107 protein-coding genes and 1 pseudogene (2 of these 108 running past the window's edge) are annotated in these 109,270 nt (G+C 66.9%); 53 read left to right on the top strand and 55 right to left on the bottom strand.

All coding sequences use genetic code 11. The features are described 5' to 3' along the window. The 8 genes from murG to ACAM55_RS20415 form a co-directional block, all read left to right on the top strand. On the top strand, positions 1-56 hold the end of the coding sequence (gene murG, locus ACAM55_RS20450; RefSeq protein ID WP_369653284.1) for an undecaprenyldiphospho-muramoylpentapeptide beta-N-acetylglucosaminyltransferase. The gene continues 1,009 nt to the left of window position 1, outside the view; only the last 56 of its 1,065 coding nucleotides appear in the window; its start codon lies beyond the left edge, outside the window; its stop codon occupies positions 54-56. Next, positions 53-1,483 (top strand): UDP-N-acetylmuramate--L-alanine ligase, encoded by a 1,431-nt coding sequence (murC, locus tag ACAM55_RS20445; RefSeq protein WP_369653283.1) that lies wholly within the window; start codon positions 53-55, stop codon positions 1,481-1,483. Before murG ends, murC begins: the two co-directional genes overlap by 4 nt. Continuing rightward, complete coding sequence (locus ACAM55_RS20440; protein WP_369653282.1) at positions 1,480-2,451, top strand: D-alanine--D-alanine ligase; 972 nt, start codon at positions 1,480-1,482, stop codon at positions 2,449-2,451. The genes murC and ACAM55_RS20440 overlap by 4 nt, the downstream gene beginning before the upstream one ends. Before the next feature lie 2 nt (positions 2,452-2,453). Beyond that, on the top strand, positions 2,454-3,242 hold the full coding sequence (locus ACAM55_RS20435) for a cell division protein FtsQ/DivIB (RefSeq protein WP_369653281.1): 789 nt from the start codon (positions 2,454-2,456) through the stop codon (positions 3,240-3,242). A gap of 23 nt (positions 3,243-3,265) precedes the next feature. Continuing rightward, the gene (gene ftsA / locus ACAM55_RS20430; protein ID WP_007832444.1) at positions 3,266-4,495 is read left to right on the top strand and encodes a cell division protein FtsA; all 1,230 of its coding nucleotides are present in this window, start codon (positions 3,266-3,268) and stop codon (positions 4,493-4,495) included. 169 nt (positions 4,496-4,664) lie between these two features. Beyond that, positions 4,665-5,882, top strand: coding sequence for a cell division protein FtsZ (gene ftsZ, locus ACAM55_RS20425; protein ID WP_369653280.1), 1,218 nt, complete (start codon positions 4,665-4,667; stop codon positions 5,880-5,882). A gap of 204 nt (positions 5,883-6,086) precedes the next feature. After that, entirely contained in the window at positions 6,087-7,010 is a 924-nt protein-coding gene (gene lpxC / locus ACAM55_RS20420; RefSeq protein ID WP_369653279.1) for a UDP-3-O-acyl-N-acetylglucosamine deacetylase, read from the top strand. Between the two features lie 21 nt (positions 7,011-7,031). Continuing rightward, positions 7,032-7,208, top strand: coding sequence for a hypothetical protein (locus tag ACAM55_RS20415; RefSeq protein ID WP_369653278.1), 177 nt, complete (start codon positions 7,032-7,034; stop codon positions 7,206-7,208). A gap of 8 nt (positions 7,209-7,216) precedes the next feature. On the opposite strand, the gene ACAM55_RS20410 is transcribed toward ACAM55_RS20415, so the two are convergent. Continuing rightward, on the bottom strand, positions 7,217-8,173 hold the full coding sequence (locus ACAM55_RS20410) for a LysR family transcriptional regulator (RefSeq protein WP_369653277.1): 957 nt from the start codon (positions 8,171-8,173) through the stop codon (positions 7,217-7,219). Positions 8,174-8,283: 110 nt separating this feature from the next. On the opposite strand from ACAM55_RS20410, the gene glyA reads away from it, so the two are divergent. After that, positions 8,284-9,606: a serine hydroxymethyltransferase gene (gene glyA / locus ACAM55_RS20405; RefSeq protein ID WP_369653276.1), complete on the top strand. Its 1,323-nt coding sequence runs from the start codon at positions 8,284-8,286 to the stop codon at positions 9,604-9,606. Between the two features lies 1 nt (position 9,607). On the opposite strand, the gene ruvC is transcribed toward glyA, so the two are convergent. The 3 genes from ruvC to ACAM55_RS20390 are packed head-to-tail and all read right to left on the bottom strand — an operon-like array spanning position 9,608 to position 12,057. Next, the gene (gene ruvC, locus ACAM55_RS20400) at positions 9,608-10,156 is read right to left on the bottom strand and encodes a crossover junction endodeoxyribonuclease RuvC (RefSeq protein WP_013539450.1); all 549 of its coding nucleotides are present in this window, start codon (positions 10,154-10,156) and stop codon (positions 9,608-9,610) included. Between the two features lies 1 nt (position 10,157). After that, a complete protein-coding gene (locus ACAM55_RS20395) occupies positions 10,158-11,147 on the bottom strand; it encodes a phosphatidate cytidylyltransferase (protein WP_369653275.1) in 990 nt (329 codons plus the stop codon). A gap of 13 nt (positions 11,148-11,160) precedes the next feature. Then, complete coding sequence (locus ACAM55_RS20390; protein ID WP_369656440.1) at positions 11,161-12,057, bottom strand: lysophospholipid acyltransferase family protein; 897 nt, start codon at positions 12,055-12,057, stop codon at positions 11,161-11,163. 7 nt (positions 12,058-12,064) lie between these two features. On the opposite strand from ACAM55_RS20390, the gene ACAM55_RS20385 reads away from it, so the two are divergent. After that, on the top strand, positions 12,065-12,502 hold the full coding sequence (locus ACAM55_RS20385; protein WP_369656439.1) for a DUF2809 domain-containing protein: 438 nt from the start codon (positions 12,065-12,067) through the stop codon (positions 12,500-12,502). Here ACAM55_RS20385 and mtgA read toward each other — a convergent pair. From mtgA to ACAM55_RS20360, 5 genes are all read right to left on the bottom strand, one after another. Beyond that, the gene (gene mtgA / locus ACAM55_RS20380) at positions 12,447-13,190 is read right to left on the bottom strand and encodes a monofunctional biosynthetic peptidoglycan transglycosylase (RefSeq protein ID WP_369653274.1); all 744 of its coding nucleotides are present in this window, start codon (positions 13,188-13,190) and stop codon (positions 12,447-12,449) included. The two genes, ACAM55_RS20385 and mtgA, sit on opposite strands and share 56 nt — an antisense overlap. Next, entirely contained in the window at positions 13,187-14,044 is an 858-nt protein-coding gene (aroE, locus tag ACAM55_RS20375) for a shikimate dehydrogenase (protein ID WP_369653273.1), read from the bottom strand. The genes mtgA and aroE overlap by 4 nt, the downstream gene beginning before the upstream one ends. Before the next feature lie 28 nt (positions 14,045-14,072). Beyond that, entirely contained in the window at positions 14,073-14,924 is an 852-nt protein-coding gene (locus ACAM55_RS20370) for an energy transducer TonB (RefSeq protein WP_369653272.1), read from the bottom strand. A gap of 82 nt (positions 14,925-15,006) precedes the next feature. Continuing rightward, positions 15,007-17,070 carry a ribonuclease catalytic domain-containing protein gene (locus tag ACAM55_RS20365; RefSeq protein ID WP_369653271.1) on the bottom strand — a complete coding sequence of 688 codons (2,064 nt, stop codon included), beginning with the start codon at positions 17,068-17,070 and terminating at the stop codon, positions 15,007-15,009. A gap of 66 nt (positions 17,071-17,136) precedes the next feature. Then, positions 17,137-17,730 carry a YqiA/YcfP family alpha/beta fold hydrolase gene (locus ACAM55_RS20360; protein ID WP_369653270.1) on the bottom strand — a complete coding sequence of 198 codons (594 nt, stop codon included), beginning with the start codon at positions 17,728-17,730 and terminating at the stop codon, positions 17,137-17,139. Positions 17,731-18,085: 355 nt separating this feature from the next. Here ACAM55_RS20360 and ACAM55_RS20355 point away from each other — a divergent pair, with 355 nt between their 5' ends. From ACAM55_RS20355 to ACAM55_RS20330, 6 genes are all read left to right on the top strand, one after another. Continuing rightward, positions 18,086-18,826: a response regulator gene (locus tag ACAM55_RS20355; RefSeq protein WP_369653269.1), complete on the top strand. Its 741-nt coding sequence runs from the start codon at positions 18,086-18,088 to the stop codon at positions 18,824-18,826. 50 nt (positions 18,827-18,876) lie between these two features. Then, positions 18,877-20,688, top strand: a complete 1,812-nt coding sequence (locus ACAM55_RS20350; RefSeq protein ID WP_369653268.1) for a sensor histidine kinase — start codon at positions 18,877-18,879, stop codon at positions 20,686-20,688. Between the two features lie 32 nt (positions 20,689-20,720). Then, on the top strand, positions 20,721-21,875 hold the full coding sequence (gene rodA, locus ACAM55_RS20345) for a rod shape-determining protein RodA (protein WP_369653267.1): 1,155 nt from the start codon (positions 20,721-20,723) through the stop codon (positions 21,873-21,875). Between the two features lie 40 nt (positions 21,876-21,915). After that, positions 21,916-23,376, top strand: a complete 1,461-nt coding sequence (gene tldD, locus ACAM55_RS20340) for a metalloprotease TldD (RefSeq protein WP_369653266.1) — start codon at positions 21,916-21,918, stop codon at positions 23,374-23,376. Between the two features lie 49 nt (positions 23,377-23,425). Next, entirely contained in the window at positions 23,426-23,962 is a 537-nt protein-coding gene (locus tag ACAM55_RS20335; RefSeq protein WP_369653265.1) for a hypothetical protein, read from the top strand. Positions 23,963-24,184: 222 nt separating this feature from the next. Then, positions 24,185-25,303, top strand: a complete 1,119-nt coding sequence (locus tag ACAM55_RS20330; protein ID WP_369653264.1) for a 3-deoxy-7-phosphoheptulonate synthase — start codon at positions 24,185-24,187, stop codon at positions 25,301-25,303. Here the strand turns inward: ACAM55_RS20330 and ACAM55_RS20325 are convergent. After that, positions 25,300-25,809 (bottom strand): cupin domain-containing protein, encoded by a 510-nt coding sequence (locus tag ACAM55_RS20325; RefSeq protein ID WP_369653263.1) that lies wholly within the window; start codon positions 25,807-25,809, stop codon positions 25,300-25,302. The genes ACAM55_RS20330 and ACAM55_RS20325 overlap by 4 nt on opposite strands. After that, entirely contained in the window at positions 25,806-27,212 is a 1,407-nt protein-coding gene (mpl, locus tag ACAM55_RS20320) for a UDP-N-acetylmuramate:L-alanyl-gamma-D-glutamyl-meso-diaminopimelate ligase (RefSeq protein ID WP_369653262.1), read from the bottom strand. Before mpl ends, ACAM55_RS20325 begins: the two co-directional genes overlap by 4 nt. Positions 27,213-27,312: 100 nt before the next feature. On the opposite strand from mpl, the gene ACAM55_RS20315 reads away from it, so the two are divergent. The 7 genes from ACAM55_RS20315 (at position 27,313) to ACAM55_RS20285 (ending at position 33,645) form a co-directional block, all read left to right on the top strand. Then, positions 27,313-27,909, top strand: a complete 597-nt coding sequence (locus ACAM55_RS20315; protein ID WP_369656438.1) for a hypothetical protein — start codon at positions 27,313-27,315, stop codon at positions 27,907-27,909. Further along, positions 27,910-28,455, top strand: a complete 546-nt coding sequence (locus ACAM55_RS20310; protein WP_369653261.1) for a TlpA family protein disulfide reductase — start codon at positions 27,910-27,912, stop codon at positions 28,453-28,455. Positions 28,456-28,553: 98 nt separating this feature from the next. Further along, a complete protein-coding gene (gene accB, locus ACAM55_RS20305) occupies positions 28,554-29,015 on the top strand; it encodes an acetyl-CoA carboxylase biotin carboxyl carrier protein (RefSeq protein ID WP_369653260.1) in 462 nt (153 codons plus the stop codon). Between the two features lie 2 nt (positions 29,016-29,017). Then, positions 29,018-30,367, top strand: a complete 1,350-nt coding sequence (gene accC / locus ACAM55_RS20300) for an acetyl-CoA carboxylase biotin carboxylase subunit (protein WP_055801743.1) — start codon at positions 29,018-29,020, stop codon at positions 30,365-30,367. A 13-nt stretch (positions 30,368-30,380) separates the two neighbouring features. After that, on the top strand, positions 30,381-31,265 hold the full coding sequence (prmA, locus tag ACAM55_RS20295) for a 50S ribosomal protein L11 methyltransferase (RefSeq protein WP_369653259.1): 885 nt from the start codon (positions 30,381-30,383) through the stop codon (positions 31,263-31,265). A gap of 73 nt (positions 31,266-31,338) precedes the next feature. Next, complete coding sequence (locus ACAM55_RS20290; protein ID WP_369653258.1) at positions 31,339-32,685, top strand: zinc-ribbon and DUF3426 domain-containing protein; 1,347 nt, start codon at positions 31,339-31,341, stop codon at positions 32,683-32,685. Positions 32,686-32,742: 57 nt separating this feature from the next. Then, positions 32,743-33,645 carry a carbohydrate kinase family protein gene (locus tag ACAM55_RS20285; protein ID WP_369653257.1) on the top strand — a complete coding sequence of 301 codons (903 nt, stop codon included), beginning with the start codon at positions 32,743-32,745 and terminating at the stop codon, positions 33,643-33,645. Between the two features lie 79 nt (positions 33,646-33,724). Here the strand turns inward: ACAM55_RS20285 and ACAM55_RS20280 are convergent, their stop codons facing one another. The 8 genes from ACAM55_RS20280 to ACAM55_RS20245 form a co-directional block, all read right to left on the bottom strand. Next, complete coding sequence (locus ACAM55_RS20280) at positions 33,725-34,267, bottom strand: histone H1-like DNA-binding protein (RefSeq protein WP_369653256.1); 543 nt, start codon at positions 34,265-34,267, stop codon at positions 33,725-33,727. A 196-nt stretch (positions 34,268-34,463) separates the two neighbouring features. Further along, entirely contained in the window at positions 34,464-35,642 is a 1,179-nt protein-coding gene (locus ACAM55_RS20275; RefSeq protein ID WP_369653255.1) for a ribonucleotide-diphosphate reductase subunit beta, read from the bottom strand. Between the two features lie 180 nt (positions 35,643-35,822). Then, a complete protein-coding gene (locus ACAM55_RS20270) occupies positions 35,823-38,735 on the bottom strand; it encodes a ribonucleoside-diphosphate reductase subunit alpha (RefSeq protein WP_369653254.1) in 2,913 nt (970 codons plus the stop codon). A 350-nt stretch (positions 38,736-39,085) separates the two neighbouring features. Next, positions 39,086-39,703, bottom strand: a complete 618-nt coding sequence (ampD, locus tag ACAM55_RS20265) for a 1,6-anhydro-N-acetylmuramyl-L-alanine amidase AmpD (RefSeq protein WP_369653253.1) — start codon at positions 39,701-39,703, stop codon at positions 39,086-39,088. Beyond that, the gene (locus ACAM55_RS20260; RefSeq protein WP_369656437.1) at positions 39,690-41,240 is read right to left on the bottom strand and encodes a sigma-54-dependent transcriptional regulator; all 1,551 of its coding nucleotides are present in this window, start codon (positions 41,238-41,240) and stop codon (positions 39,690-39,692) included. The genes ampD and ACAM55_RS20260 overlap by 14 nt, the downstream gene beginning before the upstream one ends. A gap of 25 nt (positions 41,241-41,265) precedes the next feature. After that, entirely contained in the window at positions 41,266-42,963 is a 1,698-nt protein-coding gene (locus ACAM55_RS20255; protein ID WP_369653252.1) for a nitrogen regulation protein NR(II), read from the bottom strand. A gap of 16 nt (positions 42,964-42,979) precedes the next feature. After that, the gene (locus tag ACAM55_RS20250; protein WP_369653251.1) at positions 42,980-43,240 is read right to left on the bottom strand and encodes a PP0621 family protein; all 261 of its coding nucleotides are present in this window, start codon (positions 43,238-43,240) and stop codon (positions 42,980-42,982) included. Further along, positions 43,237-44,046, bottom strand: coding sequence for an inner membrane protein YpjD (locus tag ACAM55_RS20245; RefSeq protein ID WP_369653250.1), 810 nt, complete (start codon positions 44,044-44,046; stop codon positions 43,237-43,239). Before ACAM55_RS20245 ends, ACAM55_RS20250 begins: the two co-directional genes overlap by 4 nt. A 187-nt stretch (positions 44,047-44,233) precedes the next feature. Here ACAM55_RS20245 and ffh point away from each other — a divergent pair, with 187 nt between their 5' ends. Then, positions 44,234-45,622 carry a signal recognition particle protein gene (gene ffh, locus ACAM55_RS20240; RefSeq protein WP_021005679.1) on the top strand — a complete coding sequence of 463 codons (1,389 nt, stop codon included), beginning with the start codon at positions 44,234-44,236 and terminating at the stop codon, positions 45,620-45,622. A gap of 88 nt (positions 45,623-45,710) precedes the next feature. Here ffh and mdoH read toward each other — a convergent pair whose 3' ends face one another. The 7 genes from mdoH to ACAM55_RS20205 all read right to left on the bottom strand — a co-directional run bounded on the left by mdoH (position 45,711) and on the right by ACAM55_RS20205 (position 53,613). Continuing rightward, positions 45,711-47,726, bottom strand: coding sequence for a glucans biosynthesis glucosyltransferase MdoH (mdoH, locus tag ACAM55_RS20235; RefSeq protein ID WP_369653249.1), 2,016 nt, complete (start codon positions 47,724-47,726; stop codon positions 45,711-45,713). A 7-nt stretch (positions 47,727-47,733) separates the two neighbouring features. Further along, a complete protein-coding gene (locus ACAM55_RS20230) occupies positions 47,734-47,937 on the bottom strand; it encodes a hypothetical protein (RefSeq protein WP_369653248.1) in 204 nt (67 codons plus the stop codon). Between the two features lie 193 nt (positions 47,938-48,130). Next, on the bottom strand, positions 48,131-49,519 hold the full coding sequence (locus tag ACAM55_RS20225) for a sigma 54-interacting transcriptional regulator (protein WP_369653247.1): 1,389 nt from the start codon (positions 49,517-49,519) through the stop codon (positions 48,131-48,133). 31 nt (positions 49,520-49,550) lie between these two features. Next, positions 49,551-50,210, bottom strand: coding sequence for a hypothetical protein (locus ACAM55_RS20220; RefSeq protein WP_369653246.1), 660 nt, complete (start codon positions 50,208-50,210; stop codon positions 49,551-49,553). 68 nt (positions 50,211-50,278) lie between these two features. Next, on the bottom strand, positions 50,279-51,706 hold the full coding sequence (locus ACAM55_RS20215) for a sensor histidine kinase (RefSeq protein WP_369653245.1): 1,428 nt from the start codon (positions 51,704-51,706) through the stop codon (positions 50,279-50,281). Further along, on the bottom strand, positions 51,706-53,070 hold the full coding sequence (miaB, locus tag ACAM55_RS20210; RefSeq protein WP_369653244.1) for a tRNA (N6-isopentenyl adenosine(37)-C2)-methylthiotransferase MiaB: 1,365 nt from the start codon (positions 53,068-53,070) through the stop codon (positions 51,706-51,708). The genes ACAM55_RS20215 and miaB overlap by 1 nt, the downstream gene beginning before the upstream one ends. 93 nt (positions 53,071-53,163) lie before the next feature. Then, positions 53,164-53,613 (bottom strand): hypothetical protein, encoded by a 450-nt coding sequence (locus tag ACAM55_RS20205; protein WP_369653243.1) that lies wholly within the window; start codon positions 53,611-53,613, stop codon positions 53,164-53,166. 270 nt (positions 53,614-53,883) lie between these two features. Here ACAM55_RS20205 and ACAM55_RS20200 point away from each other — a divergent pair, with 270 nt between their 5' ends. Together ACAM55_RS20200 and ACAM55_RS20195 are read left to right on the top strand one after the other, a co-directional pair. Further along, positions 53,884-55,014: an efflux RND transporter periplasmic adaptor subunit gene (locus tag ACAM55_RS20200; protein WP_369656436.1), complete on the top strand. Its 1,131-nt coding sequence runs from the start codon at positions 53,884-53,886 to the stop codon at positions 55,012-55,014. Then, complete coding sequence (locus ACAM55_RS20195; RefSeq protein WP_369653242.1) at positions 55,011-58,184, top strand: efflux RND transporter permease subunit; 3,174 nt, start codon at positions 55,011-55,013, stop codon at positions 58,182-58,184. Before ACAM55_RS20200 ends, ACAM55_RS20195 begins: the two co-directional genes overlap by 4 nt. On the opposite strand, the gene ACAM55_RS20190 is transcribed toward ACAM55_RS20195, so the two are convergent. Genes ACAM55_RS20190 through ACAM55_RS20170 form a run of 5 tightly spaced genes read right to left on the bottom strand, consistent with a single transcriptional unit; the run spans position 58,181 to position 61,673 of the window. Further along, positions 58,181-58,828, bottom strand: coding sequence for a histidine phosphatase family protein (locus tag ACAM55_RS20190; protein ID WP_369653241.1), 648 nt, complete (start codon positions 58,826-58,828; stop codon positions 58,181-58,183). The two genes, ACAM55_RS20195 and ACAM55_RS20190, sit on opposite strands and share 4 nt — an antisense overlap. A 22-nt stretch (positions 58,829-58,850) precedes the next feature. Next, positions 58,851-59,471: a DUF4136 domain-containing protein gene (locus ACAM55_RS20185; protein WP_369653240.1), complete on the bottom strand. Its 621-nt coding sequence runs from the start codon at positions 59,469-59,471 to the stop codon at positions 58,851-58,853. A gap of 46 nt (positions 59,472-59,517) precedes the next feature. Beyond that, positions 59,518-60,450, bottom strand: coding sequence for a tRNA 2-thiocytidine(32) synthetase TtcA (gene ttcA, locus ACAM55_RS20180; protein WP_369653239.1), 933 nt, complete (start codon positions 60,448-60,450; stop codon positions 59,518-59,520). Positions 60,451-60,504: 54 nt separating this feature from the next. Then, entirely contained in the window at positions 60,505-60,879 is a 375-nt protein-coding gene (locus tag ACAM55_RS20175; protein WP_093019634.1) for a dihydroneopterin aldolase, read from the bottom strand. Positions 60,880-60,887: 8 nt separating this feature from the next. After that, positions 60,888-61,673 carry an SDR family oxidoreductase gene (locus ACAM55_RS20170; protein WP_369653238.1) on the bottom strand — a complete coding sequence of 262 codons (786 nt, stop codon included), beginning with the start codon at positions 61,671-61,673 and terminating at the stop codon, positions 60,888-60,890. Between the two features lie 26 nt (positions 61,674-61,699). Here ACAM55_RS20170 and ACAM55_RS20165 point away from each other — a divergent pair, with 26 nt between their 5' ends. Continuing rightward, positions 61,700-62,812 (top strand): class I SAM-dependent methyltransferase, encoded by a 1,113-nt coding sequence (locus ACAM55_RS20165; RefSeq protein WP_369653237.1) that lies wholly within the window; start codon positions 61,700-61,702, stop codon positions 62,810-62,812. A 134-nt stretch (positions 62,813-62,946) separates the two neighbouring features. Next, a complete protein-coding gene (locus tag ACAM55_RS20160; RefSeq protein WP_369653236.1) occupies positions 62,947-63,834 on the top strand; it encodes a TauD/TfdA dioxygenase family protein in 888 nt (295 codons plus the stop codon). A 21-nt stretch (positions 63,835-63,855) separates the two neighbouring features. On the opposite strand, the gene ACAM55_RS20155 is transcribed toward ACAM55_RS20160, so the two are convergent. Further along, a complete protein-coding gene (locus ACAM55_RS20155; protein ID WP_369653235.1) occupies positions 63,856-64,254 on the bottom strand; it encodes a DUF5329 family protein in 399 nt (132 codons plus the stop codon). 108 nt (positions 64,255-64,362) lie between these two features. Here ACAM55_RS20155 and hisN point away from each other — a divergent pair, with 108 nt between their 5' ends. Genes hisN through ACAM55_RS20140 form a run of 3 tightly spaced genes read left to right on the top strand, consistent with a single transcriptional unit; the run spans position 64,363 to position 66,329 of the window. Beyond that, positions 64,363-65,145, top strand: coding sequence for a histidinol-phosphatase (hisN, locus tag ACAM55_RS20150; protein WP_369653234.1), 783 nt, complete (start codon positions 64,363-64,365; stop codon positions 65,143-65,145). Between the two features lie 19 nt (positions 65,146-65,164). Beyond that, a complete protein-coding gene (locus ACAM55_RS20145; protein WP_021005700.1) occupies positions 65,165-65,359 on the top strand; it encodes a DUF2905 domain-containing protein in 195 nt (64 codons plus the stop codon). Between the two features lie 43 nt (positions 65,360-65,402). Then, on the top strand, positions 65,403-66,329 hold the full coding sequence (locus ACAM55_RS20140) for an ROK family protein (protein WP_369653233.1): 927 nt from the start codon (positions 65,403-65,405) through the stop codon (positions 66,327-66,329). Here ACAM55_RS20140 and ACAM55_RS20135 read toward each other — a convergent pair. Beyond that, entirely contained in the window at positions 66,302-67,825 is a 1,524-nt protein-coding gene (locus tag ACAM55_RS20135; RefSeq protein ID WP_369653232.1) for a PLP-dependent aminotransferase family protein, read from the bottom strand. The two genes, ACAM55_RS20140 and ACAM55_RS20135, sit on opposite strands and share 28 nt — an antisense overlap. 173 nt (positions 67,826-67,998) lie before the next feature. Between ACAM55_RS20135 and ACAM55_RS20130 the strand changes: the two genes are divergently transcribed. Then, positions 67,999-68,340, top strand: a complete 342-nt coding sequence (locus ACAM55_RS20130; protein WP_369653231.1) for a hypothetical protein — start codon at positions 67,999-68,001, stop codon at positions 68,338-68,340. A gap of 12 nt (positions 68,341-68,352) precedes the next feature. Here ACAM55_RS20130 and otsA read toward each other — a convergent pair whose 3' ends face one another. The 7 genes from otsA to ACAM55_RS20095 all read right to left on the bottom strand — a co-directional run bounded on the left by otsA (position 68,353) and on the right by ACAM55_RS20095 (position 77,262). Further along, positions 68,353-69,738 carry an alpha,alpha-trehalose-phosphate synthase (UDP-forming) gene (otsA, locus tag ACAM55_RS20125; protein WP_369653230.1) on the bottom strand — a complete coding sequence of 462 codons (1,386 nt, stop codon included), beginning with the start codon at positions 69,736-69,738 and terminating at the stop codon, positions 68,353-68,355. A gap of 73 nt (positions 69,739-69,811) precedes the next feature. Beyond that, positions 69,812-71,734 (bottom strand): glycoside hydrolase family 15 protein, encoded by a 1,923-nt coding sequence (locus tag ACAM55_RS20120; RefSeq protein ID WP_369653229.1) that lies wholly within the window; start codon positions 71,732-71,734, stop codon positions 69,812-69,814. Then, on the bottom strand, positions 71,731-72,507 hold the full coding sequence (gene otsB, locus ACAM55_RS20115; RefSeq protein WP_369656435.1) for a trehalose-phosphatase: 777 nt from the start codon (positions 72,505-72,507) through the stop codon (positions 71,731-71,733). The genes ACAM55_RS20120 and otsB overlap by 4 nt, the downstream gene beginning before the upstream one ends. A 102-nt stretch (positions 72,508-72,609) precedes the next feature. Beyond that, a complete protein-coding gene (locus ACAM55_RS20110; protein ID WP_369653228.1) occupies positions 72,610-73,869 on the bottom strand; it encodes a multifunctional CCA addition/repair protein in 1,260 nt (419 codons plus the stop codon). A gap of 45 nt (positions 73,870-73,914) precedes the next feature. After that, on the bottom strand, positions 73,915-74,598 hold the full coding sequence (locus tag ACAM55_RS20105) for a glutathione S-transferase family protein (protein WP_369653227.1): 684 nt from the start codon (positions 74,596-74,598) through the stop codon (positions 73,915-73,917). A gap of 92 nt (positions 74,599-74,690) precedes the next feature. Then, positions 74,691-75,257 carry an MgtC/SapB family protein gene (locus tag ACAM55_RS20100; RefSeq protein WP_369653226.1) on the bottom strand — a complete coding sequence of 189 codons (567 nt, stop codon included), beginning with the start codon at positions 75,255-75,257 and terminating at the stop codon, positions 74,691-74,693. A 1-nt stretch (position 75,258) separates the two neighbouring features. Next, the gene (locus tag ACAM55_RS20095) at positions 75,259-77,262 is read right to left on the bottom strand and encodes a transglycosylase SLT domain-containing protein (RefSeq protein ID WP_369653225.1); all 2,004 of its coding nucleotides are present in this window, start codon (positions 77,260-77,262) and stop codon (positions 75,259-75,261) included. Positions 77,263-77,298: 36 nt separating this feature from the next. Between ACAM55_RS20095 and ACAM55_RS20090 the strand changes: the two genes are divergently transcribed. After that, complete coding sequence (locus ACAM55_RS20090) at positions 77,299-77,916, top strand: 5-formyltetrahydrofolate cyclo-ligase (protein WP_012746142.1); 618 nt, start codon at positions 77,299-77,301, stop codon at positions 77,914-77,916. Between the two features lie 6 nt (positions 77,917-77,922). Here ACAM55_RS20090 and ACAM55_RS20085 read toward each other — a convergent pair whose 3' ends face one another. Then, complete coding sequence (locus ACAM55_RS20085; protein WP_369653224.1) at positions 77,923-78,906, bottom strand: LysR substrate-binding domain-containing protein; 984 nt, start codon at positions 78,904-78,906, stop codon at positions 77,923-77,925. 168 nt (positions 78,907-79,074) lie between these two features. Here ACAM55_RS20085 and ACAM55_RS20080 point away from each other — a divergent pair, with 168 nt between their 5' ends. After that, positions 79,075-79,395 carry a DUF2917 domain-containing protein gene (locus tag ACAM55_RS20080; protein ID WP_369653223.1) on the top strand — a complete coding sequence of 107 codons (321 nt, stop codon included), beginning with the start codon at positions 79,075-79,077 and terminating at the stop codon, positions 79,393-79,395. 52 nt (positions 79,396-79,447) lie between these two features. On the opposite strand, the gene ACAM55_RS20075 is transcribed toward ACAM55_RS20080, so the two are convergent. Beyond that, the gene (locus tag ACAM55_RS20075) at positions 79,448-79,852 is read right to left on the bottom strand and encodes a BLUF domain-containing protein (RefSeq protein WP_369653222.1); all 405 of its coding nucleotides are present in this window, start codon (positions 79,850-79,852) and stop codon (positions 79,448-79,450) included. Between the two features lie 91 nt (positions 79,853-79,943). Between ACAM55_RS20075 and ACAM55_RS20070 the strand changes: the two genes are divergently transcribed. Further along, positions 79,944-80,714 carry a Crp/Fnr family transcriptional regulator gene (locus tag ACAM55_RS20070; protein ID WP_369653221.1) on the top strand — a complete coding sequence of 257 codons (771 nt, stop codon included), beginning with the start codon at positions 79,944-79,946 and terminating at the stop codon, positions 80,712-80,714. Between the two features lie 19 nt (positions 80,715-80,733). Here the strand turns inward: ACAM55_RS20070 and ACAM55_RS20065 are convergent, their stop codons facing one another. Further along, entirely contained in the window at positions 80,734-81,624 is an 891-nt protein-coding gene (locus tag ACAM55_RS20065; RefSeq protein WP_369653220.1) for a DUF6279 family lipoprotein, read from the bottom strand. Between ACAM55_RS20065 and glmU the strand changes: the two are divergent. Continuing rightward, positions 81,623-83,061 (top strand): annotated as a pseudogene (glmU, locus tag ACAM55_RS20060) (bifunctional UDP-N-acetylglucosamine diphosphorylase/glucosamine-1-phosphate N-acetyltransferase GlmU). The gene ACAM55_RS20065 and the pseudogene glmU sit on opposite strands and share 2 nt — an antisense overlap. Positions 83,062-83,087: 26 nt before the next feature. On the opposite strand, the gene ACAM55_RS20055 reads toward glmU, so the two are convergent. After that, a complete protein-coding gene (locus ACAM55_RS20055; RefSeq protein ID WP_369656434.1) occupies positions 83,088-83,573 on the bottom strand; it encodes an Lrp/AsnC family transcriptional regulator in 486 nt (161 codons plus the stop codon). A gap of 138 nt (positions 83,574-83,711) precedes the next feature. Between ACAM55_RS20055 and glmS the strand changes: the two genes are divergently transcribed. From glmS to ACAM55_RS20035, 4 genes are all read left to right on the top strand, one after another. Then, a complete protein-coding gene (gene glmS, locus ACAM55_RS20050; protein WP_369653219.1) occupies positions 83,712-85,592 on the top strand; it encodes a glutamine--fructose-6-phosphate transaminase (isomerizing) in 1,881 nt (626 codons plus the stop codon). 336 nt (positions 85,593-85,928) lie between these two features. After that, the gene (locus ACAM55_RS20045) at positions 85,929-87,098 is read left to right on the top strand and encodes a hypothetical protein (RefSeq protein ID WP_369653218.1); all 1,170 of its coding nucleotides are present in this window, start codon (positions 85,929-85,931) and stop codon (positions 87,096-87,098) included. A 353-nt stretch (positions 87,099-87,451) separates the two neighbouring features. Further along, the gene (locus ACAM55_RS20040; protein ID WP_369653217.1) at positions 87,452-87,847 is read left to right on the top strand and encodes a hypothetical protein; all 396 of its coding nucleotides are present in this window, start codon (positions 87,452-87,454) and stop codon (positions 87,845-87,847) included. A 17-nt stretch (positions 87,848-87,864) separates the two neighbouring features. Then, positions 87,865-88,323 carry a hypothetical protein gene (locus ACAM55_RS20035; RefSeq protein ID WP_369653216.1) on the top strand — a complete coding sequence of 153 codons (459 nt, stop codon included), beginning with the start codon at positions 87,865-87,867 and terminating at the stop codon, positions 88,321-88,323. Positions 88,324-88,413: 90 nt separating this feature from the next. Here ACAM55_RS20035 and ACAM55_RS20030 read toward each other — a convergent pair whose 3' ends face one another. Both ACAM55_RS20030 and ACAM55_RS20025 read right to left on the bottom strand, forming a co-directional pair. Further along, positions 88,414-88,704: a DUF1330 domain-containing protein gene (locus ACAM55_RS20030; RefSeq protein ID WP_369653215.1), complete on the bottom strand. Its 291-nt coding sequence runs from the start codon at positions 88,702-88,704 to the stop codon at positions 88,414-88,416. A gap of 141 nt (positions 88,705-88,845) precedes the next feature. Further along, positions 88,846-90,636, bottom strand: a complete 1,791-nt coding sequence (locus tag ACAM55_RS20025) for a SulP family inorganic anion transporter (protein ID WP_369656433.1) — start codon at positions 90,634-90,636, stop codon at positions 88,846-88,848. Between the two features lie 181 nt (positions 90,637-90,817). On the opposite strand from ACAM55_RS20025, the gene ACAM55_RS20020 reads away from it, so the two are divergent. Continuing rightward, the gene (locus ACAM55_RS20020; protein ID WP_369653214.1) at positions 90,818-91,483 is read left to right on the top strand and encodes a hypothetical protein; all 666 of its coding nucleotides are present in this window, start codon (positions 90,818-90,820) and stop codon (positions 91,481-91,483) included. Between the two features lie 57 nt (positions 91,484-91,540). Next, entirely contained in the window at positions 91,541-92,503 is a 963-nt protein-coding gene (locus ACAM55_RS20015; protein WP_369653213.1) for a DUF3616 domain-containing protein, read from the top strand. Between the two features lie 190 nt (positions 92,504-92,693). Here ACAM55_RS20015 and ACAM55_RS20010 read toward each other — a convergent pair whose 3' ends face one another. Further along, positions 92,694-92,912, bottom strand: coding sequence for a hypothetical protein (locus tag ACAM55_RS20010; protein ID WP_369653212.1), 219 nt, complete (start codon positions 92,910-92,912; stop codon positions 92,694-92,696). Positions 92,913-92,990: 78 nt separating this feature from the next. Here ACAM55_RS20010 and ACAM55_RS20005 point away from each other — a divergent pair, with 78 nt between their 5' ends. Further along, a complete protein-coding gene (locus tag ACAM55_RS20005) occupies positions 92,991-93,491 on the top strand; it encodes a protein tyrosine phosphatase (protein WP_369653211.1) in 501 nt (166 codons plus the stop codon). Positions 93,492-93,523: 32 nt separating this feature from the next. Here the strand turns inward: ACAM55_RS20005 and ACAM55_RS20000 are convergent, their stop codons facing one another. The 4 genes from ACAM55_RS20000 to ACAM55_RS19985 form a co-directional block, all read right to left on the bottom strand. Further along, complete coding sequence (locus tag ACAM55_RS20000; RefSeq protein WP_369653210.1) at positions 93,524-94,480, bottom strand: Bug family tripartite tricarboxylate transporter substrate binding protein; 957 nt, start codon at positions 94,478-94,480, stop codon at positions 93,524-93,526. Positions 94,481-94,511: 31 nt separating this feature from the next. Next, positions 94,512-94,643, bottom strand: coding sequence for a DUF2783 domain-containing protein (locus tag ACAM55_RS19995; RefSeq protein ID WP_369656432.1), 132 nt, complete (start codon positions 94,641-94,643; stop codon positions 94,512-94,514). An 84-nt stretch (positions 94,644-94,727) separates the two neighbouring features. Beyond that, positions 94,728-96,398, bottom strand: coding sequence for an FAD-dependent oxidoreductase (locus tag ACAM55_RS19990; RefSeq protein ID WP_369653209.1), 1,671 nt, complete (start codon positions 96,396-96,398; stop codon positions 94,728-94,730). A gap of 28 nt (positions 96,399-96,426) precedes the next feature. Then, positions 96,427-97,386, bottom strand: coding sequence for an MBL fold metallo-hydrolase (locus ACAM55_RS19985; protein ID WP_369653208.1), 960 nt, complete (start codon positions 97,384-97,386; stop codon positions 96,427-96,429). A gap of 193 nt (positions 97,387-97,579) precedes the next feature. Here ACAM55_RS19985 and ACAM55_RS19980 point away from each other — a divergent pair, with 193 nt between their 5' ends. Next, on the top strand, positions 97,580-98,395 hold the full coding sequence (locus ACAM55_RS19980) for an IclR family transcriptional regulator (RefSeq protein WP_369653207.1): 816 nt from the start codon (positions 97,580-97,582) through the stop codon (positions 98,393-98,395). A 39-nt stretch (positions 98,396-98,434) separates the two neighbouring features. Here the strand turns inward: ACAM55_RS19980 and ACAM55_RS19975 are convergent, their stop codons facing one another. Together ACAM55_RS19975 and ACAM55_RS19970 are read right to left on the bottom strand one after the other, a co-directional pair. Further along, positions 98,435-98,746: a hypothetical protein gene (locus ACAM55_RS19975; RefSeq protein WP_369653206.1), complete on the bottom strand. Its 312-nt coding sequence runs from the start codon at positions 98,744-98,746 to the stop codon at positions 98,435-98,437. A 118-nt stretch (positions 98,747-98,864) separates the two neighbouring features. Further along, positions 98,865-99,134, bottom strand: coding sequence for a helix-turn-helix domain-containing protein (locus ACAM55_RS19970; protein WP_369653205.1), 270 nt, complete (start codon positions 99,132-99,134; stop codon positions 98,865-98,867). 29 nt (positions 99,135-99,163) lie between these two features. On the opposite strand from ACAM55_RS19970, the gene ACAM55_RS19965 reads away from it, so the two are divergent. The 5 genes from ACAM55_RS19965 (at position 99,164) to ACAM55_RS19945 (ending at position 103,506) form a co-directional block, all read left to right on the top strand. After that, positions 99,164-99,442, top strand: a complete 279-nt coding sequence (locus ACAM55_RS19965; RefSeq protein WP_369653204.1) for a GIY-YIG nuclease family protein — start codon at positions 99,164-99,166, stop codon at positions 99,440-99,442. Positions 99,443-99,567: 125 nt separating this feature from the next. Further along, positions 99,568-100,809, top strand: a complete 1,242-nt coding sequence (locus ACAM55_RS19960) for a 3-methyl-2-oxobutanoate dehydrogenase (2-methylpropanoyl-transferring) subunit alpha (RefSeq protein ID WP_369653203.1) — start codon at positions 99,568-99,570, stop codon at positions 100,807-100,809. Between the two features lie 5 nt (positions 100,810-100,814). Beyond that, positions 100,815-101,828 (top strand): alpha-ketoacid dehydrogenase subunit beta, encoded by a 1,014-nt coding sequence (locus ACAM55_RS19955; protein WP_369653202.1) that lies wholly within the window; start codon positions 100,815-100,817, stop codon positions 101,826-101,828. Next, positions 101,829-103,043, top strand: coding sequence for a dihydrolipoamide acetyltransferase family protein (locus ACAM55_RS19950; protein WP_369653201.1), 1,215 nt, complete (start codon positions 101,829-101,831; stop codon positions 103,041-103,043). It abuts the gene before it with no gap. Between the two features lie 70 nt (positions 103,044-103,113). Further along, positions 103,114-103,506: a hypothetical protein gene (locus ACAM55_RS19945; RefSeq protein WP_369653200.1), complete on the top strand. Its 393-nt coding sequence runs from the start codon at positions 103,114-103,116 to the stop codon at positions 103,504-103,506. A gap of 67 nt (positions 103,507-103,573) precedes the next feature. Here ACAM55_RS19945 and ACAM55_RS19940 read toward each other — a convergent pair whose 3' ends face one another. After that, positions 103,574-104,134, bottom strand: coding sequence for a DUF4142 domain-containing protein (locus tag ACAM55_RS19940; protein ID WP_369653199.1), 561 nt, complete (start codon positions 104,132-104,134; stop codon positions 103,574-103,576). A gap of 158 nt (positions 104,135-104,292) precedes the next feature. Beyond that, on the bottom strand, positions 104,293-104,493 hold the full coding sequence (locus ACAM55_RS19935) for a hypothetical protein (RefSeq protein ID WP_369653198.1): 201 nt from the start codon (positions 104,491-104,493) through the stop codon (positions 104,293-104,295). A gap of 143 nt (positions 104,494-104,636) precedes the next feature. Between ACAM55_RS19935 and ACAM55_RS19930 the strand changes: the two genes are divergently transcribed. The 4 genes from ACAM55_RS19930 to ACAM55_RS19915 all read left to right on the top strand — a co-directional run. After that, positions 104,637-105,968 carry a lytic murein transglycosylase gene (locus ACAM55_RS19930; protein WP_369653197.1) on the top strand — a complete coding sequence of 444 codons (1,332 nt, stop codon included), beginning with the start codon at positions 104,637-104,639 and terminating at the stop codon, positions 105,966-105,968. A gap of 124 nt (positions 105,969-106,092) precedes the next feature. After that, positions 106,093-107,355 carry a putative Na+/H+ antiporter gene (locus tag ACAM55_RS19925; protein WP_369653196.1) on the top strand — a complete coding sequence of 421 codons (1,263 nt, stop codon included), beginning with the start codon at positions 106,093-106,095 and terminating at the stop codon, positions 107,353-107,355. Positions 107,356-107,394: 39 nt separating this feature from the next. Then, positions 107,395-109,053, top strand: coding sequence for an alpha/beta fold hydrolase (locus ACAM55_RS19920; protein WP_369653195.1), 1,659 nt, complete (start codon positions 107,395-107,397; stop codon positions 109,051-109,053). A 37-nt stretch (positions 109,054-109,090) separates the two neighbouring features. Continuing rightward, on the top strand, positions 109,091-109,270 hold the beginning of the coding sequence (locus ACAM55_RS19915) for a helix-turn-helix domain-containing protein (protein WP_369653194.1). Its footprint extends 408 nt past the window's final position; only the first 180 of its 588 coding nucleotides appear in the window; the start codon lies at positions 109,091-109,093; its stop codon lies beyond the right edge, outside the window.

Raw genomic sequence — 109,270 nt, 5'->3', positions numbered from 1 at the left:
AGAAGACCGAAGCGGTCGAGGCCGTCGTCCGCGCCTGCGAGGAGCTTGCCAAATGAAGCATGCGATCCGTCATATCCACTTCGTCGGCATCGGCGGCTCGGGCATGAGCGGCATTGCCGAGGTGCTGTTCAACCTTGGCTACCGCATCACCGGCTCCGACCTGGCCGACAGCGCGACGCTGCGCCGGCTTGCGGGCCTGGGCATCGGCACCTTCGTGGGCCATGCGGCGGCGCACATCGACGGCGCGGATGCGGTGGTCACTTCCACCGCGGTGCAGTCGGATAACCCCGAGGTGCTGGCCGCGCGCGAGAAGCGCATTCCGGTGGTGCCGCGCGCGCTGATGCTGGCCGAGCTGATGCGCCTGAAGCAGGGCATCGCGATTGCCGGCACGCACGGCAAGACGACCACCACGAGTCTCGTGGCCAGCGTGCTCGACGCCGCCGGGCTCGACCCGACCTTCGTGATCGGCGGGCGCCTCAACAGCGCCGGCGCCAACGCGCAGTTGGGCAGCGGCGACTACATCGTGGTGGAGGCCGACGAGTCGGACGCTTCGTTCCTGAACCTGCTGCCCGTCATGGCGGTGGTCACGAACATCGATGCCGACCACATGGAGACCTACGGGCACGACTTCGCAAAGCTCAAGAAGGCCTTCGTCGATTTCCTGCACCGCATGCCGTTCTACGGCGTGGCCATTCTGTGCACCGACGATCCGGCGGTGCGCGACATCGTGAGCCACGTCACCTGTCCGGTCACCAGCTACGGCTTCGGCGAAGACGCGCAGGTTCGCGCGGTCGACGTGCGCGCCGTGGGCGGCCAGATGCACTTCACGGCGCAGCGGCGCAACGGCGTCACGCTGCCCGACCTGCCCATCGTGCTGAACCTGCCGGGCGAGCACAACGTGCGCAACGCGCTGTCGGTGATCGCGGTGGCGGTGGAACTCGGCATTCCCGACGAGGCGGTTCAGCGCGGCCTGGCCGGCTTCAAGGGCGTGGGCCGCCGCTTCCAGAGCTATGGCGAGGTGGCGGTGCAAGGGGCGCCGGCCGGCAGCTTCACCGTGATCGACGACTACGGGCATCACCCGGTCGAGATGGCGGCCACCATTGCCGCCGCGCGCGGCGCGTTTCCGGGGCGCCGGCTGGTGCTGGCCTTCCAGCCGCACCGCTACACCCGCACGCGCGACTGCTTCGAGGACTTCGTCAAGGTCATCGGCAATGCCGACGCGGTGCTGCTGGGCGAGGTGTACGCCGCGGGCGAGCCGCCCATCGTGGCCGCCGACGGCCGCACGCTGTCGCGCGCACTGCGCGTGGCGGGCAAGGTGGAGCCGGTATTCGTCGACGACATCAACGCCATGCCGCAAGCCATTCTGGACAACGCGCGCGACGGCGACGTGGTGCTTTGCATGGGCGCGGGCTCCATCGGTGCGGTGCCGGGCAGGGTCGTTGAAATTGCTGCCGCGGCGCGCGGCGCGGAGGTTACCCCATGACCCTTCAGGATCCAAAACAATTCGGCAAGGTGGCCGTGCTGTTCGGCGGAAGCTCCGCCGAACGCGAAATCTCGATCATGTCCGGCACGGGCGTGCTCGAGGCGCTGCGCTCGCGCGGCGTCGACGCACATGCCTTCGATCCGTCCGAGCGCGATCTGGTCGAGCTTCGGCGCGACGGTTTCGCGCGCTGCTTCATCGCCCTGCATGGACGGCATGGCGAGGACGGCACGGTGCAGGGCGCGCTCGAACTGCTCGGCATTCCCTACACCGGCTCGGGCGTGATGGCGTCGAGCGTGGCCATGGACAAGGTCATGACCAAGCGCATCTGGCAGGCCGACGGCTTGCCGACGCCGAAGTATGTGCGCCTGGCCTTCGACCAGCAGAGCCGCGAGCAGATCCGCGCTGTGCCCGACGTGCTCGGGCTGCCGCTGATCGTGAAGCCGCCGCGCGAGGGTTCGTCGATCGGCGTGACCAAGGTCGAGGGCTATTCGCAGATGCAGGACGCCGTGGCGCTTTCGGCGAAGTACGACGCCGACGTGCTGTGCGAGGAATTCATCGAGGGCGAGGAAGTGACCTGCGCCGTGCTCGGCCAGGGGCTCGACGCGCGTGCGCTGCCCGTGGTTCGCATCGCCGCGCCCCAGGGTGCCTACGACTACCAGAACAAATACTTCACCGACGACGTGAAGTACCAGTGCCCGAGCGGCCTGCCCGAAGCCGAGGAACACGAGATCCAGCGCATCACGCTGGCCGCGTACCACACGCTCGGTTGCCGTGGCTGGGGCCGTGCCGACGTGATGATCCGCGGGAGCGACCGCAAGCCTTTCCTGCTCGAGATGAACACCTCGCCCGGCATGACCGGCCATTCGCTGGTGCCGATGTCGGCACGCGCGGCGGGCATTGCCTACGAAGACCTGTGCCTGCGCGTGCTGGCCTCGGCTTCGCTGGATGCCACGGGGGGAGCGCACTAGCCATGGCCGACAGCATTCCAGTGCCCTTCGACGTCAAGCTCATGAACATCGTCGCGAACCTGGCGTTCGTGGTGGTGGCGCTCATGCTGCTGGCGGCGGGCGCATGGTGGGTGCTGCGCCAGCCTTTTTTCCCCATCGGCGGCATCAAGGTCGACGGCGACGTGACGCACAACAACGCCGTGACGCTGCGCGCCAACGTCGCGCCGCAACTGGCCGGCAACTTCTTCACGGTCGACCTGGCGCGCGCGCGCACGGCCTTCGAGTCGGTGCCGTGGGTTCGCAAGGCGGTGGTGCGGCGCGAGTTTCCGAACAAGCTGCGCGTCACCCTGACCGAGCAGGTCCCGGTGGCCACCTGGGGCGACGAAGCCGGCTCCAGGCTGATCAACGGCTTTGGCGAGGTGTTCGACGCCAACGTGGCCGAGGTGGACGACCGGCTGCCGCGGCTCGATGGACCCGTCGAGCAGGCCGGACAGGTGTTGGGCATGTACCGCGTGCTTGCGCCGATCTTCCAGCCCTACGACTTCGGCGTGGACGAACTCACGCTGTCGAGCCGGGGCAGCTGGAAGGTCGTGCTCGATAGCGGTGCCGAGATCGAGCTTGGCCGCGGCCAGCCCGAAGAGGTGGCGGCCCGCACGCAGCGTTTCCTGAAAACCGTGACCCAGGTCGCGGGCCAATACCACCGCACCGCGGCGGACGTCGAAGGGGCCGACCTGCGCCACAACGATGCCTACGCGCTGCGTCTTCGCGGCGTCACCACGGTCGTGACCGACCCGAAGACCAAGAAGAAATAAATAGCGAATACCGAGGACATTCAATGCCCAAAGAATACAAAGACCTGGTTGTCGGACTCGACATCGGCACCGCCAAGGTGATGGTGGTGGTGGCCGAGGTGCTTCCCGGCGGCGAACTCAAGCTGGCCGGCCTCGGCATTGCGCCGAGCAACGGCCTGAAGCGCGGCGTGGTGGTGAACATCGACGCCACCGTGCAGAGCATCCAGCAGGCCTTGAAGGAGGCCGAGCTGATGGCCGACTGCAAGATCAGCCGCGTCTACACCGGCATTACCGGCAGCCACATCCGCGGCATCAATTCGAGCGGCATGGTGGCGGTGAAGGACAAGGAAGTGACGCCGGCCGACGTGGCCCGCGTGGTGGAGACCGCGCGCGCCATCAACATCTCGAGCGACCAGCGCCTCTTGCTGGTGGAGCCGCAGGAGTTCGTCATCGACGGCCAGGACGTGAAGGAGCCGATCGGCATGAGCGGCATGCGGCTCGAGGCCAAGGTGCACATCGTGACCGGTGCGCAGAGCGCGGCCGAGAACATCATCAAATGCGTGCGCCGCTGCGGACTCGAGGTCGACCAGCTGATGCTCAACCCGCTGGCCTCGAGCCAGGCGGTGCTCACCGAAGACGAGCGCGAGCTTGGCGTGGTCCTGGTCGACATCGGCGCGGGCACCACCGACGTGGCCATCTTCACCAACGGTGCGATCCGCCACACGGCCGTGATCCCGATTGCGGGCGACCTGATCACCAGCGACATTGCGATGGCGCTGCGCACGCCCACCAAGGACGCGGAAGACATCAAGGTCGAGAACGGCTACGCCAAGCAGCTCCTGGCCGACCCCGACACGCAGGTGGAAGTACCCGGCCTCGGCGACCGCGGCCCGCGCATGCTGAGCAAACAGGCGCTGGCAGGCGTGATCGAGCCGCGCATCGAAGAGATCTTTTCGCTGGTGCAGCAGGTGGTGCGCGAGTCGGGCTACGAAGAGGTGCTGTCGTCGGGCGTGGTGCTCACGGGCGGCAGCGCCGTGATGCCAGGCATGGTCGAGCTTGGCGAAGACATCTTCCTGAAGCCGGTGCGGCGCGGCATTCCGAAGTATTCGAGCGCGCTCTCCGACATGGTGGCGCAGCCGCGCGCCGCCACGGTGATGGGTTTGCTCGAGGAAGCGCGCTTCGCACGCATGCGCGGCTTCAAGGTGGCGCAGAAGAACGGATCCGTAAAGACTGCGTTCGGACGTTTCAAAGACTTCATCGTGGGGAACTTCTGACCATGAACCACTCCCCACTCTGGCTCGCACGCGGCGGTCCGCCCTTGCATTTCAACGAGCGATGGCGGCGCACAGGTCCACCGCCGCGACGACAGCTTCGTTGAACTCGTCAAGACACTTAAAAGATTCATACATACACAACGGCAACTGCAAATTCAAGGAGTTAGAAATGACCATCGAAATGATCGAAGTCGAAGAATTCAATCAAGGCACTCAGATCAAGGTGATTGGTGTCGGCGGCGGCGGCGGCAATGCCGTCGCGCACATGATGGAACGTGGCGTGCAGGGTGTGCAGTTCGTTTGCGCCAACACCGATGCGCAGGCGCTCCAGCGCAGCAATGCCCACAAGATCATCCAGCTGGGCACCAGCGGCCTCGGCGCGGGCAGCAAGCCCGACAAGGGCCGTGACGCAGCCGAAGCCGCGGTGGACGACATCCGCGCCGCCATCGACGGCGCGCACATGCTGTTCATCACGGCCGGCATGGGCGGCGGCACCGGCACCGGCGCCGCACCCGTGATCGCGCGCGTCGCCAAGGAAATGGGCATTCTCACGGTGGGCGTGGTGACCAAGCCCTTCGACTGGGAAGGCGGGCGCCGCATGACCAACGCCGACGCCGGCCTGGCCGAGCTCGAGGCGAACGTCGATTCGCTGATCGTGGTGCTCAACGAGAAGCTGCTCGACGTGCTGGGCGAAGACATCACCCAGGACGAAGCCTTCGCGCACGCCAACGACGTGCTCAAGAACGCCGTGGGCGGCATCTCGGAAATCATCAACGAGTACGGCGGCGTGAACGTCGACTTCGAAGACGTGCGCACCGTGATGGGCGAGCCTGGCAAGGCCATGATGGGCACGGCCGCCGCTGCCGGCCCGGACCGCGCGCGCATCGCCGCCGAACAGGCCGTGGCCTGCCCGCTGCTCGAAGGCATCGACCTTTCGGGCGCCAAGGGCGTGCTGGTGCTGGTGACCGCATCGAAGGGCTCGCTGAAGCTGAACGAGTCGAAGCTGGCGATGAACACCATCCGCGCCTATGCCTCGCCCGACGCACACGTGATCTACGGCGCCGCCTACGACGAAAGCCTGGGCGACCAGATGCGCGTGACGGTGGTCGCCACCGGCCTCTCGCGCGCCGATGCACGCCGCCAGGCACCGACGCTCGAGGTCATCCGCACCGGCACCGACAACATCCCGTTCAACGTGCCGACGCTCGGCACGGGCCATGCGGGCCACGGCGGCCACAGCGTGAGCCAGCCGAACTACGACGGCATGGCGGTTCCCAGCGTGTGGCGCACCAACCGCACGATGGCTGCCGCCAAGGTGGACGCGCTGTCTTCGGGCGGCATGGACGACTTCGAGATTCCTGCATTCCTGCGCCGTCAAGCCGATTGACGCCAGGCCACCGAACGCAGAGGGCACGAAGGTTCGCAAGGGGTACGGGGAAGACCTGAAAGGGACTTCTGCCGGCTCTAGGCGCTGCGTCCGCTTCGTGCCCTTTGCGTCCATCGCCCTGCGCTTGAAATAGAACCTATGTCTATCGGTGCCATAGCGAGGGGCATAGGCCGCCATGCCCGCGGCGCGCCTAAAATCGCCCGCGTGCTGCAACAACGAACCCTCAAGTCGATCAGCCGCGCCGTGGGCGTGGGGCTTCACAGCGGACAACGCGTGGAGCTGACGCTGCGCCCCGCTCCGGCGGACACCGGCATCGTGTTCCGGCGCGTCGACCTGTCCGAGCCGGTCGACATCCGCATGACCGCTGAAGCGGTGACCGACACGCGCCTGGCCTCCACGGTCTCGACCGGCGGGGCGAAGGTGCAGACGGTCGAACACCTGATGTCGGCCTGCGCGGGCCTGGGCATCGACAACCTCTTCATCGACATCACGGCCGACGAGGTGCCGATCCTCGACGGCTCGGCCTCGTCCTTCGTGTTCCTGCTGCAAAGCGCGGGCATCGAGCTGCAGAAGGCGCCGCGCCGCTTCATCCGCGTGACCCGCAAGGTCGAGGTGCGCGAGGGCGAAGGTGCCAACGAGAAATGGGCGAGCCTGGAGCCGTACCACGGCTACAAGCTGAGCTTCGAGATCGATTTCGATCACCGCGTGGTCAATTCCACCGGCCAGCGCGTGGAGTTCGATCTCGGCAAGGACTCCTACAGCCGGGACATCGCACGCGCGCGCACCTTCGGCTTCACGAAGGAAGTCGAATACATGCGAAGCAAGGGCCTGGCGCTCGGCGGCGGCCTGGACAACGCCATCGTGATGGACGACACCAAGGTGCTCAATGCGGGGGGCCTGCGCTACGACGACGAGTTCGTGAAGCACAAGATCCTCGACGCCATGGGTGACCTGTACATCATCGGCAAGCCGCTGCTCGCGGCCTACACCGCGTTCCGCTCGGGCCATGCGCTCAACAACAAGCTGCTGCGCGAGCTGCTCGCGAACAGCGACGCCTACGAGGTCGTGACCTTCGAAGACGAGAAGCGCGCACCGCGCGGTTTCGGCGAAGTGGCGCGGGCCTGGTAGCTGGCAGCGACCGCCTCGACGATGCTTCTTTTCCGCTGGGCCGTCTTGCTGCTTCTGCTGGTGGCGGGCGTGTCGTTCGCGTTCTATGCGGGAACGGGGCAGAAGAAGTACCGGCGCATTGGCTGGATCGTGCTCAAGTGGACGCTGCTTGCGGCGTTCGGATTCTTCGCGGTGCTGATCGCCGAACGGGTGGTGTAGCCCCGCGGCTAAGCAGCCAAGGCCTGCAACGCCTGTACCTGCTGCGCCAGCAGCGGGCCCTTGCGGTGCATGGGCACCAGCAGCATGAGCGTGTCTCCCAGTGCCTTCGGCCGTCCCCAGGGCGCATGCAGCCTGCCCTGTGCCAGCAGTGGCGCCACCAGCCGCTCGCGGCCCATGAGCACGCCTTCGCCGTCGAGCGCCGCCTGCAGCGCAAGGCTGTAGAGCGAGAAGTCCGGGCCTGCGGCCAGCGCGTCGGCCTCGGCCGCGGCAGTGCCGGGACGCGCGGCCTGCAGCCAGCGCGCCCAGTCGTCGTGCCACACGGTGTCGTGCAATCCGCCGCAGCGGGCCAGCACATCGACCAGGTCATCGAGCGGGCGCGGGCGACTGCTCTGCAACGCCTGCTGGACGCGCGGGCTGCACACCGGCAAGAGCCGGTCACGCGCGAGCATCATGCCCTGCGCGCCGACAGCCGTTTCGATGTGATCGCCGGCTCGCGCATAGAACAGCCCGAGGTCGAAAGGCTCGCGCCGGAAGTTCGGCGGTTGCTCGAGCGCCGTCACGGAGACCTGCACGCCCGGCAGCGCCGCCTTCAGCCGCGAGAGCCGGGGCGACAGCCACAGCTGCGCCACGGCCGGCAGGGCCGCCACCTGCAGCGTGCTGCGCCGCGCCGCGGTCTGGGTTTCGTGGCGCAGCGACTGAACGGCAAGGCCGAGCTGGTCGACCGCGGCGCTGAGGGCGGGCAATGCGCGCCGTCCGTGCGCACTGAGGCGAATGCCCTGGCTGTGGCGCTCGAACAGCGCGCCGCCGGCCCAGGTTTCCAGCGCCTTGATCTGCTGCGCGACGGCGGCCGGCGTGACGAACAGCTCTTCGGCCGCACGCGCGAAGCTGCCGTGGCGCGCTGCGGCCTCGAAGGCGCGGACGGCCGTGTGCGGCGGCAGGCGAGGGCGGGGCGGCGCGAGTGGCATTGAAAAGAGGGCAAGTATTTCTATGGCTCAGGCCCAGATTATCCGTGTTGCCGTTGGTGAAGGTGCGGGCGACGATGGGCCCCCTCAACACTTCCAGCGAGACACGCCGCATGCCCGCCGCCCTCCAACGCCGCCCCTGGGTTCCCGCCGCCAGCGAAGAGCATGTGCTCGCAATTGCCGGAGATGCCGCCGCGCGAGATGCCGCGGGTGTGGTGGCCGAGATCGAAAGGCTGGTCGACGACAACCACCGCATCCACGACCGGGAGGGGCTGAACCTCAACCCCGCCACCAACGTGATGAACCCGGCCGCGGAGGCGCTGCTGTCGCGCGGGCTGGGCTCGCGCGCGTCGCTCGGCTATCCAGGCGACAAGTACGAGGCGGGCCTGGAGGCCATCGAGCGCATCGAGGTCATCGCGGCAGAGCTGGCTGCCGAGGTGTTCGGCTCGAAGTTCGCCGAAGTGCGCGTGAGCTCCGGAGCGCTGTCGAATCTCTACGTGTTCATGGCGACCTGCCAGCCGGGCGACACCATCATTGCGCCGCCGCCGGCCATCGGCGGCCATGTCACGCACCATGCGGCGGGCGCGGCCGGGCTCTACGGACTGAAGACCGTGCCGGCGCCGGTCGATGCCGACGGATACACCGTCGACGTGGCCGCGCTGGCAAGGCTGGCGCGCGAAGTGAGGCCCAGGCTCATCACCATCGGCGGCAGCCTGAACCTCTTTCCGCACCCGGTGCCGGCGATGCGCGAGATTGCGGACAGCGTGGGCGCCAAGCTGCTCTTTGATGCCGCGCACCTGTCGGGCATGGTGGCCGGCAAGGCCTGGCCACAGCCGCTCGAGGAGGGCGCGCATGCGGTCACCATGAGCACCTACAAGAGTCTCGGCGGCCCGGCGGGCGGGCTGATCGTGTCGAACGACGCAGCGCTGATGGAGCGCATCGACGCCATCGCCTACCCTGGCCTCACCGCCAATTCCGATGCGGGGCGCACCGCGGCGCTGGCCCGCGGCCTGCTCGACTGGAAAGTGCATGGCAGGGTGTATGCAGAGGCCATGCGCGACACCGCGCAGGCGCTTGCGCGTGCCCTCGATGCCGAGGGATTGCCGGTGTTCGCCAAGGCGCGCGGCTTCACGCAATCGCATCAGTTCGCTGTAGCGGCCGCGCGCTGGGGCGGGGGCCAGCAGGCCGCGAAGAAACTCGCCCGCGGCGGCCTGTTGGCCTGCGGCATCGGCCTGCCCATGGCGCCGGTCGAAGGGGACGTCAACGGCTTGCGACTCGGCGTACCGGAAATCGTGCGGCTCGGTTTCACGCCCGAAGACATGCCGCAGCTTGCCTCGTGGATCGCCCGCGCGCTCGAAGGGGACGCGGCCTCCGTGGCCGCCGAGGTGCGCGAGCGCCGCACACGCCAGGGCGGCCTGCGCTACATCGTTCGCTGAGTCAGCGCGAACGTCCCTGTCGGTAGGTGCCGGCGTGGGTCTTCGACAGCTCGGCAGCTTCGGCCAGCCGCGCCATCGACCGGCCCACCTGCGCATGCGTGATGGCAATGCCCAGCGCGTCGGCAGCATCGGCGCCCGGCAGTCCCGGCAGGTCGAGCAGGCGCTTCACCATCTCCTGCACCTGGGCCTTGGCGGCCTGGCCGTGGCCGGCCACGGCCTTCTTCATCTGCAGGGCCGTGTATTCGGCCACCGTGAGGTTGCTGTTCACCAGCGAGGTCACACAGGCGCCGCGCGCCTGGCCCAGCAGCAGCGTCGATTGCGGGTTGACGTTGACGAAGATGATCTCGACGGCCGAGGCATCGGGCTGGTAGCGCGCGGTGATTTCGGCGATGCCATCGAACAGCACCTTGAGGCGCGCCGGAAGATTGCCGCTGCCCAGGTGCCGCGTGCTGATGGTGCCGCTCGCGACATAGCGCAGCGCATGGCCGTCCGCATCCACCACGCCGAAGCCGGTGGTCAGAAGGCCGGGGTCGATGCCGAGAATGCGCATGTCAGAGGTTGAAGTACCAGCGGATCGAGTGAAAGAAGATGGGCGCCGCGAAGCACAGCGCGTCGACGCGGTCGAGCAGGCCGTTCGCACCCGTCACGCCCACGCCCTTCTTGCCCCAGTTGGGAATGCCGCGATCGCGCTTGAGCGCCTTCATCACCAGGTGGCCCATCGAGCCCGCGATGCAGGCGATGACGGACACCGCGAGCGCCTGGCCGAACTTGAAAGGCGTGATGAACGAGAACAGCGCACCCACCAGGCTGGCCACCCCAATGCCGATGCCCCAGCTGGTCCAGTTGAAGCTGCGGCTCACGTTGGGCGCAAAGGGCTTGCGCTGCGTGCGGCGCGAAATCACGTGTTGCACCAGCACCGAGGTCTGCACCACGAACACCAGGAAGAACACGAGAAAGGCGCTCTTGCCCTCGTAGCCCGGAAAGCTCAGGAGCAGCAGTGCCGGCACGTGGCTCATGCCGTAGACGCAGACCATGATGCCCCACTGCAGCTTGGCGTTGCGCTCGAGAAAATGGCTCGGGTCGTCGGCCAGCGCGCTCGCGACCGGGATCGCGAGGAACACGTAGACCGGAATGAACACGGTGAACAGGTCGAAGCGCGCGGTGGCCACGAGCCAGAACTGGATCGGCAGCACCACGAAGAACGCGAGGATCAGGCTGCGGTGGTCGCCGCGCCGCGTGGGCGAGAGCGTGATGAACTCGCGCAGCGCAAAGAAGGCGATGAGCGCGAACAGCACGGTGGCCACCGTTTCGCCCAAGGCCCAGCCGACCCAGAACACGATCACCATGAACCAGGTGGTGCCCAGCAGCTTGCGGTAGTGCGCCAGCTCGGCTTGCCAGGCGGCGTCGTGCACGGGGTTGCGGCGTTCCCTGAAGGTCAGGAAGAAGGCCGTGGTGCTCACGATCACGAGCAGGCCGAAGACGATGAGAAAAAGGGCCGCGACCTGCTGGGTCGGGGTGAGGCTGCGCAGGAACTGGTTCATTGCAAGGTTCCGCTCAGACGTCGCGCAATGCGATCACGGCGGCACGGGCGCGATCGAGGAAGGGACGGCGCTCTTCGCCTTCCTCGACGCGGATCGGCGCACCGAAAGTGACGGAGCACAGGATCGGCACCGGCACGATCTCGCCCTTGGGCATGACGCGCTGCACGTTGTCGATCCACGCGGGCACCAGCACCACCTCGGGAAACATCGTCGCGAGCGTGTAGAGGCCCGACTTGAATTTTTGCGGCTCCCCGGTGTGGCCGCGCGTGCCTTCGGGAAAGATGATGATCGAATCGCCGCTGCGCAGCGCCTCGACCAGCGGTGCAATCGGATCGGGCGCGGGGGCTGCAGCGGGGGCTGACGGCGCCGTGTTTTCCGTGGCCGGGGGCTGGGCCGGAGGGGGAGGCGGCGGTGGTGGTGGTGGTGGCGGTGGTGGCGGAGCAGGGAGGTCGAGCCGCCCCTGTACTTCGTCCACCGCCTCGGGAGTGACGTCGACCAGGAACGGTGCGATCGGCAGCAGCGGTTCCATCGAGGGTTCGATGCGCTCGGCCGGCGGTGCGGCGACGGCACGTGCAGGCGGCGGCGGGACCTCGGTTTCCGCCGGGGCGGGTGCAGCCGAGCCGGGCGCCGCGGCCGCGCGCTCCACATACACCGCGTTGAACACCTCGGTCGTGATCCAGCGCTTGAACGGCGTGTTGGCCCAGTAGTCGCGCGCCGCAATCGGCCGCGTGATGCTGCGCAGTTCCTCGGGCAGCGCGGCCCAGATCATCACGAGGTCGGCGTGGCTCTGGTGGTTGGCGAAATAGATGCGCTGCTCGGCCTTGGGCGGACAGCCGTACCACCGTGCCTGGGCCCCCGTGAGCAAGCGGACGATCCCCAACAACAACCAACCCGTGAGCTTTGCCAGCATGGGCGCGATGATACGGGGCATGCGATGGCGTTTCGATCCTCTTTCTCTGGCGTGGGCGGTGGCCCTGTTCCTTGTTCTCGTGCTGCTGGCCACCGTCGGTGCGCGCTGGGGCTGGTTGCGGAGTTTCTTCGGCGACGTGCTGGCCGTGGTGTGGGTCTACCTCGTCTTCAAGAGCTTCGTCGTTGCGCGCGTGCTGCCGCTGGCGCTGGCGGCGCTCGGCGTAGGCTTGGCGGTCGAGTTGGGGCAGTTCCTGGCATCGGCCTGGCACCTGCACATTCCGAACCGCGCCCTGCGCATCGTGCTCGGCAGCACGGCCGACTGGTGGGATGTGCTGGCCTACGTGATCGGCTTTGCAGCCGTGCTGGCCATCGAGGCGCTTCGGGATGCCGTCAGGGCAGCTCGGCTGCCGGCATCCGTGCCACGATCGTCGATGCCCGGCCGCTGAGATAAGAAGAGCCGAGCCTGCGTTCGAAGAACTTCGGGCTGGGCAGCATCACGGCCAGTCGTGCGGCTTCCCCGGCGCTCAGCCGCGAGGCGGGCTTCCTGAAGTAGTACTGGGCCGCCGCCTCGGCGCCGAACACGCCTTCGCCCCATTCGACGTTGTTGAGATAGATCTCGAGGATGCGGCGCTTGTCGAGCAGCACCTCGAGCAGCGTGGCGAGCACCAGCTCCTGGCCTTTGCGCAGCAGCGTGCGCTCGCCCGAGAGCAGCAGGTTCTTCGCAAGCTGCTGCGTGATGGTGGAGCCGCCTCGCAATTGCACCGGGCGCACCGGCTTGCCGCGCGCCACGGCACGCGCCGCGCGCCGGGCGGCAAGCTCCTCGGCCTTGGCATTGCGCTGCCGCGCGCGCTCGATGGCTTCCCATTCCACGCCGTTGTGGTCGATGAAGTCGGCATCCTCGCTGGCGATGACGGCACGCTTGAGGTTGTCGCTGATCTGCGTGTAGGGCACCCACTCCTGGCGCCATGCGCCCTTGCTGCCCTGGTGAATCGCGATCTGCCAGGCTTCGGAGCGCTGGAACGCGGTGCTTTGCGGATCGACCACCGCCATGGCCGCGATGCGCGCCACGAAGAAAAGCTCCATCGCCAGGCCCGCCAACAGCAGGCAGGCGACCAGGCGCAGCAGGCCCTTCATTGGCCGGCGGCAAGCGAGGCGCGCAGCTCGGCCAGCACCTGCGCGGCGGGCGGGCGCACGCCGCGCCAGATCTCGAACGCCTCGGCCGCCTGCTCGACCAGCATGCCGAGCCCGTCGCGCGCGACGCCGCCGTGCGCTTCGGCCCAGGCCATGAAACCGGCGGCGGCGGGTCCGTACATCAGGTCGACGGCGAGGGCGCCCGCGCGCAGCACCTGCGCGCGCACCGGCACCGCATCGCCCGCCAGGCTGGAGGCCGTGGCATTGACCACCACGCCGAAATTGCCGGGTACTTCGTCGAGCGCCCATGCTTCGAGCGTGGCGCCGTGGCGCAGTGCCAGGGCGGCATGGCGCTGCACCAGGGACATGGCCTTGCCGACCGTCCGGTTGGCCACCACGATGCGCGAGACGCCCGCATCGAGCAATGGCCCCAGCACGCCGGCAGCCGCGCCGCCCGCGCCGATGAGCAGCAGCTCGCAGCCTGCGAGCGGTACGCCGGCGTTGTGCACGATGTCGTTGACGAGGCCGATGCCGTCGGTGTTGTCGGCGTGAATGCTGCCGTCAGGCTCGAAGCACAGCGTGTTGACCGCCTGCGCGAGCAGCGCTCGCTCGCTGGTGTGCTGCGCGATGGCGGCGGCGTCGAACTTGAAAGGCACAGTGACGTTGCAGCCGCGTGCGGTGTCGCCGCGCTCGGCGGCCTCGCGCCTGAAGCCGGCAATGCCTTCGGCGAACGCGCCGATCGGCACGAGCCGCCGGCTGTAGTCCATCTGTTGGCCGCAGAGCTCGGCAAATCGGGCATGAATGCGGGGCGAGCGGCTGTGCTCGACGGGGTTGCCCACTACGCAGTACAGGTCCATGGTGCCGTGGTTCGCCGTTGTTGCGATGCTATTGGGAGGAGAGCTCGATGGTTTCGTCGCGCGTGAACTTGAAGCGCGACTGCAGCACGATCTGGTCGGTTTCCTTGCGCATCGCATCGGTGAACTTGCCGAAGTTGCCGATGCTGTGCACGATGGCCTTGGCACGGCGGTCGAGCGTGGTGTCGCCCGAGCTTTCGTCCACCACCGTATCGAGCAGCTTGCCGTCGTGGTTGATGGTGATCGTCATCTTGAGCTCGCCATAGAGCTTCTTGCCGGCCGCCGTGGGGAAGTTCTCGGTGCCTCGCAGCTCGATGCGGCGACGCAACGTGTCCACGTAGATGGCATAGGCCGCCTCGCGCGTGGAGGGGCTCAGGTAGCGTTTCTTGGGACGCGCGTTTTCTTCGTTCACGCGCCGTTCGATTTCGGCCAGCAGCTCCACCATCTGTCGCCGTTTTTCCTCGCGCGCAACGGCTTCCTTCGGATCGCCCGAGGCGCGCGGGTCCGGCGCTGGCATGGCGGCCAGGTCGCGCTTGAGTTGCGCGAGCAGCTGCATCTGCTGGGCCTGCATGGCCTCGACCTGGCGCCGCGCTTCCTCGATCGAATCGCCCACGGCGGTGAAGCTCGACGGTGGCAGTGGGCTGGTGGCGCGGCCCCGTTCGAGGTCGCCGCCGCCCGCGAGCGAGGTCTGCGCCATCACCCGGGTCTTGGCGTCGGGCTTGTCATGGGTCTTGCTGTTGACCAGGATCACTTCGAGCGGTGTTTCGCTGAATACCCGGTTGAACGACTCGGGGTCGACGAAGCGCACCGCCAGAAGTGCGGCGTGCACGATGACCGACACGCCGAGTGCGATCTGCAGCGTGCTCAGGTCCCTGAAGTTCATGGACGACGGTCCTCCGGGCTCATTGGATGGCCTCTGCCCTGCGGGCTGCGGTGCTGGGCAACTTCGGGTGGCCGGGCGGTGCTCATGCCGGTGTGTTCTCGGGTGCCGCCTCGCTGTCGGTGAGATCGACGGCAATGGCGATGGGGCCCGCGACTTCTTCCAGTTCCTCGTCGCCGCCTTCTTCTTCCTCGGCCGCGGCATCGGCCTTGGGTGCGTCGAGGCGCTCGAGCACCGTGCCGTGCACGTCGAGTGCGATTTCGTCGATCTCGCCGAGCTTTACGCGCAGGCGTGCGCCGCGCTCCTGCTGGCCCGCCACCGGAAACACCAGCGGCAGCGTGTCCGCACGCACCAGGGCGCCGTTCTGGATGTCCTTGATGACGGTCGCCTCGAGCTCGGTGATGCCCTGCTGCTGCAGGTACTTGAGCGTCCAGAAGCGTTCCATGCCGCCCTGGTAGGCGTTGTAGGTCGCGTAGGCGGCGTCGAAGCCCGAGAGAATCGAGAACAGGTCGGCATCCTTCGGCTTGAAGGGCGCGGCCAGCGCGGCGGTCTTGCCGTGGCGCGCGGCGGCGATGATCTGCCACTGGTTCACGAGGTCGGTGTAGCGGCGCAGCGGCGAGGTGCTCCAGGCATAGCTCTTCACGCCGAGGCCCGCGTGCGGCAGGGCCCGCGTGCCCATGCGCACCTTGATGCCGGGCGCCAGGCTGGCCTGGCTGCGGTAGAGGCCGGGCACGCCGAGCTCGCCGAGCCAGCCGCCCCAGCTGCTGTTGGCCAGGATCATCGCTTCGGACACGATCAGGTCGAGCGGCGCGCCGCGCTGGCGCGTGGTGATCTGCACCTGCTCGCTGCCGTTCGGCTCGCCGTCGTTGCCGACCAGCCGGAAGTTGTAGTCGGGCCGATTGAAGTTCTCGGGCTTGCCGCGCACCACTTCGCGCTGGGCCTTGAGCTGCTTCGCGAGCCGGAACAGGAAGGACAAAGGAGCGCGCAGTTTCGCAGCCGCTTCGGGGGTGTTCTCGTTCGAGAACGATGCGTCCTCGAGCCAGGGCTGCGTGACGACGCTGTCGAGCTGGTCGTGCCGCAGGTTGGCCACGATCGGCACGCGTTCGAGCTTCGTCTCGCTCGATTGCAGCTCGAGCGTGGCCTCGTCGAAGCGCACGTAGAGCGACACCGCGGGCCGGTCGCCCCCTTCGAGCAGCGTGTAGGCGTTGACCACCTCGTCGGGCAGCATCGTGATCTTGTAGCCCGGCATGTAGACGGTGGACATGCGCGTGCGCGCCACCTGGTCGATGGGGCTGCCCGGCGTCAGCGCCAGGCCGGGCGCCGCGATGTGGACGCCCACCGTGACGGTGCCGCTGCCCAGGCCCTGCACCGACAGCGCATCATCGATCTCGGTGGTTTGCGAATCGTCGATCGAGAATGCCTCCACGCCCGCGGCAACCGGCAGCTCGTCCACGATGGCCGGTGCGGCGAGCGCCGGAAAACCGGTGCCCTTGGGAAAGTTCTCGAACAGGAAGCGCCGCCAGTGGAACTGGTAGGGCGAGTCGATGGCGCCGGCGCGCTCCAGCAGTTCGAGCGGCGGGCGCTGCGTGGCGCGCGCGGCATCGACCACGGCCTTGTATTCGGGCGCGTTCTTGTCCGGCTTGAACAGGATCTTGTAGAGCTGTTCGCGGATCGGCGGCGGGCACACGCCCTCGGCCAGCTGTCCGGCCCATTCGACGATCTGCGCCTGGATGACCTTTTTCTTCTCGATGGCAGCCAGCGCCTGCTGCAGGATCTCGGCGGGCGCTTTCTTGAAGCGCCCCTTGCCGGCGCGGCGAAAGTAGTGCGGCGCCTCGAAAAGCGCGAACAGCGCGGCGGCCTGCTGCGCGAGTGCAGGCTTGTCGCTGAAATAGTCGGATGCAAGCTCGCCGTAGCCGAACTCTCCCTCCGGCGCAAATTCCCAGGCCAGGTCGAGGTCCATCGCGGCAGCGAGGGCGCGCGCTTCGGCGATCAGCTCGGCCGGCGCCGGCTTCTCGAAACGCAGGACGATGTTGGCGCCCTTGACCTTGACGCGCTTGCCGGTGTCGAGCTCGACCTGCGCCGATGCTTCGGCCTCCGACAGCACGCGGCCGCCGAGGTACTTGCCGGCTTCTTCAAACAATACAAACATGCCCGGATTGTCCCAGACTTGGTACGCCCCCAGGCTTGCCCGCTTCCGCGGTGTCTCGTCCGGACTTCAGATGGGGTTGATGAACGCCATCACGTCGTCGAGGTGGTTTTCCTCGAAATCGGACAGCGCATGGTCGCCTCCCTCGAGCAGCTTGATGTTGCTGTCGGGGTAGCGCGCCGAGGTTTCGTGCCAGTCGAGCGCCTCGTCGCCCTTGGCGATGATGGCCAGCACGCGCTCGGGGCGTGTGAGCGCGCCGACTTCCATGGTGCGCAGCTCCTGGATGTACTCGGGCCGAAAATAGAAATGCTCGGCCGGGTCTTGCCACGTCGTCTGGTCGCCGATGTAGAGCGCGAGGTCGCGCGCCGGATGTACCGCCGGGTTGAGCAGCACGGTGCGGCATCGCGTCATGCCTGCCACGTAGGTGGCATAGAAGCCTCCGAGCGAGGAGCCCACCACCGCCATCGACTTGCGCGGCCAGTCTGCGATGCCCTTCATGATCATGTCGATGGCTTCGCGTGGAGAAGGAGGCAATTGCGGGCACCACCACTGCAGATCGGGATGCTCCCGCGCCACGCGCTGCGCCATCAGCCGCGCCTTGGTCGAACGGGGCGAGGAGCGGAATCCGTGCAGGTACAACAGATGAGTGGTTTGCGGGTCCATGCGTGGTGGAGACTGAAAGTGGTGCGGTCGACTCGACTCCTTCGGTGAAGGAGGCGGGTAATTTTGCATGAGGTCCATGGGCGCAAGGCGCCCCCCGGAGCCCAGTTCTCCGGGACGCGGGCTTCTTGCAGGAAGGTGTCGGTGTACCACTGTGGCCTCCGAAGCGCGGGGATTTTCTTTGCTCAATCTGCTTGGGGCCTGTCTTCTAGAAATCAAAAGTATTCAACTTGCACCTGCGGCAGGCTCAGTCGGGCCGCAGGAGTGGCAAGCCAGCATCAGTTTCGCGGCCCGCAGAGGGCGGGGCATCCCATGAAAACGGGAGGCTGCGCGGCCGTGCGACCTTTCGCCGAGGCTTATGCTCACGCCCATGAACATCGAGGCTCTGGATGCGGGAATGACACGCCGTTGGGGCGTGCTCGTCGTCGAGGACGACAGCCGCGCGCGCGCCTTCTTCGAGGCCAGCGTGCAGCGCAGCCCGCACCTGTTCTGGCTGGGAAGCGCAGGCACGGTGCAGGAGGCATTGAGCTGGCTGGCCCAGACCACCACCATCCCCGACGTGCTGCTGGTCGACCTCGGCATGCCCGACGGCAGCGGACTGGACGTGATCCGCGAGGCCGTGGCGCGCTTTCCCGGCTGCGAGCCGCTGGTGATCTCCGTCTTCGGCGATGAGGAAAACGTGCTCTCCAGCATCGAGGCCGGTGCCGTCGGCTATATCCACAAGGACGCCGCGCCCGAGGACATTGCGCAAACCATCGTCGAGATGAAGGCCGGTGCATCGCCCATCTCGCCCATGATCGCGCGGCGGGTGCTCGCCAAGTACCGCAGCCTGCAGCTGGCGGGCACCCCCGCCGCCGTGGCCGCCCCCGAGGCTGCCGCCGGCACCGCGGCGCCCAGCCTGCTCTCGGCTCGCGAGCACGAAGTGCTCACGCTGATTGCGCGCGGGTTCTCCTATGCGGAAATTGCGCGTCTCAAGGGGCTGAGCGTTCACACGGTGCAGACGCACATCAAGAATCTCTACGGCAAGCTGGCGGTGCATTCCAAGAGCGAGGCCGTGTTCGAAGCCACGCGCCTCGGCCTGCTGTCCCACCCAGGCTGAACCACGTGGCCGGGCGCATGTTCGGAGGCCCGGCACGGGCCCTTTTCGCCATGGGACTTGCGCTGGCGCTGCTGGCCGCGGCGCGTGCCGCAGCGGCTGCGCCGGCGGAAAGCCCGATCGAACTGCGGCGCGGCACTGTCACCACCACCATCGACGGCGTCACGCACCAGGCGCCCGTCGAGTTGTCCTACCACTGGGATCGCCGGCACGCCGGACGCCCGGGTCTTGCGGATTTCGAGCTGCCTTTCGCGCTGGCGACCGAGCCCTCGACGCCCTGGGGCATCTTCATACCCCGCGCCGGCAACGTCCTCGAGGTGCGGCTCAACGACGCCTTGCTGCAGGCTTTTGGAGACCTGGCCCGGGGCAACGGCGCCGACTATGCCAAAGCGCCCATCTATGTGCCGGTGCCGGGGCACTTGCTGAAGGCGGGCGACAACCGCCTGCAGATTCGCATCCGCGCCGACAGCGCCCGCCGCGCCGGGCTTTCGCGCGTGACCATCGGGCCCGCGACGCCGGTGCGCACCGACCTCTTCGAGAGCGCCTATGCCTGGCGTTTTACCGGCTCGGTGTTGCTGACCGCCTTCAGCCTCATCGTCGGGGGCATCGCACTGGCCTTGTGGCTCACGCAGGTGGATGCCGGTGCGGTCGGATGGCGGCGGCGCGACGGTATCTATTTCTGGGCGGCGCTGGCCGAGTTCTGCTGGGCCTTGCGGGTGGCCGACGGCGTGATTGCCGAGCCGCCTCTTCCCTGGGGCCCTTGGGGCGTGCTGATGGCCACCTGCTATGCGGGCTGGGCCGCGTCCGCCATGATGTTCTGCTACCACCTGGCCGGCTGGGACGGCAACCCGCGCATGCGCTGGCTGCGCTGGCCGATGGCCGCCGTGGTGGCAGGAACCTTCGCGTCGAGTGCCATGGCGCTGCACCGTGAGCAGCCCTATTGGCTCACCGGCTGGCTCGCGCTGGAAATCGTGCTCGTCACGCTGTTCGTCGGCGCTTTTGCGGTGGCGACGGTCAGGCGGCCGAACGCGGGGCGCCTGCTGGTGGCGGCCGCTGCGCTGGCGACACTGGGCTTCGGCACCCGCGACTGGCTCGTGATCCGCCTGAGCGATGCCTACGGCGAGACCACCTGGGTGCGGTATTCGTCGGTCTTCTTCGGCATTGCGCTGCTCTTGATCGTGTTGCGGCGCTTCCATGCCGCGAGCGTCGAGGCGCGTGGCTGGGTCGCGACCCTGGCCGAGCGCGTGGCGCAGCGCGAGCGCGAACTCGCGTCCACCTTCGCGGCGCTGGAGCAGGTGGCGCGCGACCAGGCGCGCACCCACGAGCGCGAACGCATCCTGCGCGACATGCACGACGGCGTGGGTTCGCACATCAGCTCGGCGATCCGGCAACTGCAATCGGGCCAGGCGAGCTCCGATGAACTGCTGCGCACGCTGCGCGATTCGCTCGACAAGCTCAAGCTGTCGATCGATTCGATCCATTTGCCGCCCGGCGACGTTGGCGCCCTGCTGGCGGCATTGCGCTACCGGCTGGAGCCGCGACTGGCGGCCTCCGGCATCGCATTCGAGTGGGCGGTGGACGAGGTGCCCGCGGTGAAGCGGCTCGACGCGCAGGGCATGCGGCAATTGCAGTTCCTGCTGTTCGAGGCCATCTCCAATGTGCTGCAACACGCCCACGCGAAGACGCTCCGGATCGAGGCCGAAAACCTGGCCGGCGCCGTGCAGCTGCGCGTGGTCGACGATGGACGGGGCTTCGACACATCGCGGGTGCCCAGGGCGCTTTCGGAGCGCGCCGCCACGCTCGGCGCCCGGCTGGCGCTTGAAAGCCGACCGGGGCGCACGGTCGTTCGGCTCGATTTCGGCTGACGTGCCTCGCGGGGCGCGGATAATCCGCCTCCATGTCCGCCGTGTTCAATCAGCCCTCCCTGGCGCGCCGCATCGCGCCCATTTTCCAGGGCTTCGACGGCTTTCTGGCCTTTGCAGTCCTGCTGCTGGCCTTTGCCGGGCTGCTCACCATGTATTCGTCGGGCTATGACCATGGCTCGCGCTTTGCCGACCATGGCCGCAACATGCTGCTGGCCGGCTTCATCATGTTCGTGGTGGCGCAGGTGCCGCCGCAGCGGCTGATGATCTTCGCGGTGCCGCTCTATGCCACCGGGGTGGCGCTGCTGGTGGCGGTGGCGCTCTTCGGCATCACCAAGAAGGGCGCCACCCGCTGGATCAACGTCGGCGTGGTGATCCAGCCCAGCGAGATCCTCAAGATCGCGATGCCGCTGATGCTGGCCTGGTGGTTCCAGCGCCGGGAAGGCCAGTTGCGGCCGCTCGATTTCGTGGTGGCCACGGTGCTGCTGGCGGTGCCGGTGGGGCTCATCATGAAGCAGCCCGACCTGGGCACCTCGCTCTTGGTGCTCGCGGCCGGCATGGCGGTCATCTTTTTCGCCGGGCTGTCGTGGAAGCTGATCGTTCCCCCGGTGGTGATCGGCGCCATTGCCGTGACGCTGATCGTGGGCTTCGAGTCGCAGCTGTGCGCCGACGGCGTCGACTGGCGCGTGCTGCACGACTACCAGAAGCAGCGCATCTGCACGCTGCTCGACCCGAGCAAGGACCCGCTCGGCAAGGGCTTCCACATCATCCAGGGGATGATCGCCATCGGCTCGGGCGGTGTGGGCGGCAAGGGCTTCATGCAGGGCACGCAGACGCACCTCGAATTCATTCCCGAGCGCACCACCGACTTCATCTTTGCGGCGTACTCCGAGGAATTCGGCCTCGTGGGCAACCTGGCGCTGATCGCGGCCTTCATCCTGCTGATCTTCCGCGGGCTGGCCATCGCGGCCAATGCCACCACGCTGTTCTCGCGGCTCCTGGCGGGGGCGGTGACGATGATTTTCTTCACCTATGCCTTCGTCAACATGGGCATGGTGAGCGGCATCCTGCCCGTGGTGGGCGTGCCGCTGCCGTTCATCAGCTACGGTGGCACCGCCATGGTCACGCTGGGGCTGGGCCTGGGGATCCTGATGTCCATAGCCAGGGCCCGCAAGCTCGCCCAGAACTAGCGCAGTACGCAAAGCGTGGGGGCGAGCAATAATCCCCTTCATGATCTCTCGCGAACCCACCATCGAGCGCCTCGCCACGGCGCAACAGCTCCTTCTCACGCCGTTCGGCCTCGACGAATCGCACCTGGGCAAGGCCCTGGCCGAGATCACTGCGCACAAGGTGGACGACGCCGACCTGTACTTCCAGTACACGCGCAGCGAAGGCTGGAGCCTCGAAGAGGGCATCGTCAAGACCGGCAGTTTCAGCATCGACCAGGGCGTCGGCGTGCGTGCGGTCAGCGGTGAGAAAACCGCCTTCGCCTATTCGGACGACATTTCCGAGGCGTCGCTGCTCGATGCCGCGCGCACCGTGCGGTCGATTTCTTCCGCGGGCCGCACCGGCCGGGTGAAGACGGCCACGCGCAAGATCGCGTCGAGCCGGTCGCTCTACAGCGGCATCGACCCCATTTCAACGCTCGACAGCACGGCCAAGGTCAAGCTGCTCGAAAAGGTCGAAAAGCTCGCCCGTTCGCGCGATCCGCGCGTGGCGCAGGTCATGGCGGGCCTCGCGAGCGAGTACGACGTGGTGCTGGTGGCGCGCGCCGACGGCACGCTGGCGGCCGACGTGCGTCCGCTGGTGCGCCTGTCGGTCACCGTGATTGCCGAGCAGAACGGCCGGCGCGAAGTCGGCTCGGGCGGCGGTGGCGGGCGTTTCGGGCTGGCCTACTTCAACGACGAGCAGATCGCCGAATACGTCGACCAGGCCGTGAAGGCCGCACTGACCAACCTCGATGCCCGGCCGGCCCCGGCCGGCGAAATGACGGTGGTGCTCGGTTCCGGCTGGCCCGGCATCCTGCTGCACGAGGCCATCGGCCATGGCCTCGAGGGCGACTTCAACCGCAAGGGCTCGAGCGCGTTCTCGGGCCGCATCGGCCAGCGCGTGGCGGCCAAGGGCGTGACCGTGCTCGACGACGGCACCATTGCCGACCGCCGCGGGTCGCTCAATGTCGACGACGAGGGCAACGCGAGCCAACGCAACGTGCTCATCGAGGACGGCATCCTCAAGGGCTACATCCAGGATTCGCTCAACGCGCGCCTCATGAAGGTCAAGCCCACGGGCAACGGCCGCCGCGAAAGCTACGCCCACGTGCCGATGCCGCGCATGACCAACACCTACATGCTGGGCGGCGACAAGGACCCGAAGGAAATCGTCGCGAGCATCAAGAAGGGCCTGTACGCCACCAACTTCGGCGGCGGGCAGGTCGACATCACCAGCGGCAAGTTCGTGTTCTCCGCGAGCGAAGCCTACTGGGTCGAGAACGGAAAGATCCAGTACCCGGTGAAGGGCGCGACCATCGTGGGCAACGGCCCGGACGCGCTCACCCGCGTGACGATGATCGGCAACGACATGGCGCTCGATTCCGGCGTGGGCACCTGCGGCAAGGAAGGCCAGAGCGTGCCGGTCGGGGTGGGCCAGCCCACCTTGCGCATCGATGGTTTGACCGTAGGCGGCACGGCCTGAGAGCTTGCTAAGCTTCGCTCCTACGTTTTTTTACAACAAGGAGCATTCGATGAGGATCAGGATCAATTCGTCTGCGGCTCTGTGGGCCGTGACTGCCGCAGTGGCATTGCTGGCAACGGCCGGCTGCGCATCGCGCGGCGGTTCGGGCACCAGCCAACCCGCAGCCGCGCCCGCTGCCGCCCCTGCGACACCGGCCCGCGCAGGCGCCAAGGCCGGGATGGATGCGCAGGGCAACGTGATCGATTCCTCCAAGGTCGAAGCCGGCAGCGGCCGCACCGTCAAGGGCCTGAACGGCTACGAAGGCGAGATCACCGGCAACCCGACGCGCAACAGCAGGTTCAACCGGCTGCAGATCGGCATGAGCGCCAGGCAGGTCACCGACATTGCCGGCCAGCCGACCGACCAGGGCGCCTATGTGACGGGCAAGGCCTTCATTCCGTTCTATTTCGGCGGCGATCGCCACCGCTACGAGATGACCTACAAGGGCCAGGGCCGGCTGGTTTTCGCGGGTGGCGGCATGGGTGACTACTCGGGCGGCAACCTGATCTGGATCATCCACAACGCCAACGAATCCGGGTACCGCTGAGCTTTCGGAGCCGGGCCCTTGCCTGGCTTTCTGTTTTCCGTGCTACATTTCGCCCACATGTCCGCCCTCCGCGCTTATTTCTTTGCCTACTTTTGGTTCCCGGTTTCCGGCGGACGAGAGGCGAGCGCGTAAAGCAAACGAACACCCTCCCAAAACCGCCGGCGCCTCGAGCCCCGGCGGTTTTTTTATGCCCTGACGATCTTCACCCACAAGGAAAACACCATGAGCACGAACACTGCCCCGACCAGCGACAGCTGGTATGCGAGCGTCGAAAAAACCAGCAAGACCGACGACGAACGCATCAAGGACATCAACGTGCTGCCCCCTCCCGAACATCTGATCCGCTTCTTTCCGATTCGCGGCACGCCGGTCGAAACGCTGATCGAAGGCACGCGCCGCAACATCCACAACATCATGGCGGGCAAGGATGACCGGCTGCTGGTGGTCATGGGCCCCTGTTCGATCCACGACCCGGCCGCGGCGCTCGAATACGCCCGCCGCCTGAAGGTCGAGCGCGAAAAATACGCCGGCACGCTCGAGATCGTGATGCGCGTGTACTTCGAGAAGCCGCGCACCACGGTCGGCTGGAAGGGCCTCATCAACGATCCGTACCTGGACGAGAGCTTCCGCATCGACGAAGGCCTGCGCATCGCGCGCCAGCTGCTGATCGACATCAACCGGCTGGGCCTGCCGGCGGGCAGCGAGTTTCTCGACGTGATCTCGCCGCAGTACATCGGCGACCTGATCGCCTGGGGCGCCATCGGCGCGCGCACCACCGAAAGCCAGGTGCACCGCGAACTGGCCTCGGGCCTCTCGGCACCGATCGGCTTCAAGAACGGCACCGACGGCAACATCCGCATCGCGACCGACGCCATCCAGGCGGCGGCGCGCGGGCATCACTTCCTGTCGGTGCACAAGAACGGCCAGGTCGCGATCGTGCAGACCAACGGCAATCGCGACTGCCACGTGATCCTGCGCGGCGGCAAGGCGCCGAACTACGACGCCGCGAGTGTCGAAGCTGCCTGCAAGGATCTCGAGGCCGCCAAGCTGCCGCCCTCGCTGATGGTCGATTGCAGCCACGCCAACAGCTCCAAGCAGCACCAGAAGCAGATCGACGTGGCCAAGGACATCGCCAACCAGATCGCCGGCGGTTCGAACCGTGTCTTCGGCGTGATGGTCGAAAGCCATCTGCAGGCCGGCGCCCAGAAGTTCTCGCCGGGCAAGGACCAGCTCTCGGGCCTCGAATACGGCAAGAGCATCACCGATGCATGCATCGGCTGGGACGACTCGGTGCAGGTGCTCGATACCCTGTCGCAGGCCGTCAAGCAGCGCAGGGGCTAAAGCATCCCGGCCAGCTCGGGCCAGTGGTGGCGCATCGCGGTGGCTTCATCGCTGTCGGGCGGCACCAGGGAAAAGTCGGCGAAGTCGAAGCCAGGCCCGACCATGCAGGCGACCAGCGTGTAGTCGCCGCTGGCGTGGCCCTGGATCGGGCGGGCGGCCTGCCACTGGCCGGCCGGCACCACATGCTGGGGGCGCGTGCCGTGCGCGTCGACCGGGCCCAGGCGCACATGGGCCGGTGCGGTGCGCAGGGCGGCGTCGCAGGTCCAGAGCGCCAGCGGCACGCCTTCCAGGTGCACCCAGACTTCGTCCGACAGCACCCGGTGCCAGCGCGAATGCTGGCCCGCCTCGAGCAGGAAGTAGATGCTGGTGAGCGCGCTGCGCGGCGCGCGGCCGTCGGTCGGCACGACGCTCGCCGCCGATCGGAAGACCTCGCTGTACCAGCCCCCCTCGGGGTGGGGCTGCAGCTTCAGGCTCTCGATCAGTTCCCGCGCGCGCATGGCGGTCATGATGTCGAGGAGGTGGCGCGGAGTGCCGCAAGCAGTTTGTCGTGCACGCCGCCGAAGCCGCCGTTGCTCATGCAGACGATGTGATCGCCGGGGCGTGCCGCGGCAACGATCTGCGCGACCAGCGGCTCGATGGCGCCGGCCACCTGCGCGCGCTCGCCCATGGGAGCGAGGGCCGCGGCGGCGTCCCAGTCGAGCCCGGCCGTGTGGCAGAACGACCGGTCAGCCGCTTCCAGGCTCCACGGCAGCTGCGCGGCCATGACGCCCAGCTTCATCGTGTTGCTGCGTGGCTCGAAGGCGGCAAGGATGCGCTCGCCTTGCTTGCCGGCGGCATCGAGCTTCTTGCGCAGACCGTCGAGCGTGGTGCGGATGGCGGTGGGGTGGTGGGCGAAATCGTCATACACGGTGATCGCGCCGCCGCTGCCTTCGACCGTCCCGCGCAGTTCCATCCGGCGGCGGACGTTTCGAAAACTGCCGAGCGCGCGGGCCGCATCGGCCGGCGCCACGCCCACGTGCTCGGCGGCCGCAATGGCGGCCAGCGCGTTCATCTGGTTGTGCAGGCCCGAGAGTTCCCACTCGACCCGGGCCACTGCTTCGCCCTGGCGCAGCACGTCGAAGGCGTCGTGCGAGCCGCGGGCCTGCCATTCGCCGCCCGTACCAAAGCGCGCGAGTTCGCTCCAGCAGCCTTGTGCCAGCACCCGCTGCAGGCTTTCTTCGGCAGCGTTCACCACCAGCCGGCCGGTGCCGGGCACCGTACGCACGAGATGGTGGAACTGGCGCTCGATGGCGGCAAGATCGTCGAAGATGTCGGCGTGATCGAACTCGAGGTTGTTGAGGATCGCCGTGCGAGGCCGGTAGTGCACGAACTTGCTGCGCTTGTCGAAGAAGGCGGTGTCGTACTCGTCGGCTTCGATCACGAAGCCCTTTCCCGAGCCCAGCCGTGCCGACACATCGAAATTCAACGGCACGCCCCCGACCAGGAAACCGGGCGCTTGGCCGGTGGCTTCCAGCACCCAGGCCAGCATCGAGGTGGTGGTGGTCTTGCCGTGCGTGCCGGCCACGGCCAGCACATGCCGCCCCTGCAGTACCTGCTCGGCCAGCCATTGCGGGCCGCTGGTGTAGGGCTTGCCGGCGTCGAGGATGGCTTCCATCAGCGGAAACTTGGGCGTGCCGTCGGGAAGCCGGGCCCTCGACACCACGTTGCCGACCACGAACATGTCGGGCGAAAGTGCGAGCTGGTCGGCAGCGAAGCCTTCGATCAGGTCGATGCCGAGCGAGCGAAGCTGGTCGCTCATGGGCGGGTACACGCCGGCGTCGCAGCCGGTGACCCGGTGGCCCGCTTCGCGCGCCAGGGCGGCCAATCCGCCCATGAACGTGCCGCAAATGCCAAGAATATGAATGTGCATCAGGCGATTCTAGGGAGACGGCATGCGCCGCCTCGCCCTGCGGCTTGGCCTTTGTACCGATGTTCGTGTGAAGCGCGCCGTCTGCGGGCAAAATGTGCCGATGGACGCGTCCAAGCGTGAGATTGCCGCTGCAGCAGCCCGCCTCGTGGTCGAAGAGGGGCTGGAGTACGGCCCGGCCAAGCGCCGGGCGCTGCGCGACCTGGGCCTGTCGTCACGCACCCCGCTGCCCAACAACGACGAGGTGGAAGCCGAAGTCCGCGATTACATTGCGCTCTATTGCGCCGACACCCAGCCGCAGGAGTTGCATGCCTTGCGGCTGCTCGCGCTCGAATGGATGGAGCGCATGGCCGCGTTCCGTCCCCACGTGGGAGGCGCCGTCTGGCACGGCACCGCCACGCGGCTGTCAGACATTTACATTCAATTGTTCTGCGATGATTCCAAGTCGGCCGAAATTGCATTGATCGACCACCATGTGGACTACGAGCCGCGGATGGTGACCGGTTTTCATGGCGAGCAGGTGGAAGCGCTCAGCGTGCACGCCGCGAGCCGCGCGCTCGGCGAAGAGATCGGGGTGCACCTGCTGGTGTACGACCTCGACGATCTGCGCGGAGCGCTTCGGCCCGACGCCCAGGGCCGCGTGCCGCGTGGCGACCTGGCCGCGCTGCGCCGGCTGATTGAAAAAGAAAAGGACAAGTGAATGATTTCTTCGCCCACACGGCGCCGCCTTCTTTACGGCGGCGTGGCGGTCGCGGCCGCTGCGGCGGGCCTGGGCGGCGCGTGGTGGCGTGAGCGCGGCAGCGGAGCGAAGGGCGAAGCCCTCGATGCCGCTTTCTGGACCCAGCGGTTCGAGAGACCCGAGGGCGGCGAATTGGTGTTTGCCGATCTGCGCGGCAAGCCGCTGCTGCTCAACTTTTGGGCAACGTGGTGTCCTCCCTGCGTGGAGGAAATGCCCATGATTGACCGCTTCTTCCGTGAAAATGGCGCAAACGGCTGGCAAGTTGTTGGTTTGGCAATCGATCAGCCGAGCGCCGTCCGAAAATTCCTCCAGAAAACACCCGTCAGCTATCCAACCGGATTGGCTGGCCTGCAGGGAACGGAACTGGTGAAAAGCCTCGGAAATACTGGCGGCGGTTTGCCTTTCACACTCGTTCTGAGCGGCGCCGGGACCGTGGCGGCTCGTAAAATGGGCAAGCTCGAACCCGCTGACTTGGATGCTTGGCGGCGTGAACTGGTTCACGGTTAGAATCAGATACACCTCGGCATTCGCCGCCAATCGCTAAAAATCACCGATTTTTAGCCCAGTTACATCCTAATGACCGGCAAAGTCGGCACTGGAGCCTCATGGATCTGCGCAAACTCAAGACACTGATCGATTTGGTGTCGGAATCCAATATTTCCGAACTGGAAATCACCGAAACCGAAGGCAAGGTTCGCATCGTCAAGGGCGGCGGCGCTGCCCCCGTGCAGTATGTGCAAACCGTGGCGGCAGCACCGGCACCGGCTCCTGCGGCCGGTGCCCCGGCGGTGCCCGCGATTGCCAGCGCGCCGGCCCCCGAAGCCGCGCCCGCAGGCCACGCGGTCAAGTCGCCGATGGTCGGTACCTTCTACCGCTCGTCCAGCCCGGGCGCCCCGGCTTTTGTCGAGGTCGGCAGCAAGGTCAACGAGGGCGACACCATCTGCATCATCGAAGCGATGAAGATCCTCAACGAAATCGAAGCCGACAAGTCCGGCACGATCACCCAGATCCTCGGCGAAAACGGTCAGGCGGTTGAATACGGCCAGCCACTGTTCATCATCGAGTGACCATGTTCAAGAAGATCCTGGTTGCAAACCGGGGGGAAATCGCCCTCCGGATCCAGCGCGCCTGCAGCGAGCTCGGCATCAAGGCCGTGATGGTCTATTCAGAAGCCGACCGCGACGCGAAGTACGTCAAGCTCGCGCAGGAGGCCGTTTGCATCGGTCCGGCGCCGTCGTCGCTCAGTTATCTCAACATGCCGGCGATCATCTCGGCGGCCGAAGTGACGGACGCCGAGGCCATTCATCCCGGCTACGGCTTCCTGAGCGAGAACGCCAACTTCGCCGAGCGCGTGGAGCAGAGCGGTTTCCAGTTCATCGGCCCCACGCCCGACAACATCCGCACGATGGGCGACAAGGTCTCGGCCAAGCAGGCCATGATCAAGGCCGGCGTGCCTTGCGTGCCCGGCTCGGAAGGCGAGCTTTCCGACGATGCCGCCACCAACAAGCGCATTGCCCGCGCGATCGGCTACCCGGTCATCATCAAGGCGGCTGGCGGCGGCGGCGGCCGCGGCATGCGTGTGGTGCACACCGAAGCGGCGCTGATCAACGCGATCCAGATGACCAAGGCGGAGGCCGGCGCTGCATTCAACAATCCGGCCGTGTACATGGAGAAGTTTCTCCAGAACCCCCGTCACGTCGAGATCCAGATCCTGGCCGACAAGCACAAGAACGCGGTCTACCTGGGCGAGCGCGACTGCTCCATGCAGCGCCGCCACCAGAAGGTGATCGAGGAATCGCCGGCCCCCGGCATTCCGCGCAAGCTGATCGAGAAGATCGGCGAGCGCTGCGCCGCGGCCTGCAAGAAGATCGGCTATCGCGGCGCCGGCACCTTCGAGTTCCTCTATGAAAACGGCGAGTTCTATTTCATCGAAATGAACACGCGCGTGCAGGTGGAGCACCCGGTGACCGAGTTCACCACCGGCATCGACATCGTGAAGACGCAGATCATGGTGGCGGCGGGCGAGAAGCTGCCGTTCACGCAGCGCCAGATCGAGATGCGCGGCCACGCCATCGAGTGCCGCATCAACGCCGAAGACGCCTGGAAGTTCACCCCGTCGCCGGGCCGCATCACCATGTGGCACCCGCCGGGCGGCCCTGGCGTGCGCGTCGATTCGCATGCGTACACCAACTACTTCGTGCCGCCGAACTACGACTCGATGATCGGCAAGATCATTGTCTACGGCGACACGCGCGAGCAGGCCATGGCCCGCATGCGCACGGCACTGAATGAAACCGTGATCGAAGGCATCCAGACCAACATCCCGCTGCACCGCGAGCTGATGGTCGACGCCAAGTTCATGAGCGGTGGCACCAACATCCACTATCTGGAAGAGTGGCTGGCGGCGCACAAGCGCTGAACGGCACCACGGCATGTTTGAACTACGCCTCATGGCGCCGGAAGACCGGGTCGAGATGCTCGGCGATGCGCTCGACGCACTCGATGCGCTGAGCGTGTCGGTCGAAGACGCCGACGCGCAGACCGATGCCGAGCAGGCGTTGTTCGGCGAGCCCGGCATGCCGCCGCCCAAGGAAGGCTGGCAGCGTTCGCGCGTGATCGCGCTGTTTGCCGACGAAGCCCTTGCCAAAGAAGCGGCGTCGGTGCTTGCGCTGCAGGATTTCTTCGAGGGCTGCGCGGTGCTCGGCGTGGCGCCGGTGCCCGAGCAAGACTGGGTGCGGCTCACGCAATCGCAGTTTGCGCCGGTCGAGATCACGCCCGAGTTCTGGATCGTTCCCACGTGGCACGAGCCGCCCGAACAGGCGAAGCAGGTGATCCGCCTGGACCCGGGGCTTGCCTTCGGTACCGGCACGCACCCCACCACGCGCATGTGCCTGCGCTGGATCGCGAAGCAGGGCGGGTTCGCCGGCCAGCGCGTGCTCGACTACGGCTGCGGCTCCGGCATCCTCGCGATCGGCGCGGCGAAGTTCGGTGCGCTCGACATCGACGCCGTCGACATCGACGAAGCGGCCGTTTCGTCGACCCGCCTCAACGCCGAAGCCAACGGCGTGCGCCTGAACGCCGGCCTGCCTGAAGCAGCCAAGGGCCGCTACGGCACGGTGCTGGCCAACATCCTGGCCACGCCGCTCAAGGTGCTCGCGCCCCTGCTGTGCAGCCACGTGGCGCCCGGTGGGTCGCTGGTGCTGGCCGGCATCCTCGAGCGCCAGGCCGACGAGTTGAAGCAGGCCTATGCGCCGTATGCCGCGCTCGAAGTCAGCGACAGCGAGGACGGCTGGATCCTCATGACGGCGCGCTGCTGAGGACGCAGCGAGCCTGTCGTGTCGCTCTGATTCCCCTGGCGCGGCGAGGGCCCAACCCTACAATCGCCCGGTCATGAGCCTCGTCACGCGCTGCCCCGCCTGCACCACCACCTTCAAGGTGGTTCGCGACCAGCTCCGCATCTCGGATGGGTGGGTGCGTTGCGGCCGTTGCAGCCATGTGTTCGACGCCACGCTCGATCTGCACGAAGCGCCCGACGCCACGCCGCCGGCGCCTGCTGCCAGACCCGAGCCACCCGAGCGGCCTTCCGAGGAGTCCCGGAACGCGGGCGAAGACGCGGACTTCTTCGACGACGAGCCCGAGCATGGCGAGGCGACGGAATCTTCCACCCCGGTGCCGCCCGGCGAGCAGATCGAGACTCCACCGGCTGCACCGGTGTCCGAGCCCGAATCACCGCCGGCACCAGCGCCTGCATCCGCCTCGGCCTTGGTTCTGCCGGCGCACGGCATCGTCGCGGACGAGCTGTGGTCCGACTTCGAGGCCAACGAACCCGAATGGCGTCCTCCGCCCAGTTCGCTGCCGCCGTTTCCGAACATCGACCTGAATCTTGGGGCTCCTCCCTCGCTTCCGCCACCGCCTCCACCTCCCTTGCCGGCCCTGCGCCTCAAGGCCCGCGAGTTGGTGGCCTCGGCCGGCGACGAGAACGAGAAGCACGAGCCGGCGCTGGACCGCGACCAGGTGCAGATGCAGAAGGCGCTGCGCCGGGCGCGCGCCAAGTCCGCCAAGATCGCGGGCGCCAAGGCGCGGGACGAGCGCACCGCCGCCAAGGCATCGGCCTCGATGGTGCGCGAGGCGAGCGAGCCCGACCCGGTCCTCTTGCCGCTCCCCTCGCTGCGCGACGACGCCGAAGATTCCGAGCGGCTTCCGCTCTTCGGCGGCGAGGAGCCGAGCCGCGATGCCGCGGGTTTCTGGCAGCGCAGCGCGGTGCGGCGTTGGCTCTGGATTCTTGCGGTGCTTGCCGTCCTGCTGTTGGCCGTCCAGGTCTTGCGGCACGAGCGCGATGGCATCGTGGCCCGCCAGCCGAACCTTCGCCCGGCTCTTGCCGCGCTGTGCGGTTTGACCGGCTGCGAGCTCACGGCGTTGCGCCAGATCGGCGACATCGTGATCGAGGGCGCCGCCTTCGCACGCGAGAAGACCGGCAACAGCGACTACCGGCTGAGCTTCACCCTGCGCAACGGCGCCACTGTTCCCCTGGCCATGCCGGCGGTCGAGCTTTCGCTGCTCGACTCGCAGGAGCGCGCCGTGTTGCGCCGCGTGTTGACGGCCACGGACTACGGCGCGCCGGCGGTGCTTCCGCCGCGCTCCGACCAGGCCGCCTCGTTGCCGCTGGCCTTGTCCGCCACGGAGGCGGCAACGCTGCCGCCCATTGCCGGCTACCGCGTCGAAGCGTTCTATCCTTAGACCGGGTTGGCGTTCGCCCCGCTCTTTTTTCATCCATTCCCAACCAACGGTTCACCCATGGCAGCAGTGATTTGCGGTTCCCTCGCGTTCGACACCATCATGACTTTCGAGGGCCGGTTCGCCGACCAGATTCTTCCGGACCAGTTGCACATCCTCAATGTGTCGTTCCTGGTGCCAGGCCTGCGGCGTGACTTCGGCGGCTGCGCCGGCAACATTGCCTACAGCCTGAACGCGCTGGGCGGCGCGGCGTTGCCGATGGCCACGCTCGGCAGCGATGGGGCCGACTACCTGGAGCGCATGCGCGGGCTGGGCATCAGCACCGAGTTCGTGCGCCAGCTGGACGACACCTTCACGGCGCAGGCGATGATCATGAACGACGTCGACAACAACCAGATCACTGCGTTCCACCCCGGCGCCATGCAGCAGGCGCACCTCACGAAGATCGTTGCCCGCGAAGACATCCGCGTCGGCATCATCGCACCCGACGGCCGCGAAGCGATGCTGCAGCACGCGGAGCAGTTCGCCGCCGCGGGCATCCCGTTCGTGTTCGACCCGGGCCAGGGCCTGCCGATGTTCGACGGCGATGCGCTCAAGCATTTTGTCGAACTGGCCAGCTGGGTCGTCGTCAACGACTACGAAGGAAAGATGCTGTCGCAGCGCACCGGCTGGAGCCTGGCCGAGATTTCGAAGCGCGTGCGCGGCCTGGTCGTCACGCTGGCGGGCGAGGGGTGCGAGGTCTGGACCGACGGCGAACGCGAGCATGTGCCGGGCGTGACGCCCACTGCCGTGGTCGAGCCCACCGGTTGCGGCGATGCCTGGCGCGGCGCACTGCTGTTCGGCCTGGAAAAAGAATGGCCGCTCGCGCAGTGCGCGGCACTGGGCAACCGCATCGGTGCGCTCAAGATCGCGCAGCGCGGGCCGCAAAACTACCAGATCGACAGGCAGGCGCTCGGCCTCTGAGCCGCTTGTTCAGGCGCCCGTAAAAAAAGCCCGACACCGTGAGGTGCCGGGCTTTTTGCCGTCAAGGCCGCTGAGAAGCTCAGGGCTTGCTGGCCGTCGGAAACGGCCAGGCTGCCTGCGGGTTCAGCGTCGTTTGCGCAGCAGGAGCAGGCGCTGCGGCAGGGGCTGCCTTGGCAGCCTTCTTCGCAGCAGGCTTCTTGGCAGCAGCGGCAGGCTTGGCAGCGGGCTTTTTCGCGGCTTTCTTGGCCGCAGCCTTCTTGGCAGGAGCCTTCTTGGCGGCAGCCTTCTTCGCAGGGGCCTTCTTGGCAGCGGCCTTCTTCGCCGGAGCCTTCTTGGCAGCGGCCTTCTTCGCCGGAGCCTTCTTCGCCGCCGCCTTCTTGGCAGGAGCCTTCTTCGCCGGAGCCTTCTTGGCAGCGGCCTTCTTGGCCGGAGCTGCCTTCTTCGCGGCTACCTTCTTCGCAGGCGCCTTCTTGGCGGCTACCTTCTTCGCTGCGACCTTCTTGGCCGGAGCCTTCTTCGCAGCTACCTTCTTGGCGGGAGCCTTCTTAGCGGCCGCGACCTTCTTTGCCGGAGCCTTCTTTGCAGCGGCTTTCTTAGCCGGCGCTTTCTTTGCAGTTGCCATTTCTATTTCTCCTTGATCAAGTTGAAAAAATCAACCTATTGAAGCACTCCACGCACGTTGGTAGCGCGAAGCGATTCATGGCGTTGGAATCTGAGCCCCAGCACCATGAACACCTGAGCCCTCGTCCATGCCGCGCTCTTCGGCGCGATCGGTGGCAAGGGCAATTCTTGAATTCATTAATTCTTGTCGGAAAGATTCAATCCCACGAGAGCGCGCCACCCGATTGGTACTCGATCACGCGGGTCTCGAAAAAGTTGCGCTCTTTCTTCAGGTCAATCATCTCGCTCATCCAGGGGAACGGGTTTTCCTCGTTCGGGAAGAGCGTTTCGAGGCCGATCTGCTGTGCCCGCCGATTGGCGATGTAGCGCAGGTAGCCCTTGAACATGGAGGCGTTCATGCCGAGCACACCACGCGGCATGGTGTCTTCGGCGTATTTGTACTCGAGCTCGACGGCCTTCATGAAGAGGGCCTTGATATCCGCCTTGAACTCGTTGGTCCAGAGGCCGGGGTTCTCGAGCTTGAGCTGGTTGATCAGGTCGATGCCGAAATTGCAGTGCATCGATTCGTCGCGCAGGATGTACTGGTACTGCTCGGCGGCGCCGGTCATCTTGTTCTGGCGGCCCAGCGCGAGGATCTGCGTGAAGCCGACGTAGAAGAACAGGCCTTCCATCAGGCAGGCGAACACGATGAGCGACTTGAGCAGCGTCTGGTCGGTTTCGTGCGTACCGGTCTTGAAGTGGGGGTCGCTGATGGCGTCGATGAACGGGATCAGGAACTGGTCCTTCTCGCGGATCGACGGCACTTCGTTGTAGGCGTTGAAGATTTCGCTCTCGTCCAGGCCGAGCGACTCGACGATGTACTGGTACGCGTGCGTGTGGATCGCTTCTTCGAATGCCTGGCGCAGCAGGAACTGGCGGCATTCGGGGGCCGTGATGTGGCGGTAGGTGCCCAGCACGATGTTGTTGGCGGCCAGCGAGTCGGCGGTCACGAAGAAGCCGAGGTTGCGCTTGACGATGCGGCGCTCGTCTTCGGTCAGGCCGTTCGGGTCTTTCCACAACGCGATGTCGCGCGTCATGTTCACCTCTTGCGGCATCCAGTGGTTGGCGCAGGTGGCCAGGTACTTTTCCCAGGCCCACTTGTACTTGAACGGCACCAGCTGGTTGACGTCGGTCTGGCCGTTGATGATGCGCTTGTCGGACGCCTTGACGCGCTGCGCAGCGACGGGAGCTGCTGTGGGCTGCTGTGCAATCGACGAAGTCGGAGCGTCCACCGATCGGCCTGCGGTCATGCCGCTGGTCGATGCGTGGTGTTGCTGCAATCCTTGTTGCATATCCTTTGATAAGGAGGGCTTGACTTCTTCGTCCCAGGTCAACATAGAAAAATCCAATGCTCAATTATCGGAGCAACGATGTGAGTTGCAAAGTGCTCGTTCACATCGCGCTCCATTTATGTGGTTGTTATGTTGCTCTCATGCATCGCGCGATGTCAGTCGATGCCGTGATCGACTGAGAGTTCGCGCGTCGTGCATGCACCTCTCGCTGACTTCACGGGCGCGTCATTGGCATGCTTCGCAAGTCGGATCGTCGACGCCGCAGAACGCGATGTCGGTTGCGGGCATCGCACTCATCTGCGCCTTCGCTGCGGCCGCTGCGGCTTCGAGCGCGCTCATGCCCGAGGGTGCATCGCTGCCCGACGACACCGCATTGAGGCGGCCCGATTGCACGGTCGACTTTTCGGCGTGCGTCGCGCTCTGCGTGCGCAGGTAGTAGGTCGTCTTCAGGCCGCGCAGCCATGCGAGCTTGTAGGTGTCGTCGAGCTTCTTGCCCGATGCGCCGGCCATGTAGATGTTGAGCGACTGTGCCTGGTCGATCCACTTCTGGCGGCGCGCGGCGGCTTCGACCAGCCACGTGGTCTCGACTTCGAACGCGGTGGCGTAGAGCGCCTTCACGTCTTGCGGCACGCGGTCGATCGGGCGCAGCGAACCGTCGAAGTGCTTCAGGTCCATCACCATCACGTCGTCCCACAGGCCCAGGCGCTTCAGGTCGCGCACCAGGTAATGGTTGATGACTGTGAACTCGCCCGACAGGTTCGACTTGACCGAGAGGTTGCCGAAGCAGGGCTCGATGGACGCATCGACGCCGATGATGTTGGAGATCGTCGCGGTCGGGGCGATGGCCACGCAGTTCGAGTTGCGCATGCCGTCGGCCTTGATCTTCTGGCGCAGCGCGTCCCAGTCGAGCGTGGCCGAGCGGTCGACTTCGACGTAGCCGCCGCGGGCCTTCTCGAGCAGCTCGAGGGTGTCGATCGGCAGGATGCCCTTGTCCCACAGCGAGCCCTTGTAGCTCGAGTACTTGCCGCGCTCGCGCGCCAGCTCGGTCGACGCCCAGTAGGCGTGGTAGCAGATCGCTTCCATCGACTCATCGGCAAACTGAACGGCTTCCTGCGAGGCGTAGGGAATGCGCAGTTCGTACAGCGCGTCCTGGAAGCCCATCAGGCCCAGGCCGACCGGCCGGTGGCGCAGGTTCGAGTCGCGCGCCTTCTTCACGGCGTAGTAGTTGATGTCGATCACGTTGTCGAGCATGCGCATCGCGGTGGCGATGGTCTTCTTGAGCTTGTCGTGGTCGACCTTGCCGTCCTTCAGGTGCTGCAGCAGGTTCACGGACCCCAGGTTGCAGACGGCGGTTTCGGTGTCGCTGGTGTTCAGCGTGATCTCGGTGCACAGGTTCGACGAGTGAACCACGCCGGCGTGCTGCTGCGGCGAGCGCACGTTGCAGGCATCCTTGAAGGTGATCCACGGATGGCCGGTCTCGAACAGCATCGTGAGCATCTTGCGCCACAGGTCCGACGCCTGGATGGTGCGCGCGGGCTTGATCTCGCCGCGCGCGGCCTTTTCTTCATAGGCCACGTAGGCCTTCTCGAAGTCGGCGCCGAACAGGTCGTGCAGGTCGGGCACGTTCGAGGGCGAGAACAGCGTCCAGGTGCCCTTTTCCATCACGCGGCGCATGAACAGGTCGGGGATCCAGTTGGCCGTGTTCATGTCGTGCGTGCGGCGGCGGTCGTCGCCGGTGTTCTTGCGCAGCTCCAGGAATTCCTCGATGTCGAGGTGCCAGGTTTCGAGGTAGGTGCAGACCGCGCCCTTGCGCTTGCCGCCCTGGTTCACCGCCACGGCCGTGTCGTTCACCACCTTCAGGAACGGCACCACGCCCTGCGATTCGCCGTTGGTGCCCTTGATGTGGCTGCCGAGCGCGCGCACGCGGGTCCAGTCGTTGCCCAGGCCGCCGGCGAATTTCGACAGCAGCGCGTTTTCCTTGATTGACTCGTAGATGCCGTCCAGGTCGTCCGGCACGGTGGTCAGGTAGCAGCTGGACAGCTGCGAACGCAGCGTACCGGCGTTGAACAGCGTGGGCGTGCTCGACATGAAGTCGAAGGACGACAGCACTTCGTAGAACTCGATGGCGCGGGCTTCGCGGTCGATTTCATTCAGCGAGAGGCCCATGGCCACGCGCATGAAGAAGGCCTGCGGCAGCTCGATGCGGTTCTTGCGCACGTGCAGGAAGTAGCGGTCGTACAGCGTCTGCAGGCCGAGGTAGTCGAACTGGTTGTCGCGCTCGGCCTTGAGCGCAGCGCCCAGGCGGGGCAGGTCGTACTGCAGCAGCTTCTCGTCGAGCAGCTCGTTCTCGACGCCCTTCTTGATGAACTGCGGGAAGTAGTCGGCGTAGGTCTGCGCACGCTCGGCGGGCATGACTTCGCGGCCGATGATTTCCTTGAAGATCGTGTGCAGCAGCAGGCGGGCGGTCGCGAAGGTGTAGTCGGGATCCTTCTCGATGAGCGTGCGGGCGGCCAGGATCGAGGCCTTGTAGACCTCGTCGAGCGGCACGCCGTCATACAGGTTGCGCATCGTCTCGGCGACGATCGGTGCGGCGGTGATGCCGTCGCCGAGGCCCTCGCAGGCCGATTCGATCAGGCCCTTGAGTTCGTTCAGGTCGAGCGCGACGCGTTCGCCGCCGTCCAGCACGTGCAGCAGCGGCGTGGCCTGCGCTTCCTGCGCGCCTTGCTTGGAGCGCTCCTGCGTGCGGCGTTCGCGGTACAGCACGTAGGCGCGCGCGATTTCGTGGTGGCCGCCGCGCATCAGGCCGAGTTCGACCTGGTCTTGCACGTCTTCGATGTGGAAGGTGCCGCCGCCCGGACGCGAGCGGACCATGGCGCGGATCACGCCTTGCGTGAGGGTGTCGACCGTTTCGCGCACGCTGGCCGAAGCCGCGCCCTGGGTGCCGTGCACCGCCAGGAAGGCTTTCATCATCGCGATGGCGATCTTGTTGGGTTCGAAGGGAACCACGGCGCCGTTGCGGCGAATGATCTGGTAGTGCGCGAGGTTCTGGGCGGTGGTGGGGCCCGCGGCGTCGCGTTGCTGGGACGGCGTGGAGGGAACGGCACGCGGGGTCGATGGGGTGTTCAGGGCAGTTTGCATTCGCTTCCTCTCGGTTGGCAATTCTTGTTGGATGGCAGCGCCTTGGCTGGGCGTTGCGCCGGCGTTGTTGACCGGACGGAGGACACTATATCTAGGGTGCCGAGGGTCTACAAGCCACTACAGGTAGTGTTTTGCAGAAGTTTAACCCCTACGGGTATTTCTCTAGGATTCGGCATACGGCCATCGGTGCCGCGTGAATACTGGCCTATGGTCGCGCAGGCCGCATGGGGCGTGGCCTGCCGGACGATTTGGGCCTGCAAGGCGCATGGTTGCTACGCTGCGCGCCGGCATTTGCGAAACGTGGGCGGCTCAAGCACAGCGCATCGCGGGGCGCCGCGCGATAAAAAAAATTAGCGCGGGATCGCCTGCTCGGGAAACATTTGCAAGTTCCAGCCGAGTTGTCCGCGCAGCAATTGCCAGTCGAAGCCGGCGCCCGGGTCCTGCTTGCGGCCCGGTGCGATGTGCTCGTGGCCGGCGATGTGGGCAATGGCGTAGTGCTGCGCGATGGCGGCACAGAGGCTGGCCAGCGTTTCGTATTGCGCCTCTTCGAAACGCTCGCCTTCCAGGCCTTCGAGTTCGATGCCGATTGAATCGTCGTTGCAGTTCTGGCGGCCGCGCCACGCCGACACGCCGGCATGCCAGGCACGGTCGTCGCAGCTCACGAACTGCCAGAGCTCGCCATTGCGCCGCACATAGAAATGCGAGGAAACCTCGAGGCCGCGGATGGATTGGAAGTAGGGGTGTGCGTCCCAGTCGAGCTGGTTGGCAAAAAGCTGTTGCACGGCATCGCCGCCGTATTCGCCGGGCGGCAGGCTGATCGAATGCAGCACGATCAGGTCGGTCTGCGCGCCCGCGGGCCGGGGACCGAAATTCGGCGAGCGCAGCGCCTTGGCGAAGCGATACCAGCCGGCGTGCCAGAGGCCGTCGCCGTGGCTGCCCGCGCTGGCCGGTGCGTCAGTCGTCGGCATGGCTGGTGGCACCTTCGTCGCCGTTGGGCGTGGTGATGCCCAGCCGCGCGATGCGGTAGCGGATCTGGCGCAGGCTCATGCCGAGCCGCGCCGCGGCCGCCGTGCGGTTGAAGCCGCTTTCGCGCAGCGCGCGCACGAGAATCTCGCGCTCCTGCTGGTCGAGGTAGGCCTGCAGGTCGGAGGGAAGGGCGGCGGGCCTGGACTCCGCAACCGCGCTTGCGGCCGGAGCGGGCGCGGCGGGCGATTCGACGCCGGCCTCCGACGCAGAAGTCGGCAACGCAGGCGCGGACGCTGCCGCGCCTGAGGAATCGGCCGGCGCCGCGGCAGGCTGTCCTCCCGCCGTCAGGTCGAGGTGCAGCTCGTCGCCGTCGTTGAGCGCCACGGCGCGATGCAGCAGGTTCTCGAGTTCGCGCACGTTGCCGTCGAGCGGATGCTGTGCCAGGCGGCGCAGCAGATCGGCGGACAGGTGGGGCACCGGCAGCCCGCCGTCCTGCGCAATGCGCGCGAGCAGCGCGGCGCAAAGCGCGGGCAGGTCTTCGCGCCGGTCGCGCAGCGCGGGCACCGCAATCTCGATCACGTTGAGCCGGTAGAACAGGTCCTGCCGGAAGCGGCCGGCCTGGACTTCGGCATGCAGATCCTTGTGCGTGGCGCTCACGATGCGCACGTCGACCGCGTCTTCCTGCGTGGAACCGATCGAGCGCACGCTGCGCTCCTGGATGGCGCGCAGCAGCTTGGACTGCATCGCCAGCGGCAGGTCGCCGATCTCGTCGAGGAACAGCGTGCCGCCGCGCGCGGCCTGGAAGTAGCCGTCGCGGTCTTGCGACGATCCGGTGTAGGAGCCCTTGCGGGCGCCGAAGAATTCGGCCTCGAGCAGGTTCTCGGGAATGGCGCCGCAGTTGACCGCGACGAAAGGGCCTTCGCTGCGCTGGCTGCAGGCGTGCACGGCGCGCGCCACCAGTTCCTTGCCGGTGCCCGATTCGCCGCGCACCAGCACCGGCGCCATGCCGCGTGCCACCTTGGCGATGCGCGACTTGACCAGCCGCATCGGCTCCGAGTCGCCCACCAGCCGTTGGAGCGACGCGACGCCGCTGCCTGGAATGACGGGCGCATCGGTGCGTTCGCCCGTTTCCGCCGGCGCCGCCCGCGCCGCCTTGGTGGGCAGCGCCTGCTGCGCCTGCACGGCGGAAGCGACCACTGCGCGGAACTGCTTGAGATCGACCGGCTTGGTCAGGTAGTCGAACGCGCCGGCCTTCAATGCCTCGACCGCGTTTTCGGCCGAGCCATAGGCCGTCATCACGACGCAACGCTCGCTGCGCTGGTTCTTCTGGATGCGATGGATGATTTCCATGCCCTGCCCGTCGGGCAGCCGCATGTCGGTGATCACCGCATCGAAATGCGCGGCCTCGAGGTGCTGCCAGGCTTCGGAGACGCTCCCGGCGGCCTCGACGCGATAGCCCTCGCGCAGCAATGTCAGTTCATACAGGGTGCGCAGGTCGGGTTCGTCGTCGATGACCAGGATGTTGGCCGGACGCTGCAGGGAAGGAGGAGGAGTGCTCACGGCGCTATTGTGTCAGCCGGTTTTCGCTTGGCGCAAAGCTGACGAAGAATTCGTTGCCTTCGGGTCCGCCCGCGACGAGCGCACGCCGTTCGTAGCCGATGGTGGCGCCATGGCGCCGGCACAACTCGCGGCACAGGAAGAGGCCGAGCCCGCTGGAGCGGCTCTCGGAAGAGAAGAAGGGTTCGAACAGATGGCGTTGCACCGCCGGCTCCAGCGGCGCGCCGTCGCTCCACACCTGCAGGCTCGGCCGGCTGGAGCTGCCGCGTTGCATGGTGGTGACGACCTGGATCGAGCCTTCCCGGTTGCCGGCGTAGCGCGCCGCGTTGTCCAGCAGGTTCACGAGCAGGCGGCGCAGGTGCTCGACGTCGAAGCGCACTTCGCTGTCGGCGGCATCGAGCGTGATCAGCACGCCCTGGCGGTGCGTCTGGCGCACCCATTCTTCGGCCAGCGCACGCACCGCGGGGTCGAGCGCGACCTGCTCGCCGAGCGAGAGCACGCGCTGCTGGCGCGCGCGCGAAACATCGAGCACGTCGTCCACGATGCGGGCCAGCCGCTGCGCGTTGTGCTGGACCATGCTGGTCAACTTGCGGTGTGCGGGATCGGTGAGGTCTTCATTGAGCAGGGCGCTGGCCTGCGTGATCGCGGCCAGCGGATTGCGGATTTCATGCGCCACCGCCGCCGACATACGGCCCATCGCGGCGAGCTTTTCGGTACGGATGCGGGCCTCCAGTTCGCGCAGGTCTTGCAGGAACATCACGCAGAGGCTGTCGACGCGCTGGTCGCTGGTGGGCGTGAGCCGCGTGCGCACCCGCACTTCGCGCGCGGCGCCGCGCGCTTGCGCCACGGGGATTTCCTCGCTTTGGGGAGCGCGGCGCGCAAAGGTCTGGCGTGCCAGCGCCGCCAGTGCATGCCAGGCCGGCTGCGCATGCAGTGCAAACGGGAGGGCGAGCCGGGCCAGGCCTTGTCCGAGGATGGCGTCGGCCGCCGGATTGGCCGCATGCACCATTCCCTCGGCGTCGATCACCAGCACGCCTTCGCTCAGTGTCTCGATCACCAGGTCGTTGACCTGCGCCTGCATCTGCGCGCTGCTGCGGTTGCGCAGCGCGGTTTCTTCTTCGCGCGCGAGCCGGCGCGCCAGCTCGTGCGCCAGCAGGGCCACGACGAAAAGGCCGGTGCCGGTGAGCGCCGCCTGCACGAAGCGGGTGGAGGAGTCGCCGGGCTGCTGCAGCCAGTGCCAGCCCGCGTCGGCCAGCAGCAGCAGGGTGACCGTGGCCGTGGTGCCCAGGCCCACGGTCACCGTGCCGAGCACCGCGCTCAGGAGCACCGGCAGCGCGAACAGCGGCGTGTAGTTGATGTTGCCGCCCTGGAGCACCTGGAGCGCGGTGAAGGTGCCGAGGTCGATGCCGATGGTGATGAACCACAGGGCCGCGAAGCCCCGGATCGGCGGCGTGAAATGCGCGTAGCGGGCGCCCAGCCAGGTGGCGATGAGGTAACCGGCCGAAAGCGCAATGGCCAGCGGCTGCATCGTCTGGCCGAGCGCCAGTGCCACGCCCTGCAACAGCACGAGCACCACCGCAACGAAGCAGCGCGCCGCCATGAAGCCGCGCCACAAGCGCAGCAGCGCGGCGCTCTCGTTATGCCCCGGCTCGAGCAAGTCCCAGTCGGTGGCGGCCTCGCCTCGCGGCCAGAGGGAAGAGCTCATGGAGCGCGGCGTCCGTTCAGCCGCGCTCGGCGGCCTGGCGGTGCGCCGCACTGCAATAGACCGCGTCGCCTGGACCCCCGATCGCATCGCTCGCGGGCAGGTGCAAGCCGCAATGGGCACAGCGCAGCATGGCCTGCGGAGCCGCCGGCGCGGCGGGCGGCCGCTGGGCGCGGGCCGCCGCCTGCTCGCGCTGGGCCTCGCGCATTTCCTCCCGGCGGTTCTTGCGCCAGAGCCAGATGGCCACCCAGAGCACCGCGAGAACAAGAAGATATTTCATGGCGTGCCGCGCGCCAGCACCACTTCGAGCACGAAGCGCGAGCCCACGTAAGCCAGCAGCAACAGGACGGAGCCGGCGTAGAGCACGCGCCGCGCCGTGCGGCCGCGCCAGCCGAAGCGGACGCGGCCGATCAGCAGCACCGCGAAACTGATCCAGGCGAGCACCGAGAACACGGTCTTGTGGTCCCACTTCCAGCCGCGGAACGTCGCGCCATACAGCGTTTCGCTGAACAGCAGTCCTGCGAGGAGCGTGGCGGAGAGCAGCACGAAGCCGGCCATCACGAAGCGGAAGGTGAGCCGCTCGAGCGTGAGCAGCGGCAGGCCGGCCTGGGGTTCGGTGGCCAGGCGGATCTGCTTCTCGGCCCGGGTGATCAGCCAGGCATGGACCACCGCCGCGCCGAACAAGCCATAGGACGCGATGCCGAGCGCAAGGTGCAGCGGCAGCCAGGGCGATGCCGAGACGTGCAGCGGCGTGCCCGGAAACAGTACGCCGAGCAATACGGCCGCCGCCCCCAGCCAGGCCAGCACGCGGCGGACCTTCATCTGCGGGTACATGCTGCTTTCGATCGCATAGACGGTGAGCACCAGCCAGGCGGTCACGGAGAGCGCGGGCGCAAAGCCGAAGCGGGGCTGGCTGCCGACCAGGCCGTGGCCCAGCACCGCGGCATGCAGCAGCCACGCCAGCCCGAGGGCCCATTGGGTGGTTTTTCGGCTCAGCCGGGCACCTGCGGCAGCGGCAAACCCATAGGCAGCCGCGGTGGCGATGCCCAGCGCCACCGCGAGTGGGGAGGGGATCGCTAAAATCATCGCTAGAGTTTATCTCCCCCAGGCGTGCGCACTTTCCCCGTGTCGCGGCGCCATCCTCCCGTCAGGGGCGACACCCGGGAACCGGCCGAGCCGTCCATGGGTGTTTCGCGAAGGGGCAGTAAGCGGCCGATCTCCAGTTCTCGACTTTCCAATGACCCGCCGCGGCGGGCAGCAAGGCATCCCTTTCATGGCCACCGCCCTTACAGAAAAGTTTTCCCGCCTCGTCAAGACGATGAGCGGCCAGGCGCGCATCACCGAAAGCAACGTGCAGGACATGCTGCGCGAAGTGCGCATGGCGCTGCTCGAGGCCGACGTCGCGCTGCCCGTGGTGCGCGACTTCGTGGCGCGCGTCAAGGAAAAGTCGCTCGGCCAGGAAGTGCTGGGCTCGCTCAAGCCGGGCCAGGCGCTGGTCGGCATCGTGAACCGCGAACTCGCCGCCACCATGGGCGAGGGCGTGTCGGACATCAACCTTGCGGCACAGCCGCCCGCGGTGATCCTCATGGCCGGCCTGCAGGGCGCGGGGAAGACCACCACCACCGCCAAGCTGGCCAAGCACCTGATCGAGAAGCGCAAGAAAAAAGTGCTCACCGTGTCCGGCGACGTCTACCGTCCCGCCGCCATCGAGCAGCTCAAGATGGTCACGAAGCAGGCCGGCGCCGAATGGTTCCCGAGCACGCCGGACCAGAAGCCGCTCGACATCGCGCGCGCCGCGCTCGACCACGCCAAACGCCACTTCTTCGACGTGCTGCTGGTCGACACCGCCGGCCGCCTGGCCATCGACGAAGTGCTGATGACCGAGATCAAGCAGCTGCATGGCGCGCTCGATCCGGTCGAAACCCTGTTCGTGGTCGACGCGATGCAGGGCCAGGATGCGATCAACACCGCCAAGGCCTTCAAGGACGCACTGCCCCTCACCGGCATCATCCTGACCAAGACCGACGGCGATTCGCGCGGCGGCGCGGCGCTGTCGGTGCGGCAGGTGACGGGCGTGCCGATCAAGTTTGCCGGCACCAGCGAGAAGATCGACGGCCTCGAGGTGTTCGACGCCGAGCGCCATGCCGGCCGCATCCTGGGCATGGGCGATATCGTCGCGCTGGTCGAGCAGGTCACGGCCGGCGTCGACGTGGCGGCGGCGCAGAAGCTCGCGGCCAAGGTCAAGAGCGGCGCCGGCTTCGACCTGAACGACTTCCTCGGCCAGCTGCAGCAGATGAAGCAGATGGGCGGCCTCTCCAGCCTGATGGACAAGTTGCCGCAGCAGATGGCCGCCAAGGCCACCGAGGCCGACATGACCCGTGCCGAGCGCGACATCCGCCGCAAGGAAGGGATCATCCAGAGCATGACGCCGCTCGAGCGCCGCAAGCCCGAACTGCTCAAGGCCACGCGCAAGCGCCGCATCGCGGCCGGCGCGGGCGTGCAGGTTCAGGAAGTGAACCGCCTGCTCAACGAGTTCGAGCAGATGCAGGGAATGATGAAGAAGATGAAGGGCGGCGGCCTCATGAAGATGATGAAGCGCATGGGCGGCATGAAGGGGATGGGCGGCATGGGCGGTCCGGGTGGTCCCAAGCTGCCGTTCTAGATATATATGGCTGCCCCTTCGGCAGCCGCTCCATGAAAAAAGCCGGCCCAGTGGGCCGGCTTTCTTGTTTGCGATGAGCTTCAGCGCATCAGGCAGTCGCCAGCGCCGCGGGGCGCGCCAGGCGCAGCGCATGCATCCAGGCGCGGCGCAGCACGGCCGGCGAACGCGATTCCTCGGGAATCAGCAGATAGCCGCGGTCGCGCAGCGACGTGCCCAGCGCGATCTGGCTGGTCAGCACCGTGAGCGGAATGGCCAGCAGCAGCGGCAGGCCCACCGGCATGAGCCAGATCAGCGCGCTCGGATCGATCATTGCGACGCCGAGGGCCAGTGCGCCGACCACCAGGCTCATGGGAGCGAGCTGCGACACGGCGACCTTCCACGGCACGGCAGCGGCTTCGCGCGGGGGCGACTTCCAGTCGAGCTTGATGCCGGTGAGGGCGACCAGCACGAACAGCGAGTGGGCCAGCATGCGAACCGGCGCCTGCACGATGGCCAGGCCGCTTTCGAGCACCGAGCTCTTCACCAGTCCCCACAAGCCGCCGTACTGGCGTTGCTCGCCGCGCATCAGCACGGCAGCGATGCCGAGCACGCGGGGCAGGAACAAGAGGCACAGCGTCCAGACCCACAGGCCGGCCAGTTCCGCCGGCAGCACGCTCCAGCTGGAGATCAGGCTCGAGCCGCTCAGCCACAGCGCGGTGCCGAGCGTCAGGAATGCGAGCCACAGCGGTGCCGAGACGTAGGCCATGGTGCCGGTCACGAACATCGCGCGGTGCACCGGATGAATGCCGGGCTCGGCCATCAGGCGGGCGTTCTGCAGGTTGCCCTGGCACCAGCGGCGGTCGCGCTGCAGTTCGGCCAGCAGGTCCGGCGGTTGCTGCTCGTAGCTGCCGACCAGGTCGGCGCAGAGCCACACGTTGTAGCCGGCGCGGCGCATCAGCGCGGCTTCGACGAAGTCGTGCGACATGATGCCGCCCGACATGCCGCCAGTGCCCTTGATGGGAGCCAGCGCGCAATGCTTCATGAAGGGCTCGACGCGGATGATCGCGTTGTGGCCCCAGTAGTGCGATTCGCCCAGTTGCCAGAACTGCATGCCCAGCGTGAACAGGCGGCCCGTCACGCGGGAAGCGAATTGCTGTGCGCGGGCATGCAGCGTCACGTGGCCGATGGCCTGCGTGGCGGTCTGGATGATGCCGGCGGTCGGGTTGGCTTCCATCAGCTTGACCATCGAGGTCAGGCAGTCGCCGCTCATCACGGAGTCGGCGTCGAGCACCACCATGTAGCGGTAGTCCTTGCCCCAGCGGCGGCAGAAGTCGGCCACGTTGCCGGCCTTGCGGTGCGTGCGGCGGGTGCGCAGGCGGTAGTAGACCTCGACCTGCGGCTGGTTCGGGCTGTCGGCCAGCGCGGCACGCAGGTCTTCCCAGGCGGCGCGCTCGGCGGCGGCGGTTTCGGGGTTGTAGCTGTCTGACAGCACGAACACGTCGAACTGCCTGGCGTGGCCGGTGGTCGCAACCGATTCGCAGGTGGCGCGCAGGCCGGCGAACACCGTGGCAACGTCTTCGTTGCAGATCGGCATGATGATCGCGGTGCGTGCTTCGGGGTTCATCGGGTGATGAGCCACCTGCTTGACCGAGAGCGCGTGCTTGTCACCCCGCACCGAGACGTAGAAGCCCATCAGTGCGGTGACGAAGCCGGTGACGACCCAGCCCGAAAGCAGGCCGTACAGGCCGATCTGGCCGTATTCGAGCCAGACGTTGTCATAGTCGGGTTGCACGCCGGCAAACAGCGCGGACGCAATCACGGTGCTCAGCAGCGTGAGCGCCATGAACGCGAAGCGGCGCTGCGCCGCGGCACGCTGCCACGGCTGCTTGACCTGTGCGCCGGCTTCGGCGGTTTCAGCTTCCGGCTTGCCGCCGGCGCCGAGCTTGACCAGCACGGCGGTGCCCAGGCTGTTCCAGAAGCCGCGCCAGGGGCGGGGCGCCATGGAGCCACGGTTGACCGGCGGAGCGGTCACGGCATTGGGATGGCGTTCTTCGCGCACCGGGCTGCGGTGCGAAAAGTCGGCGTCGGTCAGCACGTTCAGTTGGGAGAAGTCGTTTGGCTTCATGTGTGATTTACCAACGTTGCTTATCGAGGGAAGGGGTGTCGCCAATGGCAGGAAAGCGCTTGATGACGCAATCCGGTTCGGCGCCGCCTGCGCTTGCGAGCGCGGCCGCCGAATGACCCGCGGCACGGGGCCGCGAGAGGGAAAACTGCTTTTGACGCAGGCCGTCGCGCTGCGGGCGCAGTGCGAAAGATGGGCTGGTGAGTGCTGTCATGCCTGTACAGGGGCAAACCCTGTGCCAGGCTGAAAAAACGCTTTCAGATCAATGGGTTGGAGCGATCTGGATGCAGTTTTCGGGGTTGGAGCCGGTTGGAAGGCCCCGAAACCCCTGTTTTTGTCGCCGAATCCCGACAAGCCTTGGCGGCTGGTGGGAAAAAGCCTTTTAAATCAACAGTTTAGGGGCGTCGCTACTCGGCGACAGGCTCGCTGCCGGGAGCGACAGCATCGGCCTTGAAGTGCCCCGGCGTGAGCTCGTGCTTCTGCAGCAGGCGGTAGAACTCGGTGCGGTTGCGGTCGGCCAGCCGGGCGGCATCGGCCACGTTGCCGTCGGTCAGCTTGAGCAGCCCGACGAGGTAGTCGCGTTCGAAGCGCTGCTTGGCCTCGGCATAGGTCTGGACTTCGACCGTCGGCACGCGCAGCGCCCGCTGCACGAGGGCCAGCGGGATCAGCGGGGAGCTCGACAGCGCGCAGACCTGCTCCACCACGTTGTAGAGCTGGCGCACGTTGCCGGGCCAGGCCGCCGTGGCCAGCGCCTTGAGCGCCTCGGGCGCGAAGCCGGAGAGCCGCTTGCCGTATTTGGTCGACAGCTTCTGCAGAAAGTGGTTCGCCAGGAGCGGAATGTCTTCGCGCCGGGCCGACAGCGGCGGCAGCGTGAGCGTGACCACGTTGAGGCGGTAATAGAGGTCTTCGCGGAACTGGCCCGCCGCCATGGCCGCGTCCAGGTCGCGGTGGGTGGCCGAGATGATGCGCACGTCGACCTCGATCGACTGGCTGGCGCCGAGCGGACGCACCGCGCGTTCCTGCAGCACGCGCAGCAGCTTGACCTGCAGCGCGGGCGGCATGTCTCCGATTTCGTCGAGCAGCAGCGTGCCGCCGTCGGCCTGCTGGAACAGCCCCTTGTGGTTGGCATGCGCGTCGGTGAAGGCGCCCTTCATGTGGCCGAACAGTTCCGACTCGAGCAGGGCCTCCGGAATGGCGCCGCAGTTGACGGCCACGAAGGGTTTGTCGGCCCGGGCGCTGGCCTTGTGGATGGCGCGCGCCAGCAGTTCCTTGCCGGCGCCGCTGTCGCCGCGCAGCAGCACCGAGGCGTCCGATTTGGCCACCATGCGGGCCTCGGCCAGCAACTCGGACATTCGGTTGCTGCGGCTCACGATTTCGGCGCGCCAGCTTTCGTCGCCGGCCTTGGTGGGCGTGCTGGCCGGAGCGCCGAGCGCCAGCGCCTGGGCGATCTTGTCCAGCAACTCGCGCCCGTCGTAGGGCTTGGTGAGGTAGGTGAACACGCCGCGTGCCGTGGCCTCGACCGCGTCGGGAATGGTGCCGTGGGCGGTGAGCAGGATCACCGGCAGCGAAGGGTGCCGCTTCCTGATTTCGTCGAACAGCTGGAGCCCGTCGCGCCCGGGCAACCGCACGTCGCTGAGCACCAGCTGCGGATGCTCGATCTCGAGCTGCGTGAGCGCGGTTTCGGCCGAGGTCACTGCCGTGACCTGGTAACCCACCGAACTCAGCCGCATCGAGAGCAGCCGCAGCATGTCCGGATCGTCGTCGACCACCAGCAGGCGCGCGCCGGTCGTGCTCATCGGAGGGGGCCTTTGCGCGATCGCTGGATGTTCATGGGGTGGGCTTGGTGCTGTTGGGTGCGGGAAGGGTCGGCACCGGTGCGTTGTTGGGACGCGCGAAGCTGCGCTCGATGGCGCGCAGCGCCTCGATGCGGTCGTTGAGCTGGTCGATGCGGCGCTGGCTCTCGCGCAGTTGCTGCCCCTGCTTGTCGCGATCGTCCTCGACGCGGCGCTGCTCGACGTAGCGCGCGGCCAGTGCGCGCGCAAGCGGCTGCAGCGGCTGGGCCTCGGGCGAGGGGTTGGACATCACGCGCTGCAGCAAGCCCAGAGCGCGCGCCAGGTCGGCCGGAACGCGCGTCTGCGCCAGCAGCAGCGCAAGCTGCATCTGCGCGGTGGGCGAATCGCCCGGGTCGCCGGCACGGGTGATTTCGGCGCTCAGCTCGGCGCCGCCCAGCGGGCGAACCTTGTCGGCATAGGCCAGCATGGCCGCCACGGGACCCTGGGTCATCAACGTGAAGAGCGATGCCGGCTGCGTGGCGGGCGCCTTGGGCTCGGCCTCGACCGGCATCACGCGTGGCACGGCGGGCGGCGGCGGCAGGGCGTCGGCCTCGGCGGCGGGCTTGGGCTGCGTCGCGCAGGCGGCCAGCAGCAGGACGAAAGGCATGGCCACCGCCCCGGACAGGGTCGAACTGCGGACGAACGAAAAAAACATGGGTCGAAAAAAGGACAAGAGGCGGTGTTTCAGGTGGGTGCCCGGGTTCGCGGAGCTTCAGGAAGGGTTCAGGCCGTGCGCGGCAGTTCGATGCGAAAGCGCGCGCCGGGCCCGCCTGGCTGCAGGGTGATGCGGCCCCCATGGGCAGCAATGTACTCCTGCACGATGGAAAGACCGATGCCGGTGCCCTTGACCGCGTGCTCGGGCTGGCGCTCGCCCCTGTAGAAAGGCTCGAAGATGCGGTCGCGGTCGCCTTCGGCAATACCCGGGCCGGCGTCGTTGACATCGATGCATGCCGAATCTGGCGTGCCGGACACCGCGATGGTAATGACGCCGCCGGGCGCCGAATAACGGATGGCGTTCGACAGCAGGTTGGCCACCGCGGTACCCAGCTTGACACGGTCGACCGTGAGAGCCAGCGCCTCGCCTTCGGCCCGAACGCGCAGCCCGTGGGCCTGCCATTGCAGTCGCTGGGCCTCGATCTGTTCCTCGATCAGCGGCAGCAGCTCGGTGCGTTCGCGGCGCAGTTCGCGCGCCTCGAAGGCGGCCGCATTGAAGCGCAGCAGCGCCTCGATCTGGCCCTGCAGCGACACGGTGTTCTGGTTCAGGATCTGCGCCACTTCCAGCTGCGCCGGATTCAGCGGGCCCGTCACCCCATCTTCGAGCAGCGAAACGCCTTCCCGCAGCGCGGCCAGCGGCGTCTTGAGCTCATGCGACACGTGGCGCAGGAAGCGGGCCTTGTCGGCGTCCAGCTCGGTCAGGCGCAGGCGCAGCCATTCGAGCTGCTGCGACACGCGCCGGACGTCGGCCGGGCCGCGGATGTCGATCGGTTCGTCGAGCCGGTTCTGGCCCAGTCCGACGATGGCGTGCTCGAGCCGCTTGAACGGGCGCGCGAGCCAGATGCCGAAAGCCAGCGCCAGAGACACCGCGAGCACGCTCGCCGCCACCACCTCGCGCATCAGGCGCCGGCGCGCGTTCTCGATGCGCTTGGCGAGCGCGTCGTTCTGCATCTCGATCAGGAACTGGGCCTGCTGCGCGATGTTCGTGTTGAGCGAATCGAGATCGCGGAACTGGATCGCCATGCTGTTCTCGCGCGAGAGCGCGGTATCGGCGCTGCCGCTCATCAGGCCCTCGATCACCCCGAGCTGGGTGCGCCACATCTCGATGCCCGTGGGCGCAAGGCCGTTCCTCTCGAGCCGATCGAGCACTTGGTGTGCCTCGCGCGCGGCGTCGTCGAAACGGCGCCGCAGCACGGCATCGTTCAGCACCAGCGACTGGCGCCCGGCACGCTCCATGGCCGCACTGCGCTCGGCCAGCGACTGGGCCGCGCCCGAAAGCCGCAGCGCACGGGCGGCCGCATCGCGGCTCTGGGTCATGAGCGCGTCGTACTGGAACACCGAGCGCAGCGCCACGCCCACCAGGAGGGCGGTGATCAACAGGAAGGCGAAAAGAAGGAGCTGCTGGAACGAGCCCCGTGCCGACGGCCGTTTCGCCATCAGGCGGCGAGCGCGGCGGAAGCCGGCGCCGTCGACGATTCGCGCGTGGCCACTTCGCCGCGCAGCGTGTAGGCCAGCGAGCGCGTGATGCGCAGGTCGGCCATCTGCCCGACCAGGCGCGCATCGCCTTCGAAGTTGACGACGCGGTTGCACGCGGTGCGGCCCATCAGCTCGTTCGCGTCCTTGCGCGAGGCGCCTTCGACCAGCACACGCTGCGTGGTGCCGACCAGCGCATCGCCGAAGCGGCGCACGTTGCCGTCGATCACGCGCTGCAGCGTCTGCAGGCGGGCCAGCTTCACCGCATGGGGCGTGTCGTCGTGCAGCGCGGCGGCCGGCGTGCCGGGGCGCGGGCTGAAGATGAAGCTGAAGCTGTTGTCGAACTGGCAGTCGTCGATCAGCTTCATCATCTTGGCGAAGTCTTCGTCCGTCTCGCCCGGGAAGCCCACGATGAAGTCGCTCGACAGCGCGAGTTCGGGCCGGATGGCGCGCAGCTTGCGCACCGTGCTCTTGTATTCCATGGCCGTGTAGCCGCGCTTCATGGCCATCAGGATGCGGTCGCTGCCGTGCTGCACCGGCAGGTGCAGGTGGCTCACGAGTTGCGGCACCTTGGCGTAGGCCTCGATCAGCCGCGGCGTGAACTCGTTGGGGTGGCTGGTGGTATAGCGGATGCGCTCGATGCCCGGAATCTCGGCCACGTATTCGATCAGGAGCGCGAAGTCGGCAATTTCGGCCGTGTCCCCCATGCGGCCGCGGTAGGCGTTCACGTTCTGCCCGAGCAGCGTGACCTCGCGCACGCCCTGGTCGGCCAGGCCTGCAATTTCCACCAGCACGTCGTCCAGCGGGCGGTTCACTTCCTCGCCGCGGGTGTAGGGCACCACGCAGTAGCTGCAGTACTTGGAACAGCCCTCCATGATCGACACGAACGCGGTCACGCCCTCGACGCGCGCGGGCGGCAGGTGGTCGAACTTCTCGATCTCGGGAAAGCTGATGTCCACCTGCGGGCGCTCCAGCCGCTCGCGGTCCTTCAGCATCTCGGGCAGGCGGTGCAGCGTCTGCGGGCCGAACACGATGTCGACATAGGGCGCGCGCGCAATGATGGCCTCGCCCTCCTGGCTGGCCACGCAGCCGCCTACGCCGATCTTCACGCCCTTGGCCTTCAGGTGCTTCACGCGGCCGAGGTCGGAGAACACCTTTTCCTGCGCCTTCTCGCGCACCGAACAGGTATTGAAGAGGATGAGGTCGGCCTCGTCCACGTTCTGCGTCGGCTCGTAGCCCTCGGCGGCGTTCAGCACGTCGGCCATCTTGTCCGAGTCGTACTCGTTCATCTGGCAGCCGAAGGTTTTGATAAAGACTTTTTTGCTCATGGGGTGCTCTCTGGGCCTCCCGCTACGGGAAGCCGAAATGCAGGACGAGGCCATCGCTCCTGCGGCGCAGCGGGCGACGGCCCGCCGGCTTCTTCATTGCGTGTTGACGGTGTCGTTCGACGTGAACGGCCAGATGTTCAGGAACGGCTTGTTCAGCGACTCGCGGCTGGCCGTGGCCTCGCTCGGCGTGAGGATCCACACCTCGCGCAGCAGGCCGGCGGCATCGCGCGTGTAGTTCACCAGGTATTTCTGGCCGACGATGCCGCCTGCCATCACCAGCATGTTCTGTTCGCTGCGGATGCGGGCCCCGGGCGCCAGCCGGTCCGCGTGGCCGTCGAGTTCGACGTCGGGGGCACTGATCACCATGAACTTGCCGCGCAGCGTGCCGACGGGGAAGGTGCGCCCGCCCACCAGCGACTCGTTCTGGGTCTGCGGCCGGGGCACGTCGGCCTGGGCGGCCGCGTCAATGGAAAAAAGGCTTGCAGCTACTGTGCAAAGCGCTATGAAAGTGAGAGCATTCGTAGGATTCTTGCAGCGGTTCATGGGGTATATCCAGAGGCTGTGGAGCGGCGATTTTACCGAGGGGGTGAAATCCCCCTTGGCGCCCGCCACAGCGGGTTGTGCATGGGCCCTTGCATGGTGGCTTTACTTATCTTTACGGCACTCGTGGACACTGCAGGCCGACCGCTGCTCCAATAGCCGCTGTCAGCCCAAAGTGCTCAAAAAACCATGAAGAAAAAACTCGTTCTCGCCCTTGCAGGTGTGTTGATCGTAGCCGTCGCGGGATGGTGGTGGAACGGGGCTGGCGAGCGCATGTCGGCAAAGAACGCCAAGCCGGCCAGCACGGCCGGCGGAGCGCCTGCGGGCAGTGCACCGCCCGCGCTCGTCACCCTGGCCACGGCCGAGCGGCAGGACGTGCCGGTGACGGTGCAGGTCAACGGCAGCGTGGTGTCGCTCAACAGTGTCGACCTGCGGCCGCAGGTGACCAACACGGTGGCGGCGGTGCACGTGAAGGAAGGGCAGTTCGTCAAGGAAGGTCAGCTGCTCTTCACACTCGACGACCGCAACGACCAGGCCAACCTGGCCCGCGCCCGCGCCCAGCAGAAGCGCGACGAGGCCACCATGGCCGACCTCGAGCGCCAGTACAAGCGCAGCCAGGAACTGGTGGCGCAGAACTTCATTTCCAAGAGCGCTGCGGACGCCACGCTGTCGCAGCTCGAGGCGCAGCGCGCCGCGGTGTCGGCCGACCGCGCCGCCGTGCAGTCGTCGCAGGTGGCGCTCGGCTATGCCACGCTGCGTGCGCCCATCGCGGGGCGCATCGGCGCCGTCAACATCTACCCGGGCACGCTGGTGCAGCCCACGCTGTCGCTGGTCACCATCACGCAGCTCGACCCCATCGCGGTGAGTTTCCCGGTGCCGGAAGCCAACCTGCAAGACCTGCTGGCGGCGGCGCGCAGCCGATCCAAGGTCGAGGCGCTCGTCAGCGGGCGCAAGGAGCCGCTGACCGGCGTGCTCAACTTCGTCGACAACACGGTCGACCCGCAGATCGGCACCGTGCGCGCCAAGGCGGTGTTCGACAACGCCGACCAGAGCCTCTGGCCCGGCCAGTTCGTCGGCACGCGGATCACGGTGCGCACCCTGCCGGGCGCCACGGTGGTGCCGGCGGCGGCGCTCATGATGCTGTCCGATGGCGCTTCGCTCTACGTGGTCGACGAGGCCAGGGACGCCAAGCGACGCAAGGTGCAGGTGCTCTATACCTTCGGCACCAAGGTGGCGGTGAGCGGCGTGGAGCCGGGCGAGCAGGTGGTCATCGAGGGTAGCCAGAACGTGCGCCCGGGTGGCAAGGTCCGCGTCGACAAGAAGGCCGCGCCGGCCGGCACCACCGGCGTCACGCCGGGCAGCGCCGCCTCCTCGGACCCCCAGACTCCGCGGGAACGCGCATGAACATCTCGGAGCTGTGCATCCGTCGTCCCGCGATGACGGTGCTGTTGTCCGCCGCCGTCGTGGTGGCGGGCATCTTTGCGTACTTCAGCATCCCGGTCGCGGCGCTGCCGAGCTACAACACGCCGGTCATCAACGTGAACGCCCAGCTGCCGGGCGCGAGCCCGGACACCATGGCGTCGTCGGTCGCGCTGCCGCTCGAAAAGCAGTTCTCGACCATTCCGGGTCTGCAGACCATCAGTTCGGTCAACACGCAGGGCGTGAGTTCGATCACGCTGGAATTCGTGAGCAGCCGCGACATCGACGCCGCCGCCGTCGACGTGCAGGCCGCGCTGCTGCGCGCCCAGCGCCAGTTGCCGCAGGAACTCACGCAGCTGCCTTCGTACCGCAAGGTGAACCCGGCCGATGCGCCGGTGCTGTTCATCGCGCTGATTTCTCCGTCGATGAACCCGTCCGAGCTCAACGACTATGCCGAGAACCTGATCTCGCCCACGCTCTCCACCATCGACGGCGTGGCGCAGGTCGGCGTCTACGGCCGCAAGGCCTTCGCGGTGCGCATCAAGGCCAATGCCGACCTGCTCAACGCGCGCAACATCACGCTCGACGAACTGGCCAAGGCGGTGAACTCGGCCAACGCCAACACGCCGGTCGGCACGCTCGACGGGCCGCGCCAGACGCTCACCATCCAGGCCAACCGGCAGCTCACCAAGGCAGAAGATTTTGCCAAGCTGATCGTCGGGCAGCGCAACGGCGCGCCGGTGCGGCTCGACGAAGTGGCCACCATCGAGGACAGCTTCGAGTCGGTCAAGACCGCGAGCAGCTTCAACGGCCAGAGCTCCATTTCGCTTGCCGTGCAGCGCCAACCCAATGCCAACACGGTGGAGGTGGTGGACGCGGTGCGCGCGCTCATTCCGCGCTTCAAGGCCGAGCTGCCGCAATCGGTCGAGATCCACATGGTGAACGACCGCTCGCTGTCCATTCGCGAGGCCGTGCACGACGTGCAGCTCACGCTGCTGGGCACCATCGCGCTGGTGGTGCTAGTGATCTTCCTGTTCCTGCACCGGCTGGTGGCCACGCTGATTCCGGCGGCGACCATTCCCATCTCGCTGATCGGCGCGGTGGCGCTGCTCTATGCCTTCGGCTACAGCCTGGACAACGTCTCGCTGCTGGGCATCACGCTGGCCGTGGGCCTGGTGGTGGACGACGCCATCGTGGTGCTCGAAAACATCATGCGCTACGTCGAGAAGGGCATGGAGCCCTTTGCCGCGGCGCTGCGCGGTGCGCGCGAGGTGGGCTTCACCATCATCTCGATCTCGATCTCGCTGGTGGCGGTGTTCATTCCCATCTTCTTCATGCCGGGCGTGATCGGCCTGCTGTTCCACGAGTTCGCGGTGGTGGTGGCGCTGGCGGTGCTGGTGTCGGCCGTCGTCTCGCTCACGCTGGTGCCCATGCTCGCGAGCCGGCTGCTCAAGCACGTGCCCCGCAAGGAAGGCGTGCTCGACCATGAAGAGGAGCATCCGGAACCCGGCACCGCCATCGGCCGCACCTTCGAGCGCGGCTATCGCTGGGTGCATGGCAGCTACATGCGAACGCTCGACTGGACGCTGGGACACCGCACGCTGATGCTGCTGATCGCCGGCGGCACCTTCATCGTCACCGCGTGGCTTTTCGGCTCCATTCCGAAGGGCTTCTTTCCCGAGGAAGACATCGGGCAGATCCAGATCACCACCGAAGCGGCCGAGGACATTTCCTTCACCGCGATGAACGCACTGCAGGAACGCGTGGCCGCATCGCTTCAGGCTGACCCGAGCGTGGCCTACGTGAGCTCGTTCGTCGGCGTGGGCGGGCCCACGGCCACGCAGAACTCGGGCCGCCTGTTCGCCGTGCTCAAGCCGCGCAGCCAGCGTCCCAAGATGGCAGCGGTGCTCGAGTCGCTGCGCCAGCGCTTCCGCGAGATTCCGGGCATTGCGGTCTACATGCAGCCGGTGCAGAACCTGCGCCTGGGCGGCCGCCAGAGCAAGGCGCGCTTCCAGTACACGCTGCAAAGCGTGAACGCGGGCGAGATGGTGCCCTGGGCCACGCGGCTCATGGAGCGCATGCGCGCCGACCCCGCCTTCCGCGACGTCACCAGCGATTCGCAGAACCGCGGCCTGCAGGCCACGCTGGAGGTCGACCGCGACAAGGCCGGCGTGCTCGGCGTCGCCGTGGGGGACCTTCGCACCGCGCTTTACAACGCCTACGGCGACCGGCAGATCGGCAGCATCTACGGCGCGAGCAACACCTACCAGGTGATTCTCTCGGCCTCCGACAACGACCGGCAGTTCGAGGACGACATGTCGCGCCTGTCGGTGCGCAGCACCACGGGCCGGCTGGTGCCGCTCTCGGCCTTCTCGACCGTCAAGCGTACCGTGGGACCGACCTCGGTCAACCACCAGGGCCAGCTGCAGGCGGTGACGGTGTCGTTCAACCTCGCGCCCGATGTGCCGCTGGGCAACGCGACCGCGAAGATCGACCAGTTCAAGGAAGAGCTGAAGATGCCGCCATCGATCATCACCACCTACGGCGGCGATGCGGCGGTGTTCCAGAGTTCGCAGGCCAGCCAGGCCGTGCTGCTGGTGCTGGCGGTGCTGGTGATCTACGTGCTCCTGGGCGTGCTGTACGAAAGCTACATCCACCCGCTGACCATCCTGGCCGGGCTGCCGTCGGCCGCCGTGGGTGCGTTGCTCTCGCTCAGGCTCTTCGGCTTCGATCTGACGCTGATCGCCACCATCGGCATCCTGCTTCTGATCGGCATCGTGAAGAAGAACGCGATCATGATGATCGACTTCGCGCTCGATGCGCAGCGCACCCAGAGCATGACGCCGGTCGACGCGATCCGCGAGGCGTGCCGGCTGCGCTTCCGCCCCATCATGATGACCACGCTGGCCGCGCTCATGGGTGCCCTGCCGCTCGCATTGGGGTTGGGCGCCGGCGCCGAACTGCGCCAGCCGCTGGGTGTGGCGGTGGTGGGCGGGCTCATCTTCTCGCAGGTGATCACGCTCTACATCACGCCCGCGATCTATCTTGCGCTCGACCGCTACAGCGGCACCGGGCCGATGGTCGACCTGCCGGGCGAAGCAAGGGCCGAGGCCGGTGGTGCCGCTGCGGCGCACGCAGCCTCCTCGCACGCCTAGGTCGTTGTTTCGTCGAGGATGTCGTCGTCCGCCGCCAGGTGGGCGGTGTCGCTCCAGCCCACCAGGCTGAAGCCCTCGGGCGTCCACAGCATGCGGTTGATGGCCGCGTTGCCGAGCTGCCAGGTGCGCGGCGCCTGCAGCTCCTGGCGCGTGGCAGCGCGGTAGAGCACGTCCATCACGCCGCCATGCGCCACCAGCGCCACCAGCTGGCCCGGATGGCGCGCGGCCAGTTTCGACGCAATGCCCGTCACGCGCTCGCGAAACGCCAGCAGGCTCTCGCCGCCCTCGGGCTCGAACTCGGGATCGCGCTCGCGCCAGCGCCTGGCCTGGTCGGGCAGGGTGGCCTCGATCTCCGCGAAGCTCATCCCCTCGAAGCGGCCGAAGGCGCGTTCGCGCAGGCCGGGCTCGGGGTGCACCGTGAGGCCGTGGGGCCGCGCGATCTCCTGCGCGGTCTGCCAGGCGCGCGACAGGTCGCTCGCGTAGATCGCGCCGATGTCTTCTTCGGCCAGTGCCTGCCCCACGCGCCGGGCCTGCCACAGGCCCGTGGCATTGAGGCCGACGTCGAGCTGGCCCTGGATGCGCGTGTCGACGTTCCAGGCGGTCTCGCCATGGCGAACGGCAATCAGGCGGGTGATTTCTTCCATCTGGCGGGATTCTAGAAGCGCGTCATTTCTTTGCCACGGGCAGCTCGATGTTCACGCGGCGCTCGCCCTGCGGCGGGTTCGGAAACCCCTGCAGCGCGGCCTGGAACATCACCGGCAGGATGGTCGAGCTCACGTTGTACGGCCCGTCGTTGCGGGCCCGCGTTTCGTAGACCACGCGGTTCGAGCCGATGTCGCGCAGCACGACGCTCACTTCACGCTCGTACCAGGGGTTGGCCGCGGGCGGAATGAAGCCAGGTCCGCCGTACCAGCCGCCGCCATACCAGCGGCGTGCGTAGCCGTGGTAGCCGTAGCCATAGCCTCCCCAGGGGCCGTCGAAGAGCCACGGGTCGGCCCAGGGCGAAAGCCCGACCGTGACCCGCGCCCCGATCTGCGCGCTGTACTGCGGCTTGGCGTCGTCGCGGCGCAGGCCGGCTTTTTCGAGCGCCGCGGCGGCCATCGCCTCGAGCGATTCCTGCCGGGCGGCGTCGGCCTGCTGCGAAGGCAGGCGCTCGAAGCGATAGGTGGCGCCGGGCGGCACCGCGGCGAGCGACGAAAAACTCTTCACATTGCTGTCGACCACCCAGGAGGTGGCGCAGCCGCTCAAGCTAGCTACCAAAAAAAGAGCTGAAAACGCACGTTTCATGAGGATCTCCGGGCTCCGCGGCCCAAAATTCCCCTGGGTTGCCCGCTCAGCCCTGGAGGATGCGCAGGGCTGCAGGTGCCTGGGAGAGCAGGTCGAAAGAGGGCGTGTCGAAGGCCTTGTCGCCGTCTTCGTCGGCCACGCCGGTGGCCTTCAGACCCTTGAAGTCGTGCTGCGTTCCGTCGAGCAGGTGGGAGGGCACCACGTTCTGCAGCGCGGTGAACATGTTCTCCACGCGGCCGGGGTGCTTCCTGTCCCACTCGCGCAGCATTTCGCCGACCTGCTTGCGCTGCAGGTTTTCCTGGCTGCCGCACAGCGTGCACGGAATGATCGGGAATTCGCGGTGCTGCGCCCAGCGCACGAGGTCTTTCTCGGCCACGTAGGCGAGCGGGCGGATCACGATGTGCCTGCCGTCGTCGCTCACCAGCTTGGGCGGCATGCTCTTGAGCTTGCCCGCGAAGAACATGTTGAGGAAGAAGGTCTGCAGCATGTCGTCGCGGTGGTGGCCGAGCGCCACCTTGGTGGCGCCGAGTTCGTCCGCCACGCGGTACAGGATGCCGCGGCGCAGACGGCTGCACAGGCCGCAGGTGGTCTTGCCCTCGGGAATCACGCGCTTGACGATGCTGTAGGTGTCCTGGTTCTCGATATGGAAGTCCACGCCGAGTTCGCTCAGGTACCTGGGCAGCACCTCTTCGGGAAAGCCGGGCTGCTTCTGGTCGAGGTTGACCGCAACGATGTCGAAATGGATCGGTGCGCGGGCCCTGAGCTTGAGCAGGATGTCCAGCATGGCGTAGCTGTCCTTTCCGCCCGAGACGCACACCATGACCTTGTCGCCCTCTTCGATCATGTTGTAGTCGACGATGGCGCGGCCCACCTCGCGGCACAGGCGCTTTTCGAGCTTGTGCGTCTCGCGTTCGATCTTCAGCGAATTGGCGGGGGTGGCGCCGGCGACGGGCGCCTCGTCGATCCAGACGGCGTTCATGGGTGGACTACTTCAGGCAGGACAGGGGGAGGAAGGCCCCGATTTTGCCTTGGATCACCATTCCCCGGCTTCCATGCGGATAGCCACCTCGCAGTCGTCGAAGATTTCGAGCTTGGCGATCTTCACCCGCACGCCGACCACGCCGGGCAGCTGCAGCAGGCGCTGCGCAAGCTTGCCGATGAGGGTTTCGAGCAGGTTCACGTGCTCGGCCGTGCACTCGTCGATGATGATGCGGCGCACCTTGCGGTAGTCCAGCACGTGAAAAATGTCGTCGTCCTTCGGCATCAGCGGCTGCGCGCCCAGATGCAGCTCGGCATCGACCTGGATCGGCTGCGGCGCCGTCTTTTCCTGGTCGAGGATGCCCAGGTTGGCGTCGAAGCGAAGCCCTTGCAGGGTAAGTGTCTGGCGGCCGATGGGGGTAGAGGGCATGGTGGGACTCACATCAGCGAGAAGTCGCGGTCGAATTTCATGAGGTGCTGGCCGCCGTCCACCAGCAGCGTGGTGCCGGTGATCGAGTTGTTCTCCAGCGCGAACTTCACCGTCGCCGCCACGTCGGCCGGCGTTGACGATCGGCCCAGTGGCGACAGCTTGTGCAGCTGCGAGAACTTGTCCTCGTCCAGCATGTGGCTCGGCAGCGTGAGGCCGGGTGCCACGCCCACCACCCGCACGCGCGGCGCCAGCGCCATGGCCAGCATGGGCGTGGCGGCTTCGAGCGCGGCCTTGGAGAGCGTGTAGCTGAGAAAGTCGGGGTTCGGGTTCCAGAGCTTCTGGTCGAGCAGGTGCACCACCGCGCCCTGCGCGTCACGCAGCGCCAAATGGTCGCGCAGCGCCTGCGCCAGCAGAATCGCCGCGCCGGTGTTGCTGCGTGCATGACGCTCCATGAGCGCATAGCTGAAGCTGGCCGCATCGTCGTGCTCGAAGAGGGCCGCACTGTGGACCACCGCATCGACCCCGCCGAAATGCGCCGCCACGCGCGGCAGCAAGGCGCGGGTGGCGCCTTCGTCGAGCAGGTCGGCCTCGAAGACCGCCGAACTGCCCGAGAGGCCCGCGCAATCGGTCGAAGTTTGCTCGGCTTCGGCGCGCGAGCTGCGGAAGTGCACCGCCACCTGCCAGCCCCCTGCGGCAAGGACCAGTGCGATCTCGCGGCCCAGCCGGCGTCCGGCACCCGTGACGAGGACGGTGCGGCGGGCCGGAGTAACAGGAGGAAGAGGCGCTGTGCTCATGCGGGGAGAGAAGGGAGAATCGGGGCGTGACGACCAAGACGACGAACAGTTTACCCATCGCCCTCGATACCCTGATCGCCCGCGCCGTGGAACGCGCCGGCGGATGGATCGGCTTCGACCGCTTCATGGCGCTGGCCTTGTACGCGCCGGGGCTGGGCTACTACGCCAACAGCTCCGCCAAGTTCGGCCACATGCCGTCATCGGGCAGCGACTTCGTGACAGCGCCGGAGCTCACGCCCATGTTCGGCCAGGCGCTCGCGGCGCAGGTGGCCGAGGCGCTGGAGAAGACCGGCACCGACACGGTCTGGGAATTCGGCGCCGGCACGGGGGCGCTCGCCGTGCAGTTGCTGCACGCGCTCGACGAGATGGGCCGCGGCGACGTGCGCTACCGCATCGTCGACTTGTCCGGCACCTTGCGCGAGCGTCAGCAGCAGGCGCTGGTGCGTTACGCAGACCGCGTCGAATGGCTCGGCGAGCTTCCCGAGGCGATGCAGGGCGTGGTGGTCGGCAACGAGGTGCTCGACGCGATGCCGGTACAGCTGCTGGCGCGCGTGGGCGGCCAATGGTTCGAGCGCGGTGTCGTGCGCAATGCGCGCGCCGACGGCTGGGCCTGGGCCGACCGCGGGACCGGTCTGCGGCCACCGTTCGAGGTGCCGGGCGAGCACGGCTACCTGACCGAAATCCATCCCCAGGCCGAAGCTTTCGTCGCCACGCTGGCGGACCGTCTGAAGAAAGGTGCGGCCTTCTTCATCGACTATGGTTTTCCGGAGCGTGAGTACTACCACCCGCAGCGCCACATGGGGACGGTGATGTGCCACCGGGCGCACCAGGCCGATGGCGATCCGCTGTCCGACGTGGGCTACAAGGACATCACGGCGCACGTCAATTTCACGGGCATTGCCCTCGCGGGGCAGGAAGCGGGGCTCGAGGTGCTGGGCTACACCAGCCAGGCGCGCTTTCTGCTGAACTGCGGCTTGCTGTCGAGGATGGAGCAAGGCACCACTGCCGAGCGGGGGATGGCGGCTCGGCTCATTCATGAGCATGAGATGGGGGAGTTGTTCAAGGTGGTGGGGTTTGCTGTTGGCGAGCCTTGGGATGCGATGGGGTTTGTCGAGGGGGATCGGAGTCATACCCTTTGACTCTTTAGTTCTTTAGCTTGTTTGCTTCCCGAGGCCGGGGCGAGACCCGGCCTCGGAACCCAAAAAAGATCCACAAATAAGCTACCAACGAAGAGTTCGTTGATCAAACGTCCCGCGAAACCTACATTGGCGGAATGACCGCTTCTCAAAGCAAAGCCGAACCCGCTCCGCAGCACTTCGAAGTGCGCCCCTTCCCCGCCCCCGTAGGCGCAGAAATCCTCGGCCTCGACATCTCCAAGCCCATCAACAACGAAGATTTCGCGCGCATCCACCGTGCCCACCTGGACCATCACGTCCTCGTGTTCCGCAACCAGCAGATCACCCCCGCCGAGCACATCGGATTCAGCCGCCGTTTCGGCCCGCTTGAAATCCACGTGCTGCACCAGTTCCATCTCAAGAACCATCCCGAGATCCTGATCGTCTCCAACATCAAGGAAAACGGCGAGCCCATCGGCCTCGGTGACGCGGGCGCCTATTGGCACTCCGACCTCTCCTACAAGCCCCAGCCGAGCCTCGGCTCGCTGCTGCATGCGCAGGAGCTGCCGAGCGAAGGCGGCGACACGCTCTTCGCCGACCAGCACCTCGCCTGGGAAGCGCTGAGCCCCGAGTTGCAGCGGCGCATCCTGCCGCTCAAGGCCGAGCACAGCTACCTTGCCAAGTACGAAGAGCTGCGCGCGAAGAACCCGTGGCGGCCGAAACTCTCGCAGGGGCAGATCGACCAGGTCACGCCCGCCGTGCAGCCGGTGGTGCGCACGCATCCCGAGACGGGCCGCAAGGCGCTGTTCGTCAGCGAGCATTTCACGACGGGCATCGTCGGCCTGCCGCAAGAGGAGAGCGACGCGCTGCTGACCGAGCTGTTCGCGCACAGCGTGAGGCCCGAGTTCGTGTATCGCCACCGGTGGGCGCCGCACGACCTGGTGTTCTGGGACAACCGCTCGCTGATGCACCTGGCGGCCGGCACGCCTGACCATCTGCGCCGCCGCCTGAACCGCACCACCATCGCCGGCGACACGCCGTTCTGAGGACGGCGGCTCGACGCTTTTTCAGCCGGCGCCGGGCCTGCTGCCGGCCTTGCGCAGCGTGCGCAGTTCGGCGTTGAGAAACTCGTTGGCGTCCCTCACCGCGCCGCCCGGCATCTTCACCTGGTAGGCCTTGCCCGTCATCTCGGAGCGCGACGCGCAGCGGTCGATGAAGTCTTCCGCGGTGACGATCTCATCCTTGAAGTGTTCGAACTTGGCTTTCATGTGCTTTGCGGCATCGGCGGCGTTGTGTTCGTCGCCATTGCGCATGAAGGTCATCGTTTTCATGTTCGAAACGCGCAGGATCAGCGTGTCGATGAGCATCTGCTCCGACGCGGAAGGCGTGGCCTGCGCCAGCGCCGCAGCGGCACCGAGAAAAAGTGCGAACAGGGCGGTGCGCAGAAATCGGAAGGAAGACAGCATGGGTCAGCGAAGAGGGCAGTTCCGGGCCATGCTAGAGCGAGGGCCCCCGGCATGTCAAACCGGCCCGCCTCGGGTCTAATTGCAGTTTTTGGCACGCGTGACTTCTCCATGAGCCCCCCGACCCCCGATCTCCTGTCGATTGCCAATGCGCTGGCCGACGCGGCTGCCGCGCAATCGATGCATTACTTCCGCACGCCGCTCGACATCGTCACCAAGGCCGATGCGAGCCCCGTGACCCTGGCGGACCGCGCCGCAGAAACGGCCATGCGCGAGATCCTGGCCGAGCGTGCCGCGGCCGACGGCATCTTCGGCGAGGAGCACGGCCTCGAGCGGCTCGACGCCGAGCGCGTCTGGGTGCTCGATCCGATCGACGGCACGCGCAGCTTCATCACCGGATCGCCACTGTGGGGCACGCTCATCGGCGTGCTGCAAGGCGAGCGCGTGGTGCTTGGCATGGTCGACATGCCGGTACTGAAAGAGCGCTGGATCGGCCAGCCCGGCAAGGGCGCCACGCGCGACGGCCAGCCGGTGCGCGCAAGCGGCTGCACCGAGGTGGCCAAGGCGCGCATCGTCACCACCTCGCCCGACATCTTCGCGCCGGACGATTGGCAGGCCTTCGACCGGCTCAGCCGGCAGTGCGCCATGCGGCGCTTCGGCGGCGACTGCTATGGCTATGCCCAGCTGGCCGGCGGCACCATCGATCTCGTGGTGGAAACCGGCCTGCAGCCCTATGACTACCTCGGCCCGGCAGGCCTGATCGAGGCTGCGGGCGGCGTCATCACCGACTGGCAAGGCCAGCCGCTGGGGCTCAAGTCCGACGGCCGCGTGATTGCCGCCGCCACGCCCGAACTCCACGAGCAGGCGATGGCCATCCTCGCGGCGCAGGCTTGAATCGGCCTAGACTGTTTCCATGATCCGCTGGCTGATCGTCGTCGTCCTTGCCCTGGTGCTCATGAGCGGCCTCACCGCCTGGCTGCGCCGGTTCGGCTTCGGGCGGCTGCCCGGCGATTTCGAATTTCGCGCTTTTGGCCGCGACTGGCAGCTGCCGATCTCGAGCACCCTGGTGCTCAGCATGATCGCGGCGCTGGTGGCGCGCTTCATCTAGCGCAACCGATGAACCCAACGTCCGAAAAGAGAAGAACCACGCGATGAGAGCCTGCGTCGACATCGGCGGCACCAAGGTGGCCGTGAGCCTTTCCCCCTCGAGCGATGCGCCGCTGCTTGGCCGCCGCAGCGAGCCGACCGCCAAGACCGGCAACAACGATGCCGTGGCCGTGCAGATCATCCGGATGATCGAGGAAGCCTGCGCCGAACAAGGCGTCGATATCGCCTCGATCGATCGCGTGGGCGTGTCCTCGACCGGGCCCTTCGAGCTGCGTGACGGCTTGGTGGAACTCGCCACGCCGAACATCTGCGGCGGCATTGCAGGGCCGGCGCGTGGCCTGCCCAACAACTGGATGACGGCAATCATCGAAGCACCGCTGGCCCGGCGCTTCGGCAGCGTGCGGGTCGAGAACGACGCGGTGGCGGCGCTCGAGGCCGAGCGCCAGTGGGGCGCGCTGCAGGGGCTGGACCACTGCGCCTACGTCACCTGGAGCACCGGCGTGGGCGTGGGCCTGTGCGTCGACGGCCGTGCGCTGCGCGGCAAGAACGGCAACGCCGGACATGCGGGCCACAGTTTCGTGGCGGACGACGCCAGCGGCGCGCTCTGCGGCTGCGGCAACCTCGGTGACGTGGAGGCGCTGGTGGCGGGCAACTCCATCGCGCGCCGCCTGGGGCAGCCCGCGCCCGAGCTGTTCGCGGCCGCGTCGGGCGGCGAAGCCCACGCCATCGAGATCGTCGATGCCTTGTGCCGCGTCATGGGCCGGATGATCTACAACCTGGTGGCCACGCTCGATCTCCAGCGCATCAGCCTGGGCGGCAGCGTGTTCTGGCACCACCGCGACTTTCTGCTGCCGCGGCTGCAGGCGCAGGTCGACGGCAAGCTGCTGCCGCTCACGCGCGGCGTGATGCTGGTGCCTGCGGGACTCGGCGAAAAGGTCGGTGACTACGCAGCTCTCGCGCTGCTCGACTGAAGCCTGCGCGCCTCGGGCGGCCAGGCGGTCGCAGCGGGTGCCGTCCCCGGGCCCGCGCCGCGGCTCAGCGTCTCGATGATCTGGCCCAGCCGGCGCAGGCCGGTGTCGACCGGCTCGCCGTAAGGCCAGCCGCAATTGATGCGCAGGTAGTGGTCGAAGCGGGAAGAATTGGAGAACAGCGTGCCGGGCGCCACCACGATGCGCTCGGCCAGCGCCGCATCGAAGACCCGTGAAGAAGAAAGCCGTTCGGGCAGCTCGACCCACAGCTGCAGCCCGCCGGGCGGCAGGTTGATGCGCGTGCCCGCGGGAAAGTAGCTGGCAATCGCATCGGCGGTCTGCTCGCGCTGGGTCTTGAGGCACCCGCGCAGATGGCGCAGATGGCGGTCGTAGGCGCCGGTGCCCATGAAAAGGCCCGCCGCGCCTTGCGAGAGCCCTTCGTTGTTGCGCGTCTGCGCAAACTTGAGCATTTCCACCCGCGCCTGCCAGCGTCCGGCGGTGATCCAGCCCAGCCGCAGGCCGGGCGCAAGAATCTTGTGCAGCGAGGCGCAATGAATCACGTTGCCGCTGGTGTCCCACGACTTGAGCGCGCGCGGCGGCGTCGGGGCGTCGACCAGTTCGCTGTAGGTGTCGTCCTCGATCAGAGGAATCGCGTGCCGCTCGCACAGCTGCGCCAGCCGCGCCTTGTGGGCGTCGGGCATCAGGCTGCCCAGCGGGTTCTGCAGGTGCGGCACTACCACCACGGCCTTGATGTTGTCGTAGGTGCTGATCGCAAGCTCCAGTGCCTCGATGGAAAGGCCGGTCTGCGGGCTGGTCGGGATCTCCAGCGCGCGCATGCCAAGGCTTTCGAGCACCTGCAGCAGGCCGTAGAAGGTGGGCGACTCCACCGCCACCGTGTCGCCTGGCTGCGCCACGGCGCGCAGCGCGAGGTTAAGGGCCTCGATGCAGCCGTTGGTGACCAGAATATCGTCTGGCGAGATCGCCATGCCCACGCGCAGGCTGCGCTGCGCGAGCACCTCGCGGAACTGGCGATGGCCTTTCAGCGGCGACGCGACCGCCAGCATCTCGGGCTGCTGGCGCAGCATGCGCGTCATCGCATTGCGCAGCGCTTCGGCCGGGTACAGCTCGGGCGCGCCACGCGCGATCGAGAGGTTGAGCTTCTCGGGAATCTGTCGGCGGCGCGCCACGAAGTCCGACACCTTCGCATGGATGCCCACGTACTGCGCCGGATCGGGCGGCACGCCGGCGGCCGGCTCCTCCATCGGCGCAATGGCCAGGCGCCGCGGCCGGCGCACGAAATACCCCGACCGGTCGCGTGCCTCGACCCATCCATCGCTCTCCATCGTGCGGCACAGTTGCAGTGCGGTCGAAAGGCTGATGTCGTGCAGGCGCATGAGGCTGCGCAGCGACGGCAGCTTGTCGCCCTGCTTGAGCGAGCCGGTGTGAATCGCGTCCACGTAGTGCGCTGCGAGCTGGCGGTAGAGCGGTAGCGAGTCCATGGCGTCGATGCTCTCCCTATCGCGCATCCGAAAACAGATGCAGTTGCACAGGAAAACGACCATAACAGATGCGCCGTGCCACCCGCTGTTCCGGTGCGAATCGCCTTGGTGTGTGCCTGTTTTTTGGGCGCCCGAATTCCTACGATGGCCGCACCCACTCCGGAAGCCGCGCCATGTCCCCCCTCACGCTCGACCAACTGCCCGACATCGTCATCCTGCAAGCGGGGCAAGCCCTGCGCACCCCGCTCGACCCCGCCACGTGGGTCGAGATGCTGGAAGGCCAGGCACAGCTCGTGTCGCCGCCGTCATGGTTCGGCGACACCGTGTTCACCGTGAAGACCGTGCTGGCCGAAGGCGACGTGCATCGCCTGGAACGCGGCGGCTGGATCGAACTGTCGGCGCTCACGCCGGTGCGGCTGCGGGTCCATGCGCCGCAGCAGGCATCCGCACCGGCCGCTCGGCCCGCCGAGACCCGGCCCGTGATGCGCCTGGTGCGCCTCCTGACCGGCACCTGAGCGGCCGGCTTTCTAACGCTGGCTCGCGGCGTGGCGCAGCGCGTCGAGAAAGCTGCGCCGCCACCAATGGATGTCCTGCTCGCGGATGCGCGACAGCAGCTTCTGGTGCCGCTCGCGCCGCTCCTCGAGCGGCATCTGCAGCGCCTGCTGCACCGTTTCGGCCGTGCCGTGCGTGTCGTACGGATTCACCAGCAGGGCTTCCTTCAGCTGCTCGGCCGCGCCGGCAAAGCGCGACAGCACCAGCACGCCCGGGTCGGCCGGGTCTTGCGCCGCGATGTATTCCTTGGCGACGAGGTTCATGCCGTCGCGCAGCGGCGTCACCAGGCCGACCGCTGCGGCGCGGCACAGCCCTGGCACGCGCTTGCGTGCCACCATGCGGTGGATGTAGCGCACCGGCATCCAGTCCAGTTCGCCGTAGTCGCCGTTGATGGCACCGCACAGCGACTCGAGCTCGCGCCGGATGTCGCCGTAGGCATCGACCGTTTCGCGCGTGGGCGATGCAATCTGGATCAGCGTGGCGCTGCGCCGGTTCTCGGGGTAGTTGGCCAGCAGCTCGCGAAAGGCCCGCACCCGCTGCGGAATGCCTTTGGAGTAGTCGAGCCGGTCGATGCCCAGCAGCAGCCGGCGCTGCGAATACTCGCGCTTCATGGTCTCGAACATGTCGCGGGACTCTTTCGCGTGCGTGAGCGCGGCGAACTCGTCGACGTCGATGCCGATGGGGAAGGAGCTGCAGCGCACCGTCTGCCCGTAGGCGCGGTACATCTCGTCGCCCAGGTATTCGCCGTGGGCTTCGTTGCGCACATAGTGCTCGAAATGCTGCACGTCCTGCTGCGCCTGGAAGCCGATCAGGTCGTAGGAGAACAGCGAACGCATGAGCCACTCGTGCTGCGGAACGGCCGCGATGATGATCTGCGGCGGCAGCGGAATGTGCAGGAAGAAGCCGATGCGCTGCCGACAGCCCATGGCACGCAACTCGGCCGCGAGCGGCATCAGGTGGTAGTCGTGGATCCAGATGATGTCGTCGGGCTTCAGGAGCGGCATCAGCTTGCGCGCGAACAGCTGGTTCACGCGCCGGTAGCCGCCGATGAAGCCGGCGTCGAAATGGGCCAGGTCGAGCCGGTTGTGGAACACCGGCCACAGCACGTCGTTGCTGTAGCCGAGGTAGTAGCTGTCGTGGTCCTCGCGGCTCAGGTCGATGGTGGCGAGCGTGACCTTGCCGGCCTGCAGCATGTGCAGCTCGCCTTCCCCCGTGGGACCGTCCTCGACGATCTGCCCGCTCCAGCCGAACCACAGGCCGCCGCTTTGCTGCAGGCTTTCGCCGAGTGCGACGGCCAGGCCGCCCGCGGCCGGCTTGCGCGGATCCGCGACGCGGTTCGAAACGACGACGAGCCGGCTCATTGGTGCACCCCTGGCGCTGCGCGCCTCCCCGCCAGGCGGGGGCGAGCTTGCTTGGGGCGGCCCGGCGCGGCGCTCATATGCACGAATCCCAGGGCGCCGACAGCCGCACGGCGGCATTGATGATGCCCACCATCGAATAAGTCTGTGGAAAGTTGCCCCACATCTCGCCTGTGACCGGATGCGTGTCTTCCGACAGCAGGCCGAGCGGGTTGCGCGCCGCCAGCATGGTCTCGAAGATCTGGCGGGCCTCGGCCTTGCGGCCGATCTTGGCCAGTGCGTCGATGCGCCAGAAGGTGCAGATGTTGAAGGCCGTCTCGGGCTTGCCGAAGTCGTCGGCCGCTTCGTAGCGGCGCATGTAGGGGCCATCGCAGAGCGACTTTTCCATGGCGTCGACGGTCGAAATGAAGCGCGGATCGCGCGCGTCGATCAGGCCCACCTCCACCATCAGCAGGATGCTGGCGTCGAGTTCGTGGCCGCCAAAGCTTTCGGCAAAGGCCTGGCGCTCCTCGCACCATGACTTGGCGAGGATCTCTTCCTTCATGCGCGCGGCATGCCCGTGCCAATAGGCGGCGCGCTCGGGCAACTCCAGCGCACGTGCGATCTTGGCCAGCCGGTCGCAGGCGGCCCAGCTCATCAGTGCCGAGCTGGTGTGTACGCGTGCGCGCGTGCGCAGCTCCCACATGCCGGCATCGGGCGTGCCGTACACGCGGATCGCCTGTTCGCCCACGGCTTCGAGATGCGGAAACTCGGCCACGCCCGCGCGGGCGAGCAGGCGGTGGTCGTGAAAGGCCTGTGCCGCGCCAAGCACGATGTTGCCGTAGACGTCGTGCTGGAAGTGCTCCTGCGCCTGGTTGCCCACGCGCACCGGCCCCATGCCGCGATACCCCTGCAGGCTCTCGACCATCGACTCGGGAAGCTCGCGCTCCAGCCCGATGCCGTAGAGCGGCTGGATGTGCTCGCCGTGCGAACCGATCACCACGTTGCCGAGCCAGCGCAGGTAGTCTTCCATGGTGCCCACCTCGCTCAGAGAGTTGAGCGCGCGCACCACGAAGAAGGCATCGCGCAGCCAGCAGTAGCGGTAGTCCCAGTTGCGCTGGCTGCCCGGCGCCTCGGGAATGCTGGTGGTCATGGCGGCGACGATGGCGCCTGTGTCTTCGTACAGCGAGAGCTTGAGTGTGATGGCCGCGCGGATCACCGCGTCCTGGTACTCGAACGGAATGGCCAGCCGCTTGCTCCAGGTGCGCCAGTAGGCGATGGTTTCCTGCTCGAAGCTGCGCGCGGTGTCGGCAATGCCGTCGAGCAGGGTTTCGTCGACGCCGAACATGAAGTTGTATTCGCGCGAGATCACGAAAGGCTGGCGCGAAAGAATGTGCGAGATCGAGGCGTCGGTGTTGAGCCGCAGCGTCACGTCCGGCCCTACGTAGCGAATGTGGTTGCTGCCGCGCGTCACCTCCAGCGGCGCCGTGGCGCCCCACTGGAAACGCGGGTCGAGCGCCACGCGGATGCGCGGCGCGCCGGCAATCGGCCTCACGCGGCGCACCATCATGAGCGGCCGGAAGTAGCGCGAGCGGCTGTAGAAGCGCGGCGCAAAGTCGGTGATCTCGATGCCCTGGCCGGCGCTGTCGTAAAGCTGCGTGCGCAGCACCGCGGTATTGGGCTCGTACCACTGCTTGCTGGAGGCGAAGTCCTCGATCTCGATGGCCCAGGCGCCGGCCTCTTCGCCGGGGTGCAGCAGGGCGTTGAACACCGGGTCGCCGTCGAAGCGCGGCAGGCAGCACCATACGGCGCGTCCTCGGGCGTCGATGAGCGCGCTGTAGGCGCAGTTTCCGATCACGCCGACGTTGAGCGACGGTTCGGCCGGCGGCCCGAAGCCGCGCGGCACGGCCTGCACCGCGGCACGCGGGTCGACGGACGCCTGCTCGGCGGGCCTGGCCGCACCGGAAAGGGACGCGCCCGCGCGATCTTCGGGTGCCTTCGACAGTTGCATCTCGCTCATTCAGGGTTCCTTGGGGACTCGTCTTTCTTCTTTTCCGGCGCGGCCAGCAGGTCGCGCACCTGCACCAGCCATTCGTAGACCGCGCGGGGCGATTCCAGCCGGTGCAGAGCCAGGCTCGGGCCCGAACCGACCTTGATGCCGACGCCGCCGCGCGGCTGCACGACCGCAAAGCCGCTCTCATCGGTGGTGTCGTCGCCCGCAAAGACCGGCACGCGTCCCGCGAACGGAGCCTCGTTCATGAAGGCCTCGATGGCAATCCCCTTGTTGATGCCCGTGGGTTTGACCTCGAACACGAACTTGCCGTGCATCAGCTCGAGATACGGCCGGCCCGTGATGGCGCGCGACATCGCGTCCCTGCACACGGCCTCCAACTGGGGCGCCAGCCGGTAGTGCAGCGCGATGGCCGCGTGCTTGCGCTCCACCAGGAGGCCTTCATGTACGCGCGCCAGCTCGTTGGCGATGTCGAGAATGGGCACGAGATCGGGCGCGTGCTGTTCCCGCATGCGGCCCTGCGGGTCGCGCCGCTGCACGCCGTGTTCGCCGGCGGCCGGCAGCCGCAGCGGGGCAAGAAACCGGTCGATCGCATCGATCTGGCGGCCAGACACCACGGCCAGGGCGCCGCCGAGCTGGTCGCGCAGGTCTTGCAGCAGGGCCACCAGCGCAGGGGGGACCTCGATGGCTTCCGGCGTGGGCGCAAGCGCGACCAGCGTGCCATCGAAGTCGAGAAAGAGGGCGGTGTCCCGGCCCAGCGGGGGAGGCGTCTGAGAGGGCATTGACATTGGTGAAAACCATAACACGAGCCTGGCATTTGCTGTGTCGGCCAAAGTCCCGCAAGCGTTCGGCGGCGTACCGCTCCGGCGTATTTGAATCGGGCTTCAGCCCAGCGACGCCGCCACGGCTTCGACCCGGGCGCGATGGATCGCCTCGCCGATCTGCGGCCCGGCGGCGCCCGACTGCTGCGCCGCGCGCGCCACCACATCGGTTGCCACGCCGGCGGCCGCGGAGAGCACCGCAAGCAGCCGCTCGCGCTGCGGATAGGGCTGGTCTTCGAATCCGAGCCGGCCGCGCGAGTCGCACTCGCAAGCCAGCAGCACGTCGGCGAAGCGGGACGGCTTGCGGAAGGCGTCGCAGCGCTCCAGCAGGCGCACCAGCTGTGCCGCCTCGAGTTCGCCGCTGCCATGGATGTTGCCGTGCTCGCGCGCCACCACCTCGGCCAGTTCGCGAACATCCACCGGCACGCGCCAGCGGTCGCACACCGCGTGCAGCAGTTCGGCGCTGCGCTTCTCGTGGCCGGGGTGGCGCGGCAGTTCCTCGGGGCTGGTCGTGCCCTTGCCGAGGTCGTGCATCAGGCAGGCAAAGCGCACCGGCAGCGGCGCATCGAGCCTGGCGCTGGTGTCGATGACCATCATCAGGTGCACGCCGGTGTCGACCTCGGGATGATGCTCGGCGGACTGCGGCACGCCCCAGAGCCGGTCGACCTCGGGCAGCAGCACGGCCAGCGCGCCGCAGGCACGCAGCACCTCGAACATGCGCGACGGGCGGGTTTCCATCAGGCCGCGCGCCAGCTCCTGCCACACGCGCTCGGCCACCAGCGCATCCGTTTCACCGGCCTCGACCATCTCGCGCATCAAGGCCATGGTTTCGGACGCGACCGAGAAATCGTCGAAGCGTGCCGCAAAGCGGGCCACGCGCAGGATGCGCACCGGGTCTTCGCGGAAGGCGTCGGTGACATGCCGCAGCAGCCTCTGCTGCAGGTCGCGCCGGCCATGGAAAGGGTCGGCCAGCTTGTCGGGATCGGGCTCGAAACTGCCATCGGCCTGCACGAACTCCGCAGGCATGGCAATGGCATTGACGGTGAGGTCGCGTCGCGCCAGGTCTTGTTCCAGGGTGACGTCGGGCGAGGCATGGACGGTGAAGCCCCGGTAGCCGGGAGCGCTCTTGCGCTCGGTGCGGGCCAGGGCGTATTCCTCGCGCGTGCGCGGATGCAAGAACACCGGAAAGTCGCGCCCCACGGGCAGGTAGCCGCGCGAGACCATTTCTTCAGGCGTGGCGCCCACCACCAGCCAGTCGTGGTCCGACACCGGCCGCCCGAGCAGCCGGTCGCGCAGCGCACCGCCGACGAGATAGGTTTTCATCCGTCCAGTGTAGGGATACTCAGGCTCCCCTGAACCCGAAGCGCATCAGCGAGCGGTGCGGTAGGGCTCTTCGAACGGCAGGAAGTCCTTCTCGGCCAGGGCATCGTCGATCCATGCCTTGACGCCGGGCAGGGCCTGCACCCGCTCGATGTAGGCCGAGACGGCGGCGGGCACCGGCAGACCGTAGGTCTTGATGCGCGTGCCGACCGGCGCGAAGTAGGCGTCGGCAATGCTGAACTCGCCGAACAGCATCGGACCGCCGTGGGCGTCGAGCAGGCCGCTCCACATCTGCACGATGCGGTCGACATCGTCTTGCAGGCCGGGGTTGTCCTTCAGCAAACGTGCGCCGACATCGGCCAGCGAGGCTTCGATGTTCATGCCGCACAGGCTGCGAAGGCTGCCGAAGCCCGAATGCATTTCGGCGCAGATGCTGCGCGCGCGGGCCCGTTCGGCCGCGGCGCGGGGCCAGAGCTGCTTCTGCGGAAAGGTCTCGGCCAGGTATTCGGCAATGGCGAGCGTGTCCCACACCACCAGGTCGCCGTCGACCAGCACCGGCACCTTCGCCACGGGATTGAGGGCGCCGATGGTGTTCTTGAACTGCGAATGGGCGTCGAACGAATCGAAGCGCACCATTACCTCTTCGAACGGGATGCCGGCCTGCTTCATGAGCACCCAGGGCCGCATGGACCAGGACGAGTAGTTCTTGTTGCCGATGTAGAGCTTGCGCATCGTGTGATTCCGCGGTTCGGATGAGAAACCTTTGATGCTAGCGCGGCCGTGCGCGTGGATTGATGCCGAAGCCTGCGCGGATTGATGCGGACTCAGCGCGGCGGCCGGTCTTCGGGTGCTGCGATCACGCGGGGCGCTTGGCCGCCGGCCTTGGCTTCGCCCCGCGGCGGCCCGACCATGCGCTCGATCAGGCTCACCAGGCGCGGCACCAGCCCAAGCACCGCCAGCGCCAGCAGCGCGCTCAGCACCGCGGTCACCTCGCGGCCGAGCCCGCAGGCCATGCCGATGGCGGCCGTCATCCACAGCCCGGCGGCGGTGGTGAGGCCTTGCACCTGGTGTTCGTCCCGGCCCTGCTTGAGGATGGTGCCGGCGCAGAGAAAGCCTACGCCCGCCACCAGGCCCTGGATCACCCGGCTCATGTCGGCCGGCACGATGCCGGTCTGCTGCGGAATCAGCACGAACAGCGCCGAGCCGATGGCCACCAGCATGTGGGTGCGCACGCCCGCCGCCTTGCCGTGCTGCTCGCGCTCGAAGCCCAGCATGAAGCCGAGCACCGCGGCGAGCATCAGGCGGACGATGATGCGCGTGAGCTGGGCGATGTCGCCCACGTCCGAGAACTCGGCCGCAATGGTGTCGAGCACCTCGCGGGTCCAGCTCATCTCAGGGGAGATCCTTGTTGGGTTCGGGTTCCGAGGCGTCGCGCGGGCCCACCCGGCCCAGGCGTTCTTTCAGCGACTGCGGGCGTCCGCTGATCAGCGCGGCGTAGTTGGTGGTGTTGGCCAGCACCTTCTTCACGTAGTCGCGCGTCTCGTTGAAGGGCACGTTCTCGGCCCAGATCGCGGCTTCCATCACCGGGCCGTTGCGCCAGTTGCGCGGCCGGCCCGGACCGGCGTTGTAGGCCGCGGCGGCCAGCGCCATGGAGCCGTCGAAGTCGTCGAGCGCGAGCTTGAGGTAGTTGGTGCCGATGGTGATGTTGGTCTCGCGGTCGTTGATCTGCCCTGGCGTGAAGTCGCTCATGCCGATCTTGCGCGCGGTCCAGCGGGCGGTGGCGGGCATCACCTGCATCAGGCCCGAGGCACCCACGCCCGAGCGCGCATCCATGATGAAGCGGCTTTCCTGCCGGATCAGCCCGTAGACGTAGGCCGGGTCGAGGCCGATGTCCTGGCTCTTGCGCAGCACCGTGTCGTGGAACGGCATGGGAAAGCGCTGCTCGACGTCGATCACGCCCTTGGTGCGCTCGCTGGTGTTGATGCAGCGGTCCCACACCTCGCGCTGACAGGCGAAGTCGGCCGCGGCCAGCAGCGCGCGGTCGTCCATGCCGCCCTTGTCGTGCAGGTTGGTGGCGTAGTTCCATTCGCGCGTGCCCTCGGGGCGCAGGCCGATGGCGATGGCATAGAGGCCGCGGTTGAGCGCGATGTTGCTGCGCGCGGCATTTTTCTCTTCAGGCGTAAGCGGCGCCGGCCGGGTGGGCACCACGGTGCGCTGTCCGAGTTCTTCGAGCGCCAGCATTTCATAGAAGCCGCGCGTGCCGGCAATGGTCTGGTAGAGCTCGCGCGCCTGGGCGCGGCGGTCGTCGCCGCCGGCGGCGCTGAGTGCGCGTGCCTTCCAGTAGACCCAGGTCGGCTCTTGCTGGGCGGTTTCGCTCATCGCGTTGATGGCGGGCGCCACTTCCTTCCACTGGCCGGCGCGCAGCGCGGCGCGCACCCGCCAGCCGAGCATGTCGTCGGACAGGTCGCTGTTCTTCGTGACGTTGGCGAAGTAGCTGCCGGCCTGCGGCGAGAGCTTGCCGGCCGCCTGCCGGCCGATGGTGCCCCAGAGCCAGTTGCGCTCTTCGGCCGACAGCATCGGCCCCCACTTGCTGTCGAGCTGCGAGGCGGCCTGGTCCGGGTCGGCCATGGCGACCTTGATGAGCGCCAGCACCACCAGTTCCTTGCGCGACTTGGCGGCCACGAAGGCGCGGCCGGTCAGGAACTTGGCCGCGCTGGCATTGAGTTCTTCGAACAGCGGCAGCGCATCGGGCGCGGCAATGGTCACGGCGCCCCGCGCGGCCTGCGGGCGATTGGCCTCCATGGCCAGGCGCGCTTTCTTCCAGGCGTCGTTGGGCGACATCAGGCGGGACGCGACCATGCGGTCGGCGGCGGTGAGGCAGCCGTCGTCCGCCTCTTTCTGGCTGAACCAGCTGCGACGCACCTCGTCGGCCTGGGCCTGCGTGGCGTTGCCGGAGCGCAGGGCTTCGACCAGGACCGCATAGCAGCGCACCTGCGCGTCGTCGCCCATGCGGAAGCCGGCCATGGCGGAGGAGAAGCCGTCCCAGTCGCGGCGCTGGCCCAGCAGCAGCAGCCAGTCGTTGCGCAGCCGGTCTTCCTGGTAGGTGCCGGGGTAGCGGGCGAAGAAGTCCTGCACCTCGTTGGGCGCAGCTTCCTGCAGGCGGGCCTTGAGCTCCCAGTAGGCGGCCCAGGGTTCGAGCGCATGGCCGCGTGCTTGCGGCAGCAGGGCGGCCAGGCGCGCCTTGTCGCCGCGCTGGAACGCCTGCTTCATCTGGATCAGGACGTCGTCGTTGGTGTTGGTTTGCGCGCTGGCGGGCTGCTGGGCAAGCAGTGCGGCGGCGGCCAGAACGGCGGAAAAAACCAGCGCGGGCGCTGCATTGCGCGGGCGACGGTGCATGGGTGCCAAAATGCTTGGGAACTGCATCGGGGGATTATGGACAAGTCAAAGGATGCCGACACCTCGGCGACCACGAGTTTTCTCAAGGATCAGGTGCGAAAAGCGCTGATCGAGCAGCGCCTGGCAATGCCTGACCGGCTCGCCAAGGCCGACCTGCTGCAGCGGGTGATGCGGATCTGGCTGGTCGGCCGGCCCGACACCGTGATCGGCGCGTACTGGCCGATCAAGGGCGAGTTCGATCCGCTGCCCGCATTGCATCGCTGGAAGGAAGACGGCGAGCTCATCGACGAACCGCAGCGCCGCCGCATCGGGCTGCCGGTGATGAACAAGGTGCACAAGACGCTGACCTTCCATGCCTGGTACCCGGGGTGCCAGATGGAAGAAGACGCCTACGGCATTCCAAAGCCCAAGGACACCGAGCTGATCGTGCCCACGCTGCTGTTCGTGCCCTGCGTGGGCTACAGCGCGGGCGGCTACCGGCTGGGCTACGGCGGCGGCTTCTACGACCGCACGCTGGCCGCGCTCGAGCCGCGCCCCTTCACCGTGGGGCTGGGCTTCACCAACGGCTTTCTCGAAGACTTCGAGCCCGAGGCGCACGACCTGCCGCTCGACGCCATCCTCAACGACAACGGCGTGGTCTGGCCAACCAGCTGAGCGCGCTCAGTCGATGTTGTCGACCGTGTCCGGGTCGGGCACCTCGCCGATGGTCTCGCGCGTGGTGACGGCCTGCGTCTGCAGCCAGTCCCAGAAGGCCTTGATTTCCGGCCGCAGCGCATTGCGCGGCCCCGCGATGAGCCAGTAGCCCATCGGGGAATCCATGCGGTGCTGCGGCAGCACCTCGACCAGGTCGCCATTGGCCAGGCTTTCGGCGATGAGCGAACTGCGCGCCAGCGTCACGCCCTGGCCGGTGAGCGCGGCTTGGACCATCTGGTAGGCGTAGTTGAAATAGAGCCAGCGCTTGGGCTGCGCGCGTTCCAGGCCGTTGACCTCGAACCAGCGGCGCCAGGTCAGCCACTCGAGGTGCGTGCGATGCGCGTCGCCGGCCTCGATCAGCGTAAAGCCGGCGATGTCGGCGGGGGTCTTGATGGGCGGGCTGCTTTTCAGGAGCCAGGGGCTCGCCACCGGCGTGAGGGTTTCGCCGAACAGGCGCACCGCCGTGGCCGGCATGGCCTCGCGCGGGCCGTAGCGCAGGGCGATGTCGACGTCGGCCACGTCCAGGTCGACCGCCACGTCGCTGGCATCGATGCGGATGTCGATCTCGGGGTTGTCGCGCTGGAAGGCCTCGAGCCGCGGAATGAGCCACATCGACGCAAAAGACGCAAAGGTGGTGAGCGACACGCTCTTGCGCCCGGCGCTCTGGCGAATCTGGCGCACGGCGGTGTCGATGCGCGGCAGCGACTGCTGCACCGCCAGCAGCAACTGCGCGCCCGCGCTTGTGAGCTCCACCGCCCGGGTGTGGCGCAGGAACAGCGCCACGCCCACTTCTTCCTCGAGCGACTGGATCTGGCGGCTCACGGCCGACTGCGTGAGGGCCATTTCTTCCGCGGCAGCCCGGAAGTTCAGGTGCCGGGCGACAGCCTCGAAGGCGCGCAGGTGGCCGGCCGAGATGGGCCGGGAGCGCAGGTGGGTTTGGGAATGCTGCATGGATGAGGGCGGCGGCGGCCTCGGTTTCGATTGATGCGAATTCGGAATCAGTAGGCTACCTCGTTTTCATTGGACTGCCAACGGCACAAAAACGATCATTCATTCCCGAACTGCGCTATTGCCTCCGTCTGTGCCATCGCACTTCGGCAACGCCCAAGGAGTTTCATCATGTCTACCGCCGTCTGCACCAACGAATCGCTCGCCACCCTCGCGCCCGCCGCCCGTACCGCCTCCGCCGTTCCGCCGGCCGTGCGCCGCGGTGCCTGGCAGATTGCGCCCGGCGAGGCGATGAGCCTGAAGGCGCGGTCGGCGAGCCTGCTGCGGGTCAAGCAGGGCCGGGTCTGGGTCACGCCGGACGCCACGTCGGCCCATCCCAGTGAAGACCTGGTGCTGGCACCGGGCGAGTCGCTGAAGGTAGCCGCCGGCCAGCGTATCGTCATGGAAGCGTGGGATGGCTATGGTGCCACCTACTCGTGGGATCCGGCCTGAGCGCCCGGTGTTCCACAGACGGAAAGGCGGCTTCGGCCGCCTTTTTTGCTTTTCAGGCGTTGATGTCGAAGCTGGGCCGCAGCGCCAGGAAGTGCTTGAGCGCGGCTTCGCCCTCCAGGGCATGGACGCCGGCCATGAGATCGGGGCCCTCGCTTTCGGCCAGGCCCATGCCAAAGCCGGTGTAGCGGCGCGCCGCCAGCGGGCCGCGGTAGACCACCCTGACGCTCGTGTGCCTGGGATCCTGAGCGATGCGGCGCATCAAGGTTTCCACCGCGCCTTGCGGTCCTTCCAGGTGCTGGCAGAAGCGCATGCCATCGAAAACGAGCAGGCCGGTGATGCTGTACTGGGCATTGCGGGCGCGGGCCTGGGTCACGATCGAGCCGACGGTGGCTGGCGGCAGGTCCTGCGTGAGCATGCTGCAATAAAAGACTTCGTGGAGAGCTGCTTCTTCTGTCATTGCGGGCGAGGGCGGAAAACGTGCGAAGTGTATGGACCTCCGGCCCCCTGCGAAATGTAAAAAGACACAGGCGAAAAGCCTATAGTGGTGCGTGAAATTCGAGGACCATCTGCCGACCGCATCGCCGCCCCAGGGGCCGAATCCCTGCGACGACTGTGCCTTGCGCCAGCTCGAAGCTTTCTTGCCGGCCTCGGCGGAAGAATTGAGGATCATCCAGTCCTTTCGCGTGGGCTCCCGCCGCGTTCCGGCCGGCGGCGCGATCATCGAAGAGCATCGGCCCAGCGCCCAGCTGTTCACGCTCTATGCCGGATGGGCCTTTCGCTACAAGACTCTTCGCGACGGCCGGCGCCAGATTCTCAATTTCTTGCTGCCCGGCGATTTCATCGGCCTGCAGGACGAGTTTGCCGACGGCCAGACGCACGGCGTGGAGGCCGTGACCGACACGACGCTCTGCGCGTTTTCGCGCGACAAGCTTTGGGAACTGTTCCATGCCCAGCCCAGGCTGGGCTACGCCATCACCTGGCTCGCCGCGCGTGAGGAAAAGCTGGTCGACGACAACCTGGTCACCGCCGGCCGGCGCAACGCAAGCGAGCGCGTGGCCATGCTGTTGATGCATTTGTACCGCCGGGCCCAGCGCGTGGGCATGGAGCGCGACGGCTGGGTGGAGTTTCCGTTCAACCAGCAGCACCTGGCCGATGCGCTGGGGCTCTCGCTGGTGCACACCAACAAGACGCTGCGCAGGCTGCAGCACCTCGGGCTCTACAAGCTCGATGCGGGATGGCTGCGCATTCTCGAACCCCGCGCACTCGAAGCGCTCGGCGACTACTTCGAGCGGCCCATCCGGCCGACGCCGCTGATTTAGCGGCGCGGCAGCTTCGTATTCATTGCGCGGCCATCGCCAGCTGCCGCAAATCGTCCTGGTAGGCCTGCAGCCGGCGCACCGCCCGTTCGCGCTGGCTGGCGCTGGTGGCGTTGTGCAGGGCGGCCAGGTTGCGGCAGCCTTCGTGCAGCAGGCCCTGCTGGTGATCGCGCCCGGGCCCCGGCGGAGGGTCGGCAATGCGCATCACATAGGCACGGATGGCGGCACGCGCTTCAGCCGCCGGCGGCTTGGTGGCGCTGAAGCCGCGCAGCAGTTCCAGCACTTCCTGCTGGCGCCTGCGGCGCCCGGCATCGATCAGCCGCGGATCGAATGCCGATTGCGCCACCTGACGCCGCACCAGGTCGCGCTGCTCCGGGGTCAGCCGGCCATAGAAATCCTCCAGGCGATCGAGGTATTTCTCGTAGCGTTTCTCATGAATCTCCGCGACGCTGCGGTTGAGCCATTTCTTGCGGTATTCGGCGTTGTTCTTGGCGTACTTGCGTTCCAGCTGCAGCAGTTGGGCCTCGGTCAGGCTCAGGGCCAGCTCGGTGCCCGCGGGCTCCGCGCGCTCGGTCACGGCCAGCAGGCGCTCCCGGATCTGGTCCGCCATGCGGCAGGCCTGCTCCGCGGTCACGTCGCCCGGTGCCAGCATTTGCGCTTCCTGCAGCAGGCCGACCACGCGCGGCAGCTCGTTCTGGCGGTGCCAGGCCCACAGTTGCACGAGTTCGTCGCGCACCTTGGGCGTCTGCGAACCGTCGAAGTCGAGGTAGGCATCGAGCCACCAATAGCTCACCTCGGGGAGATTGTTGTAGGCCAGCTTGACCGCACTGCACGCCCCGAGCGCGGCGGCCACCAGCAGCACACCGATAATTCGCGCCAAGTTGGCGCAACGCATTCGGGTAGAAAGAAGCATGAATCAGATTCCGCAGGACAACCAGGGACCCATCGACGTCGTCATCATGGCGGCCGGCAAGGGCACGCGCATGAAAAGCAGGCTGCCCAAAGTGTTGCATCGTTTGGCCGGGCGTGCATTGCTCTCTCACGTGACCGGCACCGCCGCGCGCATCGGCGCCCGCCATGTGGTCGTGGTGACCGGCCATGGCGCGGCCGAGGTCGAGGCCGCCATGTCAGCCAGCACCACCGGCGCCGCGCTGCAGTTTGCGCGCCAGGAGCCGCAGCTCGGCACCGGCCATGCGGTGCAGCAGGCGGTTCCGCTCCTGCCCGACGACGGCACGGTGCTGGTGCTTTCGGGCGACGTGCCCCTGATCGGCGAGGAAACGCTGCGCGCGCTGATCGCCGCCAGCGCGGGCCACAGGCTGGCGCTCCTGACCATCGTGTTCGACGATCCCACGGGCTATGGGCGCATCGTCCGCGTGGAAGGGCAGGGGGGGCAGGGCGCCGGCGAAGTCACGGCCATCGTCGAGCAGAAGACGCCACCGAGGCGCAGCGCCAGATTCGCGAGATCTACAGCGGCGTGATGGCCGTGCCCGCGCGCCTCCTCAAGGGCTGGCTCGCGCGGCTGGACAACCGCAACGCGCAGGGCGAGTACTACCTCACCGACATCGTCAAGCTGGCCGCTGCCGACGGCGTGCCGGTGGTTGCGCACGTCATCGGCGATGCGCTCCAGGTTGCGGGCATCAACAGCCCCATGCAACTGGCGGCGCTCGAGCGGGCGTGGCAGCTGCGCCAGGCCGATGCGCTGATGGCGCAAGGCGTGCGGCTGGCCGACCCGGCGCGATTCGACGTGCGCGGCACGCTGGCCTGCGAGGCCGATGTCGAGATCGACGTCAACTGCGTGTTCGAGGGCTCGGTGTACCTGGGCGAAGGCGTGCGCATCGGTGCCAACTGCGTGATTGCCAATGCGCGCATCGAAGCGGGCGCGGTGATCCATCCCTTCACCCACATCGACGGCGAAAAGACCGGCGTGACCGTGGGCGAAAGGTCGCTCGTCGGCCCCTTTGCCCGGCTGCGGCCCGGCGCCCAACTGGGTGCCGAGGTGCACATCGGCAACTTCGTCGAGGTCAAGAACTCCACCCTGGCCGACGGTGCCAAGGCCAATCACCTGGCCTATCTGGGCGACGCCAGCGTGGGCCGACGCGTCAACTACGGCGCGGGCAGCATCACCGCCAACTACGACGGCGCCAACAAGCACCGCACCGTCATCGAGGACGACGTGCACGTGGGCAGCAACTGCGTGTTGGTGGCGCCCATCACCATCGGCGCGGGCGGCACCATTGGCGGCGGTTCCACGCTCAACAAGTCCACCGAGCCCGGGGCGCTCACCGTGGCGCGCAGCAAGCCGGTCAGCTTTCCGAACTGGAAACGCCCGCAGAAGACGCCCAAGGCCTGATCGCCTGCAGCAAGCAAGCTGTGCGCTCAGGTTGCGAGCGGCACCTTGGGTTCGAACTTCGCGCGCTTGAGGCTGAAAAAAGCCTTCACGTTGCGCACGTTGGCATCGGCGGTGAAGAGCCGCTGCGCCATCGCGCCGTAGTCCGGCATGTCGCGGGCGGCCACCACCAGCACGAAATCAGGTCCCGGCGAGACGCGCCAGCATTGCTGCACGGCGTCGTCGGCGATCACGCGCGCCTCGAACGCATCGAGCGCCGCCGCGTCCTGCCGGTCGAGCGAAATTTCAACCACTGCCTGCAGTCCGTGGCCCAGCACCGCGGCCAGCCGATCGGGTGAGAGCAGTGCAATCTGACGCTCGATGAGACCCTCTTGCCGCAGCCTCTGAACACGGCGTAGGCAGGTGGGGGGCGAAATGCCGACCTCGGCGGCCAGACGCTGATTGGTCTGCGAGGCGTCCTGCTGCAAGGCGTCGAGCAGGCGAAGATCTATTGCATCCAGGGAAATTGATTCCATATAAGAACAAATTATGGAATAAAAAACCACGAGGATGGATAGGTGAAATAAAAATTCAAAATCAATGAAATTGAGAGCGCATATTTTTCACACTGCTCTCTACCATCAGACCTCCTCTTCATTCAAAGGCAGCTCACCATGTGCGGCATCGTCGGCGCAGCGTCCCATCGCAACATCGTTCCGGTCCTCGTCCAGGGCCTCCAGCGGCTCGAATACCGCGGCTATGACTCCTGCGGCGTGGCGGTTCATGCGGGCGGCCTGACGCGGGCGCGAACCACCTCGCGCGTGGCGGATCTCGTCACCCAGGTGCGCGAAGACCACGTCGAAGGCCTGACCGGCATCGCCCACACGCGATGGGCGACGCACGGCGCGCCCGCCGTGCACAACGCACACCCGCATTTCAGCCATGGCCCCGGCACCGATGCGCAGGGCACGCGGCCCGGCCGTATCGCGCTGGTGCACAACGGCATCATCGAGAACCACGAAGTGCTGCGCGCGGCGCTCGAAGCCAAAGGCTACGTGTTCGAGAGCCAGACTGACACCGAAGTCATCGCCCACCTCGTCGACAGCCTCTATGACGGCGACCTGTTCGAAGCCGTGAAGGCCGCGGTGCTGCAGCTGCACGGCGCCTACGCCATTGCCGTGATCTGCCGCGACGAGCCGCAGCGCGTGGTCGGTGCGCGCGCGGGCTCGCCGCTCATCCTGGGTGCGGGCAAGGAGGGCGGCGAGAACTTTCTCGCGAGCGATGCCATGGCGCTGGCCGGTGTGACCGACCAGATCGTGTACCTCGAAGAAGGCGACGTGGTGGACGTGCAGCCCGGCAAATACTGGATCGTCGACCGCAACCACAAGCCCGTGCAACGCCAGGTGCGCACCGTGCAGGCGCACAGCGGCGCGGCCGAGCTCGGCCCATACCGCCACTACATGCAGAAGGAAATCTTCGAGCAGCCGCGCGCCATCGGCGACACGCTCGAAGGCGTGGCCGGCATCGTGCCCGAGCTGTTCGACGGCATCGGGCAGGACGGCACCACCGGTGCCAGCGCGTACCGCGTCTTCAAGGACATCGACAAGATCCTCATCCTGGCCTGCGGCACCAGCTACTACAGCGGCTGCACCGCCAAGTACTGGCTCGAAGGCATCGCGAAGATTTCGACGCAGGTCGAGATCGCGAGCGAATACCGCTATCGCGATTCCGTGCCCGACCCCAAGACGCTGGTGGTCACCATCAGCCAATCCGGCGAAACCGCCGACACGCTGGCCGCGCTCAAGCATGCGCGCTCACTCGGCATGGAACAGACGCTCACCATCTGCAACGTGGCCACCAGCGCGATGGTGCGCGAGTGCAAGCTCGCCTACATCACGCGTGCCGGCGTGGAAATTGGCGTGGCCTCGACCAAGGCCTTCACCACGCAGCTGGCCGGCCTCTTTCTGCTGACCCTGGCGATTGCGCAGAGCAAAGGCCGGCTGAGCGAAGCCGACGAAGCGCGCTACCTGAAGGAGATGCGCCACCTGCCCGTTGCGCTGCAATCGGTGCTCGCGCTCGAGCCGCAGATCATCGGGTGGGCCGAGGACTTCGCGCGCAAGGACAACGCACTGTTCCTCGGCCGCGGGCTGCACTATCCGATTGCGCTCGAAGGAGCGCTCAAGCTCAAGGAAGTGACCTACATCCACGCCGAGGCCTACGCCGCCGGCGAACTCAAGCACGGCCCGCTCGCACTGGTGACGAGCGAGATGCCCGTGGTGGCCGTGGCGCCCAACGACATGCTGCTCGAAAAGCTCAAGAGCAACCTGCAGGAGGTGCGCGCGCGCGGCGGCGTGCTCTACGTGCTGGCCGACGGCGACACCAAGATCAAGGGCAGCGAAGGCCTGCACGTGATCCGCATGCCCGAGCACTACGGCGCGCTCTCGCCGCTGCTGCACGTGGTGCCGCTGCAATTGCTCGCCTATCACACGGCCTGCGCGCGTGGAACCGATGTCGACAAGCCGCGCAATCTCGCGAAGAGCGTGACGGTGGAGTGAGGGTGGCGGCTTGCGGGTCGGCTGCTATTCTTTGCCATCAATGGCAAAGACGGCGCACTAATGTCTGAGGCATGGTGCGTCGCCTCGCGTGCTGGTGCGCAGATAGCGGCCTATGAGGCGTTTCGTGCCGCGCATCGGTTGCAAAACTGCGACGCAGAAGTGCCACCGATCGGCCAAATCGCTGAACTCTGCGCCGGTGCCCACCGTACTTGCACACGAGTAGAACAAGGCTCTCCCTCTCTTCAGTCACCAGCATTTCCTTTTGGCGTTGCCGCGTCGAGGCTTTAAACGTGTGCGTTCGCTTCGTCGCGGTGTTGCCACCACGAAAGGATTGCTATGACCATCAAGAAGCTCGTTCATACGGCGAAGCGCGCCCTCCAAGACACATCTGGCTCCTCATTCAAGCTCGGGCACATCTACGAAATCTTGGCGGTGACGCTGGGTTTCGACTCGTACGCCGCGTTGTGCGCCAATCATGTCTTTGATGAAGACCACGACTATCGCGTTCGCGCAAACAAGCGATCCTTTGGTGACGCCGGCGCACGAGCCCTTGAGCTCGGGCATGCGCCAGAAGTGGCGTTTGTTGCGGCCGCCACGATCAGGCGTGCGGTCGAAGAAAGAGGAATCCGCGTGCGCGAGCTCGACGACGTGGTGACGTCGGCCCGACAGGGCTTCGGCTTCGTCAACGATTTCTATGCGAATCACGAGCGTGAGGATTTCGACGACGACGGTGGCGCAGATTTCGATCAGGCGCCTTGGGATGCTGACGCGTGCTCGGCCGTTCTGCGAGAGAGCCTGGAGCGCGCCGCTTCCTCAGACGATCACCGGGCGCACTACGCGTTGGCCTTATTGGGCAGTTCTGACCACGATGATTTCGAGGACGGCGAAGCGCAGGAGGGAAGTGCTCATTGGTACCGCGTACAGCAAGAGGGGGCGGTGCTTCATGGCGTGGAGAAAGAATGGGCTGACGCCTACGCGGCTGCCTTGCTCCGAAAGGAATCGCCGCACAGCCCTGATCGAGCGGCACAGCAGCATCTCGAGCGAGCGGCCGAACTCGGCAACCCCGACGCGCTGATGGATCTGGCGGAACAGCGAGAGGACGCCACCTATTTCTACCGGGCAGCCGAAGCGGGTGGCGATCCCAGCCGTCTGGTCGATCTCGCGTATCACTTCGACCAGCCGAATGTTGAGTATTGGCTGACGCGTGCCGCCGAATCCGGGGACATCTGGGCGATGCGGACGCTGATTGAGCAATTCGACCACCGCGATCTGCGGGCATGCTGGAAATGGATCTACCTTGCACAGTTGTTGGGGACCGACCTGAGAAAGGACGACATGAACGCTTACCACGATGGCGGCCTGTACGACGGCCAACTCTATGACGACGATCAAGGCGGGGCCCTGTATGTCGAGGGCATCGAGGGCGTCCGCCTTGAAGCTCTTGAGTCGCTCGTAGATGGGAAGGCACGCGAAGATGCGGCAGCACTGTTCAGCCGCCTCGTTTGACCCTTGCCGACCCGTGCGGCAATGTCCAAGACCTACCTGCTGATTTGTCCGCAGAACCCCAGGCCCTCACCGAAGTGAGTGAATTCTTGGATGGAAACGAACGGTGAGGCCTGGATCTTTTTGCCGAGCAGGACATCGGCTTGCTCGCGAGTGCATGGAGTTGGGTAACGGGTCTCCCGTGCCATCTTCCGTGCGCGCCTGCCCTTGGAGCCTGACGTACCGCCGTCGCAGAGAGAAGGGGCGGCGTCCGCGCCAAGCTGCTTCGGTATCGGCCCATGCACCCGCCAGTCGCGGCCGTTGCGCCTTCTCGGGTCGGATATCCAGCACACGGCGGGGGTGTGCATACTGCGCCCATGTTCGCCCCGCCCCTGACAACGCACCTTCGGCCCACCCGCTGGGCGGGTGCCATTCTGGCGTTTACAAGCCTGTCTGTGCATGCGGATCCCGCCGTGGATTTCTTTCGCGTGCTGGGCTGGACTGTGGCCATGGGTTTGGGAGAGATCGTGGCTTGGGCGCTGGGGCTGGGGTTCGTCTTCCTCATGACGATCCTCGTGCCCGGTGCGATCGTCCGGGCACTGGTGCGCGCGCCGCTGCTCTGGGCGCTGTGCCTGCTGATGGTTCCTCGCTGGCGCGTGGGACCGTGGGGCTGGGGCAGCATCCTGCTGGGCTTGGCAACCGCCGCCTTGGCCGCCTGGCTGATCGAGCGCCGCTGGAATGACGACGACGACATGGATACTGACCTCACCTGACACATTGGGACCAAACGATGGATTTGCTTCGCAGGGCAATTGCGCTTGTCATCTTCCTCGGTGCGACGTACGCCGCAATCGAAATGCGTTCGGGCAGTTCTGCGCTGGCAGGAATCTTCTTCATCCCCGCAGTGCTTGTCGCCTTCTTCGCGCTCGCCGTCGTCATATTCAACCTCCCGATCCTGGGCAAACCCCGGTTCGAAGACAGCGGTTTTGAGCGCACCGTGCTATCGCCGTGGCAGTTGAAGGTCTTCGGGATTTTCCTGGCGCTCCTCTTCGGGGGAGCGCCCATCTACATTGCCGTGCGAGGCCTCTTCAGAGGCGTCATTCCCGCTCCATGGGGGGCCCCGGACATCGTGCTGGCACAGGCGCCGCTGCACTTCCTGCTCGCATGCGCCGTCTTTGCCGGAGGAGGCGCACTACTTGCGATGCTGATCGTGAAGGGAATCTGGCGAGCCAGTGTTCCATCCCGTTGATTCGGCCGCACAGAGAAGGATGTGGCGGCCCGCTTGTCGCGCAAGGCTCGCAACCGACTCGTTGGCTGCGCGCATGCCTGCCCAGGTTGCTCAGACCCCTTCGATGATCCGTAGATCGCGTTCGGCCCCGTCGCCCAGCGCGGCAAGTGCGGCCTGGTAGTCGGGGCTGTCATGCGCGGCTCTGGCGTGCTCGATGCTGTCGAACTCGATCAACACGGTGCGTTGGAGCAAACCGAATTCGTAGACCTCGGCGGGCAGGCCGCGCGCAAGAAAGCGCCCGCCGCCGGCGGTGAGCGCCGGCCCGGCCAGCTTTGCGTACGCCGCAAGTTTGTCGGCGTCCTTGACGGCACGGTACGCGCTGACCCAATAGGCTTTTGCCATGGTGACTTCTCTCTCAGTTGTTGAGCCAACAATATAGCCTGCGCTTGTTCGTGGCCTTGCCGCGACACAGGCTGGAAGGCGGACGATTTGCGCATCGTGGCCATGCACTGGGATTGGCCGACGTTGGCTGCTGGCTATCCGTCAGCGCTTCTCGTCCTCCCAGTCCACCCAATCCACCGTGTGGGTCTCGAGATATCGGCTGACGGTGGTGCCGATGGTCGGAAAGAACGCCGAATCCCCAAGCTGCGCGAAAAGCCCGAACCGCTTCAGCTTGTCCTTGACGGGGTCCTTCATCTCGGCAAAGCACAACTGAATGCCGGCCGCCTGCAAGGTTTCGATCAACTCGGCCAGCACGTCGGCGGAGGTCACGTCCACGCTGGTGATGGGCTCCGCCGCAACGACCAGCCAGCGCACTGGCGTAGGCGACGAAGCCACGGCGTCGAGCACCCGGTCGTGGAACAGCTCGGCGTTGGCGAAGAAGAGCGGCGCATCCCAGCGAAACAGGACGAGGCCGGGCACAAGGCGCGCATCGGGATAGCGCGTGATGTCGTGGTAGCCCTTGACGCCGTCGACGCGTCCCAGAACCGCGAAATGAGGGCGCCAGGCATCCCACAGGAATTCGATGACCGCAATCACGATGGCCAGACCGATGCCTTCAACCGCGCCGAGCACGGCCACGCCAACGGTACAGGCGATCGACAGCCAGAACTCCCAGCGCTGGATGCGATAGATTCGTCGCAGGTCGGCGACCTCGATCAGGCCGATGGCCGATGCGATCACGACCGCGGCCAGTGCGCTGGTGGGCAGGTTTTTCAGCAAGTCCGGCACCACCACCAGCAGCAGGGCAACAGCCAGCGCGCCGACGATTCCGGTCAGCTGGGTCTTGGCGCCTGCGGCCTCGGCCACGGGGGTGCGTGACGAACTGCTGCTGACGGCAAAGCCCTGAAAAAGTCCGGCCGCCAGGTTGGCGGCGCCGAGCGCCACCATTTCCTGGTTCGGGTCGACATAGCTGCGGGTCCGCGCCGCATAGACGCGAGAGAGCACGCTGGTGTCGGCGAACGAGACGAGGGCGACGGCACAACCGCCGATCAGGACGGGGACGACGTCGGCGGTGGTGATCCAGGGGATGGCGAACGCAGGCAGACCTTGTGGGATCGCGCCAAGGACCGACACCCCGGCGCGTGTCGCAAGGCCCAGCACGCCAACGGCGGCGGTCGCTCCGACCACGGCGATCAGGATGCCCGGCAAGCGCTTGCGGCCCCTGAGCAGCAGGATGACAGCCAGGGTGCCTGCGCCGACCATCAACGTCGTCCAGTGGGTCTTGCCATCCATCACCGCTGCAGCGATGGACCTCAGGTTTCCCAACGGCCCATCGCCCTCGATCGAAAAGCCGAAAAGCTTGGGCAGTTGGCTGATCAATACCGTCAGTGCGATGCCATTCATGTAGCCGTAGCGAATCGGCTTGGAGAGAAGCTCGGTGACGAAGCCCAGGCGCGCGATTCCGGCAAGGATGCACACCGTTCCCGACACGATCGCCATCATGCCCGCAAGGGCGACTGCGCGATGCGGGTCGCCGCCAGACAATGGGAGAACGACGGCCAGAATGACGGCGGCCAGCGAGGAATCCGGGCCAAGCACCAGAATCCGGCTGGGCCCGAACACGGCGTACGCGAGCAACGCAACGATGGTTGCGTAGAGGCCATAGATGCCGGGTACGCCCGACGCCTCCGCATAGGCGATGCCGACGGGCACCAGCATCGTGGTCAGCACCAGTCCGGCAACGATGTCGTGCCGCAACCAGGCCACCTGGTACTCGCGCAGGGTGCGCAGTCCGGGCAGCCAGCGGCTCCACCCGGTCTGATCGGCGGCCTTCGCCCGTGGCGCTATACGGCCCGGTTCCGGAAGGGGGGACGAAGGATCCAAATTGCTCATAAGCTGCTGGCCGCTTGGTCGAGAGTGCAGATGCGCGTCGAGAAAGGCAAGGGGAAAGATACGAGTGTTGGCGTTGGCTGCTTCGACGTGACGGGCCATCGGACGGCTGGCTCTTGATGAAGACTCCTATTGCGTTCAAAATAATGGTGTAAATCATTTACACCATTTTTGGAAATTCTCAATGACTGACTTCGGCCTGAACAACAACGAAACGACTTCCGCACCCAGCGATGCAACCGACCCGGCAGTGGTCGCCTCCGCGCTCCAGCCACCGGCAGAGTCGACGACTCCTGCCGCCACAAAGAAGGCGGCTGCCAAGAAGGTCTCGCCTCGGAAGGCCAAGCCGGCAAAACCCGTGGCCAAGAAGTCCTCGGCAAAAAAGGCAGCGGTGACCAAGAAGGGAGCGTCGGCCAAAGCCGGCGCCAAGACCGCCGCACCCAAAAAGTCGACGTCAGTGAAGAAAGCATCGGCGAAGAAGACAGTTGCAAAGAAGACGGGGCCACTGAAGTCCAAGGCGGTGAAGGGCGTGGTCGCGCCGCCTCAGGTCACGCGGCCTGCTGCTCCCCGTACGGAACTGGCGACGCCTTTCCAGGCCACTGCCCCCGAGTCCGTGCGCGACGCAGCCAAAACCAAGGGCAAGCTCGTGCGAGACAGCTTCACGATGCCCCAGCAAGACTTCGGTCTGATTGCCGTCCTCAAGGACCGCGCCCTAGGTTTCAAACGTCCCGCCAAGAAGAGCGAGCTTCTGCGAGCGGGGCTGCACGCGCTTCAACAGCTCACAGACACGCAACTGCGCGGCGCGCTGGATTCGCTGGCGCCGCTGAAGGCTGGGCGTCCGAGGAAGTAGGCCAACGGAAGGCCGCGCGGCGTTCCCGATCCTGGGGTCGGCGGGGCGCCTTCCCAAATGAGCGACAAAGCGGATGCATGGGTGGACAATGCTTCCATGGCGCACAAAGGACCTCCCGCTTTCCAGCCCTTGACCGGCATCTATGAGCCGTCGGCGATCCAGCAGTTGCCGGACGGACGCTTTCTTGTGGTCGAGGACGAAAAGCACCATCCGTTCAGTCTGGTCGTCATCGGCGCCGATGGAAGTGTCGGCAGCACCGAACTCACTGCTGGACTGTTTCAGCTCTTCAGCGACTTCTGGAAACTGGACGATCTCGAAGGACTGGCCTTGGATCGAGCAGGCTTTGTCTACGCCATCACATCGCATTCTCGAGACGACGAAGGCAACGAAAAGAAGTCCCGTGAACGACTGGTTCGGTTCCGGGTCGAGGGGAGCCGGGTTGCGAACCCAAAAGTCGTCGACGGATTGAAGCACGCCCTGACGGCGAAGCATCCTGTGCTGGCCTCGGCAGCCGAGATCCGGGATGTCAAAACCGGCGGCGGGCTCAATATCGAGGGGTTGGAGATCAGCCCGGACCCGCAACGACTGCTGATCGGTTTTCGCAGCCCGTTGCACGAAGGCCGCGCGATCATCGCCAGCGTCGAGAATCCGCATGGCCTCTTCGAGGCGGATGAGGAACCCCGGGTGGCGGCTGATCTCGATGAACTGGATCTGGGCGGCCACGGAATTCGTGGGTTGTCTTACGTCCCCTCCATCGGCGAATACCTCGTCATCAGCGGGCCGGTTTCGCGCGAGCCAGGCCAGTTCGCCCTCTGGCGCTGGAATGGTCAGCAAGGTGGCACAGCGCGCCGTGTCACGGTCCCGGGGCTTCAGGGCCTGGAGCGCGCAGAAGGAGTGAGTCCGGCCGTTGTCGACGGGGTGGTCCGAATCATCATCGTCAGCGACGACGGGAATCGGAAGGCAGAACGATCTGCGAATTATCTTCTGCTGGACCTCGACCAACTGCAAACCACGGCTTGAATCGGTCCACCCGGGAGCTTGCTTCCCGTGTTGAAGCAGTGACCCGGGCAATCTGATTTCATCCGCCGGGAGACCGAAGTCACATGCGCGTCAGACTGCAATGCGAAGATATGAAGTGACGGACGTGGACGCTGGTAGGGAATGCAATTTGCGCCTCGAATCCCGAGGTTCCCGATGTCCGTGGCCGTCTCTACAACAAACCTCTGTCTCGGCTCGCGTGCGCCAGGCGTGCTGCCCGGTCGGAAAACACGGGCGCATTGGAATAGCGCAGAGGCCCGCATGAGCGGGCCTCGTCGAGCTCCAGTTGCTGCACCGCGTCACGAAGCTGAAGAACATCGGCATCCTCCGCTCCGTACCAGGCCTGCATCCGCACGAGAAGGTGCTGCAGGCGAGCTTGGTCCTTACTCATCGCATCGTCCTTCCTTATAGGATGGGAAAGCCGCCCGGCGGGATGGAACTGCCACCCCTGCGCTAAGCTCGACTCTATATGTCAACAGTGGGCAAGGTCCGGGTCATTTTTGTTTCGAAGCGCAACTCGCTTCGAAGCGTTCTTGCACAGGCATGTCTCGAACATATCGGCGGTGAGCGTTTTGCGGCCCAGTCCTGCGGCTCTCCAAAACATCTCGCCAGCGAAACTCATCCAGCCGCGCTTGGTGCGCTGGCGAGCGCCCGGATGCGGCCGCCTCTCGGCAACCCGACAAGTTGGGAGAAGTTGAAGGAGCAGGGTGCCGGAAGAGCCACGTTCATCATCACGCTGGACGATGAGACTTTCGGGGAACAGCCGGCGTGGCCGGGGCAACCGGATACCGCGCTTTGGTCGATGCCGGACGTCGCCGCATTGGAAGACCCGGAAAAGACGGCCCACGGCGCGATCCAAGCCCTCTACGCTCTGCGTCGAAGACTCGAATTGTTCGTCAACCTGCCACTGGCCAAAGGCGACCGGGCGTCTCTTCGAGCCGATGTCCGGGATTTGGGAACCATGAGATAGGTTCGCGACCCCGGAAACAGCGTTGACAGGCCCTAGTCAATCTTGATGTTGTTCGCCTTGATGAGACGGCCCCAACGTTCGCGCTCGTCCTTCACATACCTGGCCATGTCGTTCGGTGTGCCCGGCAGACCTTCCACGCCCAAGGCGAGGAAGCGTGCCTGAACCGCCGACGAATTCAGCGCGTCGGCCAATGCCTTGTTGAGCTTCGCCACCGTGTCGGCAGGAGTGGCGCTGGGCACTGCGAGTCCCTGCCACGCATAGGCTTCGAAATCGCCCAGCCCTTGTTCGGCCAGCGTCGGCACGTCGGGCAACGTCGCGATGCGCTTGGCGCTCGCAACACCGATGGCCTTGACCTTGCCGGCCAGAACGAACTGATTGCCGCTGGCGGTGTCGACCATCATGAAAGGCACCTGGCCGCCGAGGATGTCCTGCATCGCCGGTGCTGCGCCGCGGTAGGCGACGTGCGTCATCGCGACGCCGGTTTTTTCGCGCAGCAGCTCGGTGGCCAGGTGGTGCGGGCTCCCGGCACCGGCCGAGGCGTAGTTCACGCCGCCGGGTTGCGCCTTGGCCCAGGCGATGAATTCCTTGAAGTTCTTCGCCGGCACCTGGGGGCCGACCACCAGAACGAGCGGAAAGCGCGCCAGCATGCCGACCGGCGCGAGGTCTTTCTCGGCGCTGTAGCTGAGCTTGGAAAACAGGAACGGGTTGGCTGCGAGGGTAGCGAAGTCGGCCGTCAGCATGACGTTGCCGTAGTCCTTCGAGCGGGCGACATAGTCCGCAGCAATGTTGGTTGCCGCGCCCGGCTTGTTGTTGATGACGACGGGCCGGGCCAGGCTCTTTGACATCGCCTCGGCCGTGGCGCGTGCGACGGAGTCGGAGCCTCCGCCCGCGGCATAGCCGACCACCCATTCGATGGGTTTGCCGTCCTGCGCAATGGCGAGATGGGTGGTTGCGGCCAGTGCCAGGCCGGTCAGCAAAAGGCGAATCATGGGTTGTCTCCGTGGGTTGTGACTGGTAATTTCAGCTGCGTGTTGCAGCGGCGAACGCCTCGCGCAGCACGGGCAGTGATCCGATGTGATTGGCCAGGACGAGCACCAGACGCGCATTGAAGGCGTGGCTTTCGTCCGTGGAGAAGCCCTGGTGCGCGTCGATCAGTGCCCCGTAGAAATCGTCGGCACATCGATGTTCGGCGTGGTCGTCAGGTGCGCGGTGGTGGCTTGCGGCATGGCAGGTCCTTCAGGCGTTGCACAGCGCGCGATGCAGCGCGGCGCGCACGATGCCGGCGTCGGCCTGGCGCCAACGTCCGCATACATGCTGGTCGGGGCGCAGCAGGTAGACCGTGCCGGCCCTCGCGTCGTAGCGCCGGGCCGCCAGCGCATGAGCCTCATCGAATGGGATGCGCACCGTTACGACGGGCACGTCGGCGGCAGCGCCAGCTTCGGCCGCGGCGCGTTCCGCGCGGTCCGCCGTCTCGCCGTCGCCAAACACCACCGCCGTGAACGCGCATCGACCGGCTTCCTGCAGCAGCCAGCCCGCCTTGCCATCGGCGCGGATCACGGGCGCGTCCGCCGCCACGGCGCCGGGCACCATGCCCCCTTGGAAAGCGTCGGTGTCCGGCGTGTTCAGGGCCGACGTGCGCAGCGTGGCCGGCACGGACAGCCGGCCGCTGTTGACCAGGGTGCGCGCAAAGGCATGGGACTTCGCGAGTTCGAGCACTGCATCCCGGAACAGCCTGCTGATCTCGCTCTTGGGCGTGATGAAGTCGGTGGCGCGCGTCGAGTTGAGGATGTTTTCGTCGGCCGCGTATTCGCGTTCGTGGCCGTAGCTGTCGAGCAGCGCGTCGGGCGCCCGGTGCTGCAGGACCGCGGCAAGCTTCCAAGCCAGGTTCTCGGCGTCCTGCACGCCCGAGTTGGCGCCCCGGGCGCCGAACGGAGAGACACCGTGCGCCGAATCTCCGGCGAAGAACACGCGGCCATGCCGGAACCGATCCATCCGCAGGCAGGAGAAGGTGTAGACGCTCGCCCATTCGAGATCGAACTGCGCGTCTTCGCCCAGCAGCGCCTTGACGCGGGGAATGATCTTCTCGGGCTTCTTCTCTTCTTCGGGGTCGGCGTCCCAGCCGAGCTGGAAGTCGATGCGCCAGACGTGGTCCGGCTGCATGTGCAGCAGCACGCTCTGGTTGCGGTGAAATTCGGGGTCGAACCAGAACCAGCGCTCGGCGGGCCGGTCGAGCTTCATCTTCACGTCGGCGATCAGGAAGCGGTCCTTGAACTGGCGGCCCTTGCTCTCCAGCCCCAGCAGCCCGCGCATGCTCGAGCGGCTCCCGTCGCAGGCCGCGACATGGTCGGCCTCGAGCCGGTACGCACCGTCAGGGGTCTCGATCGTCAGCTCGACATGGTCCGTATGCTGCACGACGCCCGCGACCTTGTTCTTCCAGCGCAGCTCGATCAGCGGCAACTCGGACGCCCGCTCGGCCAGGAAACCTTCCACGTAGTACTGCTGCAGGTTGATGAAGGCGGGGCGCGCATGTCCTGCTTCCGGCAACAGGTCGAAGCTGTAGATCTCCTCGCTCTTGAAGAACACGCGGCCGACGTTCCAGGACACGCCCTTGTCGACCATGCGGTCGCCACATCCGAGCCGGTCGAAGATCTCGAGCGTGCGCTTCGCAAAGCAGATGGCGCGGGAGCCGGTGGACAGCGTGTTGTCGTTGTCCAGAAGGACCACCGGAATCCCGTGCTGCGCCAGATCGATGGCCAGCGCCAACCCCACCGGGCCCGCGCCGACGACGACCACCGGACGGCGCACCGGCGTTGCGGCGTCCTGGTCGGGATGGCGGGCGTAGTCGAACACCAGCTTCTGGTAGTCGACGGCTTCCCCCTTGCGGGACGCAAGTTCGTTCAGTTGCATGGTCTTGTCTCCTGCGGCGCGGGGCGGTTCAGCCCTCCAGCGTCTTCCACATCTCGATGTCGCGCTCGGCCGTCCAGATACGCGGGTCCGGGTACTGCGTGGCTTCGTCGTAGCAGCGCGTCACGTCGAACGGCATGCAGTGGTCGAAGATGACCCAGTGGCCATACTTGGGCTTGAGCTGGGCGAAGGTGTCCTGGTAGACCGCATGCAGGTCCTTGCCGGCAGCCACGCCGGCTTCGACGCAGGCGCGTACGTCGGCAATGAAACCGCCGGTGGCCTTGAGGCCGGCAGCGACCTGCTCCTCGCCCAACAGGGCAGGGCCGCGGCCCGGAACCAGCGCGGCGGGCTTCAGCGCTGCGATGTTCTCGAGCGTCTGTGGCCAGTGCTTGAAATACGCGTCGCCCGCGTACGGCGTGGCGTCGAACTCCACCAGGTCACCCGACAGCAGCGTGCGCTCCTCTGGCAGCCAGACGACGGTGTCGCCCTTGGTATGGCCGCGGCCGAGCTGCAGCAGTTGCACCTCGAGCTTGCCCAGCCACAGCGTCATCTTGCCGGTGAAGGTCATGGTGGGCCAGGTCAAGCCCGGTGGCACGGTCTCGACGTTCTGGAACAGGCGCGGGAAGCGGCCGATCTCGCTGGCCTTGTCCTGCTCTCCGCGCTCGACGATCAGGTCGCGCGTGTCCTGGCTCGAAATGATCTGCTGCGGATCGAAGCCGCTCGCGCCCAGCACGCGCACCGCGTGATAGTGGGTCAGGACGACGTACTTGATCGGCTTGTCGGTCACCTCGCGGATGCGCCTGACCACGTCTTGCGCCATTGCCGGCGTGGCCTGGGTGTCGGCCACGAGCACCGCGTCGTCGCCCACGATGATGCCGGTGTTCGGGTCGCCTTCGGCCGTGTAGGCCCAGGCGTGTTCCGAGAGTCTGGTGAAGCTGATTTGCTTCTCTTCGAGGTCGGCCTGCGAGGCGAATTTCTTGGGGGTGTTCATGCGAGGCTCCTGGAATAGAATTTGTCTAAAACAAACGCATTTGCAGTATGCGATGTAAATTTGTCTATGGCAAACTAATTTGCTCAAGTGGAATTAGGTACTTACCCTGGCCGATCGACCATGCCGGGCGATTTGCACGTGGCGAATCTCTTCGTCGGGGGCGAACTAGACTTGCGACAACCTGAAAGGCGATATGCGAGACAGCCATCCCGAGGAAGCCGCGAAGGAAGACAAGGCGCAGCGGGCCGTCCAGGCGATCGAGGTGGGGGGGCGATTGCTGCTGGCCCTGGCCGACAGCCAGACGCCCTTGACGCTCAGGGACCTCTCGAGCCGATCCGGACTTCCCCCTTCACGCGCCCATCCGTATCTGGTGAGCTTCGGCAAGCTCGGATTGATCGAGCAGGAAGCCGAAACCGGCCGCTACGCGCTCGGCCCCGCCGCATTGCAGCTGGGACTGACGTGCCTGCACCAGCTGGACCCTGTCCGGGTGGCGTTGCCCATCGCCCAGCAGCTAGCGGCGTCCACCGGACATGCGGTCGCGGTGGCCATCTGGGGCAATTTCGGGCCGACGATCATCCGGATGATCGAGGCGCGCGAACCGCTGCACGTCTCCATGCGCGCAGGAACGGTGATGTCGATACTCGGCACGGCCACCGGCCGCGCCTTTGCGGCCGTGCTGCCCGCCGATCGCATCGAGAAGGCCATGGCGGTGGCGCTCGGAGACCCGGAAGACCGGAAGGCGCCGCTGCTCAAGCCGAAGACCAAGGAACTCCGGGAGGCTGCGGCGGAGCTTCGGGACCATGGCGTCACACGCGCCGAGGGAAAGCCGATTCCCGGAGTCAACGCTTTCAGCGCGCCTGTCCTTGATCACAATGACGAGCCCGTCATCGTGATTACCGCGCTCGGTCATCAGGACCATTTTTCGTCCGACTGGAATTCCAGTGCCGCCGTCGCTGTTCGCAAAGCGGCGATGGAGGCTTCCAGGCGCCTTGGATGGCGCGGGACATGAACCTTAGGGCACGCCTGTGCGCATTGCCGATTGCGGCCCCTAGCCCCACGAAGGAAGCTTCTGCAACGCATCGTTGGGACGGCCCACAATGTCGACACCAGTGATGCCGGCGCCGCCCGGCAAGAGGTTGACGTCGCAAATGACTTCCCAGGCATGGCTTTCGGTGCGCCGTGCAAGGCACACTTCCTCGCCGGCGGCAAGGAGATCGGCGCACTCGCCCACGCTGATGCGCTGTGCCGTGCCAAGGGCGAACTCTGTCGACCCGAACTCCTTCTCCACAACCGGGTGAATGGCGACGAGATCGATCTTTTCGTCTTTGAAGTGGACAGCGGTAATTGCATGCTGGGACATCTTCGACCTCCATTCAAGGAGAGCCCCAAGGTGGCTGCGGCGGCTGCCAGCAACCCGTGGGCTCGATCATCGACTGTACGCCTGCTCCCGCTTGCTCGCACTCGGCAACCGAACCCGATCAGGAGGTGGGCTGGCCGTTGCCAGTGAGCAGCAACTTCGTTTCGATGCCGTAGAGCGCAAGCATGCCCAGCACGTGCCCGATGGCGACGCCCGGTTCACCCGCTTCGATTCGCGCAACCGTCTGGACATGCACACCCAGTCGGGCGGCCGCTGCGGCCTGGCCTTCACCGGCATTGGTACGCGCCAGCCTGGCCGCCGCACCCATGTGCTTGATCGCCTGAAGGGCGCCGCTGTCGATGTCCGCCGAGATGCGTTTGCCTTGGGCCATCGGGATATTGTCGCTGCACAATCCGGGCCATGCCTCGAACCTTGCCCGACGCCGGGCCCGTGCCTTACTGGCTCTACCTCCTGGAATGCGAAGGCGGCGTGTACTACACGGGGATTGCGCTCGACGTGGAGCAGCGCTTCTTTCAGCATGTCTTCGGACTGGGCGCCAAGTTCACGCGCGCGCGTCCTCCGTTGCGTGTGCTCGCAGCCCGCGCATACCCCGACAAGGGGGCTGCGCTGCGGGCGGAAATCAGGGTCAAGGCATTGCCTCGCTCCCGCAAGCTTGCCTTCTTCGAAGCCCTGTCGTGACGCGCCGGATTCGAGTCCTGCCACCCCTGCGTTCCAGAGAAATACGCGATTGACCGACTGCGCTTTCGCCTGAAATTCGCTAGGCTTTGCAAGCGAGCGATCCCATCGAGCGCGGAGACAACGCGATGAGCCAGGGCGCATCTCTTCGTCTGCATGTGCCGGAGCCCACCGGGCGGCCGGGGCACGAGACCGATTTTTCCTACCTCCACTTGTCGCGTGCCGGCGAGGTGCGAAAGCCTCCGATCGACGCGTTGCCGGCCGACACCGGCGATCTGGCCTACACGCTGGTGCGCGTGCTCGACGACGAGGGCCGCGCGGTCGGCCCGTGGGCGCCGGAGGCCGACCCTGAACTGCTGCGCCGCGGCCTGCGCGCGATGATGAAGACGCGCGCCTTCGACGCCCGCATGCTGATCGCGCAGCGGCAGAAGAAGATCTCGTTCTACATCCAGTGCCTCGGCGAGGAGGCCATCGCGACCGGCCACGCGCTCGCGCTGCAGCAGGGCGACATGTGCTTTCCCACCTACCGCCAGCAGGGCCTGCTGCTGGCGCGCGAGGACGTGACGATGGTGGAGATGATCTGCGAGCTGATGTCCAACGAGCGCGACCCGCTCAAGGGGCGGCAGCTGCCGGTGTGCTATTCGATGAAGCGGGCCGGCTTCTTCTCGATCTCGGGCAACCTGGCCACGCAGTTCATCCAGGCGGTGGGCTGGGGCATGGCTTCGGCGATCAAGGGCGACACGCGCATCGCCTCGGGATGGATCGGCGACGGCGCCACGGCCGAGTCCGATTTCCACACCGCGCTGACGTTCGCCCACGTGTACCGCGCGCCGGTGATCCTCAACGTGGTCAACAACCAGTGGGCGATCTCGACCTTCCAGGCCATTGCCGGCGGCGAGGCCACCACCTTCGCGGCGCGCGGCGTGGGGTGCGGCATCGCCTCGCTGCGCGTCGATGGCAACGACTTCCTTGCCGTGCTGGCCGCCTCGCGCTGGGCCGCGCAGCGCGCCCGCGGCAACCTCGGGCCGACGCTGATCGAATGGGTGACCTACCGCGCCGGCGCGCATTCGACCTCGGACGATCCCTCGCGCTACCGGCCCGCCGACGACTGGGCGCACTTTCCGCTGGGCGATCCGATCCCTCGCCTCGCGCAGCACCTGACGGCGATCGGCGCCTGGTCGCAGCAGGAGCACGACCAGACACGCGCAGACCTGGAGGCGCAGGTGAACGCCGCGCTGAAGGAGGCCGAGCGATTCGGCTCCATGGCCGACGGCCACGTTGCCGGCGCCGCGACCATGTTCGAGGACGTCTACAAGGACATGCCCGAACACTTGAAGCGGCAGCGCGAACAGCTGGCATCGGAGGGATGAGGGCGATGGCTTCGATGACCATGATCCAGGCCCTGCGCTCCGCCATGGACGTGATGCTCGAGCGCGACGACAACGTGATCATCTATGGCCAGGACGTGGGCTACTTCGGCGGCGTGTTCCGCTGCACCGAAGGCCTGCAGGCCAAGTACGGCCGCTCGCGCGTGTTCGACGCGCCGATCAACGAGGGCGGCATCGTCGGCTCTGCCGTCGGCATGGGCGCCTACGGCCTGCGTCCGGTGGTGGAGGTGCAGTTCGCCGACTATGTCTATCCGGCCTATGACCAGATCGTCTCCGAGGCGGCACGCCTGCGCTATCGCTCGGCGGGCGATTTCACCGCGCCGATCACCATCCGCATGCCCTGTGGCGGCGGCATCTACGGCGGCCAGACGCACAGCCAGAGCCCCGAGGTGCTGTTCACGCACGTCTGCGGGCTGCGCACGGTGATGCCCTCCAATCCGCGCGATGCCAAGGGCCTGCTGATCGCCTCGATCGAGAACGACGACCCCGTCATCTTTCTGGAGCCCAAGCGGCTGTACAACGGCCCCTTCGACGGCCACCACGACCGGCCGCTGGTGTCCTGGTCGGCCCATCCGCTGGGCGAGGTGCCCGAGGGGTACTACACGGTGCCGCTGGAATCGGCTACCGTGTTCCGCCCCGGCGCCGACCTGACGGTGATCAGCTACGGCACCATGGTCTTCGTCTCGGAAGCGGCCGCGCAAGAGACCGGCATCGATGCCGAGATCATCGACCTGCGCAGCCTGTGGCCGCTGGACCTGGAGACGCTCGTGGCCTCGGTGAAGAAGACCGGCCGCTGCGTGATCGTGCACGAGGCCACGCGCACCAGCGGCTTCGGCGCCGAGCTGGCGGCGCTGGTGCAGGAGCACTGCTTTCATTACCTGGAGGCGCCGATCGGGCGCGTGGCCGGCTGGGACACGCCCTATCCGCATGCGCAGGAATGGGCCTACTTCCCGGGCCCGGCACGCGTCGGCGCCGCATTCCGGCGCGCCATGGAGAACTGAATGGCCACGCATGCAATCAAGGTGCCGGACCTCGGCGAAGGAATTGCCGAGGTGGAGCTGGTGGCGTGGCGCGTGCAGCCCGGCGACACGGTGGCCGAAGACCAGGTGCTGGCCGATGTGATGACCGACAAGGCCACCGTCGAAATCCCCTCGCCGGTCGCCGGCAAGGTGCTTGCGCTCGGCGGTGAAGTGGGGCGGCAGATGGCGGTGGGCGCGGAGTTGATCCGGATCGACGTGGTGGACCACGGCGGGGCGGAGGCGATACGGGACACGCCAGCACCCGCACCAGCACCAGCACCAGCACCAGCACCAGCACCAGCCGAGCGCGCGCTCCCATCGGCCGGCAAGCCGCTCGCCTCGCCCGCTGTGCGCCATCGCGCCGCGGTCCTCGGCATCGATCTCCAGCAGGTGCCGGGCAGCGGCGCGGAGGGCCGCATCCTGCACGAGGACCTCGATGCCTGGCTGGTGCGGCGGCCCGGTCCGCAGGCGCCGAGTGCGGCGCGCCCTGCAGAGCGCAACGACGAGGAGGCGGTGCCCGTGACCGGCGTGCGCCGCCGCATCGCGCAGCGCATGCAGGATGCGATGCGCCGCATCCCGCACTTCACCTACGTCGAGGAGGTCGACGTGACCGAGCTGGAGCTGCTGCGCGCTCGGATCAACGAGCGCTGGGGCGCCGAGCGGGCGCACCTGACGCTGCTTCCGCTGCTGGTGCGTGCGGTCGTGCTGGCGGTGCCGCGCTTCCCGCAGGTCAATGCCCGATTCGACGACGAAAAGGGTGTGCTCACGCGCCACGGCGCGGTGCACCTCGGCATCGCGACCCAGACCCCGGCCGGCCTCATGGTGCCGGTGCTGCGCCACGCGGAAGCACGCGACCTCTGGTCCAGTGCAACCGAGATCGCACGCCTGGCCGATGCCGCGCGCGCCGGCCGGGCCACGCGCGACGAACTTAGCGGCTCGACCATCACGCTCACCAGCCTGGGCGCGCTGGGCGGCATCGCCTCCACGCCGATCATCAACTCGCCCGAAGTGGCGATCATCGGCGTCAACCGCATCGTGCTGCGCCCGGTGATGCAAGGCGGCGCGGTGGTCGCGCGCCGCATGATGAACCTGTCCTCCTCATTCGATCACCGCGTGGTCGACGGCCAGCTGGCGGCTGAATTCATTCAGGCCGTGCGGGCTTCGCTCGAATGCCCCGCGCTGCTTTTTGTCGAGTGAGAGTCGAGTGAGAGAGGTCGTGAATCCAGGCATTGGCACCGGCTGCCGCGACAATCGAAGGCTCCTTGCAATGAATGCCTCCATGCCTCCCGATCAGTTCACCGATTCAGCCCAGCCGACGCCTCACGATTCCGACGCGCACAGCGCGGCCAAGGCCGGCCGCCTGCGCGCGGAAGCCGACAAGCTCGAGGCATTCTGTGTCGTCGTTCGCGCCGCTTCGGCCGCGGCCGATCACGCCGCGTTTGTCGAGGTCAGCCGCGCAGCGTCCCAGGCGCTGCATGCCAAGTTCGGCGGTGGCTCGATCACTTCGGTGTTCACGTGGTTGACCGGACGCGAGGGAAGCGCCGCGCTGGAAAGCGTTCTCGCCGGCGAGGTGGCGCTGGCCGGGCCGCTTTCCATCCAGCAGGTCGTCGAAGCGGTGGAACTGGCAAAAACGGCGGAGCTTCTGCGCCAGAAGCGCTGAAGGAGCACCGCCCGTTCGTCCGCCGCGGTTCAACCTGGCAAGGCAAGGGCCTTGCAGGAAGCAGCGATCAACGCAATGCCGAGCTGAGCGAGCGGGCCGCCTCCAGATGCGAGCGCAGCGTCGGCAGCGTCTTGCCTGCCCAGGCCCTCAACTCGGGGTCGCGGGCCTCGCGGCTCGCACGCTCGAAGAGCGCGATGTCCGTTTGGTGGTCTTCGATACCCACAAGCCGGATGTACGTGCGATCGAACTCGTCTCCCGGTGCCGAAGCCAGCCGGTCCAGCTTGGCGTACTTGCCACGCGGCAGCACCCCGGGCAGCCGCATTCCCCTGTCGCGCACCAGGGCCCTGAGTTCGTTGTTGGCGCGTGTGTGGTGGTCGACGAGCATCTGCGCATACCCTCGCACCTCGGGGCTGGCCGCGCGGTACATGGCCAACCGCGAGGCCTGGATTTCGTAGCGGCCATTGCCCACCGCCGCGGTGATGAACTGCGGGTCTTGAAGGCCGCTCGTCCGCGCCGCGCCCGCGGTGCCGGCGCGCGCCACGGGCTCCGGCGGCGCCGCGCACCCCGCGGCGAGCGTCGCCATGCCAACGAGCATGAGTGCGCGCAGAAGGGTTTCGAGCGTTTTCATGGTTCTCCTTGTCAGCCCGCAATGCGAGCCTTCTCGGCGAGACGCAGAAAATCTAAGCCAGGCTCGCCACCTGCCCTGTCGGACGGTAGCTGCATCTGTGGCCTGACAACCACTCGTGGTTGCAGCACTTCGCTCACTGCGCAGGGCAGGGACGCACCTCAGGGCTTCCGGTGCTTCAGAAAGCCCGGCGCGTTCTCGCCCTTGCCGGGCTGTGCTTCGTCGCCGGCCGTGTCTTCCGCGTTCGTCGGCTCATCCAGCTCGAGGTCCTTCGCGCGCACCTCGGCTTCGAGCGGCAGCCCCGATGCCGGCTGGCGCGTCACCGGATCCGTTGGTATGGTGGGCGCTTGTTTCCGATTCATGTCTGGTGCTCCTGTTGATCGCCAGTGCTCATCCTCTGCCACAGGGCTGTCCGGGCTATCGGACGGAATGAGCACGCGGTGCAGGCGATGTCCTGCGCAGCGTCTGGTAACAGCGCCCGCGAGCCAGCGGTGAAAATCCATCGATGCATCCAACCAGTCCCCCCTTTCCGCGTTCCGGCAGGTTCGCGCTCCTGGCTGCATCCGCGGCCACGGCTGCGCTGCTGGCAGGCTGCGCGTCCCCTCCATCGACACCGGCCGCGTCAGGCGCGAAGCCGACGGAATCGACAACTGGTGCACGGCCCGCAACCGCGCCCGCTGTGCCAGGGCAGGCGGCCCCGGACGACGCGGCCATCGAACAGCGGTTCGCAAAATGGGTGGCAGATTTCCGCGCCACCGCGCGTGCGCAAGGCATCGGCGAGGCGACGCTGCGAAGCGCGTTCGACCAGGTCCAGTACCTGCCGCGCGTCGTCGAACTGGACCGCGCCCAGCCCGAATTCACGCGCACCGTCTGGGACTATCTCGACAACGCCGTCACGCCCCAACGCGTGGCGACCGGCCAGGACAAGTTGCAGCAGGTTCGCGCCGAAGCCGATGCGGCCACCGCGCGCTACGGCGTACCGCCCGCAGTGGTAGTCGCCATCTGGGGCATGGAGAGCAACTACGGCGGAAACTACGGCAATACCCCGGTCATCGATGCGCTGGCAACGCTCGGCTTCGAAGGGCGGCGCGAAGACTGGGCACGCCGCGAGTTGCTTGCGGCGCTGAAGATTCTCGGCAGCGGCGACATCGCGCGCGACCGGATGATCGGCTCCTGGGCCGGTGCCATGGGCCAGACCCAGTTCCTGCCGTCCAACTTCCTCGCCTATGCGGTGGATGCCGACGGTGACGGTCGGCGCGACATCTGGGGCAGCATGGCCGACGTCGTGGCCTCGACCGCGAACTTTCTCTCTCGTTCGGGCTGGCAGGCCGGCGTGCCCTGGGGCGTGGAGGTGCGGTTGCCGGCGGGCTTCGACTACGGCCGCGCCGACATGGCCGTGCGCCAGTCCAGCGCCCAATGGGCGGCCGAGGGGTTGCGCGCCATCGACGACCAGCCGCTGCCCGAGCTTGCCGACGCCAGCATCTTGCTGCCCGCGGGCGCCCGCGGCCCGGCCTTTTTGGTCGGGCCCAACTTTCGCGTTGTTCTGCGCTACAACAACTCGACCAACTATGCGCTCGCGGTAAGCCTTCTGGCGCAGCGCCTGGGCGGTGGGCCGGGCGTGCAGTCGCCCTGGCCAAGAGACTCGGCGGCGCTTTCGCGCAGCCAGATGGTCGAGCTGCAGACCGCGCTCAGCCAGCGCGGCTTTGCCACTGGTGCGGCCGATGGTGTGATGGGCCCCGCCACGCGCGATGGGCTGCGCCGCTACCAGCGCAGCGTCGGCCTGCCCGCGGACGGGTATCCGAGCACGGAGCTGCTGCAGCGCCTGCAACAGCCGTAGCGCGCCCGCCCGCGCGTTCCACGCCCGTTAAACTGGGGCCGGGTGCGGAGCCGCTTGTCTTCCATGCGGCGCCGCAGGTTCATGCGATGGTCGGGCCGCCTCGCGGACCCGCCACGCCCATCCCATGCAAGAACCCGTCATCCAGTACATCGCCGCAGCCATTTTTGCCGCGGCCCTCGTCCATACCTTTGCCGTCAAGCAGTTCGAACGGCTGTCGCATCGCTATCCACGCCACGCCGGCCTGTTCCACCTGCTCGGCGAGGTTGAAGTCGTCTTCGGGTTCTGGGCCATCGTGCTCGTGCTGGCGATGGGCCTGGTGATCGGCGGCGACAGCGCGCTCGGCTATGCGGAGTCGCGCAACTACACCGAACCGCTGTTCGTTTTCGTCGTGATGGTGGTGGCTGCCTCCCGGCCCGTGCTGCGCACGGTCATGTCGGGTGTTGGCATCGTCGCCCGGGTGCTGCCGCTGCCGACGCCCGTTGCCGCGGCATGGCTCGGGCTTGCGGCTGTTCCGCTGCTGGGCTCGCTGGTCACGGAGCCCGCAGCCATGACGATCGCGGCGCTGATGCTCGCACCCCAGATCTTCAGGCCGCAGGTGCCCGAAGCGGTGAAGTACCTGGCCCTTGGTGTGCTGTTCGTCAACGTGTCGATCGGCGGCACCCTCACGTCCTATGCCGCGCCGCCGGTGCTGATGGTGGCCTCGACCTGGCAGTGGGACAGCGCCTTCATGCTCGCCACCTTCGGCTGGAAGGCCGCCGTGGCCGTTGTCGTCAATGCCACCATGGCCACCTTCGTGCTGCGCAAGCATCTGGCTCCCGCGCCGTCGCAAACGGAGCCCGGCCTGCACGAGGTGCCCGTGCCGGTGACCGTGGCCCTGACGCACCTCGTGTTGCTCGCAGGCATCGTGCTGTTCGCCCATCATCCGGTGGCATTCCTCGGCCTGTTCCTGATGTTCCTCGGCTTCACCCAGGCCTATGAGCGCCACCAGAGTCCATTGATCATCAAGGAAGCGCTCCTCGTCGGATTCTTTCTTGCCGGCCTGGTGGTGCTCGGCGGCATGCAGCGCTGGTGGCTGGAGCCGGTCGTCTCGAGTCTGGAGCCGCTGGCCCTGTTCTTCGGTTCGCTCGGCCTGACAGCCATCACCGACAACGCAGCGCTCACCTACCTGGGCTCGCTGATCGCGACCATTTCGGACGAGTCGAAATACATGCTCGTGGCCGGCGCGGTGGCCGGCGGCGGACTGACGGTGATTGCCAACGCGCCCAATCCCGCCGGCGTCGCGCTGCTGAAGCACGGCTTCTCCGACGAAACCATCGGCGCCGGCGGGTTGCTGCTGGGCGCGCTCGGTCCCACACTCGTGGCCGCCGCGGCATTCATGCTTTTGTAGCGGGCGCGCGCTGCGCGCGGAACCAAAGGAGACAAGAACATGCACACGTTCTCTCGCGCGGGCCTGGCTGCAGGCGCGATGCTCGTGGCCCTGGCCATCGGCGGCTGCTCCTTGCACGGAAACGCCGTTTCCAGCAGCGCCAGGGGGGAGCCACCGCCCACCGATTGCCGCGCGTGGGTGGGTACCGACCGCAACCAGGAACTGCCCGGCTACCGGCTGCCGCAGTCCAACGGCCGGACCGTGTGCGTACCGCTCGGCGTCACCGCCCATCGTCCGCCTGCGGGGTATGCCGGAGGCGACTACTACGTCGAAGAGTTCACCGATGCGCGCCTGAAGGAGCGCTGGCGCACCTGCAAGGCCGACGCCGCCTGCTTTGCGCGCATCGACGCGCAGATGCAGCGCTGGCTGCCGCCGAACAAGGCGCGCTCGACCCGAACGACCGGCATGGTCGATCCTTCGGGAAAGATCGATCCGGACGGCGCCGTCGATCTGCGGCAGATCCGCCGTCCGGCGTTCTTCGCCAAAGCGCCCTACGAGGAAGGCATTGCGCGCGCCGATGCCAGCACTTTCGTGGTCGAGTTCACCGTGCCGCGCGACACCTTCGAGCGCATCGACCTGAAGATGGCCGAGCCGGTCAAGCTGCGCGGCTGGTACATCGAAGGCCGCGGCGTCGACGACGGCAAGGGCGGCAAGACGCGCGCGCTGGTGGTCATGGCGCCGGGCGGCGGCGGGCAGCTCACGGCGATTCAGCACCCCGATGAAAAGGTCTACCGCATCGACCCGGCCACGGGCAGGACGGTGGACATCAGGTTTCCGAACGCCACCACGGAGACCATGGGCCAGCGCTGGTGGCGCGAGAACCTCGATGCGCTCAACCAGGCGGGCTTCGACGTGCTGGCCTACGACCGGCGCGGCGAGGGCATCTCGGGTGGCTTCAGCGACACCCACACGCTGGAGCAGGGCGAGGACGTCTTCCGCGTGCTGGCGCAGTTCGATACGGGAAGCGGCCTGCGGCTTCTCACGCCAGACGGCCGCGTGCTCGAAGGCCACGACGCCGCCGGCAGGCTGCTGGGCGGCATGGCGTCGACGCGCATTCCCATCCTGCTCGGCGGCTATTCGCGCGGCTCGATGTCGACCGCATGGGCCATGGCCAAGAATTTCTCGGGCTCGTGCAGCTACGACATGCCGGTGCCCGAATGCTCCCCGCCCAAAGGGCTCTCGAACATCAAGGGCGCCATCCTGTTGTCTTCGTTTGCCAGCGGCGCGGGCTACCTGCCTGCGTCGCCCGACCTGGCCGACCGCAACCTGTTTCTCGGAGGCATGGCGGCGGACCATCACATCCTTTTCTATCCCAACTCGGCACCCCTGGCCGGCATGCACAAGTGGCCGGCCGCATTCTTCGGCAAGGGCCTGTGGGACCGCGCGGAAACACTGGAAGGCACCGTGGCCGCCTACGACCGTATCCGTGGCGCGCGTGAAGTCGTGGTGGCCCGTGCGCCCCATTCGATCGAGACCTGGCCCGAAAGGGACAGGCAGTACCTGCGCGAGCGGATGGTTGCCTTCGCCAAGGTGGCCATCACGGGCGGCACCACGGTGCCGGGCGCAAAGCCGTGGTCCAACCTCAAGGAACTGGTCGCGACCACGCCCGATTCGTGGGAGCCCTCGTCCAGGCCGAAGACAGTCGATGGGTCGCCTTGACTTTTCCTCCGGCATATTGGATATTTATTCCGATATCATGGATGAACAAGCCCCAACCCTGAATGAACGCATCGCGCAGCGCGTGCGAGACCTGCGCGCCGACCGCGGCCTTTCGCTCGATGCGCTGGCTGCGCATTGCGGCGTCAGCCGCTCGATGATCTCGCTCATCGAGCGCGGCGAAAGCAGTCCGACGGCGGTGCTGCTCGAGAAGCTCGCA

This window comes from Variovorax sp. V213 (assembly GCF_041154455.1).
GTDB lineage: Bacteria > Pseudomonadota > Gammaproteobacteria > Burkholderiales > Burkholderiaceae_C > Variovorax.
The sequence above is the reverse complement of the archived record's forward strand: the minus strand, read 5'-3'. Positions and strand labels throughout refer to the sequence as shown.

What these genes read in the sequence shown, in the direction of transcription:
- murC (WP_369653283.1), top strand. Translation starts at nt 53, where the DNA reads ATGAAGCATGCGATCCGTCATATCCACTTCGTCGGCATCGGCGGCTCG.
- ACAM55_RS20440 (WP_369653282.1), top strand. Translation starts at nt 1,480, where the DNA reads ATGACCCTTCAGGATCCAAAACAATTCGGCAAGGTGGCCGTGCTGTTC.
- ACAM55_RS20435 (WP_369653281.1), top strand. Translation starts at nt 2,454, where the DNA reads ATGGCCGACAGCATTCCAGTGCCCTTCGACGTCAAGCTCATGAACATC.
- ftsA (WP_007832444.1), top strand. Translation starts at nt 3,266, where the DNA reads ATGCCCAAAGAATACAAAGACCTGGTTGTCGGACTCGACATCGGCACC.
- ftsZ (WP_369653280.1), top strand. Translation starts at nt 4,665, where the DNA reads ATGACCATCGAAATGATCGAAGTCGAAGAATTCAATCAAGGCACTCAG.
- ACAM55_RS20415 (WP_369653278.1), top strand. Translation starts at nt 7,032, where the DNA reads ATGCTTCTTTTCCGCTGGGCCGTCTTGCTGCTTCTGCTGGTGGCGGGC.
- ACAM55_RS20410 (WP_369653277.1), bottom strand. Translation starts at nt 8,173, where the DNA reads ATGCCACTCGCGCCGCCCCGCCCTCGCCTGCCGCCGCACACGGCCGTC.
- glyA (WP_369653276.1), top strand. Translation starts at nt 8,284, where the DNA reads ATGCCCGCCGCCCTCCAACGCCGCCCCTGGGTTCCCGCCGCCAGCGAA.
- ruvC (WP_013539450.1), bottom strand. Translation starts at nt 10,156, where the DNA reads ATGCGCATTCTCGGCATCGACCCCGGCCTTCTGACCACCGGCTTCGGC.
- ACAM55_RS20395 (WP_369653275.1), bottom strand. Translation starts at nt 11,147, where the DNA reads ATGAACCAGTTCCTGCGCAGCCTCACCCCGACCCAGCAGGTCGCGGCC.
- ACAM55_RS20390 (WP_369656440.1), bottom strand. Translation starts at nt 12,057, where the DNA reads ATGCTGGCAAAGCTCACGGGTTGGTTGTTGTTGGGGATCGTCCGCTTG.
- ACAM55_RS20385 (WP_369656439.1), top strand. Translation starts at nt 12,065, where the DNA reads ATGATACGGGGCATGCGATGGCGTTTCGATCCTCTTTCTCTGGCGTGG.
- mtgA (WP_369653274.1), bottom strand. Translation starts at nt 13,190, where the DNA reads ATGAAGGGCCTGCTGCGCCTGGTCGCCTGCCTGCTGTTGGCGGGCCTG.
- aroE (WP_369653273.1), bottom strand. Translation starts at nt 14,044, where the DNA reads ATGGACCTGTACTGCGTAGTGGGCAACCCCGTCGAGCACAGCCGCTCG.
- ACAM55_RS20370 (WP_369653272.1), bottom strand. Translation starts at nt 14,924, where the DNA reads ATGAACTTCAGGGACCTGAGCACGCTGCAGATCGCACTCGGCGTGTCG.
- ACAM55_RS20365 (WP_369653271.1), bottom strand. Translation starts at nt 17,070, where the DNA reads ATGTTTGTATTGTTTGAAGAAGCCGGCAAGTACCTCGGCGGCCGCGTG.
- ACAM55_RS20360 (WP_369653270.1), bottom strand. Translation starts at nt 17,730, where the DNA reads ATGGACCCGCAAACCACTCATCTGTTGTACCTGCACGGATTCCGCTCC.
- ACAM55_RS20355 (WP_369653269.1), top strand. Translation starts at nt 18,086, where the DNA reads ATGCTCACGCCCATGAACATCGAGGCTCTGGATGCGGGAATGACACGC.
- ACAM55_RS20350 (WP_369653268.1), top strand. Translation starts at nt 18,877, where the DNA reads ATGGGACTTGCGCTGGCGCTGCTGGCCGCGGCGCGTGCCGCAGCGGCT.
- rodA (WP_369653267.1), top strand. Translation starts at nt 20,721, where the DNA reads ATGTCCGCCGTGTTCAATCAGCCCTCCCTGGCGCGCCGCATCGCGCCC.
- tldD (WP_369653266.1), top strand. Translation starts at nt 21,916, where the DNA reads ATGATCTCTCGCGAACCCACCATCGAGCGCCTCGCCACGGCGCAACAG.
- ACAM55_RS20335 (WP_369653265.1), top strand. Translation starts at nt 23,426, where the DNA reads ATGAGGATCAGGATCAATTCGTCTGCGGCTCTGTGGGCCGTGACTGCC.
- ACAM55_RS20330 (WP_369653264.1), top strand. Translation starts at nt 24,185, where the DNA reads ATGAGCACGAACACTGCCCCGACCAGCGACAGCTGGTATGCGAGCGTC.
- ACAM55_RS20325 (WP_369653263.1), bottom strand. Translation starts at nt 25,809, where the DNA reads ATGACCGCCATGCGCGCGCGGGAACTGATCGAGAGCCTGAAGCTGCAG.
- mpl (WP_369653262.1), bottom strand. Translation starts at nt 27,212, where the DNA reads ATGCACATTCATATTCTTGGCATTTGCGGCACGTTCATGGGCGGATTG.
- ACAM55_RS20315 (WP_369656438.1), top strand. Translation starts at nt 27,313, where the DNA reads ATGGACGCGTCCAAGCGTGAGATTGCCGCTGCAGCAGCCCGCCTCGTG.
- ACAM55_RS20310 (WP_369653261.1), top strand. Translation starts at nt 27,910, where the DNA reads ATGATTTCTTCGCCCACACGGCGCCGCCTTCTTTACGGCGGCGTGGCG.
- accB (WP_369653260.1), top strand. Translation starts at nt 28,554, where the DNA reads ATGGATCTGCGCAAACTCAAGACACTGATCGATTTGGTGTCGGAATCC.
- accC (WP_055801743.1), top strand. Translation starts at nt 29,018, where the DNA reads ATGTTCAAGAAGATCCTGGTTGCAAACCGGGGGGAAATCGCCCTCCGG.
- prmA (WP_369653259.1), top strand. Translation starts at nt 30,381, where the DNA reads ATGTTTGAACTACGCCTCATGGCGCCGGAAGACCGGGTCGAGATGCTC.
- ACAM55_RS20290 (WP_369653258.1), top strand. Translation starts at nt 31,339, where the DNA reads ATGAGCCTCGTCACGCGCTGCCCCGCCTGCACCACCACCTTCAAGGTG.
- ACAM55_RS20285 (WP_369653257.1), top strand. Translation starts at nt 32,743, where the DNA reads ATGGCAGCAGTGATTTGCGGTTCCCTCGCGTTCGACACCATCATGACT.
- ACAM55_RS20280 (WP_369653256.1), bottom strand. Translation starts at nt 34,267, where the DNA reads ATGGCAACTGCAAAGAAAGCGCCGGCTAAGAAAGCCGCTGCAAAGAAG.
- ACAM55_RS20275 (WP_369653255.1), bottom strand. Translation starts at nt 35,642, where the DNA reads ATGTTGACCTGGGACGAAGAAGTCAAGCCCTCCTTATCAAAGGATATG.
- ACAM55_RS20270 (WP_369653254.1), bottom strand. Translation starts at nt 38,735, where the DNA reads ATGCAAACTGCCCTGAACACCCCATCGACCCCGCGTGCCGTTCCCTCC.
- ampD (WP_369653253.1), bottom strand. Translation starts at nt 39,703, where the DNA reads ATGCCGACGACTGACGCACCGGCCAGCGCGGGCAGCCACGGCGACGGC.
- ACAM55_RS20255 (WP_369653252.1), bottom strand. Translation starts at nt 42,963, where the DNA reads ATGAGCTCTTCCCTCTGGCCGCGAGGCGAGGCCGCCACCGACTGGGAC.
- ACAM55_RS20250 (WP_369653251.1), bottom strand. Translation starts at nt 43,240, where the DNA reads ATGAAATATCTTCTTGTTCTCGCGGTGCTCTGGGTGGCCATCTGGCTC.
- ACAM55_RS20245 (WP_369653250.1), bottom strand. Translation starts at nt 44,046, where the DNA reads ATGATTTTAGCGATCCCCTCCCCACTCGCGGTGGCGCTGGGCATCGCC.
- ffh (WP_021005679.1), top strand. Translation starts at nt 44,234, where the DNA reads ATGGCCACCGCCCTTACAGAAAAGTTTTCCCGCCTCGTCAAGACGATG.
- mdoH (WP_369653249.1), bottom strand. Translation starts at nt 47,726, where the DNA reads ATGAAGCCAAACGACTTCTCCCAACTGAACGTGCTGACCGACGCCGAC.
- ACAM55_RS20230 (WP_369653248.1), bottom strand. Translation starts at nt 47,937, where the DNA reads ATGACAGCACTCACCAGCCCATCTTTCGCACTGCGCCCGCAGCGCGAC.
- ACAM55_RS20225 (WP_369653247.1), bottom strand. Translation starts at nt 49,519, where the DNA reads ATGAGCACGACCGGCGCGCGCCTGCTGGTGGTCGACGACGATCCGGAC.
- ACAM55_RS20220 (WP_369653246.1), bottom strand. Translation starts at nt 50,210, where the DNA reads ATGTTTTTTTCGTTCGTCCGCAGTTCGACCCTGTCCGGGGCGGTGGCC.
- ACAM55_RS20215 (WP_369653245.1), bottom strand. Translation starts at nt 51,706, where the DNA reads ATGGCGAAACGGCCGTCGGCACGGGGCTCGTTCCAGCAGCTCCTTCTT.
- miaB (WP_369653244.1), bottom strand. Translation starts at nt 53,070, where the DNA reads ATGAGCAAAAAAGTCTTTATCAAAACCTTCGGCTGCCAGATGAACGAG.
- ACAM55_RS20205 (WP_369653243.1), bottom strand. Translation starts at nt 53,613, where the DNA reads ATGAACCGCTGCAAGAATCCTACGAATGCTCTCACTTTCATAGCGCTT.
- ACAM55_RS20200 (WP_369656436.1), top strand. Translation starts at nt 53,884, where the DNA reads ATGTCGGCAAAGAACGCCAAGCCGGCCAGCACGGCCGGCGGAGCGCCT.
- ACAM55_RS20195 (WP_369653242.1), top strand. Translation starts at nt 55,011, where the DNA reads ATGAACATCTCGGAGCTGTGCATCCGTCGTCCCGCGATGACGGTGCTG.
- ACAM55_RS20190 (WP_369653241.1), bottom strand. Translation starts at nt 58,828, where the DNA reads ATGGAAGAAATCACCCGCCTGATTGCCGTTCGCCATGGCGAGACCGCC.
- ACAM55_RS20185 (WP_369653240.1), bottom strand. Translation starts at nt 59,471, where the DNA reads ATGAAACGTGCGTTTTCAGCTCTTTTTTTGGTAGCTAGCTTGAGCGGC.
- ttcA (WP_369653239.1), bottom strand. Translation starts at nt 60,450, where the DNA reads ATGAACGCCGTCTGGATCGACGAGGCGCCCGTCGCCGGCGCCACCCCC.
- ACAM55_RS20175 (WP_093019634.1), bottom strand. Translation starts at nt 60,879, where the DNA reads ATGCCCTCTACCCCCATCGGCCGCCAGACACTTACCCTGCAAGGGCTT.
- ACAM55_RS20170 (WP_369653238.1), bottom strand. Translation starts at nt 61,673, where the DNA reads ATGAGCACAGCGCCTCTTCCTCCTGTTACTCCGGCCCGCCGCACCGTC.
- ACAM55_RS20160 (WP_369653236.1), top strand. Translation starts at nt 62,947, where the DNA reads ATGACCGCTTCTCAAAGCAAAGCCGAACCCGCTCCGCAGCACTTCGAA.
- ACAM55_RS20155 (WP_369653235.1), bottom strand. Translation starts at nt 64,254, where the DNA reads ATGCTGTCTTCCTTCCGATTTCTGCGCACCGCCCTGTTCGCACTTTTT.
- hisN (WP_369653234.1), top strand. Translation starts at nt 64,363, where the DNA reads ATGAGCCCCCCGACCCCCGATCTCCTGTCGATTGCCAATGCGCTGGCC.
- ACAM55_RS20145 (WP_021005700.1), top strand. Translation starts at nt 65,165, where the DNA reads ATGATCCGCTGGCTGATCGTCGTCGTCCTTGCCCTGGTGCTCATGAGC.
- ACAM55_RS20140 (WP_369653233.1), top strand. Translation starts at nt 65,403, where the DNA reads ATGAGAGCCTGCGTCGACATCGGCGGCACCAAGGTGGCCGTGAGCCTT.
- ACAM55_RS20135 (WP_369653232.1), bottom strand. Translation starts at nt 67,825, where the DNA reads ATGGACTCGCTACCGCTCTACCGCCAGCTCGCAGCGCACTACGTGGAC.
- ACAM55_RS20130 (WP_369653231.1), top strand. Translation starts at nt 67,999, where the DNA reads ATGTCCCCCCTCACGCTCGACCAACTGCCCGACATCGTCATCCTGCAA.
- otsA (WP_369653230.1), bottom strand. Translation starts at nt 69,738, where the DNA reads ATGAGCCGGCTCGTCGTCGTTTCGAACCGCGTCGCGGATCCGCGCAAG.
- ACAM55_RS20120 (WP_369653229.1), bottom strand. Translation starts at nt 71,734, where the DNA reads ATGAGCGAGATGCAACTGTCGAAGGCACCCGAAGATCGCGCGGGCGCG.
- otsB (WP_369656435.1), bottom strand. Translation starts at nt 72,507, where the DNA reads ATGCCCTCTCAGACGCCTCCCCCGCTGGGCCGGGACACCGCCCTCTTT.
- ACAM55_RS20110 (WP_369653228.1), bottom strand. Translation starts at nt 73,869, where the DNA reads ATGAAAACCTATCTCGTCGGCGGTGCGCTGCGCGACCGGCTGCTCGGG.
- ACAM55_RS20105 (WP_369653227.1), bottom strand. Translation starts at nt 74,598, where the DNA reads ATGCGCAAGCTCTACATCGGCAACAAGAACTACTCGTCCTGGTCCATG.
- ACAM55_RS20100 (WP_369653226.1), bottom strand. Translation starts at nt 75,257, where the DNA reads ATGAGCTGGACCCGCGAGGTGCTCGACACCATTGCGGCCGAGTTCTCG.
- ACAM55_RS20095 (WP_369653225.1), bottom strand. Translation starts at nt 77,262, where the DNA reads ATGCACCGTCGCCCGCGCAATGCAGCGCCCGCGCTGGTTTTTTCCGCC.
- ACAM55_RS20090 (WP_012746142.1), top strand. Translation starts at nt 77,299, where the DNA reads ATGGACAAGTCAAAGGATGCCGACACCTCGGCGACCACGAGTTTTCTC.
- ACAM55_RS20085 (WP_369653224.1), bottom strand. Translation starts at nt 78,906, where the DNA reads ATGCAGCATTCCCAAACCCACCTGCGCTCCCGGCCCATCTCGGCCGGC.
- ACAM55_RS20080 (WP_369653223.1), top strand. Translation starts at nt 79,075, where the DNA reads ATGTCTACCGCCGTCTGCACCAACGAATCGCTCGCCACCCTCGCGCCC.
- ACAM55_RS20075 (WP_369653222.1), bottom strand. Translation starts at nt 79,852, where the DNA reads ATGACAGAAGAAGCAGCTCTCCACGAAGTCTTTTATTGCAGCATGCTC.
- ACAM55_RS20065 (WP_369653220.1), bottom strand. Translation starts at nt 81,624, where the DNA reads ATGCTTCTTTCTACCCGAATGCGTTGCGCCAACTTGGCGCGAATTATC.
- ACAM55_RS20055 (WP_369656434.1), bottom strand. Translation starts at nt 83,573, where the DNA reads ATGGAATCAATTTCCCTGGATGCAATAGATCTTCGCCTGCTCGACGCC.
- glmS (WP_369653219.1), top strand. Translation starts at nt 83,712, where the DNA reads ATGTGCGGCATCGTCGGCGCAGCGTCCCATCGCAACATCGTTCCGGTC.
- ACAM55_RS20045 (WP_369653218.1), top strand. Translation starts at nt 85,929, where the DNA reads ATGACCATCAAGAAGCTCGTTCATACGGCGAAGCGCGCCCTCCAAGAC.
- ACAM55_RS20040 (WP_369653217.1), top strand. Translation starts at nt 87,452, where the DNA reads ATGTTCGCCCCGCCCCTGACAACGCACCTTCGGCCCACCCGCTGGGCG.
- ACAM55_RS20035 (WP_369653216.1), top strand. Translation starts at nt 87,865, where the DNA reads ATGGATTTGCTTCGCAGGGCAATTGCGCTTGTCATCTTCCTCGGTGCG.
- ACAM55_RS20030 (WP_369653215.1), bottom strand. Translation starts at nt 88,704, where the DNA reads ATGGCAAAAGCCTATTGGGTCAGCGCGTACCGTGCCGTCAAGGACGCC.
- ACAM55_RS20025 (WP_369656433.1), bottom strand. Translation starts at nt 90,636, where the DNA reads ATGAGCAATTTGGATCCTTCGTCCCCCCTTCCGGAACCGGGCCGTATA.
- ACAM55_RS20020 (WP_369653214.1), top strand. Translation starts at nt 90,818, where the DNA reads ATGACTGACTTCGGCCTGAACAACAACGAAACGACTTCCGCACCCAGC.
- ACAM55_RS20015 (WP_369653213.1), top strand. Translation starts at nt 91,541, where the DNA reads ATGAGCGACAAAGCGGATGCATGGGTGGACAATGCTTCCATGGCGCAC.
- ACAM55_RS20010 (WP_369653212.1), bottom strand. Translation starts at nt 92,912, where the DNA reads ATGAGTAAGGACCAAGCTCGCCTGCAGCACCTTCTCGTGCGGATGCAG.
- ACAM55_RS20005 (WP_369653211.1), top strand. Translation starts at nt 92,991, where the DNA reads ATGTCAACAGTGGGCAAGGTCCGGGTCATTTTTGTTTCGAAGCGCAAC.
- ACAM55_RS20000 (WP_369653210.1), bottom strand. Translation starts at nt 94,480, where the DNA reads ATGATTCGCCTTTTGCTGACCGGCCTGGCACTGGCCGCAACCACCCAT.
- ACAM55_RS19990 (WP_369653209.1), bottom strand. Translation starts at nt 96,398, where the DNA reads ATGCAACTGAACGAACTTGCGTCCCGCAAGGGGGAAGCCGTCGACTAC.
- ACAM55_RS19985 (WP_369653208.1), bottom strand. Translation starts at nt 97,386, where the DNA reads ATGAACACCCCCAAGAAATTCGCCTCGCAGGCCGACCTCGAAGAGAAG.
- ACAM55_RS19980 (WP_369653207.1), top strand. Translation starts at nt 97,580, where the DNA reads ATGCGAGACAGCCATCCCGAGGAAGCCGCGAAGGAAGACAAGGCGCAG.
- ACAM55_RS19975 (WP_369653206.1), bottom strand. Translation starts at nt 98,746, where the DNA reads ATGTCCCAGCATGCAATTACCGCTGTCCACTTCAAAGACGAAAAGATC.
- ACAM55_RS19970 (WP_369653205.1), bottom strand. Translation starts at nt 99,134, where the DNA reads ATGGCCCAAGGCAAACGCATCTCGGCGGACATCGACAGCGGCGCCCTT.
- ACAM55_RS19965 (WP_369653204.1), top strand. Translation starts at nt 99,164, where the DNA reads ATGCCTCGAACCTTGCCCGACGCCGGGCCCGTGCCTTACTGGCTCTAC.
- ACAM55_RS19960 (WP_369653203.1), top strand. Translation starts at nt 99,568, where the DNA reads ATGAGCCAGGGCGCATCTCTTCGTCTGCATGTGCCGGAGCCCACCGGG.
- ACAM55_RS19955 (WP_369653202.1), top strand. Translation starts at nt 100,815, where the DNA reads ATGGCTTCGATGACCATGATCCAGGCCCTGCGCTCCGCCATGGACGTG.
- ACAM55_RS19950 (WP_369653201.1), top strand. Translation starts at nt 101,829, where the DNA reads ATGGCCACGCATGCAATCAAGGTGCCGGACCTCGGCGAAGGAATTGCC.
- ACAM55_RS19945 (WP_369653200.1), top strand. Translation starts at nt 103,114, where the DNA reads ATGAATGCCTCCATGCCTCCCGATCAGTTCACCGATTCAGCCCAGCCG.
- ACAM55_RS19940 (WP_369653199.1), bottom strand. Translation starts at nt 104,134, where the DNA reads ATGAAAACGCTCGAAACCCTTCTGCGCGCACTCATGCTCGTTGGCATG.
- ACAM55_RS19935 (WP_369653198.1), bottom strand. Translation starts at nt 104,493, where the DNA reads ATGAATCGGAAACAAGCGCCCACCATACCAACGGATCCGGTGACGCGC.
- ACAM55_RS19930 (WP_369653197.1), top strand. Translation starts at nt 104,637, where the DNA reads ATGCATCCAACCAGTCCCCCCTTTCCGCGTTCCGGCAGGTTCGCGCTC.
- ACAM55_RS19925 (WP_369653196.1), top strand. Translation starts at nt 106,093, where the DNA reads ATGCAAGAACCCGTCATCCAGTACATCGCCGCAGCCATTTTTGCCGCG.
- ACAM55_RS19920 (WP_369653195.1), top strand. Translation starts at nt 107,395, where the DNA reads ATGCACACGTTCTCTCGCGCGGGCCTGGCTGCAGGCGCGATGCTCGTG.